Consider the following 112,666-nt stretch of genomic DNA (forward strand, 5'->3'; position numbering starts at 1 on the left):
CCGCCAGAAAGCTCATCCTCCTCGCCAACACCGTCCTCAAGCGCGACACGCCATGGCAACCAAACCCGCCGTCCTGAGACGGTTGCTTGATTCCGCGCGGGGGGATAAACTGCGAATGGCAGGTCTAAGCCATTGCACCCCCTGCCGCGCCGTATTGTGCAGCATGGCAGGCTGGCTCATTGCGCAACATCTTACGATAGCGACCACTAGGTGTTGATTACGTAGAGGCGAACCAATTGCTTTCTGAGGCGCGACCAAGTTTGAATTGACGAACTTTGACATCGTGTCACTTAACTCCTTCCAGCCGCTCAACACTCAAGACTTCGTTCCCACGGACCGCGATACGTGTGGGCTGGCCAGCAGATATGTCTTCAAACGTTAAAGAACCGCGACGAGGGTCAGCCAAATCATTCATCACTCCATCGTATATCGCGCCGACGCAAGGACCCCAAGGCAGTAAGCCTCCAGACAAGCCTGCCGGGTTGAGATAGCGCGCCTCTTTCGTGGTGGCTGCGGCGCAAGCTTCACGGTCGGTGGAGAGAGAGGCAGTTGCGGTGCAGGCCGCTAGTGTTAGAACTACCAGAATTGAGCGAATCGGCCTCATTCATCTAAACCCCATTTTTGATCAAACCCAAGATCCTCTTATATGCGTTCATTTTAGGCTCTGATTACATTTTAAAAACCCGCGAATTTCGATTATACGTCCAACAAATAGGCTTACAGATTTGCATCATTTGGTCAAGAATCAGGTCATGGTGTTCATCTACTCTCAACGGTGGGCAAACTCCGTTCCGACCAAGGCGACACGGATCGTTTTCAGGCCGCACAACCGTTTTCCGGCAAAACCTGCGAGTGATTCCCTTTAGGGCTGCAAAGTCTCAGACCGCCCCTAGGCATGTCGGGCAGAAGGAAGAAAAAAGGCTAGGGCAATTCCCTAAAACGATTGAGTTGCCACAATTTCGAATCGCAAAACCCTGTCACGTTTTCCTGAAATTGCGCTGCCCCTTGATCCGTGCGGATTTCCGCACAACGCCCGTGCACCCTGTGCGGAAAACCGCACAGCTTGCCGCCCACCCGCGATGCACCGCTGCCAGAGCGCCCGGCAAACCCCCGGCATCAAAGGAAATTCCCCAAACGCATAGCGGCCATGCACAAATGCTTGAGCCGCTCCGCGCTTTGCCGCACCATCGGCGCGCCGCATCCTTACCGGGTGCTGAGTGCAACGTCTCAAAATGGGAGGAGACACCGATGAAATTCATGACCGCTGCCGTATCGGCACTGGCGCTTACCGCCTTTGCAGGCTCTGCGATGGCCGCGTGTGACGAGGGCGAGATCGTCGTCAAGTTCAGCCACGTCACCAATACCGACAAACACCCCAAGGGCATCGCCGCCTCGCTGCTGGAAACCCGCGTCAACGAGGAAATGAACGGCACCATGTGCATGGAGGTCTACCCCAACTCCACGCTCTACAATGACGACAAGGTGCTTGAGGCGATGCTTCAGGGCGATGTGCAGCTCGCCGCGCCGAGCCTGTCGAAATTCGAGAAATTCACCAAGAAGTTCCGCCTCTTCGACCTGCCGTTCCTGTTCTCGGACGTGCACGCGGTGGACCGGTTCCAGGGCTCGGATACCGGCCAGGCGCTGCTCGATTCGATGCAGCGCCGCGGCCTTCAGGGGCTGGCCTACTGGCATAACGGCATGAAGCAGATGTCGGCCAATGTGCCGCTGATCGAGCCTTCGGATGCCAACGGCCTCAAGTTCCGCGTGCAATCCTCGGATGTGCTCGTGGCGCAGATGGAGGCCATAGGCGGCAGCCCGCAGAAAATGGCCTTTTCCGAGGTCTACGGCGCGCTGCAACAGGGCGTTGTGGACGGGCAGGAAAATACCTGGTCCAACATCTACGGCAAGAAGTTCTTCGAGGTGCAGGACGGCATCACCGAGACCAATCACGGCATTATCGACTATCTTCTGGTGACCAACGTGGATTGGCTCAACAGCCTTGACGCCGATGTGCGCGAGCAATTCCTGACCATCGTGGACGAGGTCACCAAGACCCGCAACGCCGAATCCTCCAAGGTGAACGAAGAGGCCAAGCAGGCCGTCATCGCCGCCGGTGGCGTGGTGCGTCAACTGACGCCCGAGCAGCGCGCCAAATGGGTCGAGACGATGAAACCCGTCTGGGACAAGTTCAAGGGTGACGTGGGCGCGGAAAATATCGAGGCCGCCGTCGCCTCGAATTCCGCCTCCTGATCGCGACCCCGCCAGGGCGCGCCTGCGCGCGCCTTGGCTCCTCGGCGGGCGTCACGCCCGCCCCCCTCATCCATAACACACGGGAACCGGGACGATGCAGCACAAGACCGGGCTGATCGACCAGATCGAGGAAACGGCCATCGCCGTCCTTCTCGGGCTGATGACGGTCGTGACCTTTTCCAACGTCATCGCGCGTTACATCTTTAATTCGAATATCCTCTGGGCGCTTGAGCTTACGGTGTTCATGTTCGGCTGGCTGGTACTCTTGGGGGCGTCCTACGCGGTCAAGAAACACGCCCATCTCGGCGTGGACGCGGTCCTCAACCTGACCGCCCCGCCGACCCGCCGCATCCTCGCGCTCATCTCGGTCGCGGCCTGCCTGCTGTTCTCGCTCCTGCTGCTCAAGGGCAGCTACGATTACTGGGCCGTGTTCGTCGATCTGCCGCCCACCTCGGGGCGCTGGATCCCGACCGGGTTTGATTTCGAGGCCCGCAGCCAAAGCTTTTACGAGGTGCAGGACGTGCCGATGGTGGGCGTGTTCCGCTTTCTCGAAGATATCATAAACTACGGCGAAAGCTACGAGAAACTGCCCAAGGCCGTGCCCTACACGATCCTGCCGCTGGCGGCGCTGTTGCTGGTGCTGCGCTTTGCACAGGTCGCGGTGGCGGTCTGGCGCGGCGAGGTGGATCGGCTGGTGGCCAGCCACGAGGTCGAGGACGAGCTTGACGAGATCCGCACGGGCCACGCGCAAGAGGCCGCGCAACATAGCGCCGCGCAGGATGCCGCGAAAGGAAATCGCTGATGGACGTTCTGTTTCTCTTCTCCATGGTGGTGGGCCTGCTGCTCATCGGCGTGCCCATCGCGGTGTCGCTCGGGCTCAGCTCGACGATCTTCCTGCTGATCTATTCCGAAAGCTCGCTGGCCTCGGTGGCAGGCACCCTGCTCGAGGCCTTCGTGGGCCATTACACCCTGCTCGCGATCCCGTTCTTCATCCTCGCCTCGGCCTTCATGACGACGGGCGGCGTGGCACAGCGGATCATCCGCTTTTCCATCGCCTGCGTCGGGCACCTGCCCGGTGGGCTCGCCATCGCGGGGGTGTTTGCCTGCATGATGTTCGCCGCGCTGTCGGGCTCGTCGCCCGCCACCGTGGTGGCCATCGGCACGATCGTGATCGCGGGAATGCGGCAGGTCGGCTATACCAAGGAATTCGCCGCAGGCGTCATCTGTAACGCGGGCACGTTGGGCATCCTCATCCCGCCGTCGATCGTGATGGTGGTCTATGCGGCGTCGGTCGACGTGTCGGTAGGGCGGATGTTTCTTGCCGGTGTCATTCCGGGGCTCTTGGCGGGCTTCATGCTGATGACGACGATTTATGTCATCGCCCGCGTGCGCAACCTGCCCAAGGGCGAATGGAAGGGCTGGGGCGAGATCTGGGCCTCGGGGCGCGAGGCGGGCTGGGGCCTGTTTCTCATCGTCATCATCCTGGGCGGTATCTATGGCGGCATCTTCACGCCGACAGAGGCGGCGGCGGTGGCAGCGGTCTATTCCTTCTTCATCGCCTGCTTCATCTACCGCGACATGGGACCGCTCGCCACGAGCGGCGCGGGGGCCAACACGAGCCTCTTGCGCAAGCCCTGGGCGGTGGTCACGGCCTTCGTGCACCCCGACACCAAGCGCACGCTCTTCGAGGCGGGCAAGCTCACCGTCACGCTCCTCTTCGTGATCGCCAACGCGCTCATCCTCAAACATGTGCTGACCGACGAGCAGATCCCGCAATCCATCGCCAACGCGATGCTGTCGGCGGGGTTCGGCCCGGTGATGTTCCTCATCGTGGTCAACGTGATCCTGCTCATCGGCGGGCAATTCATGGAGCCGTCGGGCCTTCTGGTGATCGTGGCACCGCTGGTGTTTCCCATCGCGATGGAGCTGGGGATCGACCCGATTCACCTTGGCATCATCATGGTGGTCAACATGGAAATCGGCATGATCACGCCGCCTGTCGGGCTCAACCTCTTCGTCACCTCGGGCGTGGCGGGGATGCCGATGATGGCGGTGGTGCGCGCGGCGCTGCCGTTCCTTGCGGTGCTCTTCGTGTTCCTTATCATCGTAACTTACGTCCCGTGGATATCGACCATCCTGCCCAACACCTTCATGGGGCCGGAAATCATAACGAGGTAACACCACGATCCCCCGCAAGGATGGGGCCTGGCCCGTCGCGCAACGCGCGGCGGGTCTTTTCATGCCCGCGCCCGTGCGGCGCATGGGTGCAACCGCCCGGTGCGCCTCACTTGCGGGCTATTGACACCGCCAGCAGGCGTGCCCCTCGCCCCGCCTCTTTTCACCCGGTTCGGCCTCGGGGAAATTTGCGGGGCCCTGTTCACGATGGCTGTCCGCGTGCGGCCCTTCGTGCTCGGGATGATATCCGGCAAGAGCGGGAATGCCAGATCAAGTCTCGTGTTTTGCGCCTAGAGCGTGTCGCGTTCATTCGCATTCACGCGCTACGCTCTAACTTATTGATTTAGCATGTTCGAGAAGCTCAAAACCGGTTCCCACTTTTGAGCAACATGCTCTAGCATATGCGGGGCAATTGCTCGCCCACCAGCATATCCACGATGCGTTCGCCGCCGAACAGCGTGCGCATGACCACCCGTCCCCCCGGACGCGCCGTGACCCGCCCGATCACGACCGCCGCGCGCCCCTCTGGCCGTGCGCGCATCGCGGCAAGCGCCGCCTCGGCCTCATCCTCAGGCACGACCACAACCATGGTCCCCTCATTCGCCAGGTAAAGCGGGTCCAGCCCGAGGATCTCGCACACGCCCCTGACTTCGCTGCGCAGCGGCACGGCGGCCTCTTCGATGTCAATGCCAAGCCCTGCGGCCCCCGCCAATTCGTTGAGCACCGAGGACACCCCGCCCCGCGTCGCATCCCGCGCGGCGCGGGTGCCGGGTGCGGCGCGCAGCACCGCCTCCATCAGATGCCCCAAGCCCTGACAATCCGAGACGATATCCAGCGACAACGCCATATCGCCACGCGCCGACAGGATCGCCGCGCCGTGATCGCCCAGCACGCCGTTGACGATGACCACATCCCCCTCGCGGATATTCCCGGCCTGCAAATCGCGCCCCGGCGGGATCACGCCCACGCCTGCGGTGGTCACGAATACCTTGTCGGCCATGCCGCGCCCGACCACCTTGGTATCGCCGGTCACGATCCGCACGCCCGCCGCCTCAGCCTCGGCCTGCATCGAGGCCACGATGCGCCGCAACAGCGCCACCTCGGTGCCCTCCTCGATGATGAACGCCGCCGACAGCCAGAGCGGCCGCGCGCCACCCACCACCAGATCGTTGACCGTGCCGCAGACCGCGATCTTGCCGATATCGCCGCCCGGAAACTCGACCGGATCGACCACGAAACTGTCGGTGGTAAATGCGAGCCGCGCGCCCGGCACCTGCAACTCCGCCTCCATCAGCCGCGCCTGATCCTCCATCAACTCGGGGGCGAAGACGGAGGTAAACACCTCCTCGATCAGATCGCGCATCGCCGTGCCGCCACCGCCATGCGCGAGCGTGACCCGTGTATCCCTCAAACTCATGTCATCATCTTTCCATAAATACTCCGGGGGGTGCCAAAGGCGCGGGGGCAGCGCCCCCTACCCCGCCTCGGCCCGCGCGCCACCATATTGGTAATAGGCCGCACAGGCCCCTTCCGAGCTGACCATCAGCGCGCCCAGGGGCATCTCGGGCGTGCAGCCGCGCCCGAATTGCGGGCACGCGACCGGCTTGATCCGCCCGGTCATCACCGCCCCGCAGGCGCAGCCCTCGGGCTCGGGCACATTGCGGCTGCCCGCCCCGTAGCCGATCCCGATTTTCACCTCGGCGTCATAGGCGGCATAGGCGGGGCGGATGCACAGGCCGCTGGCGTCGATCTCGCCCAGGCCGCGCCATTCGAACGAGGGGCGCGGCGTGTAGACATCGGCAATCGCGGCGAGGCTCACCGGGTTGCCATGCTCGGGCACCACGCGGGCATACTGGTTTTCCACCTCGGCGCGCCCGTCTCGGATCTGGTCCAGCACCATCAGCACCGATTGCAAGAGATCGAGCGGCTCGAACCCGGCCACCACGATCGGCTTGCCATAATCGCGGGCGATGAAATCATAAGGGTGAATGCCGATCACCATCGACACATGCCCCGGCCCGACAAAGCCATCAAGCCGCATATAAGGGTCATCGAGCAGCGCCTTGATGGGGGGTGGCACGGTGATGTGGTTGCAGAACACGCTGAAATTTTCCAGCCCCTCGCGCGCCGCTTGCTGGATCGACAGCGCCGTCGAGGGGGTCGTGGTCTCAAACCCCAGACCGAAAAACACCACCTCGCGCGCGGGGTTGCGCCGGGCGATTTCCAGCGCGTCGAGCGGCGAATAGACCATGCGGATATCAGCGCCATCGGCCTTGGCCTGAAGCAGGCTCTTGCGGCTTCCGGGCACCCGCATCGCATCGCCGAAGGTGGTAAAGATGACGCGCGGATCCTCGGCCAGTTCCACGCATTCATCCACCCGCGCCATCGGCAGCACGCAGACCGGGCAGCCGGGGCCGTGGATGAACTCGATCCCCTCGGGCACCAGCTTGTCGAGCCCATAGCGAAAGATCGCATGGGTATGGCCGCCGCAAATCTCCATGATCCGCGTGGGGTTTTCCGCCGTAGCGCCGATCTCGGCGGTCACCGCCGCAATACGCTCCAGCAGGGCGCGCGCGGCCTTGGGGTCGCGGAATTCATCTGCATATTTCATGGCTGCCCCTCCAATGCGGCATCACCCGCCGCCATCGCCTCAAGCGTTTCCTGCGCCTCGCCCAGACCGCGCAGCGCCTCTAGCGTCTTGGCGGCCTCGTCCTCGTCGATCACCGCCATGGCAAAGCCCACGTGGATCAGCGCCCATTGCCCCACGAGATCCTCAAGCGGCCCCTGCGCGATGCAGGCGATGCTGACCTCGCGGCGCACGCCCGAGACCTCGGCCATCGCCATCATCCGCTCATGGTTTGTCACCGCGACGATGCGGCCCGGTATGCCCAGACACATGGTTACTCCTCCTCTGTTTGGCTTTGCCTGCCCGGCGCGTCGATGCCGTAGCGGTCGATCTTGGCGCGCAGCCCCACCCGGCTCAGGCCAAGCTCCTCCGCCGCGCGGCTCTTGTTCCATTTCAGCCGGGTCAGGGTCTCGCGCAGGATACGCGCCTCGACCTCTTCCACCCGGTCCTTGAGCGGGCCGCGCCCCGTCAGCACCGCATCCAGCGCCGGATCGCAGCGTTCGCCCGGCACCGCCTGCAGGATATGGCGCGAGATAAGCTCCGGCCCCAGCACCGCATCCTGCGAAAAGATCAGCATCCGCGTGACCTCGTTTTCCAGCTCGCGCAGGTTGCCGGGCCAGTCATAACCCGCCAGGAACCGGATCGCATCCTCCGACAGGCCATGCACCGGCTTGCCATGCGCTGCTGCCGCCTCCAGCAGCAGGCTCTGCGCCAGCACCCCCAGATCGCCCGGCCGCGCGCGCAGCGGCGGCACCTCCAGCGTGGTCCGCGCCAGCGCATGGTAAAGATCGGCGCGAAACCGCCCCTCGGCCACCTCGGCGCGCAAATCGCGGTCCGCCCCGCCCAACAGGCGCAGATCGACCCGTTGCATCTCGTGCCCGCCCAGCGGGCGAAACGCGCCATCCCGCGCCACCCGCAACAGCGCAAGCTGCATCCGCGGGCTCAGCCCCGCCAGACCGTTGAGAAAAAGCGTGCCCCGATCCGCCTTTTGCACCAGCCCTATCTTGGCGGTCTGAAGCCCCGCGACAGCCCCCCGCCGCGCGCCGAAAAGCTCGATTTCAAGGATATCGTCATCGACCCCGGTGCAGTCGATCTCCTGAAACGGCCGGTCGGCGCGCAAGGAGCCGTAATGCATCGCCCGCGCCAGCGCCGCCTTGCCGGTGCCCGCCTCACCGGTGAGCAACACCGGCACATCGAAACTGGCATATTGCCGCGCCTGCGCGATCACCGCGTTCAGCGGCGAGTTGGAGGCACGCAACACATTTTCGAACCCCAGCCCCTCGCGCAGCGCGCGGCGCTGCTCTTCCAGCCGGGTTTCGACATTGCGCGCCAGATAGCGCATTTCCAGCGACATCCGCGCATGTTCGCGGTTGAGGCGAAACAGGTCGGCGGCGTTCTTGGCGGTCATCAGCAGGTGATCGGGATGCCAGGGCTTGGTCACGAACTGATAGATCCCCGCCTCGTTGATCGCCGCAATCATGTCATTGGTTTCGGTAAAGCCGGTGATGATGATGCGCACCGCCTCGGGCCATCGGTCGCGCATCTCGGTGAGAAACTCGACACCGCTGCGCCCCGGCATCCGCTGATCGCAAAAGATCACCTGAACGTCATGCTCTTCCATCAGCCGCGCCGCCGCCCCGGCATCCGGCGCGGTCAGGCAGTCGAACTCATCCTCCAGCGCCATGCGCATGGCGTTGAGCGAATGCGCCTCGTCATCGACCAAGAGAAGGGTGGGCAGCGTCTCGGCCATCGCCTATTCCGCCACCGCGCGGGCGGATTTGCGCAGCCGCGATCCTTGCAGCCAGTTCAGCCAGCTTTCCATCCCCTCGCCGGTCCTGGCCGAGACGCGGATCACCTCCAGCCCCGGATTGACGCGGCGCAGGTTGGCCTCGATGAGGTCCAGATCGACATCGCAATAGGGCGCGAGATCGACCTTGTTGAGGAGCGCCAGCCGCGAGGCGGTGAACATGTCGGGATATTTCAACGGCTTGTCCTCGCCCTCGGTCACGCTCAGGATCGCCACCTTGCAATCCTCGCCCAGATCAAAAGCGGCGGGGCAGACCAGGTTGCCGACGTTCTCGATAAAGAGCAGCGAGGCGGGCGCGATATCGAGATGGTCCATCGCATGGCCCACCATATGCCCATCCAGATGACAGCCCTTGCCGGTATTGACCTGCACCGCCTGCGCGCCGGTGGCGCGGATGCGGTCGGCATCGTTGGCGGTCTGCTGATCGCCCTCGATCACCGCCAGCGGCTGCGCGCCCAGCGCCTCGATGGTCCGGCACAAAAGCGTGGTCTTGCCCGATCCCGGTGACGAGACGAGGTTGATCGCGAAGGTGCCAAGCGCCGCCAGCCGCGCCCGATTGGCGGCGGCATGGCGGTCGTTCTTCGACAGGATATCGGTCTCGATCTCGATCAGCCGCGCCTGCGACATCCCCGCCACCTCGACCCCCGCCGCGCCGTGGCCGAAATGCAGATCGCCGCCATGACCACCACCGTGATCGTGGTGATGAGCGTGGTGATGGTCGTGGTCGTGACCATGCCCCTCGACCGATCCCGTCCCGCATCCGCATACATTGCACATCAGATCACCTCCATATCCTTGATCCGCATTTCATCGCCCGTCACCGGCATCAACCGCCCGCCACCACAATCGGGGCAAGGGTCAAGCCGCTCGGCAATCTCGACCTCGGCCATGCAATCGTAACACATCGCCCGACCGGGCAGGTCGATCATCTCCAGCCGCGCCCCCTCGGCCACACTCCCGCGCATCACCACGTCAAAGGCGAATTCCAGCGCCGGTTTCTCGACGCAGGCAAAGCGCCCGATCTCGACCCGCAGCACCGTGACCCGCGCGAACCCGTGCGCGCGGGCCTGATCCTCGATCACCCGACGGATGCCCTCGGCCAGCGACATTTCATGCATGCGCGCGCCCCTCCAGCGTGACCGGCGTGCAGGGATCGAGCAGATCGACCATGAGCCCCGCCAGAGCATGTCTGGCGCACGGCAGGCTGGTAAGCGCCTGTGCCATGATGCCGCCGGGGGCCAGCAGGTGATCGGTGGGGGTCATCCGCTCAAGGCGGATGACACGGCCCTGCCCCACCTTGGCCCGCACCGCGTAAAGCCCGCGCGCGGCGGGCACCACCGCGACGCCCTCGGCGGTCAGGCGGGGGCTGGGCAAACGCCCATGCACCGCCGCCTCCAGGTCAATCGCCCGCGCCACCACCCGCCAGAGCGGCCCGCGCCCGTATTGCGCCTCGACATGGCGCATCACCGGGTGATCCAGATGCCGCGCGGCGATGGAATTCTCCTGCGCGGTCACGGCAAGAATACTGTCGGGCGTGACCGCGGGCAAAACGCCACAAACCCCCTCGCCCGGCCCGAACCGCGCCGCCACTGCGCGCAAGAGTGGCCCGATCCCCGCCTCGCCCTGCACATAGCGCGCGAACGCTTCTGCATCGCCGGGAAAAGCACTGCCCAGCACATCCGCCCCTCGCCCCGCCCGCGCGGGCAGGCCCAACCGCAGCGGCCAGATCACGTTCAGCTTCAACGCATGGTCGCGCGCGATCTCGGCCCCGAGCGCCGCGTGGTCCGCGACCGGCAAGCCCAGCGCCATGCGCAGCGCCACCGTCTGCGCCTCCCGGCACAGGTTGAACAGGCGCGGCACAAGCTCTGCCACCTCCTCCACGCCGCGCCCCTCGACCAGGTGCGCCAGCGGCACGGGTGCTGCCGGCACCGCGCGCAAGCCGTTCACATCCCGGTCGTGGTCCAGCATCGCCCTAACCCTCGCCTGCCAACCCGGCGGAAATCACCTGCCGCCGGGTCGGGGCCTCGGGCAAGGCCTCGTCGGGGGCCTCCAGCGCCGCCATCTCGGCCTCGCGCGCGGCGCGAATATCGGCGGCGCGGTCGGTCCCGGCGCGGTGTTCGTCCTGAAAGAGCGCCACCATCACCGCGCGCGCCACATCGACCGCCTGCGCCTGCGTGCGAAACTCGCCCATCGGCGAGAACAGCGAGCACGCCTTGTAGCCGCCCACCGTCTCGCGCACGTTATGGATGAATTCATACTCGCCCGAGGCAAAGCCGATCACCTCCTTTGCACCGGGCACGAGGGCTGACCAATCCTCGCCCTCCGCCGGAAGCATAACAAGGTTCATGAACCAAGGCGAAATCAGCACGCCCAAAGGCCGCCCCTCGTGCAGTTGAAACCCCACCGCCTGCACATGCAGCAGCGCGTTGACCATCGGCAGGTCGCGCATCTTGCCATGCCAGACCTCGGTGAAATCCGTGACCAGCGCCTGTGTCCTCGCCCCGATCATCGCGGCCTCGGCCAAGGCCCCGCTGCCGGGGTCGTCATTCACAAGGAATTGCTCTTTCGGCGCGTCGCAATTGGGGCATTTCCAGTCCTCGGGCAGCGCCGCAAACGGCGTTCCGGGGTCGATCTGCCGGGTGTCATCGCCCTCTGCCGGATCATAGGGCGTCCAGCAAATCTTGCATTCCATCACCGCCTGCGGGCTGATCCTGTCATTGGCCCCCAGATAGGACCCCTCGAACCCGCTCATCGGATCGCCTCCAGAACTTCGAGAATCCGACCGCCGCTGTCGGTCAGGTCTTCGGGGGCGGCCAGCGCCACCTCGGGCATTGCCGTCACCTCGAACGTGTCGAGGATAAGCACATCCATCGAATTGTAGAACCGCACCCGCCAGACATGATTGAGCGCGGTGGCGGTGATCCGGCAATTGCCATAGCCGCGCGACAGGATATCGACCGATCCCTGGCCGAGCGCCGCATCGAGCCAGTCCAGATCGGCCTCGGTATGGGGCAGCAGCGTCAGGTTGACGACATGCGCCGCGCCACCCGGCGCGAATTGCGCCGATTTGTCCTGCAACTCCACCAGAAGCGGCGGCGCGTTCACCACCTGCGCGTTGCGCGGCACCTGCTCCCCTGCCCGGCGCGGCACCTGCTCCCCTGCCCGGCGCGGCGCAAAGGCACGGGCCAGCGCCTGCGCGGGCACAGGCCCCACCTCGATGGCGTCCACGCCCGCGCCCTTCAGCCCCCAGACCCCGGCAAAGACGCTTTCCTGCACGGCAATCGCCGGGATGTCGTGGATTTTCACCGCCACCTCGCCCGCGCCCATCGTCTCGGCAATGAGCGCGCGATTGGCGGCATCGAGCCCCGCCAGATCGAACCGCCGGTTGACCCCGTCCTGCCCGCAGGCCTCGGCGGCATGGGCAATGTCGCGCAAGAGATCGAGCGCGGGGGCAAGCGTCTCATCCACCTCGACCTCGGGCAGATGCGGGGAATAGGCGCGCATGTCCTGCGGCATCGGCAGGTATTCGAGCGCCTCGCCCTCCTCGCCCGGCGGCTGCGATCCGGGGCCGAAACCGGTGGGGGGCAGGTGAAAGTTGCTGACCATGTCGTGCCCTCCTCAGGCGGCGTTGCTGCGGCTCAGGATCTGCGTGATCCGGGTCATGTAGTCGTCCCAGTCGCGCACCTTGGGGATCGCGCCGATCACCTCGCCCGCACGGTAGAAGATCAGGCTCGGCGTCTTGAGCACGCGCGTCGCCTCGCGCAAGTCCGCCTCGATGGCATCGCCCACCACGGCGCAATCGAACCGGCCCTGAAAGGCCATGCGCAATTCGGGCAGGATCACCGCCACATCGGCGCTTTCCAGGTTGCGCGCGGGATCGCCGGGCACGAACAGCACATGCACCCCCTCGCGCGCGGTGAAGGCGGCAAGGGCGTCGTGGCTTTCCAGACGGGGCCAGCCCAATTCGGCGCTCAGCCGGTCGATCAACGGATGTGTCATGGCGTCTGCCTCTCTATCCAATGCTCTTGCCTGCGGCGCGGGCGGCGTGCAGATGCGGCGGCAGGGCGGGCGCGCGCGCCTCCAGATCGGCGAAGGCATCGCCCGCCCCGCCCCCCGCCATGATGGATCGGAGCGCGCGCAGGGCGGCGGCGATCTTCTGCGCCTCGGCCTCGTCCAGCACCTCGCGCGCCGCCCCCAGATGGGTCAGAACCCAGGTGCCGGGGGCGACCGCGCCGGTTAGCGTCAGATCAATCAGCGTCTCATCCACACCATCGGTGGCGCGCGCGGCGATCCCGTCGACCGACAGCACCTGCATCGGAATGCCCACGCACATGGCCTAGCCCTCGCCCGGCAGGAAGCGCGCATCGCCCACCCGGCACGCCGCCTCGGCGCTCGGGCGGCCTGTCTCATAGGCGTCCTGCCGGATCGACGGATCGGCCAGGAACCTCGCATCGCTTGCGCCGGGGTGCATCGTCACGCCCCAATCCCGCAGCCGCGCCAGTGCCACGTCAATGGCGGGGTCGATCTGCGCGGCCACGACAGCGCGCAACCCGCCGCCGTAATCCTCCAACTCCTCGGGCTGACAGCCAATGAGCATGAGGCGCTCGGGGCAGTAGCCCATCAGTTGCGCGGTGGCGATCACGTCCTGAAACCCGGTCTGGTGCAGGCTCATCTTTTTCGCGCCCAGGAAGGCGGGCACGGCGTCATCCTCGACGATTTTCAGCGTGCCGGGGACCAGCCCGTAATCAACCGCATCGAACACGATCAGCCGGTCGGCGGCCTCCATGAACGGCAGCAGATACAGCCCCCGCGTGCCGCCATCGAGCACCGTCACCCCCGGCCCGAAGGACCAGCGCGCCGCCAGCCGCTCGACACAGCGCACGCCAAACCCCTCATCGGCCCAGAGCACGTTTCCGATGCCCAGTATCAATACGCTTGGCTGCATGTCTCCTCCTCCATGCGCGAATGCGATCCCTGCCAGAAGAATGGCCGCTTTGGCATGCCGATGAACACCGAAAACCGCCCCGGACACCAGGATAAAAAATCATTATTAAACAGGTATTTAAACCGCAATATGCCAAAGAACCGCACGGCGAATGCCATGTTACCTTCCACTTTTGTAAAATATGAAAGGCAAACGACCAAACAAAAAGGCGGGCTGCACGCCCGCCTTTCGAGTCCCGCCCGATTGGAGACCCGCCGATCAGTCCGGCAGATCGTCCTTGAAGGTCCGCGTGCCCGAAATCATCGTCGAGACGATGGATTGGCGGCTCATGATATCCTCGCGGATCGCCACGTAGATATGCACGATCATGAAGATCACGATCCACCACATGCCGAGGTGATGATAGGTATGCACGATATGCGGGTTGTTGCCAAAGAGGGTGAACACCCAGCCAAAGAGCGCGTAAAGCAGGCTGTCCTTGCCCAGCCCCTCGGAATAGAGCGCAAGGCCGGTGACGATCATGAACGACACACCGAGCGTGATGAAGAGAAACATCGCCAGTTGGGCCAGCGGGTTGTGGCCCACGTATTTCTTGGGGGCAGCTTCCAGAAACAGATACCAACGCACCTCGAAAAACACCTCGCGCCACCACGCGCCCCGCCAGATCGGCACATAGAACAACTGCCGCGCATGGTGATTGCCGAAAATCGCCCAGTAGATGCGCCCCAGAAACCCGATGACGAGAATCCAGCCCGCCGCGAAATGCGCGAACCGGATATAGCCGAACACGAATTGATGCGCCGCCTCGCCGATCTGCATCGAAGGCGGCGGCGCGCCGATGAAATAGCCGGTCAGCGCCAGCGTCAGGATCGCCAGCGCATTGATCCAGTGCCAGAGCCGCACCGGCACCTCGTAGACATAAACGCTCGTCTGCCGCGCGACGGTGGCGAGATCGCCCGCGTCGGCGTCGACGAGGCCGGTTTGGGTGCCGTTGTTCATTGCATCATCCCTTATCCGAACGCGAGCCACAGGCCCGAGGCGGCAATGCCTCCACCCATGATCCGCTGTGCCAGGGGTTGTGCGGCCACCGCGTGCGCGAGGGCTATGCCCGCCAAGTGAAGCCCCCCGGTGGCCACCAGAAACCCCGCGAGATAGGCAAGCGCATTATTGCCTGCGGCCTCGGTCGCATGTGCGTGGCCATGCGCAGAGGCAAAGACGCCGATCACGATCAATGAGGCAAGGGTCAGCCGGTCGGGCTGCCCACGCCGCGAGACCAGCGTCAGGAAACCGAACAGCACGACCGACAGGACGATCATCGGTTCCACCATCGGATAGTCAAGACCAGCCCATGAAAGGCCGGCCCCCGCTGCCATCGCTGTCATGAATACCACCGCCCCCAGCCAGAACCGGCGCGGCAGCACGAAGCCGGACCAGAGCCCAACCGCCAGCATCGCCAGCAGGTGGTCGGGGCCCAGCACCGGATGCATCAGCCCCGCTATGAGCCCCGAAGTTTCGCCATGCCCTGAATGAGCCAGCGCCGGGGCCGCAAGTGCCGAGAGCACCCCCGAGACGATCAGAACGTTACGTTTCCTCATCAGCATTCCTCCCTTAGCGCACCTTTACGGTGGTCAGTTCCTCGCCCTCGGGCGACATTACATGCGTCGAGCAGGCCAGACACGGATCGAAACTGTGCAGCGTGCGCAGGATCTCCACCGGCTCCTCGGGGCGCTCCATCGGTGTGTTCATCAGCGACGCCTCGAACGCACCGATATTTCCGGCGGTGTCGCGGGGCGAGCCGTTCCAGGTGGTCGGCACCACGCATTGATAATTCTCGATGCGGCCCTCCTTGATCCTGATCCAGTGGCCAAGCGCGCCGCGCGGGGCCTCGGTCATGCCCACGCCCTTGGCCTCCTTGGGCCAGGTAGAGGGATCCCATTTGGCGATATTGGCGGTGCTCTCATCGCCGTTCTTGATGTTTTGCACCAGCTTGTCAAAGAAATGCTTTTGCAGCCGCCCGCAATATTCGCTCTCAAGCGCCCGCGCGGCGGTGCGCCCCAGCGTCGAGAAGATCGCGTCGAACGGCACATCAAGCGCCCGCAAGAGACCATCCACCTGGTTGCGAATGTCCTCGTGCCCCTGCGCATAGCCCACGACATAGCGCGCGAGCGGCCCCACCTCCATCGCATGCCCCTTCCAGCGCGGCGCCTTGATCCAGCTGTATTTCGCCGCCTCGTCGATCTCTTCGATATTGGTGCGCGTGCCCTTGGCGTTGGGGCCAAGCTCGTAATTGGCCTGCGTTTCGCCATCCCAAGGGTGCAGACCGCGGCCCGGCTCGCCATAGCGATACCAACTATGATCGACGAATTCCTGAATCTGCTCGGGGTCGCGCACATCAACCTCGTGCACCTCGCCCAGGTTGCCATTGATGATCGCGCCGCGCGGCAGATGCAGGTTCCCAGCCGAAAAATCATTGGCATTTTCAGGGATATCGCCATAGGCTAGCACCGATTTTCCCGACAGCCCGCCGCCATGCAGCCAACCCTTGTAAAAGCCGCCAATGGCGATAACGTCGGGCAGATAGACATTCTTGTTGAAGGTGATGCACTGCTCGATGATGGAGCTGACCATATTCAGCCGCTCCATGTTGATCGCGCCCACCGCCCCGGTGGAATGCACGTTGATCGGACAGGGCACGCCGCCCACCAGCCAGTTGGGATGCGGGTTCTTGCCGCCAAAGATGGTGTGAACCTTGACGATCTCCTTTTGCAGATCAAGCGCCTCAAGGTAATGCGTCGTCGCCATCAGATCCGCCTCGGGCGGCAAGAGATAGGCGGGATTGTCCCAATAGCCGTTCTTGAACAGGCCAAGCTGCCCGCTTTCGACGAATTTCTTGAGCCGGTTCTGCACATCGCGGAAATAGCCGGGGCTTGACAGCGGATGCGACGGGCTCACCGCCTGCTGCAATTCGCTGGTGGCCTTGGGATCGGCCCGGAGCGCGTTCACGGGGTTCACCCAGTCGAGCGCGTGCAGGTGATAGAAATGCACGATGTGATCGTGGATTTCCAGGTTCAACTGCATGATATTGCGGATGGAATTGGCATTTTCGGGGATGGTGATGCCCAGCGCATCCTCGACCGCGCGCACGCTCGTTAACGCGTGCGTGCCGGTGCAGACCCCGCAAATCCGCTCGGTAAAGGCCCAGGCGTCGCGCGGATCGCGGCCCTTGAGGATCACCTCCAGCCCCCGCCACATGGTGCCGGTCGAGACCGCGTTGCGGATCACGCCCTCATCATCGACGTTCACCTCGCAGCGCATATGCCCCTCGATCCGCGTCACCGGATCGACGACGATGCGGCGGCCGGTATTGTCGAGGTCAAAGCCGTTCGGGGTCATGCTCATGGCTTATGCCTCCTCTTTGCTGGGTTGGGTCTGGGTCTTGCGCTGCGCGGCCTTGAGCGCCGAGACGGCGGCGTGAACCGCCACGGCACCGCCCACCACACCGGCGGCGGCCATGCCCACGCGATCGGCATTGGCCTCGACGCCGAATTGCGTGAGGTCCGTCACCCGGTCGTAGAAACTGCCCTGATCCCAGAACCCGTCCTCGGAACAGCCGATACAGCCGTGGCCCGACTGGATGGGGAAACTCACCCCCTCGTTCCAGCGCACGGTGGAACAGGCGTTATAGGTGGTCGGCCCCTTGCACCCCATCTTGTAGAGGCAATAGCCCTTGCGCGCATTGTCGTCGTCCCATTGCTCGACGAACTGCCCGGCATCGAAATGCGGCCGACGATAGCACTTGTCATGAATACGCTGACCGTAAAACATCGTCGGCCGCCCCTGCCGGTCCAACTCGGGCAGGCGGTCAAAGGTCAGCATATAGGTGATAACCCCGGTCATCACCTCGGCAATCGGCGGGCAGCCCGGCACCTTGATGATCGGCTTGTCGGTGATGACCTTGTGCACCGGCGTGGCCCGCGTCGGGTTGGGCTTGGCGGCCTGCACGCAGCCATAGGACGCGCAGGCCCCCCAGCTTATGATCGCCTTGGCGTCCTTGGCGGCATGGCGCAACTGCTCGACAAAGGGCTTGCCGCCGATAATGCAATACATCCCGTCCTCGTTGAGCGGCGGGTTGCCCTCGACCGCCAGAATGTAATTGCCCTTGTAGCGCCGGATCGTGTCCTCCAGTGCCGCCTCGGCCTGATGCCCGGCGGCGGCCATCAACGTATCGTCGTAATCGAGCGAGATCATCGACAGCACCACATCCTTGGCCAAGGGATGCGCCGAGCGGATGAAACTCTCCGAGCAGCAGGTGCATTCCAGCCCATGCACCCAGATCACCGGCGTGCGCGGCTTGGTCTCCATCGCGTGGGCGATGCGCGGCACAAAGGCCGGGCCGAGGCCCAGCGCCGAGGCCGTGAGCGAGCAATATTTCATGAAACTGCGCCGGGTAATTCCCTGCCTGCGCATCACGTCATAGAAGGTTTCGATCTGGCTCAAGGCTGGTCCTCCCTCGGTCTTCGCCTCGGGATGCAAGCGTATACATCCCCTCAAGAGGTATCAGACCAAGGCGCGCGCCCCCTGTCCAAGAAAAGACGCCTCCGCCGCCAGCACAATAAATAGAAATGAAATCATTGGCTTGTCAGCGGTTTGCGCCTATGAGCAGCACCCGCACCGGCCAGTCGCTTACCGCCCCATCGCCGCAACCGGTCAGCCGCTTACCGCCCGTGCCGCCGCAACCACCGCCTGCCCCAGCGCCAGACCGCCATCATTGGCAGGCACCTTGCGGTGGATCAGCACCGGCAGATCGCCCAGCGCCGCGAGGGTCAATTCCAGCAGCAGCGCATTCTGGAAACACCCCCCCGAGAGCGCCACCGCCTCTGCCGCGCCGCTTTCCACCAGCGCCCGCGCGCGGCCCGAGAATGCCGCCGCCAGCCCGGCATGAAATCGCCCCGCCATCACCTCTGCCGCCACCCCCGCCGCGCGGTCCTGCGCCCATGCCTGCCAGAGCGGGCCGGTCTCGATGACACCCTCCGTGCCCCCCAGCGGATAGGCCACGCCATCGGGGAGCGCGCGCGCCTCCAGCCCCATCGCCGCCTCGCCCTCATAGGATTGCGCACCGGCAAAGCCCAGCACGGCGGCAAAGGCATCGAAAAGCCGCCCAGCCGAAGAGGTCAGCGGCGCATTCACCCCCGCCCGCACCGCCTGCCGCAACAGCGTCAGCGGCCGCCCGCCAAACATCCCATCGGCCACGTCGCTCAGCCCCGCCGCATCCAATTGCGCCAGCGCATTGCGCCACGGCTCGCGGCTTGCCATGTCGCCCCCCGGCATCGCCACCGGGCTCAGCCAGCCGCGCCGCTCGACCCCCAGGTAATCGCCAAGCAGCACCTCGCCGCCCCAGACCGTCCCGTCGGGGCCAAGGCCCAGCCCATCCAGCACGATCCCCGCCACCTTACCTGCACCCAGCGGCCAGCCATTCTCGGCCATGCAGGCAGCCATATGGGCATGATGGTGCTGCACCTCCACCACCGGCAGGCCCCGCGCATGGGCCGCCTGCGTCGCGCGGTATCCGGGGTGCATGTCACACGCCACTAACGCGGGCACATGGTCAAACAGCGCGGCATAATCCCGCTCCGCCGCCAGAAACGCCTCCCATGTCTGCGCCTCGTCCAACTCTCCCAGATGATGCCCCAGAAGCGCCTGACCGTTCTTCAAGAGGCACATCGCCGCCTTCATCTGCCCGCCATAGGCCAGAACCTGCGGCGCATCGCCGAAGCCATCGGGCAAGGGCAGCGTGCCCGGCACCCGCCCCCGCGCCCGGCGCAGGATCATCGGCGGGTGCGCGCGCTCCACGCTGTCATCAAGGCGGCGCGCGATCTCGCGGTCATGCATGAGAAAGGCATCGGCAAACCCGCCCAGCTTGTCGCGCGCCTCGGCGTTGCCGATCACCTGCGGCTCGCCCGAAAGATTGCCGGAGGTCATCACCAGCGGCCCCCCCATCGCCGCGATCAAGAGATGATGCAGCGGCGTATAGGGCAGCATCCAACCGAGCACCGCCTGCCCCGGTGCCACGCAATCGGGCAGCACCTCCGCCGCCTTGCGCAACAACACGATCGGCGCGGCGGGATCACCGAGCTGCGCCTCTTCCTCCGCCGATACCGCGCAGGCGGCGCGGATCATCTCCACCGTTCCCATCAGCGCAAAGGGTTTGCCGGGCCGCCGCTTGCGCGCGCGCAACAGCGCCACCGCCTCGCTATTGCCCGCATCGCAAGCGAGGTGAAACCCGCCCAGCCCCTTCACCGCGACAATTCCCCCGGCCCGCAGCACCGCCACCGTGCCCGCAATGGCATCCCCGCCCCCCGGCTCCAGCCAAATCCTCGGGCCGCAGTCGGGGCAGGCCACGGGCTGCGCATGAAACCGCCGGTCGGCGGGGTTCTCATACTCCGCCCGACAGGCGGCGCACATCGGAAAATCCGCCATCGTGGTGCGCGCCCGGTCATAGGGCAGACCCTGCAAAATCGTGAATCGGGGCCCGCAATGGGTGCAATTGGTAAAGGCATAGCCCTGCCGGCGCCCCGGCGCGAAAATCTCTGCCACGCAATCGGCGCAACTCGCCGCATCCGGCGTCACCCGCGTCTCGGCCCCCTGCCCCCGGCTCGGTGCGATCTCGAACCCCTCGGGCAGATCGAACACGCCCCCCTCATGCGTCACCGCATCGACCCGCGCCAGAACCGGCGCGCGCTGCGCAATGGCCGCGACAAACCCCGCCAGATCGTCGCCCGCCGCCTCGATCAACACCCCTTCGGGATCGTTGAGCACCCGCCCGCGCAGCCCCATCTCGCGCGCGAGTTGCCAGATATGGGGCCGAAACCCCACCCCCTGCACCTGCCCCCGCACCCGGATACGCCAGCCCTCAACCATCGCGCCCGGCGTCTTCTTGGCTCAAATACTCCGGGGGAGTCGCCGGAACGGCGACGGGGGCAGCGCCCCCTTGTCGCGTGGCCGCACGCGCGCCCATCAATGCACCGTGCAGACCATGCAGGGATCGAAACTGCGCACGATATGCTGCACTGCAATCGGCGTGTCCTCGCCCGGCCGCACCTCTGCTCCCACAAGCGCCGCCTCCAATGGCCCCGGCACGCCACCCGCGTCGCGCGGGCTGAAATTCCACGTCGTCGGCGCGATGATCTGCCAGGCGGCGATGCGCCCGCCCTCGATCCGGCACCAATGACCCAGCGCGCCGCGCGCCGCCTCCACCAGCCCCGCGCCCGTCCCGTCCACGGGCGCGGCCCAATCGGCCATGAACCTTGCCGCAGGATCAATCCCGGCGAGCAACTCTTCCATCAACACTTGCGTGCGCGCAATCTCCAGAAGCCGCCCGACAATGCGCGCCCGCACCCCGCCCTCACCCGCCAGCGCCCGCGCCAGGGGGTGCCCGTCCACCACCTGCCGCGCCAGCGCGCCGGTCTCATAGCCCAGCCCCGCCAGACGCGGGGCCTTGCACCAGCTATAGCCGGGGTCGCGCATCGCCTCGTCGGGCAGGGTCTGCCCCGCCTCCGGATGCGCCGCCTCGCCCAGCATCCAGGCATGGCTCAGATCCTCGGCGATCAGCGCGGGATCAAGTGCGCCCGCCGCGCCCCCGGCCCAGATGCCCCGGCCAAACACAAAACCCGCCGCCGTGGGATAGGCCCCGTAGGACAGATAGCGCCCCGAGCCGCGCCCCATCCCCGCCAGATCAAGGTCGGCGGCGATCTCGGCAAAGAGCGCCAGATCGCCCCGGCCCCACGCCTCCAGCCCCGCGACGCTGTCGATCGCGATAAAATCCTCCAGCGGCGCGCCGAACATCTCGGCCTCCAGATAGGCGCGAAACGCGCGCAAACTGGCCTGCATCCGCAGCTTGTCGCGCAGCGACGGCGCGCGCGTGACGCCTCCGGGCTGAATCGCCAACGTGTGCGGCCACTTGCCCCCCAACAGCCCGACGATATGCAAAAGCCGCGCCCGCGCCTCAATCGCGCCATGCAGGGCCGAGCCCTTCATCGCCATGAACCGCGCCACCGCGCGGGCGTGCCAGCGCCGCCCCGCGTAAACCTCCCGTGCGAAATCAGGCATGAAGAAGAGGTTGAAATGGGTCATGTGATCGGCCTGATTTTCGACCATATGCAACAGCGCCGCCACCTTTTCCCCCTCGGGCGCGGGCACCACGCCTGCCGCTTCTGCCAAGGCCCGCGCCGCCGCCGCCGACTGGCTGATCGAGCAGATGCCGCAAATGCGTGGCGTGATGGTCAGCGCATCCATCGCCCCCTTGCCCAAGAGCATCCGCTCGAACCCGCGAAAGAGCGGCGAGTTGACCCAAGCCGCGCGCACCCGGCCCCCCGCCACATCCAGACGGATTTCAAGATCGCCCTCGACCCGGTTGAACGGCCCGACCAGAAGCTGTGCCTCGCTCATGACCGGGGCTTCTTGAGGCTGGGGGGCACGGTGATCCGGTCGGCCAAGGCATTTTGCGCGATGCGCGGCGGCGTGGCGGCCTTCGACAGGCTCGCCAGCGCCATGAACCAGGCCTTGGGCATGTCCGAGGGCAGGCCCACCGGGATACCTGCGAATTTCGGCGTCTCGGCAAAGCCGTGGCCCGGCTCCTCGAATTCGGGCGCGGTGCAGTTGATGCAGGGGTATCCCGCGCGCGTGCAACTGCCCTCGCCATTCCAGCCGCGAATATTGCAATCGCCCACCGCCTGCGTGCCGACGCAGCCCAGATGCTCCATCATGCAACCCATCTGCGAAAGGGTTCTGGCGCTGGCCTTGTATTCGTAGAATTCATTCTTGGGGCAGGCATGATGCACCAGGTGATCGGCGTAAAAGCGCGGCCTGCCATAGCCGTCGAGCATGTCGGCGCGCATCTCGCCCGCCGCCAGCATCAACAACGTCTCGGTCACCCAGTCGGGATGCGTGGGGCAGCCCGCCACGTTGATCACCGGCAGGCCCGCGCGCGACCGGAAATCATCGGCCAGCGCACCGCCCGGATGCATCCCGTCATATTGCACGCCCACGGCATCGGCGGGGTTCTCGCCCGCCGAGGTCACGCCGCCATAAGTGGCGCAGGTGCCCACCGCCACGACATGGTCCGCGCGCGGTGCCAGGTCGCGCAGCCACTCGAGCATCGAGCGCCCGGTGCCCGCCAGCATGTGAAACCGCCCGGTGCCATTCGGCCCGCGCAGGATCGAGCCCTCGATGCAGAGAATATCGAGCACCTGCCTGCCTGCGCGAATATCCTCCAGCATCACCCGCACCGGCGCACCGGTCATCTCGCTCAGCGTCGGATGCCAGAGAAAGTCCAGCCCCGCGCCCTCCAGCAGCGCCAGCACATTGGGGTCCTCGGCACATAAAAGCGACATGGTGCAGCCACCGCACCCCCCCGATTGCAACCACAGGATGTTCATGCAGTCCCCCCCCTCGGCAGGCTCAGCCGGAAACAGGCCCCCGGCCCCGCCCGCTCGACCAGTTCCAGCGTGCCGCCGTGTTCCTCGACGATCTTGTGCGAAATCGACAGGCCCAGCCCGGTGCCCTTGCCCACCGCCTTGGTGGTGAAGAACGGATCGAAAATCGCCTGCGCTTCGGCCGCCGGAATCCCCGGCCCGGTATCGCGAATTTCCAGCACGGCACGCGCGCCCTCGTAGTGCAGATCAAGGCGCAGCGCGGGGTCATCCATCCCTTCCATCGCATCGACGGCGTTCTGCACGAGGTTCATCAACACCTGCTGGATATGCCCCGAGCGCCCGCGCACCATGCAAGGGGCAACCCCGCCATAGCTGATCCGCAGATCGGCCCTGGCTCCCCGCTCGATCCAGTTCACGGCCACGCGCGCGGTCTCCAACAGGTCAAAATTGGTCATCTCGCCCGCCCCGTCCGCCGACAGACGGCGCAGATCCTCGACGATATCGCGCACCCGCTCGGCCCCGTCGCGCGCACCCTGCACCACTTGTGCGAGGTTCCTGAGGTTGCGATCCAGTTTCAGCGCCTCGCGCAGCGCCACCAGCTCCTCACGGCTCGCCCCGGCCTGCACCCGCTCGAAATAGGTCTCGAACGTCGCCAGATATTTCTCCAGCGTATGGGTGTTGGCATAAACGAAACTGATCGGGTTGTTGAGCTCATGCGCCACCCCGGCCAGCAGACGGCCCAAGGACGCCATCTTCTCATTGCGCACCAACTGCCCTTGGGTCTGCTTGAGCGCCTCGTGACTGCGCTCCAACTCGGCATAGGCGCGCTTGAGCGCCCCCATGGGCCGCCCGGTCAGCACCACGCCCGTGCTCTTGCGGCGACGGTCAAGCTGCGGCGCGATGCTGAATTCCACCGGCTCCGGCCCATCGGGTGTGACCAGGTTGGCGCTGTGCGTATGGGGGCGGCGCAGGGCAACCGTCTCGGCCATTGCCTCGCTCAGCCCGTCCGCATCGGCCTCGGCGATGAAATCACGCAGGGGACGCCCCGCCAGATCGGCCACCTCGATCCCAACGAGGGCAGAGAAGGACGCGCTTGCATCGGCGATGGCACCGTGCTTGTCGGCCACCACCAGGTAATCGTTGATCGAGACCATGATCGACGACAGGAAATGCCGCAGATTGGTCAGCTCGGCGTTGCGGCTCTCCAACTGCTCCTGGTAATCGACCAGTTCGGCATAGGTGCGATCCATCGCCCGGAGCACATCCGCCCAGGTCTGGTCCCCCAGATCATTCCTGATGTCGTCGATAGCCATTTGGTAAAGACATTCATCCTGATGGCGCGAGATTCGTCACACCTATTTACCCGGAGTATGCATGACGGGTGCGGTGTTGTAAAAGTGGACCTCTTGCAGGCCGAATTGAGCTGTCCGGCCCTGATATCCAGACCATGCAGATGGCCAAGAGCCTGGTTGCCCGGCCTTGATACGCGGCCACAGCCCACGCCCATAAAAAAACCGCCGCGCGTTCGCTTGGAACGGCGGCGGAAAGTGGCCGGGCGCGGCCCTGTCATGGACACCGGGGGCAAGAGGCGGCCCCCTCATGGTTTGGGACAGGCAGGCGTCGGGGCCCGATCAGGAACAGGGGCACCACAAGGCCGCGCATCGGCAGGCAGAAACGAAACCGTCAGAACAGGACCGGCAGGTAAAGCGCCCCCACCAGCATCACCGCAAGCGCGCAGGCCCCGGCAGCATCGCCAAGGATGGTATCCCCGGCGCGGGCGGCGGATGTCTTGATCTGGTGTAGCATTGAACCCCTCCGATCTGATGTTGCCCGATTGTTCTCATGTCCAAACGGCAAAGTCAAGAACAATAAGAGAACAAACCGTCACCCGACCGAAATCAGCCGAATCGCCTGATCGCGCTCCATCAACCACAGCAGCACCCGCGCCGCCGCCCCGCGCGGCGAGGTCAGGCCCGGATCATCCGAGAGAAGCTTGCGCGCATCAGACTGCGCCACCGCCATCAGCGCCGATTGCGATTCCAGATCGGCGATACGGAACCGGGGCAGCCCCGATTGCGCCGTGCCGATAAGATCGCCCGCGCCGCGCATCTCCAGATCGACCTCGGCGATGCGAAACCCGTCCTCGGTCTCGCGCATGGTCTCGAGCCTGCGCCGCCCGCTCTCGGACAGCGGCGGCTGATACATCAGCAGGCAGGTCGAGGCCGCCGTGCCGCGCCCCACCCGCCCGCGCAACTGGTGCAGTTGCGCAAGCCCAAAGCTCTCGGCGCGCTCGATCACCATGATCGAGGCATTGGGCACATCCACCCCCACCTCGATCACCGTGGTGGCGACCAGAACCGCCGTTTCGCCGCGCTGAAAGGCCGCCATCGCGGCGTCCTTGTCCTCGGGCGGCATCTGGCCATGCACCAGCCCCACGCGCCCATCGCCCAGGCCTGCGCGCAACCGCCGAAACCGCTCCTCGGCGCTACTGAGGTCCACCGCCTCGCTTTCCTCCACCAGCGGGCAGACCCAGTAGGCCTGCCGCCCCTCGGCGATGGCCCGGCGCAGGTGATCCACCACCTCGTCCATGCGCCCCATGGCGACAAGCGCCGTGGTGATCGGCTTGCGTCCGGGCGGCTTCTCGTCCAGCACGCTCACATCCATGTCGCCATATTGCGCCAGCGACAGGCTGCGCGGAATCGGTGTTGCGGTCATCACCAGCACATCCGCCTGCGCCCCCTTGCGGCCAAGCTCCAGCCGCTGGCGCACGCCGAAACGGTGCTGTTCATCGACCACGGCAAGCCGCAGATCGGCGAATTCCACATCCTTCTGGAACACGGCATGGGTGCCTATAAGGATACCCGTCTCGCCCGCCGCCAGCGCCGCGAGCTTGGCCGCGCGCGCAGCCCCCTTATCGCGGCCCGTGAGGATTTCGAGCCGCACCCCCGCCGCCTCGGCCAGCGGTGCAAGGCCTTGGAAATGCTGCCGCGCGAGGATTTCGGTGGGGGCCATCAACACCCCCTGCCCGCCCGCCTCGACCGCGATCAACAGCGCCTTGAACGCCACCAGCGTCTTGCCCGCGCCCACGTCGCCCTGCAACAGCCGGTTCATCCGCGCAGGCGCGGCCATGTCGGCGGCGATCTCGGCGATGCTGCGGGTCTGCGCCCCGGTGAGCGCATAGGGCAGCGCGGCGCGCACGCGCGCCTGCATCTCGCCGGTGCCCACCGTGGCCCGCCCCTTGGCACGGCGCAGATGCGCGCGCGCCAACGCCAGCGTCAACTGATGCGCCATCAATTCGTCATAGGCCAGCCGCGCGCGCGCGGGCGCGGTCGGGGCCAGGTCCTGCGCCGCCTTTGGCCCGTGCGCCGCCACCAGCGCGTCGTGCCAGTCGGGCCAGCCGGCCTGCGCCTTCTGCGCCGGGTCGATCCATTCGGCAAGCCGCGGCGCGCGCATCAGCGTCGCGCGCACGGCCCGCGCCATCACCCGCTGCGTCAGCCCCGCCGTGAGCGGATAGATCGGCTCAAAGGCCGGAATCTCGCCCGCCTCCTCCACCGGCAGGACATGATCGGGATGCACCATCTGCGCCACCCCGTCAAAGAGCTCCACCTTGCCCGATACCACCCGCCGCGCGCCGCTGGACAAGAGGCGGCGCAGATTATCCTCGCGCGCGCGAAAGAACACCAGATGAAAGCTGGTGGCGGCATCCTCGACCACCACACGGTACGGGGCCGAGGGGCGGGCGGGCGCGTGGTGGCGGCCCACCACCACCTCGACGGTGACCACGCCGGGAATCTCGGCCCCCTGCACGGTGGCGCGGCGGCGGCGGTCCACCCCCGAGGCGGGCAAGGTCAAGAGCAGGTCGCGCGGGCGGGTGATGTCGAGCGCGGCAAGGTGTTGCGCGGTCTTCGGCCCCACGCCCTCGAGCGTCTCGATCCCGGCAAAGACCGGGTAGAGGATTTCGGGCCGGCTGCTCATGCCGCCCCGATCAGGGCGAGCCAGGCCGCCTCGTCGATCACCTCGACGCCCAGATCGGCGGCCTTTTTCGCTTTCGATCCCGCCCCCGGCCCGGCGATCAGGATATCGGTGCGCGCGCTCACGCTGCCTGCCACCTTGGCCCCCAGCGCCTCGGCCCGCGCCTTGGCCTCGGCGCGGGTCATCCGCTCCAATGTGCCGGTGAAGACGACCGTCTTGCCCGCGACCGGGCTGCCCGAGGTATCGGGCGCGGCCGCCGCCTCGACCTCCAGATGCGCCACCAGCCGGTCGATGCCCGCGCGCTCATGCGGCTCGGTCATGGCCTGCACGAGGCTTGTCGCCATCACCGCGCCCACCCCGTCGATGCCCAGCAGCCGCTCCCATTCGGGGCCGTCCATGTCGCGGGCGCTGTCCATCGCTTCGGTGAAATCGCCCCATGTGCCGTAATTGCGCGCAATGAGCGTGCTCGCCTGCTCGCCGACATGGCGGATGCCCAGCGCGAAGAGCAGCCGCCCAAAGGGGATTTTACGTTTTTCCTCAATGGCCTCAAAGAGGTTCTTCGCGCTCTTCTCGCCCCAGCCCTCGCGGTTCTTCAACTGCGTCAAACATCCCGGCCCATAGCGATCCCTGAGCGTGAAGATATCCGCCGGTTCCGTGATCCAGCCGTCGCGATAGAACGCCTCGACCTGTTTCGCGCCCAGCCCCTCGATATCAAACGCGGCGCGGGAGACGAAATGCTTGAGCCGCTCCACCGCCTGCGCGGGGCAGATCAGCCCGCCCACGCAGCGGCGCACCGCATCGCCCGGCTCGCGCACCGCCTCGGAGCCGCAGTCCGGGCAGGTGGTGGGAAAGACGTAAGGCGCGGCGTCATCGGGGCGCTTGGCAAGGTCCACATCGGCGATCTTGGGGATCACGTCGCCCGCGCGGTAGACCTGCACCCAGTCGCCCACGCGGATATCGCGGCCCTCGCGGATGGTGCCGCCCGTGGCCGCGCGCCCGGCGATGTAATCCTCGTTATGCAGCGTGGCGTTGCGCACCACCACCCCGCCCACCGTCACCGGCGCGAGCCGCGCCACCGGGGAAAGCGCGCCGGTGCGGCCCACCTGGATGTCGATCGCCTCCAGCCGGGTCCAGGCCAGCTCAGCAGGAAATTTATGCGCGATGGCCCAGCGCGGCGTGGTCGAGCGAAAGCCGAGCCGCGCCTGAAGATCCAGATCGTTGATCTTGTAGACCACCCCGTCGATATCATAGCCGAGCGTGGCGCGCGCCTGCTCGATCTCGCGGTATTGGGCCAGGAGCGCGTCGGGGCCGTCGCAGAGCCGTGTCAACGGGTTGGTGACAAAGCCCAGCGCGGCGAGCCGGTCTATCGCGCCCATCTGCGTGTCGGAAAGCGGCGCAGAAATCTCGCCCCAGCCATAGGCGAAAAAGCGCAGCGGGCGCGCGGCGGTGATCTTGGCGTCAAGCTGGCGCAGCGATCCGGCGGCGCCGTTGCGCGGATTGGCGAAACTCTTGGCCCCAGCCGCCGCCTGCCGCGCGTTGAGCGCCTCGAAATCTTCGTGGCTCATATAGACCTCGCCGCGCACCTCCAGGATCACGGGCGCGCCCGCCAGCGTCTCGGGAATATCCTTGATGGTGCGGGCATTGGCAGTGACGTTTTCGCCCACCTCGCCATCGCCGCGCGTCGCCGCCTGCACGAGGCGACCGTGCTCGTAGCGCAGGCTCAGGCTCAGCCCGTCGATCTTGGGCTCGGATGTATAGGCCAGCGGGGCATCATCCGAGAGGCCGAGATAGCGGCGGATGCGGGCGTCGAACTCGGCGACATCCTCGGCGGAAAACGCGTTGCCAAGGCTCAGCATCCGTTGCGCGTGGCGGGTCTTGGCAAATCCCTCCGCCGGGGCGGCCCCCACCCGCTCCGACGGGCTGTCGGCGCGCTTGAGCGCGGGAAAGCGTGCCTCGATGGCCCTGTTGCGCGCCTTGAGCGCATCATAGGCGGCATCCGACATCACCGGCGCGTCGTCGGTGTGATAGGCGGCATCGGCCTCTGCCAGCGCCTCGGCCAGCCGCGCAAGCTCTGCCTTGGCCTGCGCCTCGGTCAGGCGTTCGACAGATATATCCCCCGGCATCGGCCCCTCCGTGATCCGCCCATCCGAGTGATAGGGCGGGTGCGGGGCAAGGTCCAGATGCCTGGCCCTCAGGCTCCGATGGCCAGCGCCGTGCCATCGCGCATCCCCGGTTCGGGATCGCGCAGCACATAGCCCCGGCCCCAAACCGTCTCGATATAGGTCTCGCCGCCGGTGGCCTCGGCCAGTTTCTTGCGCAGTTTGCAGATGAACACGTCGATGATCTTGAGTTCCGGCTCGTCCATGCCGCCATAAAGGTGGTTGAGAAACATCTCCTTGGTGAGCGTGGTGCCCTTGCGCAGGCTCAGCAGTTCGAGCATCTGGTATTCCTTGCCGGTGAGATGCACCGTCTGCCCGGCCACATCCACCGTCTTGGCATCGAGATTGACATTGATCTTGCCGGTGCGGATCACCGATTGCGAATGCCCCTTGGAGCGGCGGATGATGGCATGGATGCGCGCCACCAGTTCCTCGCGGTGGAACGGCTTGGTCAGATAGTCATCGGCCCCGAAGCCGAACCCCCTGAGCTTGCTTTCGGTGTCATCCGCGCCCGAGAGAATCAGGATCGGCGTGGCGATGCGCGCCAGGCGCAACTGTCGCAGCACCTCGTGCCCGTTCATGTCCGGCAACCCCAGATCGAGCAGGATCAGGTCGTAATCATAGAGCTTGGCAAGGTCGATCCCCTCCTCCCCCAGATCGGTGGTGTACACATTGAGATTGGCATGGCCGAGCATCATCTCGATGCTCTTGCAGGTGGTTGGGTCATCCTCGACAAGCAATACACGCATAACGTTTCTCCGTTGGGTGGCATTGACATGTTCACAACCCTGACCAGAAATGGTTAATTGCGCGTTACCAACCACGGAACAACTTGCCAACTATCGCTCTGGTTGTCCAGCGCCCTTGCCGAGCGTCACTTTCAGACCGTCCACACCACGCTCGCGCGCGTTGCGCGTCCAGCTATCAAGCTCTTCATCGCTCAACCCATAGATACGCAGCGCCTCGGCCTTTGATATCAACCCATAGGCGATTCCGCGCACCACCGCGAGCTTGCGCGAGGCCACCCAACGCTCGGTATCCGGCGGCGGCAGGTCCGCCCGGCTGATCACCGTCCCATCGCCAAGCGTGACCGCCCTTGGCCCGCCCACCTTCTTGAGATACATCACTCTCACCCCTTTGCTGATGCGCATCGAAGGATGCCGCCACAGGCTTAACGGGCGGTGAAACCCGGCCTTGAGAGTGCTTAGGATTTTCCTATATTTCGCCGGATACGGATCGGAGACCCCATGCCCCTTGATGACCGCAACAGCTTGAATTCCCTTGGCTTTGCCAAGCCGCCTTCGGAGACGCGGGTGGTGGTCGCGATGTCGGGCGGCGTCGATTCGTCGGTGGTGGCGGCAGAACTTGCCACCCAGGGCTACGACGTGGTCGGCGTCACGCTCCAGCTTTACGATCACGGCGCGGCGCTGGCGAAAAAGGGCGCGTGCTGCGCGGGGCGCGATATCCACGACGCCCGCCGCGTGGCCGAAGACCTTGGCTTTCCGCATTACGTGCTCGATTACGAATCGGTGTTTCGCGACGCGGTGATCGACGAATTCGCCGACAGCTACCTTGCCGGGGCCACGCCGGTGCCCTGCATCCGCTGCAACGAGCGGGTGAAATTCCGCGACCTGCTGGAAACCGCCCGCGACCTCGATGCCGATTGCATGGCGACCGGCCATTACATCCAGCGCAAGATCGGCGCGCGAGGCCCGGAGCTGCACCGCGCCACCGATGCGGGCCGCGACCAGTCTTATTTCCTGTTCTCCACGACGCCCGAACAGCTTGCCTTTCTGCGCTTTCCGCTGGGCCATCTCGGCTCCAAGGCCGAGACCCGCGCGCTTGCCGCGCGCCACGGGCTGATCGTGGCCGACAAGCCCGACAGCCAGGATATCTGCTTTGTCCCCGACGGCAATTATGCCAGCGTGATCGAAAAGCTGCGCCCCGGCGCGGCAGAGCCGGGCGAGATCGTCGATACCGACGGGCGCATCCTTGGCCGCCACGAGGGCGTGATCCACTACACGATCGGGCAGCGGCGGGGCCTTGGCATCGGCGGGCTTGAGGAGCCGCTTTACGTGGTGCGGCTCGATGTCGAGGGCCACCGCGTGATCGTCGGCCCCAAGGCGATGCTGGCCACCCGCACCGTGCCGGTGCGCGAGATCAACTGGCTCGGCGATGAGCCGCTCACCGCGCGGCCCGAATGGCACGTCTCGGTCAAGCTGCGCTCCACCCGCCCCCCGCGCGAGGCGGTGCTGCGGCCCCTGTCAGAGACCGAGGCCGAGGTGGAATTGCTCACGCCCGAGGAAGGCATCTCGCCCGGCCAGGCCTGCGTGGTCTACGAGACCGAAGGCAGCCGGGTGCTTGGCGGCGGCTGGATCTGGCGCGGATATTGAACGGCATGGGGTGGCGGACTCTTGAAAAGAGTCCGGACCGGAAAATTCAGAATTTTCCGGCGCTCGGCTGTCTGCGCGCTCTGGGCCGCCTGCGTCAGGGCGCGCCATAGCCAAAGGACGGATCGAGCGCGTCCTCGACCATCGCATCGACGATCTGCACCTGCTCGGGCGTGAAATAATCGCGGTAACCGCCGACCTTGCCGCGCCGCACCTTGAAGGAATCGGGGTTCGCCCCGTCACCGGGCTTCACACGCTGGCCGCTGCCGCGCATCCCCTCGTTCCCGGCCTCGCGCTTTTTCATGTTTTCATAGGCGGCATACTCCTTAGCCGCCTCCAGATGCGCGGGGCTGCCGGTGATTCCGGCGAATGACACCACCTGTGCCAGCACCCCGGCGGGATCGTGGCGCAGATCCTCGTAACGCACCACAAGCACCCCGTCGCCCAGCGCCGGCAGCGACCGCGCCCAGATATTGAACGCCTCGACGATCTTTGGAATGCCGCAATCCGGGTTGCACACGAAATCGAAGATATCGACATCGGCCCCATGCGGCGGATAGGCGTTGAGCACCTTCTTGCGCGGCAACATGCGATAGCGCCACTGGAAATATTGCGACACCGCCACATCGCGCGGATCGCGCACCAGCAAGACCAGCTTCTTGCCCTTGTAATAATCGAGATTGTCCCACGCACCGAGATAGTCGCGGATATAGTTGTTATGGCTGAACAAGACCTTAGGGGCGTTCGGGTTCAACCGGTGGAAATTGTCGAATTCCAGCATGTAATCGGTGTCGAGCCCGAAATGAAGCTGGTAAAACCGCGACAGCATCACCCGAAACCATGTCCGCCCGCTCTTACCCCAGGACACCAGCGCCCAATCGGCCTCTTGCAGCTTGGCATATTCCTGCTTGCCGCGCAGGCGGCGTTCGAGGGCGATTTTCTTGTGTCTGGGCAGAAAGAACAGCGCGCCAAGCACAAGATGACGCCGCACCGCGGCCCATGTATCACGAGAGGGTAAGTTGAGCATAATCGGGCCGTCACATTGGTGATGAGGGTTTCGTGTCCTGGTCATAAAGGGTAACGGTCTGTCTTTATATGGGTAATTTTGTCCGGTGCCGGTCGCGCGGCCAATCTGTGGCCCCAGGCACGCAGACGGGCCGCGCCGGGCCGGTATCACGCGGGGAATGTGCTTTGGGCCACGACAGTATCAGCGCAGCCAACCGGCCAAGGGTCTGGTGCCTGCTCGGGCGCAAGGCGGGCGACAACACGCAGGTGCTGGCGCTGGCCGAGACATTGGGCTGGCCGTTCGAGCAAAAGCACATCCTCGCGCGCGCCTGGGAATTGCTGCCGCATCTTCTGTTGGGGCCGACGCTGCTGGGGATCGACAGACCCGCCTCCAGCCCGCTTGCGCCGCCTTGGCCGGACCTCGTGATAAGCGCCGGACGCCGCAACGAGCCGGTGGCGCGCTGGATCAGGCGGCAATCGGGCGGCACGGCGCGGCTGGTCCATGTCGGTCGCCCCTGGGCCGCGCCCGCCTGCTATGATCTGATTGTCAGCACGCCGCAATATTTCCTCGACCCCGCGCCCAATATCATCGTCAATCCGCTGCCGATGCACCGCTTCACCCGCGCCCGCGTCGATGCGGCGGCAGCGGCGGCGGCACCCGCGCTCGCGCATTTGTCGCGCCCCTTCACCACCGTGCTGATCGGCGGCGATAGCGGGCCGTTCGTGTTCACCCCCCATAAGGCCCGCCGCCTCGCGCAAGGGGTCAACCGGCTGCTGGCCCGGACCGGCGGCACGGCGCTTGTCACCGGCAGCCCGCGCACGCCGCGCGCGGTGGCAGAGGCGTTCTGCGCCGCGCTCGATCGGCCCGCACAGACCTATTGGTGGCACGATCGCGACGCGGCGGGCGACAACCCCTACCCCGCCTTTCTCGGCCTCGGGGATCGTTTCGTCGTCACCGGCGAAAGCATGTCGATGCTGGCCGAGGCCGCGAGCCTGGGGCGTCCGCTCTATCTCTTCGATCCCGGCGATGCGCCGGGGCAATGGTGGCGTCACGCCCATAATTTCCGCCACAAGCCGCTCAGCCATGCGCTGGCGATGCGGTTTGCGCCGCTGCGCCTGCGGCGCGACATCTCGCGCATTCAAGGCGCGATGGTGCAGGGCGGCCGCGCGCGCTGGCTTGACGAGGCGGCAGGATTGATCGCGCAAGGAGAGGTCTGGGCAAAAGACATGCGCCCCGACCCATCGGGCGGAGCGCAGGACGCGAGCGACAGGATTCGCGCGCTGTTTGCCCAAGACACGTTGCCCGAAAGCGAAACCCGGTCTTGAGCACAATGCATAGGCGCGGCCCCTAGGCCGCGCCGGGTGGCGCGATCAAGCCGCGCGGGCGAGGCCGCCGCCGCTCAGCGGATGCGCGGTGCCTGCGGGCAGGTCGGGCACACGGTCGAGCATTTCCAGCGCGTCGTGGCGCACATGGTTCTCGGCCATTTCCTTGCGGATGAACTCTTCGGTGAGCTTGCCCTCTTGCACGCATTCCTTGACCAGCCCCCAGAAGAAATTCTCCTGATTCTGGTCGGGATGCACCTTGTAGTTGCCCATCAGGCCGTATTCGCCAAACATCTTGCGGCGCAGGCGCAGCACCCAGGCGGCTGGCGGGAACAGGCGGAACCGCTCGGCGGGGCGCCAGTCAACCGGCAGGCCGGTCTTCCACGGCTGGGTCTTGCGGCGCGTGGTGTGGAGCATTTTCGTGTCGATGGTGAACTTGTCAAAATCGTTCCACTCGTTCTCGATGAAATCGATCTTGGACTTGTCTTCGTCGCGCAGGCCGATCCAGCGCGAATAGTCATGATCGCCGTCGAACATGGCGTTGAACTGTTCCTCGACCTTCCAATGGGTCAGTTGCGCACAGTCCAGCAGCATGACCGAACTGGCATAGGCCTTGTCGATCAGGCCCTTGGTGCCAGAGCGCATCCGCGCCATGATCGCATTGCCCTTCATGTCGCGGTTGAGCAGTTCCCAGACATCGGAACAGGCGAACACGTCGGGGTCGATCACCACGGCGCGGCCCTCATAGCCCATCAGTTCGGGCGGCATGAACCGCGTCGGCGTGAACGATTGCAGATCCTCGTTGAGCCACACCCGCTTGACCCCGTCGCGCATGTATTCCTGGCCCTCGCGGGCCATGAAAAACGGATAGTCGCGGCTGTTGACGAGATGCACCTCGAACTTGTCGTTGTTGCTGGAATATTTGCGCAGCGCATGTTCGGCGACAATGGCGCCGACAAACTGCTTGTGGTTTGTCTGGATGAATACGGCGTGTTTCATGGTGGGATCCGCAACCTCGGTTCTGTTTTTCTGGCGCAATCTATACAGGAGATTTCCAGCAGACGCCATGTCACAGAAGCACAATTGAACATCGCACTGTTTTGATCTGGATCACGCCTTTGGCAAAAAATGTCGGGAAACTGTCATTGTATTTCAGGCAATGGGCGGATTCTTGCGCGCTGCGGCCCGGCAAACGGATCAGCGGAACACGCCGCGCGCGTGAAGGTGCCGCATGAATCCCCAGATATGGATCAGCGGGCGGCGGCGCACCTTGTCGGGGATCACCACCTCCTGGCCTGAATGGCGCGACAATTTCCAGGCGAGGTAATCCAACCCGCCCTCGAAGGTGAACAGCCCCTTTACCAGGCGCGCCACCGACAGCGCCTTGCCCTGCCCCCGGCGCATGGCCCAGAGCATCGGCGCAACCCGGCGCGCGCGCGGCGCGGCGTGGCTGTGATAGACCAGCGTGCCGTCCCGTTCCACGACCTGCAACAGCCCGCCCAGGCGCGGCACAAGGGACCGGGTCAGCGCCTCGAAAAACGCCTGCCCGTGCCCGGCCAGCTCGGCGGCGCGGCCCTGCCGTTCGGCGCGCAATTCCGTGGCATAGCTGAGCGCCAGCGCGCCCTGCCACAAATCCGCCAGCCGCCCCTCCGGCGGCAGCGCCGGGATGGCGCGGCGCAACAGGGTTTCGCCCGCGCGCATGAACGCCGCGCGCAGCCGCGCCTGCGTGGCGGGCGTGTCGCACCAGACCGGTTTCACCGGCTGCGCGAACCGCCCCCAGAGATAGGATTGAAACCACCCCGGCCCGGTGCCGCGCTCGAATTGCGCAAGGCTCAGCACCGCGTATTTGCAGCGCACGGTCTGACCGTCCAGCGGGGTTTCGAGATAATAGACATTGGGCGGCAGGATGCGCCCGCCAAGCCGCAGCAAGGGTCGCGGCTCGGCGCGCGGCGTGTTCTCGGCCAGCACGTAGAAATCCACCAGCCCGTCAAGAAGATCGGCGCTGCGCAGGCACGAGCCATAGAGGATGACCGCCTGAAGCCCGCCGCCGAACCGCTCTTGCAGCGCCGCCACCAGCGCGCGCAGCGGCGCGGATGTGGCCAGCGTCGGGCCATCGGGTGTGGGATACCGGGCCGGGAGTGGCTCGCCTGTCATGGGGGGCATACCTCGCCTGGAACGTCGCGCGCCGTCTCTATGCCCGTGACCGGCCCGCAAAGACAAGCGTCGCGGCCTATCGCGGGCGCAAAAAGCGCAACGGCCCCTCGGCGGTGATGACGAGCGGCACCTCCGGGCTGGCGGTGGCAAAAACCTCGCCATCGAGGTTGAGATCGCCCTCGAATCGCAGGTCGATCTGCCCGGCGCGAAAGCTCTCATAGCCGTTTTCCGCCGTCACATGCCGGTTCGGATTCCCGCGCAGCACCGATGGGAAGGCGCGCGCGAACCGCGCCGCGCCGCCACGGATCGCGGTCAGCCCGATCGGGGCCTCCGCGCTGGCCCAGAACGGCCGGATACCCAGAAACAGCCGCTCCAGCGTGCTGGCCACAAGCAGCAGCATCGGTGCCTCATCGCGGCTCATCCGCGCGACGCCCGCGCCCGTCATATCCATGCGCACATGGGTGGGCTGGTAAAACCGGGGGTCTTGCCGGATCAGCCCCCAGACCGCGCGAACCAGCACCATCCCAAGGCTGATTTCACCGCCCAGGCCCCGCGAGTGGACATGGCTATGGGCAAATTTCGTGGCCTGCATGATCGCCCCGGTGCCCAGGAACATGCCATAGCGCACCTGCCCGTCGGCGGCCCCGTCCACGCGCATGATATGACGCTCGCGGATATCGCCATCGAGCGGCGCGCCCCGGTCGAGCCAGCGAAAGAACCGCCCGAGCGCGCGGCGATGCGACGACGCGGTGCCGATATCGCCCGCCGTCATGTTGGCGGTGCCACCGGGCAGAACCACGATCAGTGGCAGCCGGTCCGGGGCCCAGTGATCGAGGATCATGCCAAGCGCCGCGGCGATGGTGCCGTCACCGCCATTGATGACCACCACATCGGGCCGCGACGCCGCCAGCACCGGCACCAGCGCCCGCGCCTCCTGCGGCGAGCCGGTAACATGGTGGCGGACATGGGGATAAGCCGCAAGGCGCGCCTCGATCCGGGCCTGCCATTTGCGGTTGTTGCCGCTGGTCGGGTTGCTGATGACGCAGATGCTGGGATGGATCATGTCAGAGCCCGCGCAAGAGCGGATCAATCCGGCCCAGGATGCGGGCCACATCCCCCTCGGCGGCGCTCGACAGGGCATGATCGGTTGTATGGCCCGCCCCGGCCTCTCCGGCCCAACTGGCCAGACCGCGATCCACGAGGATCTGGTGAAAGCGCGGGAAATGCCGGGTCTGCTGCATCAGCCGCAGATGATAGAGCCCGCGCGCCAGCGCCAGCCGGACGGGCTCGGCGGCGTGACCAGCGCGCGGGGGCTGAAACATCCACGCGGCAAGACGCCGACGCGCATCGTCAAGCCGCCCAAGCCAGCCGAACGGCAACGGCAGGATTTCCAGCGGCTTGCCCAGCCGGGCCACCTCAACCTGCATGGAAATGCTGTCGCCGGTCACGACGAACCGATCCGCCAGCGCCAGAAGGCCGGTATAGGGGTTGCCGCCCTCGGGGCGCGCCCAGTCGAACACGCGCAGCGCATCGGGAAACCCGGTTTGCAGGCGGTGCAGGAACCCCGGCGGCGTGCGCCGCGATCCCACCAGGTAGGGCGTGCCCCCCTCGGCCAGCACCTGCGCGATGCGCGCGCGCATCCGCGCCTCGGCCTCGGCATTATAAACATAGGGGCTGGTCGGCCCGCCTATGAGGAACGCAACCAGCGGTCGCGGCAAGGGGCCAAGCGCGGCCTGCCATTCGGCCCGCCCCGCCGCCAGCCGCCCGGCCCCGATCTGCATCAGCGGCAGGTCGATCTGCATCACGTTGGCAAAGGGCGGCGGCAGCGTCTCGGAACTGGTGATCACGAGATCGAACTGCGACAGGTAATGCGACAGCCACCCCGCCGGCTTGCCCAGAAGCACGATCCGCGTGCGCCCGCCCGATTGCGCCTTGATCCACAGCGCGACATTCGAGGGTCGTCGCCCCCGCGTCAGGATCAGGTCGGGCCAGGGCGGCTCCAGCGGGTCGCTGCGCGCGCGGTCGATATGGTGCAGGGTGGGTGCGACGCGCGGCTTGCCCTTGACGTATTTCGGCAGCATTTCCAGGTGGCGCAGCTCCGATGTCCAGCCGCGCTGCCGCTCCAGCGCCTCGGCGACCACCTCGACCTGGGCATTATCGCCCTTCTTGTCGCCCAGAACCCGCCAGATACGGGGGGGTGTCTCTTCTTCGCTCACATCGGCCTCACGGGCTGCCGGCCCGGTCGGGCGGGATCTGTTTGGGGGTCATTGCGCCGGGCTGTCGGCGCCGGCATCGGTGCCGTAGCGATATACCGGGTCAAGGCTCTTGGCCATAAGCGCGTTGATCGCCTCGATCTGCCCATCTTCGAAATAATCGCGAAACCCGCCCACCTTGGCGCGGCGCGTCTTGTAGCTGTCGGGATTGCTCTTGTCGCCGGGGGCCAAGCGCCCGCCGCTCATGTGAAAGCTGTTCTCGGCCTCCTTCTTCTTCATGTTCTCGAACGAGGCATAGTCCACCGCCTCCTGGATGCGGTCGGCATCGGCGGGGATGTCAAGAAACCGGGCAACCTCGGTCAGGGTTTCAAACGGATTGGCGCGCATGTCCTCGTAGCGGATGACCGACAGCGCGCGCAGCTTTTCGCGCTCGCGCGCCCAGATATTCATGAAGTCGATGACCTTGGGCAGCCCGCCCCCCGCGTGCATGACGAAGTCGTAAATCGACCTGTCATCGCCATCGGGCGGATAATCGTTCAGCGCCTTTTTCTCGGCGGGCATCCGAAACTTCCACTGAAAGAACTGCGAGACCGCCACATCGCGCGGGTCGCGCACCATCAACAGCACCTTCTTGTCGTAAAAATCCACCTTGCTGTCGGTATGGCCGGTATAGTCGCCGATATAATTGTCATGGGTGAAAAACAGGCGCGGGACGCGGGAATCCATGTTGTGGAAATTGTCGAACCCGATCAGCGTATCCTCGGGCAGGCCGTAAACCTGCTGGTAAAGCCGCGAGACCATCACCCGCAGCCAGGTGCGCCCGCTCTTGCCAAAGGACACCACCACGGCATCGGCCTTTTGCAGGCGCCGATTCTGGTCTTTTCCGCGCAGACGACGCTGAGCGCGGATATGCGTCGCCTCGTCGGCCCCAGCAAGACCGAGTTGCAGCTTGACAAGCCGACGCTTCGTCTTTTGCCAGAGCAGGTCGCTTGCGGCAGGAAGCGAGGCCAAGAGGGCCTTGAACGCAGTAGGCATCAGAGAAACCTTTTCATCTTCTTTCGAAGTCTCTTATACAGCTTTCGTTGGTGTTCCAACAGGCGCGCAGCACGGGTCGGTGTTTTGTAGATTTTGTTCGTTGTTCCAAAAAATTGCTCCGCATATATTTCATCTTTTCCATCATACTCCAGCCCGGTATGATGTTTCGGTATGAAATAATGAGACGGCCATATTTTGATGTCCGGGTTGTGCTTTTCTATCATTTTAGCGACATATAAATTTCCTGTCTGCTTCCAAGGTGTATCAAGACGTGACGGCGAAACGCTCTTGATACCATCAATCAACAAACGCAGGAACGGATGACCTGGCACCGCGGCCATTATCGGCGTCACAAGACCCTCGGTCACATGCTCGTTTTCATAGCAAGTGAAAATTGAATACTCACTATCTAGCAAGTTATCTATTTTTTTGTGGCAGATGCTGTCTGCCTCGGCAAAAAAACCGCCATATCTGAATAAGATTTCATATCGCATCATGTCGGCGACGCCTGCATAGTTGCCTCGCCTCATATACTCATTTATCTGAGGCTGCGTTTCAAAGTCTTCAATTCTAAGAAAATCATTATCGTAAACTCGATAATCCCAATTTGGATGGAGATCACGCCAAGTATTCATCCACTCCGTGGGTGGGGACAGAGGACCGATCCAAACGTGCCCCATAATCTTTGGTATTTCGTTGCTTTGCATATTCAGTCCTACCTCAGAGCCTTTTCCTAACTGGCATGACTCGGCTCGACCAATGCACCGTGGATACGCTCAATCGCGCCGCTCCACCGTCGCTGCACCTTCCTAAGACAGCTTGCGGCTTGTGCGCCTCACAAACCACGTTCGCCACCACGAACCGCTTAGCCGCTTGAAAAAAAAGTTCTTCAATTTATTCCCAGACTTCTCTGGCTTGTATTTCGAGATCAATTCAAGCCTGTCTGCCTCAAGATGCGAATGATCGATATCCTGAATTGTCTGGTGCGCAACTTGCGGGTCGATCGCAAACACGTTCATGTGCCAGAGATCGCAAGGCCAATCAGCAGGTTCCCTAACGGGTGTCGCCGCGGTAAGAAGTGTCTGAGCTGCGGTTCGCGAGATGCTATACGCATGAGCCAACAACGGATTATTTGCTACGCTATAAAGATGCAGGCCCGCAGCAATATCAAATTTTCGAGATTTCTTTACCCAACAATTCTTGTGACCCAGCAACACCATGTCGCCTAATAGGTGGGCGCGAGCATTAAGGAATGCTTTGAACCTTGAATCAATCGTTGCGTCATCCTCAAAAATAATCGCACCTGGGTGATTTTTTTCCAAGATGTTCACATAAGCATTCACATGGCTGAGCGCGCAAGCATACTCTCCATCTGTCAAAGGGCGCTTCTCCGGGCTCAAACGCCGACGCATTATTTTTTTTTCCGCCCAAGCCGGTAGGCCATTGCGACCATCCACCCCAATCAAGACTTCCGCCGAAATTCCCATTTCCGCAAGAGCAGACAGCAACGGCGCTCGTCGCTCTTCATCACCTTCAAGCGACAATATGTAAACCGGCCAATCTGTGCGCATTTGCGTCTGCGCCACCGCTTCGTCTTGTTCTCTGTCGCGCCTTGTCATTTGGAACTTACCCGCCATCATCAATGTCAACTGGTGCCGGGGAAGGATAACCGGCAGGATCATGCAGATGCCTCAGGCCATCCGCTCGACGGTCTGGTAATGTTTCTTGCGGTTCTTGGCGAAGCCGAATTTCTTCTTTCGCCCCGTGGCGGTCGAGGTGATCAGCCGGAACGATACATCGGTATGGCGCATGGCGATGGCATGAAACAGCCCCGCCCACCACTCCGGCGGCTTGACCGTGCAGTGCACATTCTGCCCGTTCGGCAGGAATTTGACCGCCGGGTAGCAGGCGATATTGGCGTAAACGAACTTGCGCGCATAGCTGAACATTTCATCGACGATCCACGCCACATCCGGCGTGGTGATATGTTCGAGCACATCGGTGCAGATCACCCCGTCATACTGACCCTCGGGCAATTCCATGAACGGCTCGTAGCCCGGATCGTAACACCGCAGGTCGCTGATGCCCCAATAGTCGAGAATGCTCGACGCAACATCGCCGTTGGACAGGGTCACGTCGCGCTGCTCGTATCCCGCGCCCTTGCCCGCGCCATAATCGAGGATGCTCGTGGCGCCGGTGCGGTCGATCATCTCCTTTATTCCGGGCGTGTGCCGGATCAGCATCTTGCCCGGAAACGTCTCCTTGCCCGATTTCTTGGCCAGGCTCTCGCCCTCTTCGTGCAGAGTCTCATACATGGCCACCATGTCGAGATATTCGGGGCTGGGCGTGTCGCGCGTATATGCCGTCATTGGACGTCCGATCCTGAAGAAAGTGATCCGTTCACCGATTTTTGATCTCATAAAGCGTAAAGCGCGCCGTTTCGACAGCAAAATCGCGCTTTTGGCCGCTCAACCAGGACATAATGGCACTGGCGGCTACGGGCCGGGGTGGCCGCAGCAACGCGGGCACTGTGATCGCGCGGGCCGCCAGATGCCGAGAGCTTGGTGGGTGATAAGAGATTCGAACTCCTGACATCTTCGATGTGAACGAAGCGCTCTACCACTGAGCTAATCACCCGTGGGCGGCTATGTAGCGTCACTCTTCGCCGTCTGCAACCACCTCTTTTGCGTCTTTGTCATCCCCCCGGCGCGCGGCACGGTCTGCCGGATACGCGCGACCATGACGCGGCCATTGGCCAGCTTGCGGGTGCGGTTGATCTTGACCTTGCCCATCGGCGCAAGGTTGAGGTCGCGGCCCTCGGCCAGCGCCTCGCCAATGAGCGCCAGCGCCGCCTCGAGCACCGGCTTGGCGAATTTCTTCTTCACCTCCGAGCGCGCCACCACCAGTTCCAGCAATTCCTGCCGCTTGAGCTCGGGCTGTGCCGGGTCGGCTGCGGCCCCTGTCACCAGCACCGGGGTGGGGGCCTTGTTGCGCACGGGCGCGGGCTTTGCGGCGGGTTTGCGCGGGGCGGGCTTGGTCGCCATGAAATACCTCGTGACCGTTGAGTGGATTGTTGCCTCTATGGCAACAGACTAACGCCCTGTCGACATCAACGCCAGCCATCACTTGACGCCGCTACGACAGGCTGCGTAACTTTCTACGATCTGAAAAATTACCGGGGGACATTTCCTTGAACAAACTTGCCATCGCGCTCGCCGTCCTCGTCGCGGCCTCGCCCGCCCTTGCCGGCTCACTCAGCGATCCCGTGGTCGCGCCCGAGGTCGTCGTTGCCGAAACGATCGAGGCGTCGGGGGACAGCACCCAGTTGATTATCCCGCTGATGCTGTTCATGATTATCGTGGGCATGGGCTACGGCCACTGACCTGCGCGGCACCTGTGAAATGCCAAACGGCGCGGGATCTCTCCCGCGCCGTTTGATTCCGTGTTTGCTTGGCCCAAAGCCTAGTGCGCCACCGTGCCCCGCGCGCCCTCGACAGGTTTGAGCGCGGCTTCGGCGGCGACCTCGTGGGCCTCTTGATCCCATTCCACCGGCTCGGGCGCGCGCACCAGCGCCAGCCGCAGCACGTCGCGGACGTGACCGACGGGGATGATCTCCAGCCCCTCTTTCACGTTATCGGGGATTTCCACCAGATCCTTCTCATTCTCCTGCGGGATGAGCACCGTCTTGATCCCGCCGCGCAGCGCCGCCAGAAGCTTTTCCTTCAGCCCTCCGATGGGCAGCGCGTTGCCGCGCAGCGTGACCTCGCCGGTCATGGCGATATCCTTGCGCACCGGGATGCCCGTCAGCACCGACACGATGGAGGTGACCATCGCCAGCCCCGCGCTCGGCCCATCCTTGGGCGTCGCGCCCTCGGGGACGTGAACGTGGATATCCCATTTCTCGAAGCGCGGCGGCTTGATCCCGATCTCTGGCGCGATCGAGCGGACATAGCTTGACGCCGCATCAATCGATTCCTTCATCACGTCGCCCAGCGTGCCGGTGGTCTTCATCCGGCCCTTGCCGGGCAGGCGCAGCGCCTCGATATTGAGAAGCTCGCCGCCCACCGAGGTATAGGCAAGCCCGGTGACCACGCCCACCTGATCGCTGTCTTCGGCCAGCCCGAACTTGAACTTCCGCACACCGAGGAAATCATCAAGGTTATCCGGCGTGACGGTGATCACCTTCTCCTCGCCCTTGATGATCCGCGTGACCGCCTTGCGCGCGATCTTGGCGATCTCGCGCTCCAGGCTGCGCACCCCGGCCTCGCGGGTGTAATAGCGGATGATATCGGTGAGCGCGTCATCGCTCAGCGTGAACTCACCCTTCTTGAGGCCGTTATTCTTCACCTGCTTGTCGAGCAGGTGCTGGCGCGCGATCTCGCGTTTCTCGTCCTCGGTATAGCCCGCCAGCGGGATGATCTCCATCCGGTCCAGAAGCGGGCCGGGCATGTTGTAGCTGTTGGCCGTGGTCAGGAACATCACGTTCGAGAGGTCGTATTCCACCTCGAGATAGTGATCGACAAAGGTGCCGTTCTGCTCGGGATCGAGCACTTCGAGCATGGCGCTTGCCGGGTCGCCCCGGAAATCCTGCCCCATCTTGTCGATCTCGTCGAGCAGGATGAGCGGGTTGGTGGTCTTGGCCTTTTTCAGCGACTGGATGATCTTGCCGGGCATCGAGCCGATATATGTCCGCCGGTGGCCGCGAATTTCGCTCTCGTCGCGCACACCGCCAAGGGAGATGCGGATGAACTCGCGCCCCGTCGCCCGCGCAACGGATTTGCCAAGCGAGGTCTTGCCCACGCCCGGCGGGCCGACAAGGCACATGATCGGGCCTTTCAGCTTCTTGGAACGCTGCTGCACGGCGAGATATTCGACGATCCGTTCCTTGACCTTTTCAAGGCCATAGTGATCGGCATCGAGCACCTCCTGCGCCTTATGCAGGTCTTTCTTGACGCGGCTTTTCACGCCCCACGGGATCGACAGCATCCAGTCGAGGTAATTGCGCACCACCGTGGCCTCGGCGCTCATCGGGCTCATGTTCTTGAGCTTTTTCAGCTCCGCCTCGGCCTTGTCGCGCGCCTCTTTCGAGAGCTTGGTCTCGTGGATGCGCGCCTCAAGCTCGGCAATCTCGCCCTCGCCATCCTCGCCGTCACCCAGTTCCTTCTGAATGGCCTTCATCTGCTCGTTGAGGTAATATTCGCGCTGAGTGCGCTCCATCTGGGTCTTGACGCGGGTCTTGATCTTCTTCTCGACCTGCAACACGCTCATCTCGCCCTGCATCAGGCCGTAAACCTTCTCCAGCCGCTCGCTCACGCTCAGCGTCTCCAGAAGCTCCTGCTTGCGCTCGACATCGAGGCCCAGATGCCCCGAGACCAGATCGGCGAGCCGCGCGGCATCCTCGGCCTCGCTGACGGCGGCCAGCGCCTCGTCGGGGATGTTCTTGCGCACCTTGGCATAGCGCGCGAATTCCTCGCCCACGGTGCGCAACAGCGCCTGCGTGGTGGTCGGATCGCCCGGCATCTCGTCAAGCGGCTCGGCACGGGCGGCAAAGAACGCGTCATCGCCGAGATATTCGACGATCCGCACCCGCCGCACACCCTCGACCAGCACCTTGACGGTGCCATCGGGCAGCTTCAACAGTTGCAGCACATTGGCCAGCACGCCGACGCGAAAGATACCGTCCTCGGTGGGGTCGTCATCGGCGGGGTCGATCTGGCTCGACAGCAGAATTTGCTTGTCGTCGGCCATGACCTCTTCGAGCGCGCGCACCGATTTTTCGCGCCCCACGAAAAGCGGCACGATCATGTGCGGGAACACCACGATATCGCGCAGCGGCAACACGGGATAAGAGGCGTTGAGGGGCTCTTGCATTCTTTGGTTTCCTGCTCTTGGCAAGAGGGCACCGGCCCCGGCTTCGCGGCAGCCCCGGCCCTCTCCGTTTCACTTGGGTCATATCTGGGGCAGACCCGGCCCCGTTTCAACAGATGTGGCGCAGAATGCCCCGCCCCGGCCCCCGGCACAAGGGCACAGTGCGGGACAGTCGCGCCAATTCCGCCGCGATGCGCGTGCCGCGCGTCAGGCGGTCTCCAGCGTCGGGTAATCGGTATAGCCCTCGGCCCCGCCGCCGTAATAGGTGGCCTGATCGCCCTCATTGAGGGGCGCGTTGGCCGCCAACCGCTCGGCCAGATCGGGATTGGCGATATAGGGTCGGCCAAAGGCCACCAGATCGACCTTGCCCGACCCGACACGCGCCATCGCCAGATCGCGGTCATAATCGTTATTGGCCATGTAGACCCCCTGCCATTTGGCGCGCAGCGCGTCAAAGCCGCCCTCGCGCGCGCCGCCGGTGCTGCCCTCGACAAGGTGCAGATAGGCCAGCCCACGCCCGTTCAGCCGCTCCACGACCCAGCCGAAGGTGGCATCGGGGTCGCTGTCCACGGCATCGTTGAACCCCGACCAGGGCGACAGGCGAATGCCGATCCGCCCCGGTGCCCAGACCGTTTCCAGCCCGTCCAGCACCTCCATGAGCAGCCGCGCGCGGTTCTCCACCGGCCCGCCATAGCCATCCTCGCGCCGGTTCGGCCCGTCCTTGAGAAACTGATCCAGCAGGTAGCCATTGGCGGCGTGAAGCTCGATCCCGTCGAACCCCGCCGCCTTGGCATTGCGCGCGGCCTGCACATAATCGGCCACGACGCGCGGCATCTCGTCCTTGCGCAGCGCGCGCGGCGGCGATGTGTCCTCGAACCCGTTCGGGGTAAAGGTCTGCGCCTTGGCCGCAATCGCCGAGGGCGCAACCGGTGCCTGCCCGTCTGGCTGCAAGGACACATGGCTGATCCGCCCCACATGCCAAAGCTGGATGACGATGCGCCCGCCCTTCGCGTGCACCGCATCCGTCACCTTTTTCCAAGCCGCCACCTGTTCGGCGCTGTGAATGCCGGGCGTGCCGACATAGCCCTTGCCCTCGGGGCTGATCTGCGCGGCCTCGGTGATGATGAGGCCCGCGCTCGCGCGCTGCGCGTAATATTCGGCCTGCAAATCACCCACCTCGCCGGTGGTATCATCGGCGCGGTTGCGCGTCAGCGGGGCCATGACGATCCGGTTGGGCAGGTCGAGATCGCCGATCCGAATGGGGGAAAACAGGGTGTCGGGCATGAGGGATGCTCCTTGTGGATGCGGTTGTCGTTGCCACCAGAGCTATGCCCGCCCCCCCGCTCGGCAAAGCCCCGCCCGCTCACAGCCACCCCCACAGGAATGCACAGCGCCCGCCCCTTGACAGCGCGGGGGGCGGGTATGGGCTTGAGCGGGACGGAGAACAGCCCCGCCCTCACAACGGCTCGATATCGCCCCCGGCCCGCGCGGCGTGAAATTCCGCCTTCCACGCCCCGAACCGCTCCTCCACGATCGCCGCCCGCATCCCGGCCATCAATTCCTGGTAGTAATGCAGGTTGTGCCAGCTCAAGAGCATCCCCGCGATCATCTCTCCGGCGCGGTAGACATGGTGCAGATAGGCGCGGCTATAGCCCCGGCAGGCCGGGCAGGTGCAATCCTCATCCAAGGGGCGCGGGTCATCGGCGTGGCGCGCGTTCTTGAGGTTGACCACGCCCCGCCGCGTCCACGCCTGCCCCGTCCGCCCCGAGCGGGTGGGCAAAACGCAATCCATCATATCCACGCCACGCGCCACCGCGCCCACGATATCATCGGGTTTACCCACCCCCATGAGATAGCGCGGCTTGTCTTTTGGCAACATTTCCGGCGCGTAGTCGAGGCATTCCAGCATGGCCTCTTGTCCTTCGCCAACCGCCAGCCCGCCAATCGCGTATCCCTCGAACCCGATGAGCATCAGCGCCTCGGCGCTTTCCTCGCGCAACGCGCGCTCCAGCCCGCCCTGCTGAATGCCAAAGAGCGCATGGCCGGGGCGATCCCCGAACGCCTCGCGCGAGCGCGCGGCCCAGCGCATAGACAAGGCCATGCTCTCGGCGATCCGCGCGCGGCTCGCAGGCAGCGCGGGGCATTCGTCAAAGGCCATCACGATATCCGAGCCGAGCAACGCCTGTATCTCCATAGACCGCTCTGGGCTCAGCATGTGGCGCGCGCCGTCGATATGGCTGCGAAACGTCACCCCCTCCTCGGTCAGCTTGCGCAGCCCGGCGAGGCTCATCACCTGGAACCCGCCCGAATCTGTCAGGATCGGCCCCGCCCAGTTCATAAACCGGTGCAAGCCCCCGAGCCGCGCCACCCGCTCGGCCCCGGGGCGCAGCATCAGGTGATAGGTGTTGCCCAGCACGATCCCCGCGCCGGTCGCCGCCACGCTCTCGGGCAGCATTCCCTTGACGGTGGCCGCCGTGCCCACCGGCATGAAGGCGGGCGTCGCCACCTGTCCGCGCGGCGTCTCGATCACCCCCGCGCGGGCCTTGCCATCCTGCGCCACCTGCCTGAATCCGAACCGCATCCCGCGCCCTCGCCATATTTCGCCTTTCTCCCCCCTCTAATGCGGATTATCCTGCGTTCATAGAGACCACGCATCACCGCAGTTCAGGATTTCCCGATGACCGAAGAGCAGATCATCTCTCTCGTTTCCGCCAATATCCTCTGGGTTCTGATCGCCGCTTTCGCGCTCCTCATCGTGTTTCGCGGCCTCAAGATCGTGCCGCAATCCGAGCAATTCGTGATCGAACGCTTCGGCAAGCTGCACAAGGTGCTTGGCCCCGGCATCAACCTGATCGTGCCGTTTCTCGACGTGGTGGCGCATCGCATCTCGATCCTGGAACGCCAGCTTCCCAGCGCCAGCCAGGACGCGATCACCCGCGACAACGTGCTGGTCAAGGTCGAAACCTCGGTGTTCTACCGCATCCTGCGCCCGGAAAAGACCGTCTACCGCATCCGCGACGTGGACGAGGCCATCGCCACCACCGTCACCGGCATCGTGCGCGCCGAGATCGGCAAGATGGATCTCGACGAGGTGCAATCCAACCGCGACGAATTGATCGCCACGATCAAGAAATGGGTCAAGGATGCGGTCGATGATTGGGGCATCGACGTGACCCGCGCCGAGATCCTCGATGTCGATCTCGATCAGGCCACGCGCGAGGCGATGCTGCAACAACTCAACGCCGAACGCGCCCGCCGCGCGCAGGTGACCGAGGCCGAGGGCCGCAAACGCGCCATCGAATTGCAGGCCGATGGCGAGCTTTACGCGGCTGAGCAGGCTGCCAAGGCCCGCCGCATCGCCGCCGATGCCGAGGCCTACGCCACTGGCGTGGTGGCCCGCGCCATCGCCGATAACGGGCTGGAGGCGGCGCAATACCAGGTCGCGCTGAAACAGGTCGAGGCGCTTGGCACGATTGGCCAGGGCCCCGGCAGCCAGACCGTGATCGTGCCCGCCCACGCGGTCGAGGCCTTTGCCAACGCCTTCTCGCTGCTCAAGGGGCGCGGCTGATGGAAACCGCCCTGTGGCAGCTCTGGTGGGTCTGGGCGGCGGCGGCGCTTGGTCTTGCCATCGGCGAAACGCTTCTGCCCGGCTTCGTGCTCCTGGGCCTTGCCTGCGGCGCGGCACTGGTGGCGCTGCTGGTGCTCTTGCCGCTCGATCTGGGCCTCTCGGCGCTGCTGGCGGGGTTTGCGCTCTTCTCGCTCGTCTCGTGGGTCGGCCTGCGCCGCGCATTCCGCAACCGCGATGACCAGACCCGCGTGATCCACGAGGACATCAACAAATAGCCCGGCCCTTGCGGCACAGCCCGCATCGCGGCTATCACCCGCCCGGCGAGACCCACGCAGGATCAAGGACCAAGGCCCATGACCGAGACCACCGCGCCCCAGCCGCTCCAATTCGGCTGGGAGGAATGGGTAGCGCTGCCCGATCTCGGCGTGCCCGCGATCAAGGCCAAGGTTGATACCGGCGCGCGCACCTCCGCGCTCCATGCGTTCGATATCGAAACCTTCGGCCCCTCGGCGCGGCCCAAGGTGCGCTTTACCGTCCACCCGATCCCCGGTCGCGACGATCTGGTGATCCCCTGCTCCGCGCCGATCATCGACCGCCGCGAAGTGGCCTCCTCGAATGGCGAGCGCGAATTGCGCTACGTCATCCAGAGCGCGCTTTCGGTGAACGGCGATGCCTGGCCCATCGAGATCACGCTCACCAACCGATCCACCATGACAAGCCGGATGCTTCTGGGGCGGCAGGCGCTCAAGGATCATATCTCGATCGTCGCCACCGACCGGTTTTTGCAGCCCGAGCTCAGCTATGATGTCTATCACAGCTCCAAAATGCGCAGCGTGCAGCCCACCCGCGCGCTGCGTATCTGCGTGCTCTCGCGCGAGGATAATTATTCCACCCGGCGGCTGGTCGAGGAGGGCGAGGCGCGCGGCCACTCGGTCGAGGTGATCGACACCACGCGCTGTTACATGGCGATCAACGCACTTGCCCCCGAGGTCCATTACGACGGCAAGCGCCTGCCGCGCTATGACGCGGTGATCCCGCGTATCGGTGCCTCGGTCACCGCCTACGGGGCCGCCGTGATCCGCCAGTTCGAGACCATTGGCACCTTCTGCGTGAACCCCTCGGCGGGGATCATCGCCAGTCGTGACAAGCTTTATGCGCACCAGCTTATGGCGCGCGCGCGCGTGGGGATGCCCAACACCGCCTTCGCCGCAAGCCCCAAGGATACCGGCAACCTGATCGGCCTTGTCGGCACCGCGCCGCTCATCGTGAAACTGCTCGAATCGACGCAAGGCAAGGGCGTGGTGCTGGCCGAGACCCGCAAGGCGGCCGAATCGGTGATCGACGCGTTTCGCGGGCTCAAGGCCAATTTCCTCGTGCAGGATTTCGTGAAGGAGGCGGCGGGCGAGGATATCCGCTGTCTGGTCATCGGCAACAAGGTCGTGGCCTCGATGAAACGCACCGGGGCCGAGGGCGATTTCCGCTCCAACCTGCATCGCGGCGGTTCCGCCAAATCGGTGCGCATCACCAAGGCCGAGCGCGAAACCGCGATCCGCGCCGCCCGCGTCTTCGATCTTGGCCTCGCGGGGGTGGACCTCTTGCGCTCCGAGACCGGCCCCAAGGTGCTCGAGGTCAATTCCTCGCCGGGCTTCGAAGGGATCGAGGGCTCAACCGGCAAGAACATCGCCGGCGCGCTCTACGACACGATCGAGGCGCAGGTGCGCCCCGCCCCCGTGCGGCGGCGCAAATCGGGGCAATGACCGTGCGCTGCCTCCCGCGATCCGTGCCGCTCCGCGCGTGACCTGTGCGGCTGGCCCTCTGGACGCGGGCGGCCTTAAATCTTATATGTTTTATCGGAAACACGCAGGAGCCGTCCGCCATGACCGCAACAGAGCCCCTCGAGGGCGCCCCGCTGATCACGCCATCGAGCACCGACCACCCGCTCTACGAGCGGATCGTCGAGGCGTGCCGTGGTGTCTATGACCCTGAAATTCCGGTGAATATCTACGATCTCGGGTTGATCTACACGATCGCCATCAGCCCCGAGAACGCGGTCGATATCACCATGACCCTGACCGCGCCGGGCTGTCCGGTAGCGGGCGAGATGCCCGGCTGGGTCGCCGACGCGATAGAGCCCTTGCCGGGGGTAAAACAGGTCGATGTGCAACTCACATGGGAGCCGCCCTGGGGGATGGACATGATGTCCGACGAGGCCCGGTTGGAACTTGGCTTCATGTAATGCAATCAACGGGTTGAAAGGAAATCTTCATGTTCGGAATTCCCGGAAAACAAGCCGTTTCCATGACCCCCGTCGCGGCAGAGCGCATCGCGAAGCTGATGGGCCGCGACGGCCATCAGGGGCTGCGCATCGGCGTCAAGAAAGGCGGCTGCGCAGGCATGGAATACACGATGGAGTATGTGACAGAGATTGATCCCCACGATGAAGTGGTGGAGCAGGATGGTGCCCGCGTCATGATCGCGCCGATGGCACAGATGTTCCTGTTCGGCACCGAGATTGATTACCAGACCTCTCTGTTGGAATCGGGCTTTGTGTTCAACAATCCCAATGTCACCGAATCCTGCGGCTGCGGCGAGTCGATCAAGTTCGCAGATATGTGAGCTTTACCCCACAACCCATTGCTGAAAGGCGATTTTTCATGAAACGCAAACTCGCCGCCGGCAATTGGAAGATGAACGGCACCAACGCAAGGCTGGCCGAGATCACCGCGCTGGCCACCGCCCATCCCGCACCCGGTGTCGATATCCTGATCTGCCCGCCTGCCACGCTTGTGGTGCAGGCCGCCGCCCTCACCGCAGATCACGCGATGATGATCGGCGCGCAGGATTGCCACCCCGCCCCCTCGGGCGCGCATACGGGCGATATCTCGGCCCCGATGCTGGCCGATGCGGGGGCCGGGGCGGTCATCCTCGGCCACTCGGAGCGGCGCGAAAATCATCATGAAACCAATGACCTGATCTCGGAAAAGGCGCGCGCTGCCCATGCTGCGGGCCTGATCGCGGTGATCTGCCTTGGCGAAACGCTGGCCCAGCGCGAGGCCGCGCAAACCCTCGACGTGATCGCCAGCCAGATGCACGCCTCGCTGCCCGACAGCGCCAGCGCCGCCAATACCGTCATCGCCTACGAACCGGTCTGGGCTATCGGGACAGGCCTCACCCCCACATCCGCGCAGATCGCCGAGGTCCACGGCCTCTTGCGCAGCCTGCTGGCCGAGCGCCTCGGCGCGCCCGAGGCCGCCGCCCTCCGGCTTCTCTACGGTGGATCGGTTAAGCCCTCCAACGCATTGGAAATATTCGACATTCCCAATGTTGATGGTGCGCTTGTCGGGGGCGCGAGCCTGAAGTCACCGGATTTCTCACCGATCATCACGGCCCTCGAATCCGCCTCCTGACATTCACCTTGTCACAATGACGCCAACCCCGCTCAGACCGGCAGCGCGGTGGTGGATTTGATCTCCTCCATCGACAACAGTGCCGTCACGGTATGGATCGACACTTCCGAGATCAGCGCCTGATAGAACACGTCATAGGCCCGCGCATTGGCCACCCGCACCTTGAGGATGTAATCCACGTCCCCCGCAAGCCGGTGCGCCTCCATCACCTCGGGCCGTTCGCGCAGCGTGCGCAGGAACCGAAGCTGCCACCCGGCATCATGCTCGGATGTTCGGATAAGCACGAAAAAACAGGCCTCTAGCCCCAGGGCCTCGGCATCGAGCAGCACCGTTTGCTGCCGGATCACCCCAGCCTCGCGCAGCTTGCGGATGCGGTTCCACACCGGCGTCTTGGAACTGCCCACGGCGCGCGCGATCTCGTCGAGCGATTGCGCCGCATCGCGCTGCATCTCGCCAAGGATTTTCCGGTCAAGCTCATCAATCCGGACTGTCATTCCGCTTCTCCTTCAAAACCGGAACAATGCCCCGGCAAGTCCTCATTCATGGAACAAGTTTCCTTATTCGCGGCAGTATATGGCGCAATGGTGGGAATATTTCCTATATTGGTGGGGAAGTCAAACAAGCCCGGACCCGCCTCGCCATGCCCATCCCGCGCACGCCCCAACCCGCCCCCATCGCCCTTGTCGGCGCAGGCCCCGGCGGGGCCGATCTGCTCACGCTGCGCGCCCTGCGCCTGATCGAGGCGGCCGATGTGGTGATCCATGACCGGCTGGTGGGCGCGGATATCCTCGGGCTGGCGCGCCGCGACGCTCTGTTGGTTGCCGCCGGCAAGGAGGGGTTCGGCCCCTCCACCCCGCAACAGGCGATCAACGCGCTGATCGTGGGGCACGCGCAAACCGGCGCGCGGGTGGTGCGGCTCAAGGGCGGCGATCCGGTGCTCTTCGGGCGGCTTGACGAGGAGCTTGAGGCGATCGACGCCGCAGGTCTCGCCTATGAGATCGTGCCGGGCATCACCGCCGCCTCTGCCGCCGCCGCCGCCATCGGCCAGAGCCTCACGCAGCGCGGGCGCAATTCCGGTATCCGGCTGCTCACTGGCCACGACATGGAGGGCTTTGCCGATCACGACTGGCGCGCGCTGGCGCGGCCCGGCGAGGTGGCGGCGCTCTACATGGCCAAGCGTGCCGCGCGCGTCATCCAGGGCCGCCTGATGATGCACGGCGCGGCCCCCGGCACGCCGGTCACGCTGGTGGCCAATGCCGCCCTGCCCGATCAACGCATCCTCGCCACCACGCTGGCCGACTGGCCCACCGATCTGGCCGAGGCGGGGCTGAACGGGCCTGCGCTCACCTTTATCGGCCTTGCCCCCCGCGCGGCGCGCAAGGAAATTCCGCATTTCATACAGGAGCTTGCCTGACATGCCCCGAGACTTCACCCCCAAGGTCGTGACCGCCAATGCCCTTATCGAGGGCGATGTCGTCTATCTCGCCGCCGATGACCGCTGGACGCGGGACCTCTCGGAGGCCGAATTGCTGATCGACGAGGCCGAGGCCGAGTATCGCCTGCTTCAGGCAGAGGCGCGCGCGGGCGAGATTGTCGGCGCCTATCTCGCCGATATGCGCCCCGGCCCCAACGGCCCCGAGCCGGTGCATTTCCGCGAGGATTTCCGGCGCACCGGCCCCTCGAACCTCTTTCACGGCAAGCAGTCCGAAGGACTGTCGCGGGCCTGAGACCCGCGACCTCCCAAGGGAAGGATCATCAGATGTATCAATACACCGATTTCGACCGCGCCTTTCTCGCGACCCGCAACCGCCAGTTCCGCGCTCAGGTGGAGCGGCGCATCGACGGAAGCCTGACCGAGGACGAGTTTCGCCCGCTGCGCCTGATGAACGGGCTTTACCTGCAACTGCACGCCTACATGCTGCGCGTGGCGGTGCCCTATGGCTCGCTCGATCCGGCCAAGATGCGGCAACTGGCGATGATCGCCGAGCGGTGGGACAAAGGCTATGGTCATTTCACCACCCGCACCAATATCCAGTATAACTGGCCCAAGCTGGCCGATGTGCCCGATATTCTCGACGCGCTGTCGCAGGTGGGGATGCACGCGATCCAGACCTCGGGCAACACCATCCGCAACGTGACCTCGGACCATTTCGCAGGCGCTGCGGCGGATGAGTTGACCGATCCGCGCCCGGTGGCAGAGCTGATCCGGCAATGGTCCACCGACCACCCGGAATTCCAGTTCCTCCCCAGAAAGTTCAAGATCGCGGTGATCGCGTCCGAGGCCGACCGCGCGGTGATGAAAAGCCACGATATCGGGCTGCGCATCGTCGAGCGGGATGGCGCGCGCGGCTATCAAGTCTGGGTTGGCGGCGGCATGGGCCGCACGCCGATGGTGGCCAAGCTCTTGCGCGATTTCCTCCCCGAGGCGGACCTTCTGCCCTATCTCGAGGCCATCGTTGCCACCTATAACCGCATGGGACGGCGCGATAACAAATACAAGGCGCGCATCAAGATCACCGTGCACGAGCATGGGCTTGACGCGTTCCGCGACGAGGTCGAGGCCGAGTTTCCGGCGCGGCGCGCGGTCTTCTCGGGTGCCGATCAGGACTGGCTCGCCGATATCCGGGCGCGCTTTGTCACGCCCCGGCTCACAGAGCGTGACGCCGCCGCCTATTACGCCGCGCGCGACAATGATCCGCTGTTCCGGGCGTGGACCGATACCAACGTGGTGCCGCACAAGCACCCCGATCACGGCATCGTCACCATCAGCCTCAAGGCGCATGGCGCGACGCCCGGCGACGCGTCTGCCGAGCAAATGCGCCTCGTCGCGGACCTTGCCGAGCGCTATGGCCACGATGACATCCGCGTGACCCATGCGCAGAACCTCGTTTTGCCGCATGTCGCGCTGGCGGATATCCCGGCGGTGCACGCCGCGCTGCGCGAGGCGGGGCTGGGGACGGCCAATATCGGGCTTGCCTCGGATATCATCGCCTGCCCCGGCATGGATTATTGCGCGCTGGCAACTGCGCGCTCGATCCCGGTGGCGCAAGGGATTGCCACGCGGCTCGACGAGTTGAAGATCGAGCACGAGGTGGGCCATCTCCAGATCAAGATATCGGGCTGCATCAATGCCTGCGGGCATCACCATGTCGGCCATATCGGCATCCTTGGCCTCGACCGCGCCGGGGTGGAGAATTACCAGATCACCCTTGGCGGCGATCCGTCCGACAGCACGGCCATCGGCACCCGCACTGGGCCGGGCTTTGCCTATGACGAGATCGTGCCGGCGGTGGAGCGGCTCATATTCGCCTATCTCGACCTGCGCGAGGGGCCGGAAGAGACCTTCCTCGAGACCTACAGGCGCCTCGGCATGGCCCCGTTCAAATCCGCGCTCTACGACACGGAGGCCCGTGCCCATGCCGCAGAATGATCTCAGCGACCGGGTTGCTGCGCTCAACGCGCGCTATCGCCACCACTCGGCGACATCGGTGCTGGCTCATGCGCTTGGCGATGCGCAGGCGGGGCGGCTGGCGCTTGTGTCGAGCTTCGGGGCCGAATCGGTGGTGCTTTTGCACATGGTGGCGGTGACGCGGCCCGAGACGCCGGTGATCTTCATCGACACCGAGATGCTCTTTGCCGAAACGCTGGTCTACCAGCAGGAGCTGGCCGAGCGGCTGAATTTGCGCGATCTGCGCATCATCCGCGCCGACCCCGCCGACCTGCGCCGCGACGACCCCGACGACACGCTGCACCGGCGCGATACCGATGCCTGCTGCACCCTGCGCAAGACCCTGCCCTTGCAACGCGCGCTCGGCGATTTCGACGGCTGGATCACCGGGCGCAAGCGCTATCAATCCGGCACCCGCGCCGCGCTTGATTTCTTTGAGATCGAGGAGGGCACGGACCGGATCAAGGTCAACCCGCTGGCGCATTGGGCACGCGAGGATATCCGCACCTATATGGAGGAAAACCGCCTACCCCGGCATCCGCTGGTCAGCAAGGGCTATCCCTCCATCGGCTGTATGCCCTGCACCACCCCCGTGCGCGAGGGCGAAGACCCGCGCGCCGGCCGCTGGCGCGACAACGACAAATCCGAATGCGGCATCCATATCGTCAATGGCCGCGTCATCCGCAAAGGAGTATCCGCATGAGCATTATCGTCACCGACCGGGGCTTTGGCCCCGATGACTGGACCGCGCCCATCGTGGCGCTCGAGGATGCGCGCCCCGGCGTCGGCATCAACCTCGCGGCCAGCGCCGACCCGATGGAACTGGCCGGGCGGTTGCGCGATACGCCGCTGATCCGGGTGAATTTCGCCAGCTTCGCCGATGGCCGCGGCTTTACCATCGCGCGGCGGCTGCGGCTCATGGGCTACAAGGGGCGGCTGCGCGCGGGCGGGCATGTGATCGCCGATCAATACGCGATGGCGCGGCGCGCGGGCTTTGACGAGGTGGAAATCAGCGATGATCTCGCCGCGCGGCAACCGCAGGATCAATGGGCGTTCCGCGCCAACTGGCGCGACCATGACTATCAGTCGCGCCTGCGCGGCTGATCGCCCCCTTCACCTGACCAAGATCAAAGATTAAAAGAGGCTGTCGGGCTACAACCCGGCATGAAGTGCAATGACCGAGATGAGTGCCGTGACAGAAGCGACCGCCGCCAAGGCCCCCAAGACGCCCACCCTGCCCGACGCGCAGACGGTGACGCAGGTGACGCATTACACCGACCGGCTGTTTGCCTTCCGGGTGACGCGGCCCGCCTCGCTGCGGTTCCGCTCGGGCGAATTCGTGATGATCGGCCTGATGCAGGTGGATGAAAAAACCGGCAAGGAAAAGCCGCTGCTGCGCGCCTATTCCATCGCCTCGCCGTCCTGGGATGACGAGCTTGAATTCTACTCGATCAAGGTGCAGGACGGCCCGCTCACCTCGCGGCTTCAGCATATCCAACCCGGCGACAAGATCATCCTGCGCCCCAAGCCCGTGGGCACGCTGGTGCATGACGCGCTCTTGCCGGGCAAGCGGCTGTGGCTTTTCGCCACCGGCACGGGCATCGCGCCCTTTGCCTCGCTCTTGCGCGACCCGCAGACCTATCACGATTACGACGAGGTGATCCTCACCCATACCTGCCGCGAGGTGGGCGAGCTGACCTATGGCAAGGAATTGATCGACAGCATCCGCAGCGACGAAATGCTGGAGGAGTTGATCGGCGAGGGCTTTGCCGACAAGCTGCGCTATTATCCGACGACGACGCGCGAGGAGAGCCCCAAGATGGGCCGCATCACCGACCTGATGCGCAAGGGTGAGGTCTTCGACGATCTCGGCGTCAAGCCGCTCGCGCCCGAGACAGACCGCGCGATGGTCTGCGGCAACCTCGCCTTCAACCTCGAGATCAAGCAGATGCTGGAGGATTACGGCCTGCGCGAAGGGGCCAATTCAGAGCCGCGCGAATATGTCGTGGAAAAGGCCTTCCTCGACTGAGGAACCTGCCGCCATCCTCGGGCGCGTCCCGAGGCACGCAACAAAAACCCGCGCAAGGACAACGCCTTGCGCGGGTTTTCTTGTGTTGCCGGATGGCTCAGTAGCCAAGCGCCTCGCGTGCAGATTCGAGCGCGGCCTTGAGCATCTCGGGGTTGTCCTGCGCGGCCTTCAGCCCCTGAACCAGCAGGTTTTCCTGCATCGCGCCAAGGCCCGCGCCCTCAATCAGGCCGCGCGCGGCCTCCATGTCAAAGCCGCCAACGGTCAGCGCCTCGGGGGCCTGCTCGGCAGCTTGCGCCTCGGGTGCAGGCAGGCTCTCGGTCACCGCCTGCTCGGCAGCCTCGGCTGCGGTCTCGGCGGCAGGCTCGGTCGCGGCATCGGCGGCGTCCACGGCACCGGTGGCGGTCTCCACGGCCTCGCTCGCCCCATCCGTGGCCGCGTCTGCCGCCTGCGTGGCCGCGTCGCTCGCGGCCTGCGTGGCCTCTGTGGCGGTGTCTGCCGCCGCATCTGCCGCGCCCGTGGCCGCATCGGTCGCCGCCTCGACGGCCTCTTGCGCGGCCCCCGCCGCATCGCTCGCGGTGTCGGCCACCGCCTCGGCGGCCTCGGTCGCCGCCCCCTCGACCGCCTCAACCGCCGCCCCGGCGGCCTCCTCGGCCTGCGTGGCCGCGTCCTGCGCCGCTTGCGTTGCGGTATCAGCCGCCTCCGCTGCCGCATCGCCCGCCGCCTCGACGGCCTCGCCCGCCGCCGTCTCGGCATCGCTCAGCGCCTGCGGGGCCTCGATCTCGCCCTGCGACACGCTCTCGACCACCTCTGTCACCGACTTGCCGGTCATCAACATGTAGCCGCCGCCCAGAACCACGGCCGCCAGCACAATCCAGATCAGGTTTTTCATCCCCAACTCCTCGTTATATCCCAAGGGCCAACACGATAGCGGCCCCTTCCGGTCTTCGCCCCCCAGATGAGGGCATTGCCCCGGCACCTCAAGGGGAAAAACCGCCCCGCGCACCCCGCCTGGCCGGATTTTGCCGCTTGAAAGCCGTGCCCCCCGCGTTTACCTTCCACCGCCAAGTCAACACGCCGATTGTAACAATAAAAGGACCAAAGCCATAGCCCGCAGACCTCACAACGCGCCGCCCACGCGCGACACCGGACCCCGCGTGAACGACCGTATCCGCGCCGACGAAATCCGCCTCATCGGGGCCGACGGCGAGAATGTCGGCGTCGTCACCCCCGCCCAGGCACTCGTTATGGCCGAGGAGGCCGGGCTCGACCTCGTGGAAATCTCGCCCAATGCCGCGCCGCCGGTCTGCAAGATCATGGATTTCGGCAAGTTCAAGTATGAGCAGCAGAAACGCGAGGCCGAGGCGCGCAAGAAGCAGAAGATCATCGAGATCAAGGAGGTCAAGTTCCGCCCCGGAACCGACACCCACGATTACGAGGTCAAGATGCGCAACGTGGTCAAGTTTCTCGAAGGCGGCGACAAGGTCAAGATCACCCTGCGCTTTCGCGGGCGCGAGATGGCGCATCAGCATCTGGGGCGCGAATTGCTCCAGCGGATCGCTGGCGATGTCGAGGGCATCGGCAAGATCGAGAACATGCCCAAGATGGAAGGCCGCCAGATGATCATGATCATCGGCCCCGGCGCAAAGTGATCCGGCCCGCCAACCGCGCGCCTGCAGGGGATCAAGGATAAACCCAACGGGGCGCGGTGCCGCGAACGGCAGGGCGGCCCGGCACGCATGCCGGGCCCGCGTGATCGACACGGCCCCAAGCGGGCAGAATCGACAAGCCAGAACCGTTTTGAGTCAATAGCCTGCGACAAGATCGCGGGCCGCTCGCCTGCGGTCCTTCATGATCTCTTCACGCGGTTTTTTTGACCTACCCCCCTTCTATTCCGCGCGTTTTGCCATACACTCTGCGCCCTGACTCGGAAAGGTTTTTCGCATGTCCAAGACTGACCCATTCGGCTTCGATCTGTCCGTGTCCTCGGCCAAGCGCAAGAAGCCGCGCGGGCGCCGGGCGATGTCGGGTGCCTCGGAAACATCGACCCGGCAGTGCGAGCATCCCGGCTGCGAGGAGGCCGGGCTTTACCGGGCCCCCAAATCGCCCGACCTGCTCGACGAATACCTGTGGTTCTGCCAGGAGCATGTGCGCGAATACAATCTCAAGTGGAACTTCTTCGAGAGCACCACCGAGGCCGAGATGAACGCGCAAATGTCGCGCGACAAGGTCTGGGACCGCGAGACGCGGCGCTTCACCGATCCCGAGGCCCGCGCCTGGGCGCGGCTCGGCATCGAGGACCCGCACCAGGTGCTGGGTCAGAACGCCACCCGCAACCCCGGACGCCGCCAGAGCGGCACCCGCAAACTGCCGCCGACCGAGCGCCGCGCGATTGAAATCCTCGAGGCCGCCGATAACTGGACGAAGGCCGATCTGCGCAAGGCCTACAAATCGCTCATCAAGGTGCTGCATCCCGATATCAACGGCGGCGACCGCAGCCAGGAAGAGCAGTTGCAACAGGTGGTCTGGGCCTGGGACCAATTGAAGGACAGCCGCAATTTCAAGTGAGGCTTGGTGACAGGATCACAGAGCGGCGGGCGCGGATATGCGATGATCGGGGCATGACGCGGGGCACCACGCCCCGCGCGCAACCCGAAAGGCGCTCTCATGCTCAAGAAAAACGTCGGCACCATCGACCGCGCGCTGCGCATCCTCCTCGGCCTCGCCCTGCTGGCCGGGTTCTTTCTCAACCGCGACGGGGCCTATAGCTGGCTCTACCTGATCGGCATCGTGCCGCTGGTCACGGGGTTGATGTCGTCCTGCCCGCTCTATTCGATCCTCGGGCTGAGCACCTGCCCGCTCAAGAAGTGACTGAAAAGCAGCGTCACCCTCGGAATTGATCCGAGGGTCTCTCACCGCACGAGATCCTCCGGTCACGCCGCAGGATGACACGGCATCGGGCCGAAGGACGCCATCGCGCCCCTACTCCGCCGCCACCCGGCGCGCGCTCAGCATCTCCTTGAGATAGCGACCGGTATGGCTGCGCGGCTCTTGGGCCACCGCCTCCGGCGTGCCCTCGGCCACGATCTCGCCGCCACCGTCGCCACCCTCGGGGCCGATGTCGATGATGTGATCGGCGGTCTTGATGACATCGAGATTATGCTCGATCACCACCACCGAATTGCCCTGATCGACCAGTTCGTGCAGCACCTCCAGAAGCTTCTTCACATCCTCGAAATGCAGCCCCGTGGTCGGCTCGTCGAGGATATAGAGCGTGCGGCCCGTCGACCGCTTGGCCAGTTCCTTCGACAGCTTCACCCTCTGCGCCTCGCCGCCCGAAAGCGTGGTCGCCTGCTGGCCCACCTTGATATAGCCAAGGCCGACGCGCATCAGCGCGTCCATCTTCTCGCGGATCGACGGCACGGCCTGGAAAAACCCCTGCGCCTCTTCAACCGTCATATCAAGAACGTCCGCTATGCTCTTGCCCTTGAAGCGAATTTCCAGCGTCTCGCGGTTGTAACGCGCGCCCTTGCAGGTCTCGCATTCCACGTAAACATCGGGCAGGAAATGCATCTCGATCTTGATGAGGCCGTCGCCCTGACAGGCCTCGCAGCGCCCGCCCTTGACGTTGAAGCTAAACCGCCCCGGCTTGTAGCCGCGCGCCTTCGCCTCGGGCAGGCCCGCGAACCAGTCGCGGATGGGCGTGAAGGCCCCGGTATAGGTGGCCGGGTTGGATCGCGGCGTGCGCCCGATGGGGCGCTGGTCGATGTCGATCACCTTGTCGAGATGCTCCAGCCCCTTGATCGTCTCGCAGGGCGCGGGCGTCTGCCGCGCGCCGTTGAGGCGCATGCTTGCTGTCTTGAAAAGCGTCTCGATGGTCAGCGTGGATTTGCCGCCGCCCGACACGCCGGTGACACAGACGAATTTGCCCAGCGGAAAATCGGCGGTGACCGATTTGAGATTATTCCCTGTCGCGTTGACAACGCGCAGTTTTTTCTTGTTGCCCTTGCGCCTGTTGGCAGGCACCGCGATCTCGCGCGCGCCCGACAGGTATTGCCCGGTCAGCGAGGCCGGATCGGCCGCCACCGCATCCGGTGTGCCGTGGCTCACCACCCGGCCCCCATGCACCCCCGCGCCGGGGCCGATGTCAAAAACATAGTCGGCGGTGCGAATGGCCTCCTCGTCATGCTCGACCACGATCACGGTATTGCCCTGATCGCGCAGGTTGCGCAGCGTCTGCAATAGCCGCCCGTTGTCGCGCTGATGCAAGCCGATGGACGGCTCGTCGAGCACATAAAGCACGCCGGTCAGGCCACTGCCGATCTGGCTCGCCAGCCGGATACGCTGGCTCTCGCCGCCCGAGAGCGTGCCCGCGTTGCGCGACAGCGTCAGGTAATCGAGGCCCACATTGACCAAAAACCCCAGCCGCTCGCGGATTTCCTTCAAAATCGCGCGGGCGATCTCGTTTTTCTGGTTGGTGAGGTGCTCGGGCACCGCCGCGCACCAGTCATGCGCCTCGCGGATCGACATTTGCACCACCTGGCCGACATGCAGACACTGGTCTTGCCCGCCTTTGGCGGGACCAATCCGCACCGCCAGCGCCTCGGGGCGCAGGCGGTAGCCCTCGCAGGTGCCGCAGGGGCGGTTGTTCTGGTAGCGCTCGAATTCCTCGCGGATCCACGCCGAATCGGTCTCGCGATAGCGCCGCTCCATGTTGGGGATCACGCCCTCGAACACGCGAGAGACGTTGTAGACGCGGCCCCCCTCGTCATATCGGAACGCGATCTCCTCCTCGCCCGAGCCGTAGAGGAACACCTGTTTCACATGGGCGGGCAGGTCGCGCCACGCGGTCGCCTTGTCGAATTCGTAATGCCTGGCGATGGAATTGATGGTCTGCGTGAAATAGGGCGATTTGCCCTTGCGCCAGGGCGCGATGGCCCCGTCGGTGATCTTTAGCGCCGCATCCGGCACGATCAGCTTTTCGTCAAAGAACAGCTCCACCCCCAACCCGCCGCAATCCGGGCAGGCCCCGAACGGCGCGTTGAAGGAAAACAGCCGCGGCTCGATCTCGGAGATGGTGAAGCCACTGACCGGACAGGCGAATTTCTCGCTGAAGGTCATCCGCTCCGGCTCCCCCTCGGTCGGGGCGGTCTCCAGCACGGCAATGCCATCGGCGAGATCGAGCGCGGTGCGGAAACTGTCGGCAAGCCGCGTCTCCAGCCCGTCCTTGACCACCAGCCGATCCACCACCACGTCGATATCGTGGCGGAATTTCTTGTCGAGCACGGGCGGCTCGTCCAACTCGTGAAATTCCCCGTTCACCTTCACGCGCTGAAACCCCGCCTTGCGCAACTCCAGGAATTCCTTGCGGTATTCGCCCTTGCGGTCGCGCACGATGGGGGCCAGCAGATAGGCGCGCGTGCCCTCTTCCATCGTCATCACGCGGTCCACCATGTCCTGCACCTGTTGCGCCTCGATGGGCAGGCCGGTGGCGGGCGAATAGGGCGTGCCGACGCGCGCGAACAGGAGCCGCATGTAATCGTAGATCTCGGTCACCGTGCCGACGGTGGAGCGGGGGTTCTTCGATGTCGTCTTCTGCTCGATGGAAATCGCCGGTGACAGCCCGCTGATATGATCGACGTCGGGCTTTTCCATCATGTCGAGGAACTGCCGCGCATAGGCGCTGAGGCTCTCGACATAGCGCCGCTGCCCCTCGGCATAGATCGTGTCAAACGCCAGCGAGGACTTGCCCGAGCCAGAAAGCCCTGTAATCACAACCAGTTGGTCGCGCGGAATATCCACGTCGATATTCTTGAGATTATGCTCGCGCGCGCCGCGCACCGAGATCGTCTTGAGTTCGGCCATTCTGACCCCCTTGCCACCGCCCATGACATAGAGGAGTGGGGCGAGTCGTCCAAGCCGAAATTGTGAACGAAGAGGGAACGCGTGAAAACGAGGTGCCGCGCCTGCCCTCCCCGCCCCGTCATCCCCGCGCAGGTGCCGTCATCCCCGCGCCGGCCATCCCTATTTCTGCGCAAGCGCCCAGGAACAGATCGGGAATGCCGGGTCGTCGGTCAGGTCGTCGGTGTCGGGATCATGCGGCGGCGGCCACGGCCCGTCGAGGTTGCGCCGCGCCGCCGCGCGGTTGCCCCATTGCCGGGCGGTGATCCTGTCCTCGTCGAACCCGGCCTCGATCAACAGGTTCTTCAGCCCCCGCGCGCTCCATCGCGAGCAATCCACCGGGTCGCCGTGATAGGGGATGAAGAACGGCACCGCCAGCCAGAACCAGCCATCGGCGCGCAGCATGTCGTGCACATGGCGGGTGGCGGCATAGGGCCGGTCGAGATGTTCCCACACCTGGTTGGCGAGGATCAGGTCGAATTGCTGCACCGCGCCGGTGGCGTCGGTGAACGGCCCCTTGCAGATATCGTGCCGGGGATAGCGAAACCGCGTGTAGCTGCGAAACGCAAAGCGCCGCCCGAACTTGCCCGAGATTTCGGCGGTGTCGAGCGTTTCGGGCTCCAGCGCTTGCAACCAGCGGCGGGTGGCCTTTTGCATCACGATGCGGTTGAGACTGGCCACGCGCGGCATCTCCTTCGGGGTGTCAGGGGGCAACCCTGCCCGAGGCCCGCGCGGGGCGCAAGAGCGGGCATCCGATCGCGCGGCTGCGGGGAGCCGGGCAGGACGACAGAAAAAGAGGGGGCACCAGGGCCCCCTCGAGTGTCGCGGATCGGGTGTCATTCACCGCCCGATTGTGGTTGTTGCCTGTCTCCGATCCGCGTCCAGGGCGAGCGCACCCGCCCCCGAACCCCGTTCTCAGCTACACCCGCTCGTCGAGCCGCAGGTGTTGCATTTCATGCAGGTGCCGTTCCTGACCAGCGTGTAGTTGCCACACTCGCCGCAGGCCTCGCCCTCGTAGCCCTGCATCCGGGCCTTGGTGCGCGCATCGAGGCTGGTGGGGCTGGCCGAGAGCGTGGCCTCCACCGTCTCGACGGTCATCGTATCGACCGTCATCGCCATGCCCGCGCCCGAGAAACCGCCCGTAAACCCGCCCGTGCCGGTGCCCTGCCCGCCCTGCAACACCACCAGTTCCTGCGGCAGGCGCTTGCGCAGATAGCCCGAGGAGCTGATCTGCTTGAGCACTTCCAGCGAGCGGCTTGCGGCCTCCTGCGACATCTCGGAGATATTGCTCACGCCGTCCTCTACACCCCGGCCCAGATCGTCGAAACTGGCGCCCGAGGGTTTCACATGGGCCAGATCGGTGCGATCAAGATAGCTCACCGCCAGTTCGCGGAAGATATAGTCGAGGATCGAGGTGGCGTTCTTGATGCTGTCATTGCCCTGCACCATGCCCGCCGGCTCGAACTTGGTGAAGGTGAAGGCATCGACGAATTCCTCCAGCGGCACGCCGTATTGCAGCCCGACGCTGACCGCGATGGCGAAATTGTTCATCATCGCGCGAAAGCCCGCGCCCTCCTTGTGCATGTCGATGAAGATCTCGCCCAGCTTGCCGCCCTCGTATTCGCCGGTGCGCAGATAGACCTTGTGACCGCCGACAATGGCCTTTTGGGTATAGCCCTTGCGTCGCTCGGGCAGCTTGTCGCGGCGCGATTTCTGGATTTCCTTGATGATCACCTTCTCGACGATCTTTTCGGCCAGCACGGCGGCCTTTTCCTGCTGGCTGCCGGATTCGAGCACCTCGGCGGCCTCGTCATCATCCTCGACCAGCGCCGAGGCGAGCGGTTGGCTCAGCTTGGAGCCGTCGCGATAGAGCGCATTGGCCTTGACGCCCAGCGACCACGACAGCTCATAGGCCTTCTGGCAATCCTCGATGGTGGCATCATTGGGCATGTTGATGGTCTTGGAGATCGCGCCCGAGATGAACGACTGCGCCGCCGCCATCATGTGGATGTGGCTCTCCACCCCGAGATAGCGCTTGCCCTTGCGGCCGCAGGGGTTGGCGCAATCGAAAACGTGGTAATGCGCGGGGTCGAGATGCGGCGCGCCCTCAAGCGTCATGGTGCCGCAGACATGGTCGTTGGCGGCCTCGATCTCGCGGCGCGAATAGCCCAGATGCGCCAGCAGATCGAATGTCGGATCAACCAACTTGTCGGCGGGGATACCCAGAACGCGGGTGCAGAACTCCTCGCCCAGCGTCCACTGGTTGAACACGAACCGGATATCGAACGCCGCGCCGAGTGATTTCTCGATCTTGGCCAGTTCCGCCTCGCCAAAGCCGTGCCCGATGAGCGAGGTGTGGTTGATCCCCGGCGCGTTGCCGATGGTGCCGTGACCCACGGCATAGCTGATGATCTCGCCAATCTCAGCGGGGCCATAGCCCAGCTTGGCCAGCGCCGCGGGCACCGACTGGTTGATGATCTTGAAATAGCCGCCGCCCGCCAGCTTCTTGAACTTGACCAGCGCGAAATCCGGCTCGATGCCGGTGGTGTCGCAATCCATCACCAGCCCGATCGTGCCGGTGGGCGCGATCACCGTGGTCTGCGCGTTGCGATAGCCGTGCTTTTCGCCCAGCGCCAGCGCCTCATCCCAGGCCGCGCGCGCCAGCGCACCGAGCCGCGCATCGGGGCAATTGGCGTGATCGAGCGGCACCGGCTTGACCGCCAGCGCCTCGTATCCCCCGGTCTTGCCATAGGCGGCGGTGCGGTGGTTGCGGATCACCCGCAGCATATGCTGCGCGTTGCGCCCGTAGCCGGCAAAGGCCCCCAACTCTCCGGCCATCTCGGCGGAGGTGGCATAGGCCACGCCGGTCATGATCGCGGTGAGCGCGCCGCACATGGCGCGGCCCTCATCGCTGTCATAGCCCAGCCCCATATTCATCAACAGCCCGCCGATATTGGCATAGCCAAGGCCGAGCGTGCGGAAATCAAAGCTCAGTTGCGCGATTTCCTTCGAGGGGAACTGCGCCATGGTGACCGAGATTTCGAGCGTCACCGTCCAGAGCCGGGTGGCGTGCATATAGGCTTCGGCGTCGAACTGCCCACCGTCGTAGAACTTCAGGAGGTTCATCGAGGCGAGGTTGCAGGCGGTATCGTCGAGGAACATGTATTCCGAGCACGGGTTGGAGCCGCGGATCGCGCCATCCTCGGGGCAGGTATGCCAGGCATTGACCGTGTCGTGATACTGAATCCCCGGATCGGCGCAGGCCCAGGCGGCGTGGCCCACCTGCTCCCACAGATCGCGCGCCTTGATCGTCTTGGCGGTGCTGCCATCCACGCGGTTGATCAGCGCCCAGTCGGCATCGTCGCGCACCGCCTGAAGGAAGGCGTCGGTCACGCGGATCGAGTTGTTGGAATTCTGCCCCGAAACAGAGGCATAGGCCTCGCTGTCCCAATCGGTGTCATAGGTCGGGAACTCGATGCTGCCATAGCCCTGCTTGGCATAATCCAGCACGCGCTTGACGTAAGTCTCCGGGATATGGGCGCGCTTGGCGCCGCGAATGGCGGATTTCAGATCGGGGTTCTTCGCCGGGTCCACCGCATCCTCGCTGCTGCCATCCCAAGTGCGGATCGCGGCGAAAATCTCGTTCAATTTCGCCTCATGCGCCTTCGATCCGGCGACGATGCTGGCGACCTTCTGCTCCTCCTTCACCTTCCAGTTGATGAAGTCCTCGATATCGGGGTGATCGGCGTCGCAGATCACCATCTTGGCCGCGCGCCGCGTGGTGCCGCCCGATTTGATCGCGCCCGCCGCGCGGTCGCCGATCTTGAGAAAGCCCATGAGACCCGAGGATTTGCCGCCGCCCGAGAGCCGCTCGCCCTCGCCGCGCAGGCTCGAGAAATTGGTGCCGGTGCCCGAGCCGTATTTGAAAAGCCGCGCCTCGCGCACCCACAGATCCATGATCCCGCCATCGCCGACCAGATCATCCTTGACCGACTGGATGAAACAGGCATGCGGCTGCGGGTGCTCATAGGCGCTGGTGGATTTGGTCAACTCGCCGGTCTTGAAATCAACGTAGTAATGCCCCTGCCCCGGCCCGTCGATCCCGTAAGCCCAGTGCAGCCCGGTGTTGAACCATTGCGGGCTGTTGGGTGCGGCCATCTGCATCGCCAGCATCGCGCGCATCTCGTCGTAATAGGCGCGCGCGTCCTCTTGGGAGGTGAAATAGCCGCCCTTCCAGCCCCAATAGGCCCAGGCCCCTGCCAGCCGGTCGAACACCTGCCGCGCGCTGGTCTCACCGCCAAAGCCGTCATTGTCCTTCGCCGCGACCGAGCGCCACAGGAATTCGGGCACGCCCTTTTCCTTCACACGCGCCAGCTTGTTCGGCACACCCGCCTTGCGGAAATATTTCTGCGCGATCACGTCAGAGGCGACCTGGCTCCAGCCTGCGGGCACCTCGATCCCGTCGAGCCGGAACACCGTGCTGCCATCGGGGTTGCGGATTTCCGAGCTGGTGGTGACAAATTCCAGCGCCGCATAGGCGTCCTGATCGGCACTGGTGAATTTACGTTCGATTTTCATTGGCTCTGCCCCGTGTTTCGTCGTCGCGTTGCGTGCGGCCTTGTGGCCTTGATTCTGCGGGCGGTCCGGCGTGGCCCGGCGCGCCCGAAACGGGCGCGGGCACCGGTCCGGTTGCTCCGCTTGGATTGTGTCGTGGTTTTACCGTCCCAATGGTGCTGGCTACTACATATTGTGGCTCTCTGCACCGCCCACACAAACTGACGTAAAGTATAGCCATTGGTCAACGGGAAAAATTGCCCTGCCGCGTGAAAAAAATAATTGACGACACGGATCGCGGCACCGCGATCACGCCCGCGTGATTCCTCCACAGGCGATGCAAAGCGGAAACCGCTTTCAGGGCCGCTGCTTAGCGCCCAAAGTTCAGTGACTGGATGAAAAGCGCCCACAGGGGAGGGGCGGAATGGTCGGGGCGGCGAGATTCGAACTCACGACCCCCTGTACCCAAAACAGGTGCGCTACCAGACTGCGCCACGCCCCGGACCATGCGCCCAGATAAGCCGGTTTGCCGGCGTTGAAAAGCGAAAAGCGCCGCGATCACTCGGCCGTGCAGGGCCAGGCGGCAGCGGCCTGATCGACCGCCGGGTGGCGCATTTCCCAGCCCTCGGAAATGCCGATTCGACGCGCCAGACCGCCATTGATCTCGAGCACGGTCTGGATGCCGTCGCCGCCCATCACCGGGCGCTCGTCATGGGGCTGCGCCTCGTGGCCGATCCGTTGCACCGTTCCGGTCGCATCCATAAAAATCATATCGAGCGGAATGAGCGTGTTCTTCATCCAGAACCCGACCGATTTGGGTTCGGGATAGACAAACAGCATCCCGGCAGAGGCGGCAAGGCTCTCGCGATGCATAAGCCCCTGCGCGCGCTCGGCCCCGGTATCGGCAAGCTCTACGCGAAACGCCGCCTCGCCGCCCGGACCGCGCAGATGCACCATGTCGTCGCGGCACGCGCCCGCCGCAACCGCGCTGCCCGCGACCACAAGGGCAACCGCCCCGATCAGTCGCTTGAACGAATCGCCGATTCCCATCCGCATACCTCGGTTGCCATGCGGCCCCTTTTACCATCTATCACGCGGATGGCCAGCGCCTCGCCGGGCTGCACATCGGCAAGGCCCGAGCGGCGCAACACCTCGACATGCAGGAACACATCCTCGGCGCTGCCGAACGTGTTGGCAAAGCCAAAGCCCTTGCCCTTGTCGAACCATTTGACGCGTGCAGGCTCCAGCGGCGCGGCGCGAAGCGCGGCCTCGTCCACCTCGGCGAGATCGGCAAGCCCGCTTCCCTCGGGATCGTCGGGCGGCTCGATGACATGCACCTGCACGGCCTGACGCCCGCGCGCCGTGTCCTGCACATCCATTTCGACCCCGGCGCGATCAGCGACCGAGCTTTGCCCGAAATTCCGCAGCACATTGGCGTGCAAAAGGATATCCGGCCCGCCCTCATCTGCCAGAACAAAACCGAAGCCTTTTACCGGATCGAACCATTTCACCCGGCCCTTGACCCGGTAAATCGCATTTTCGTCTGTTGTCACTCTGTCCTACCTAAACGTCTTCATCCCCAAGACCAGTCTCACAAATGCGTCATATTCAAACCTATGCGCAACCACAAAATAACCTTTTAACATAACCCTTTGCATTTCACGCAACGTGAAATTCAGGGATTGAGACGGTGAATTTCCCATGCTTCGCCCGGCGCTTCCCGGCTCCACCGAAAGCGGTCATGGAGGCGAAACGCCCCGTCCGCCCAGAACTCAATCTCAATCGGGGTGATTTTGAAACCTCCCCAAAAGGGTGGGCGCGGCGGGTTGGTGCCCTTTTGCGCCGTCACCTTCGCCACCTCCGCCATCAGCGCCGTGCGCGAGGCCAGCGGTTGCGACTGCCGCGAGGCCCAGGCCCCAAGGCGGCTCTTGAGAGAGCGGGAGGCGAAATAGGCATCCGCCTTCGCGCCCTCCTCGCGGGTGACATGGCCGCGAAACCGCACCTGGCGGCGCAGCGATTTCCAGTGCAGCACCCCCGCCGCCACCGGCTGCGCGGTCAGCTCCGTGCCCTTGGCCGACCCGTAATTGGTATAGAAAACAAAGCCGTCCGGCGCGATTTCCTTGAGCAGGACCATCCGCACATTCGGCATCCCCTGCCCGTCCACCGTGGCCAGCGCCATCGCGTTGGGATCGTTTATCTCGGCCCCCTCGGCGGCCTCCAACCACCGCCCCGCAATCGCGAACGGATCATCGCCCGCGAAAATTCCTTCTCTTTCCATTCGCAACCTCTCGCGTTCGTTTGGTAACAAATTGGTGTCGGGCGCGCGCGTGTCAACGATATTCCACGCCCCTCTCCGGCTCATCATCGCGTCGAGCGGGCCTTGATGACCCCTGTCCTATCGCCTAAAGGTCTTCAAAAGCGATGTGGCGGGGGCTGGGAATGGCGAACTCTTTGATGACGGGCAAGCGCGGGCTTATAATGGGGCTTGCCAATGACAAGTCCATTGCCTGGGGGATCGCCAAGGCCTGTGCCGATGCTGGCGCAGAGCTTGCCTTCAGCTACCAGGGCGAGGCGCTCATGAAACGCGTGGGCCCGCTCGCGGCGCAACTGGGATCGGATATCGTGCTGCCCTGCGACGTGGCCGACATGGCCTCGATCGACGCGCTGTTCGAGGGGCTGGCCGAACGCTGGGGCCAGCTCGATTTCGTCGTCCACGCCATCGGCTTTTCCGACAAGAACGAATTGCGCGGCCGTTACGTCGATACCAGTCGCGACAATTTCCTGCGCACGATGGATATCTCGGTCTATTCGTTCACCGCCGTGATGCAGCGCGCCGAAAAGATGATGGGCGAAGGCGGATCGGCGCTGACGCTGACCTATTACGGAGCCGAACAGGTCATGCCGCATTACAACGTGATGGGCGTGGCCAAGGCGGCGCTGGAGGCCTCGGTGAAATACCTGGCCGAGGACCTGGGCCGCGACGGCATCCGCGTCAACGCGATCAGCGCCGGGCCGATCCGCACGCTGGCCGCCTCCGGCATCGGCGATTTCCGCTATATCCTGAAATGGAACGAGCTGAATTCGCCGCTGCGCCGCAACGTGACCATCGACGATGTCGGCAAGTCCGCGCTCTACCTGCTCAGCGATCTCGGCTCGGGCACCACCGGCGAGAACCTGCATGTCGATGCCGGCTATCACATCGTCGGCATGAAGGCGGTCGATGCGCCCGATATCGACGCCACCTGAGGACAGTGCCATGACCGCGCTCGATCTTTTGACTTTCAACGCAGTACTGGCAGCCGCGATTCTCAGCCCCGGCCCGGCCCTGCTCTTTGCCTTGCGCACCGCATTGGCGGACGGGCGCGGCGCGGGCATCGCGGCGGGGCTTGGGCTCGGCCTTGTCGCCGCGCTGTGGACGCTGGCGGCGCTTTTGGGGTTGGATGCGCTCTTTACCCTCTTCCCCTGGGCCTATACCGCGCTCAAGATCGGCGGCGCGGCCTATCTCATCCACATCGCCTGGTGCACATGGCGGACCGCGCGCGCCCCCGTGGCCGAGGCAACGGCCAAGCCACGCGGTCGCGCCTTTCTCGACGGGGCGCTCATCAATCTCGGCAATCCGAAATCGGTGATCTTCGCGGCCTCGGTGCTGGTGGTGATCTTTCCCAAGGGCCTGAGTGCGTTTGAGATTGCAATCATCGTCGGGAATCACATGATCGTCGAATATATATTCTACGCGGGCTTTGCGACGCTTCTGAGCGGGGCCACCGCCCGCCACGCCTATCTCGGCGCAAAACCCTGGATCGACCGTGCGGCGGCTCTGCTGCTGGGCGCGCTCGGGCTAAAACTCTTGGCAAGCAAGTAAAGACATGATGGACCGCCTCCCCCATGAAAAGGGCTTTCATGTAAGCTGGGATCAGCTTCACCGCGACGCGCGCGCGCTGGCCTGGCGGCTTCAGAACGAGGCCCCCGAGGGCGGCTGGCGCGCGGTGGTGGCGATCACGCGCGGCGGCATGGCACCTGCGATGATCGTCGCACGCGAGCTGGATATCCGCACCGTCGACACAATCAGCGTCAAATCCTACAACCACCAGGAACAGACCGCGCCGCGCATCATCAAGACGCCTGATATGGACATCATGGGCGATGGCACCGGTGTGCTCATCGTCGATGATCTGGTCGATACCGGCCGCACGCTGGAAGTGGTGCGCGAGACCATGCCCCACGCCCATGTCGCCACCGTCTATGCCAAGCCGATGGGGCGCGCGCAGGTCGATACCTTCGTCACCGAGGTGAGCCAGGACACCTGGATTTTCTTTCCCTGGGACATGGCCCTGCAATATGTCGAGCCCTATCGCGGGGCCTGATCGCGGCACGCCATCCCCTCGCCCGCGAGCCCCCCTTGCCCCGCCCCGGCGCAGCGCATAGACAGGGCCTGGGCGCAGCAAACCGGCGGGGATCACGATGGCGGGCAACAGTATTTCCAAGGGCGCGATGTGGCTTCTGATGGGGCTTCTCATCATCGGGCTTGGCGGCTTTGGCGTCACCCATCTCGGCGGCACTGTGCGCAGCATCGGATCGGTCGGCACGGCAGAGATCGACGTGCAGATCTACGCCCGCGCGCTGCGCAACGAAATCAGCGCCGCCTCTGCCGAGGCCGGGCGCAATATCAACCTTGCCGAGGCGCAGGAGATGGGGCTTGACCGGCGGGTGCTGGCGCGGCTCGTGTCGCGCGCCGCGCTCGAGCATGAGGCGGCGGCGCTGGGCATCTCGGTGGGCGACGAGACACTGCGCGACGAAATCCTGTCGATCCCGGCCTTTCAGGGCCTTGATGGCAGTTTCGACCGCGAGGCCTATCGCTTTGCCTTGCAGCAATCGGGCCTAAACGAGGCCGAGTTCGAGGCGCAGATCCGCGCCGAGACGGCCGCATCGCTGGTGCAGGGCGCGGCGCTGACCGGGCTGGCCGCACCGCAGGCGCAGATCGACACGCTGCTGCGCTATCTCGGCGAGCGGCGCAGCCTCGGCTTTGCCATGCTCGACCGGGGCGATCTGAAAACCGGGTTGCCCACGCCTTCTGACGAGGATCTGCGCGCCTATCACCAATCGCACCTGCCCGATTTCACCACGCCCGAGGCGCGGCGCATCACCTATGTGCAGGTCACGCCCGAGATGCTGCTTGATACAGTCGAGGTCGACGAGGCGGCGCTGCGCGAGGCCTATGAGGCGCGCGAGGACGAATTCAACACGCCTGAGCGGCGGCTGGTGGAACGGCTGGTGTTTGCCGATGAGGCCGCGGCGCGCGATGCGATGGCCCGGATCGAGGGCGGCGAGGCGTTCGAGACGCTGGTGGCCGAACGCGGGCTGGAGATGGCCGATATCGACCTCGGCGATGTGAGCGCCGCCGATCTCGGTGCCGCCGCCGCGTCGGTTTTCGAGGCAGAGACCGGCGTAGTGACAGGCCCAGTCGAGACCAACCTCGGCCCGGCGCTCTTTCGCGTCAACGCGGTGCTGGCGGCGCGCTCGACGCCGTTCGATGAGGCGGTGCCGCAACTGCGCGAGGCGCTGGCCGCCGACCGCGCGCGCCGGGTGATCGACACCCTTGCCCAAGAGGCCGATGACCTGCTCGCCGGGGGGGCGACGCTCGAAGATGTGGCCCGCGAGACGGAGATGGAGCTGGGCGAGATCGCCTGGCATCCGGGCCTCTCGGAGGGGATCGCGGGCTATCCGGCCTTCCGCGAGGCCGCCGCGAGTGTGCAGCAAGGCGATTACCCGCAGATCGCGCAACTGGGCGATGGCGGGGCCTTTGCGCTGCGCCTCGACGGGATAGAACAGCCGCGCATCCTGCCGCTCGACGATGTGCGCGAGGCGGTCACGCGCGGCTGGCGCGCGCAGGCGGTGGTCGCGGCGCTCAAGGCGCAGGCCGAGCCGGCGATCGCGGCGCTGCGCGCGGGCGAGAGCTTTGCCGCGCAGGGGCTGACCCCCACCGAGCTTGAGGATATCACGCGCCGCGACTACCGCGCCGACGCGCCGCCCGACTTCATCGAAACGGTGTTTTCCATGACCGAGGGCGAGGTCCGCGTGATCGAGGGCGCGGGGCGCATCCACATCCTGCGGCTGGGCGCGATCAAGCCCCCGGCAGAGGATGATCCCGATCTCGCCCGCATCGCCGAGAGCCTGCGCGCGCAGGTCGAGAGCGACCTTGGACAGGACATGTTCCAGATCCTCGCCGATGACATCCGCGCCCGCGCGGGCGTGACCCTCGATCAGGCGGCGATCAACGCCGTTCATGCCAATTTCAACTGAGGGTGCCCCACCGTGGAGCTGACGCCGGATTTCGAGAGCTTTGCCCGTGCCCATGAGGCGGGCGAAAACCAGGTCGTGCATATGCGCCTTGCCGCCGATCTCGACACGCCGGTCTCGCTCATGCTCAAGCTCACCGGGGCCGCGCGTGATGCGTTCCTTCTGGAATCGGTGACCGGCGGCGAGGTGCGCGGGCGCTATTCGATCATCGGCATGAAGCCCGATGTGGTCTGGCAGTGCCACGGGCGCACCAGCCGCATCAACCGCGCCGCGCGGTTCGATGCAGATGCCTTCGAGGTTCAGGAGGGCGACCCGCTCGCCAATCTGCGCGCGCTCATTGCCGAGAGCCGCATCCCCCTGCCCGACGACCTGCCCGCCGCCAGCGCGGGGCTGTTCGGCTATCTCGGCTATGACATGATCCGGCTGGTCGAGCATCTGCCCGACGTGCCCCCCGACACGCTCGGCCTGCCCGATGCGGTGATGCTGCGCCCCTCGGTGGTGGCGGTGCTCGACGGGGTCAAGGGCGAGGTGATCGTCGTGGCCCCAGCATGGGCGGGCAACGGGCAATCGGCGCGCGCGGCCTATGCGCAGGCGGCTGAGCGCGTGATGGACGCGGTGCGCGATCTCGAACGCGCCCTGCCACAGGCCAGCCGCACGCTCGGCGAGGCACAGGAAGATGCGGCCCCGGTGTCGAATTTCACGCGCGAGGGCTACAAGGCCGCCGTGGAAAAGGCCAAGGACTATATCCGCGCGGGCGATATCTTTCAGGTGGTGCCCTCGCAGCGCTGGACACAGCCGTTTTCCCTGCCGCCATTCGCGCTTTACCGCTCGCTCCGGCGCACCAACCCGTCGCCCTTCATGTTCCATTTCGATTTCGGCGGTTTCCAGGTGATCGGTGCCAGCCCCGAAATCCTCGTGCGGGTGATGGGCGGCGAGGTCACCATCCGCCCGATCGCAGGCACGCGGCCCCGCGGCGCCACGCCCGAAGAGGATCGCGCGCTCGAGGCCGATCTTCTGGCCGATGGCAAGGAATTGGCCGAACACCTGATGCTGCTCGATCTGGGGCGCAACGATGCGGGGCGCGTGTCAAAGATCGGCACCGTGCGCCCGACCGAGAAATTCATCATCGAACGGTATTCCCACGTCATGCACATCGTCTCGAACGTGGTGGGCGAACTGGCCCCCGAGCATGACTCGCTCTCGGCGCTTTTGGCGGGATTGCCTGCGGGCACCGTCTCGGGCGCGCCCAAGGTCCGCGCGATGGAGATCATCGACGAGCTGGAGCCGGAAAAGCGCGGCGTCTATGGCGGCGGCGTCGGCTATTTCAGCGCCGGCGGCGACATGGATGTGTGCATCGCGCTGCGCACGGCGGTGGTGAAGGATCGCAACCTCTACATTCAGGCGGGCGGCGGCGTGGTCTATGACAGCGACGCGGAGGCCGAATACATGGAGACGGTCCATAAATCCAACGCCATCCGCCGCGCGGCGGCGGATGCGGCGCGGTTTGACGGCGGCGGCAACGGCTGATCCGGCTTGAAGCTGGGCGCAACCTGCGACATCACGGGGGGCATGGCCCGTCTCATCCTCTTCAACAAGCCCCACGGGGTGCTGTCGCAATTCACCGACCGGGGCAGCGCCGACAGCCCCCGCGCCACGCTCTCGGATTTCATCGACCTGCCCGGCGTCTATCCTGCGGGCCGTCTGGATCGTGATAGCGAGGGGCTTTTGCTGCTCACCGATGACGGGGCCTTGCAGGCGCGCATCGCCTCGCCCCGCTTCAAGACCGCGAAAACCTATCTCGTGCAGGTCGAGGGCCTGCCCGATGACGCAGCCCTTGCCGCGCTGCGCCAAGGCGTCACGCTCAAGGACGGCCCGACGCGGCCCGCACGGGCGCGCCGCATCGACCCGCCCGATCTGTGGCCACGCACCCCGCCGGTGCGCTATCGCAAATCGGTGCCCGATTGCTGGCTGGAGATCATCATCACCGAGGGGCGCAACCGGCAGGTGCGGCGCATGACGGCGCATATCGGCCACCCCACCCTGCGGCTGGTGCGCTGGCGGGTGGGGGACTGGGCGCTGGACGGCCTCGCGCCGGGGCAGTGGCGCGCACTGTCCGTTCCCTTGCCGCCCACAATGCGCTAAGCCGCTCGCATGCGTGATATCCCGCCCCCCGCGCCGCAAGGCCCCGTCACGGCCCCGCCCATCGCGCCGCGCCCAGCCCTGCACCGCGCGGAATTCATCGCGCTGATGGCGATGATGGCGGCCACGGTGGCGTTTTCCATCGACGCGATGTTGCCGGGCCTCGCGCGCATCGCCGCCGATCTCAGCCCCGAGGCCCCCAACCGCGCGCAGCTTGTCATCACCGCCTTTCTTTCGGGGCTGGGCGTCGGCACGCTGCTCGCCGGGCCGCTCTCGGACAGCTATGGCCGCCGCAAGGTGATCCTCGCGGGGGCCGCGATCTACATGGGCGGCGCGGCGCTGGCGATGGTGGCCGACGCGCTCGCTACGCTGCTCTTCGCGCGCGCGGTGCAGGGGCTGGGGGCGGCGGCGTTCCGTATCGTCTCGCTGGCGATCATCCGTGATACCGCCTCGGGGCGCGACATGGCGCGGCTGATGTCCTTCGTGATGATGGTGTTCGCGCTGACCCCGGCGACGGCCCCGCTGATCGGCGCGGGGCTGATCGCGCTGGGGGGATGGCGGGCGGTGTTCGCGGCCTTCATCGTCTTTGCCGCGCTGCTCTCGGCCTGGATGATGGCGCGCCTGCCCGAGCCATTGCCGCCCGCGCGCCGCAGCCGGTTTCGCCTGCGCCCGCTCCTCATCGCGGCGCGCAGCGTGGTGGCGCATCCCGTCACCCGCCGCGCGATCGCCGTGCAGATGCTGGCGATGACGACGCTTTTCACCTCGCTCAGCGTGGTGCAGCCGACATTTGACACCACTTTCGGGCGCGGCGCCGAATTTCCGCTGTGGTTCTTCGGCATGGCGCTGGTGGCGGGCAGCGGCAGCCTGGTGAACGCGCGCCTTGTCGGGCGGCTGGGCATGGTGCGGATGGTGCGCGGTGCGCTCATGGTGCAGGTGGGGATGACGGCGCTGGCGATCCTTGCCTGGGTCATCGGCCTGCCGCCGGGGGCGCAATTCGCGGTGTTCCTTGTCTGGCAGACCGGGGTGTTCATGCAGGCGGGCTTTACCCTCGGCAATCTCAACGCGCTGGCGATGGCCCCGATGGGCGCGATTGCCGGGATGGCCGCAAGCGTGACCGGCGCGGTCGCCACGCTGGGCAGCGTGGCGCTGGCGATCCCGATAGGCCAGCAATTCAACGGCACGCCGATGCCCGCGCATCTGGGCGTGCTGGCGGCGGTCCTGGCGGGGCTGATGCTGCTGCACGGCATTGCGGCAGAGACGGAATGAGGGGCCACGATCATCCTCGGGCGGCGCGCAGGGCGGCGTGATCGGCTTTCCGCGCATTTCTTTGTGTATACCGTCGCATACTATCTTTCCCGCGCCGCGCTTTTCCGCTATGAGATGCGCAAGCGGGTGAGTCACCCGGACATGACCCCGGATCGGAAAGGAACCTCAGATGGCCAACACGGATATCCCCGACATCATTTATACCAAGGTCGACGAGGCCCCCGAGCTTGCCTCGGCCTCGTTCCTGCCGGTGATCCGCCGCTTTGCTGCGAGCGCGGGCATTACCGTCGATACGCGCGATATCTCGCTCGCGGGCCGTATCCTCGCCGCCTTTCCCGACCACCTGAGCGCCGATCAGCGCCAGCCCGACGATCTCAAGGCGCTTGGCGAGATCGTCAAGACGCCGCAGGCCAATGTCATCAAGCTGCCCAATATCTCGGCCTCCGAGCCGCAGCTTGTGGCCGCGGTGAAGGAGTTGCAGGGACAGGGCTATGCGCTGCCCGATTACCCCTACGAGCCGAAGACCGAGGCCGAGAAAGCGGCGCGCGCCCGCTATGACACGCTCAAGGGCTCGGCGGTGAACCCGGTCCTGCGCGAGGGCAATTCCGACCGCCGCGCCGCCCCCGCCGTCAAGGCATATGCCCGGAACAACCCGCATTCGATGGGCGACTGGACGCCTGACAGCAAGACCCGCGTCGCCACCATGTCGCAGGGTGATTTCTTTGCCAACGAGCGCGCGGCCACCCTGCCCCGCGCTGCAACGGCCAAGATCGTGCTGGAGACCGGCGAGGGCGAGACCGTGCTCAAGGACGCGGTGAGCTATCCCGAGGGCACCGTGGTCGATGCCACCTATATGAGCGCGAGCGCGCTTGACGCCTTTCTTGCCCGCGAGATCGAGAAGACCAAGGCCGAGGGCATCCTGTTCTCGATCCACCTCAAGGCCACGATGATGAAGGTGTCGGACCCGATCATCTTTGGCCACGCGGTGCGGCAGTTCCTTGCGCCGGTCTTCGCGCAGTTCGGCGACGACATGGCGGCGCTTGGCGTCTCCGCCAATGCCGGGCTGGGCGATCTGCTGAACCGTGTGAAGGACCGCGCCGATATCCTTGCGGCCATCGACGCCTGCATGGCCGACCGCCCGGCCATGTATATGGTCAACAGCGACAAGGGCATCACCAACCTGCATGTGCCCTCGGATGTCATCATCGACGCCTCCATGCCCGCCCTCATCCGCGCGGGCGGCAAGGGCTGGGGGCCGGACAACCGCGAACATGATTGCGTCTGCGTCATCCCCGACAGCAGCTATGCCACCGTCTATGACGAGACGATCGCGTTCTTCAAGCAAAACGGCAAGCTCGACCCGGCCACCGCCGGAACGGTGCAGAATATCGGCCTCATGGCGCAAAAGGCCGAGGAATATGGCAGCCACCCGACCACCTTTGAAATCCCGCAGGCGGGCACGGTCAGGATGATCCTCGACGATGGCACGGTGCTGCACGAAACGCCGGTCGAGGCGGGCGATATCTGGCGCTCTTCCTCGGCCAACAAGGCCCCGATCGAGGATTGGGTGAACCTCGCCATCGCCCGGCAGAAGGAGACGGGATATCGCGCGATCTTCTGGCTCGACGCGGCGCGCGCCCATGATGCCGAACTGATCGCCTATGTGAAGCCGATCCTCGAGGGCAAGGGTGTGGCGGACCGCTTCGAGATCATGGCCCCGCGCGAGGCCACCCGCGCCTCGCTGGAAACGATCACGAAGGGCGAGTCGACCATCGCCATCACCGGCAACGTGCTGCGCGACTATCTCACCGATCTGTTCCCGATCCTGGAGCTGGCCACCTCGGCCAAGATGCTGTCGATCGTCAAGCTGATGAATGGTGGCGGCATGTTCGAGACCGGCGCGGGCGGCTCTGCCCCCAAGCATGTGCAGCAATTGCAGGCCGAAAACCACCTGCGCTGGGACAGCCTTGGCGAGTTCTGCGCGCTGGGTGAAAGCCTCAAGTTCCTCGCCCAGACCAGGGACAACGCCCGCGCCCGCGTGCTGGGCGAGGCGGTGGAGGCCGCGACCCAAGGCATCCTCGATCACAACCGCTCGCCCTCGCGCAAGGCCGGAGAACCCGACAACCGCGACAGCCATTACTGGTTCGCCCGCTACTGGGCCGAGGCGCTGGCCGCGCAATCGGGTGACGCAGAGCTTGCCCGCGAATACGCCCCCGTGGCGGCTGCGCTGGCAGAGGCCGAGGCGCAGATCGTGGCCGAGCTTGTGGCGGCACAGGGTAAGCCCGCCGATATCGGCGGCTACTACCACCCCGACGCCGGGAAGCTTGCTGCGGTGATGCGCCCCTCGGCCACGTTCAACGCGATCATCGGGTGAGCGGGGCGGGGGGGTGGTTTTGCCACCAATCCGAATGTTGAGCCGAGCCGCGCGAGTGCCCGTCCGCCGGGTGGGCGCTACAACGGTTGTGGAAGGCACTTTATGGTGCAAGATACTGCAACGACTGTACGGTTTTCACCGTTGCAAAAGCGCCCGCCCGAGGGGGCGGACGGGCGCTCGCGCGGCGGCACGCCAAGGCGCGCCTCGATTCCGCGCGGGAAGCCCGCCAACCGTCACCTTTGAGGCTATCCTGCCTTCCGCCCCCCATTGCAGCTGATATAGACCCAATACCCCAACACCCCCGGAGCACCCCATGTCCAAGATCAAGGTAGAAAACCCCATCGTCGAGATGGATGGCGACGAGATGACCCGCATCATCTGGGATTTCATCAAGCAGAAGCTCATCCTGCCCTATCTCGATATCGACCTGCTCTATTACGATCTCGGCATCGAGGAGCGCGACCGCACCGAGGATCAGATCACCATCGACGCGGCGGAAAAGACGAAAGAGGTCGGCGTCGCCGTCAAATGCGCCACCATCACCCCCGACGAGGGCCGCGTCGAGGAATTCGGCCTCAAGAAGATGTGGAAATCGCCCAACGGCACGATCCGCAACATCCTTGGCGGCGTGGTGTTCCGCGCGCCGATCATCTGCCGCAACGTGCCGCGCCTCGTGCCGGGCTGGACCCGCCCCATCGTCATTGGCCGCCACGCGTTCGGCGACCAATACAAGGCCACCGACATGAAATTTCCCGGCCCCGGCACGCTCAGCATGAAATTCGTCGGCGAGGATGGCACCGTGATCGAGGAAGAGGTGTTCCGCGCGCCCTCTTCGGGTGTCTACATGGGCATGTATAACCTTGACGCCTCGATCATCGACTTTGCCCGCGCGTCGATGAATTACGCGCTCGATCTTGGTTGGCCGCTCTATCTCAGCACGAAAAACACCATCCTCAAGCAATATGATGGCCAGTTCATGCTGATCTTCCAGAAAATCTATGAGGAGGAATTCGAGGAGAAATTCAAGGCCAAGGGGATCGAGTATCAGCACCGGTTGATCGACGACATGGTGGCCTGCGCGATGAAGTGGAACGGCGGGTTCGTCTGGGCGTGCAAGAACTATGACGGCGACGTGCAGTCCGACACCGTGGCGCAGGGCTTTGGCTCGCTCGGGCTGATGACCTCGCAATTGCTCACCCCCGATGGCCGCATCATGGAGGCCGAGGCGGCGCACGGCACCGTCACCCGCCACTACCGCCAGCACCAGCGCGGCGAGCAGACATCGACCAATTCCACCGCCTCGATCTTTGCCTGGTCGGGGGGCTTGCGCCACCGCGCCAAGCTCGACGACAACGCGGCGCTTGGCCATTTTGCCGACACGCTGGAACGGGTGGTGGTCGAGACCATCGAGGCGGGCGACATGACCAAGGATCTCGCGCTCCTGGTCGGCCCCGATCAGGGCTGGCGCACGACGATGGGATTCCTCGAAAAGATCGACGAGAATCTCGACGCGGCCCTCGGGGGCTGAGCGGCGGGCGCGCGCAGGGGCACCTCTGCCCCTGCGCTACCGCGCCAGAATATAGGTGTGGATCGAAAACACGCAGGCCCGCGTTTGCGGCAGGCGCAGCACGCATTGCCGCTCGGATCGCAGGTAAGGCAGGCGCGCGCGCGCCGCCTCGTCGACGTTCTCGCGCGAGGGGTGGTAAAGCGCGGGATCGCCATAGCCATGCGCGTTGAACCGCCACAGCGGGCGGCCCGGCTGCACCCCGTCGAACAATCGCTGCACGCGCCGCGCGATGCCGTCATCGTAGTCCGGCACCGGCACATGGATCGCCAGAAGCGGGCGGTCGATCTTGTCTGAGAGCCGCCAGCTTGCCGGAAAGCACAGCACGGCGGCGGTGAGCACATGCTCGTCGCCGCGCTTCTCCATCACGCAAAGGTCTTCCTGCACGAGATGGCCGAGGGTCAGCATCGGATCGGCGCGGTCTATGGCCACGCGCACCCCATCGGGGCGACGCACCTCATTTGCGGAAATATCGTAGCCCGTCCCGTGATCGCGCAGCCAGTCCAGCACGAATTGCAAAAGCTCGTCGGTCGCAGGCCCCGCCCCCTCGGTCACGGCCATCACATCGCCGCGCCGCTCGGCCAAGAACCGCGCGCGCTCTGCCATCTGCGGCGCGAAAGCCTCGTCGACCAGCAGCCATTCCGCCATGTCGAGCGGCGCAATCCCCGGCAGCGGGCGGGGCGCGGTTACATCATAGGGGGTCGCGGTTTGCAGGATCGGGGTCATGTTGCCTCGCGCCAATAGTCAGTCATCATGTGATAGTCCTTGCGCGGCCCGCGCACCCGCCACTCCACGCGAAACCGGGGCCAGCGGCTGAAATCATAGCTGCCGTCATACTGATCGGGGTCGCACCAATGCGCCGCCGCGCCACCCTCGGGGGGCACATGGTGAAAGAACCGGCCATCCTCGAAACTGACCGCCAGATCAGCCCCCCAGAGGTAGCGCCGCGCCACCTGCATCGGCGGATGCCCGGCCATATGCATCTCGCCCGCCTCCTCAAGGATCAGCCCCGCCCCCTCGCGCCGCCAGACAGCAACGCCCGTGACCTGCGCCCGCTGCCCATCGGCATGGGTGATCTGCCGGTCAAACCGCCACGCCCCCTCAAAATCCTGCAATCGCCTTGGCCGCATCGCCCCCGCCTTGCCGCGCCCCGCCTCTGCCACTAGAAGCGCATCAAACCCCATCCGCCAAAGGACGACAAGATGATCCCGCGCTATTCCCGCCCCGACATGGTTGCCATCTGGGAGCCCGCCACCAAATTCCGCATCTGGTATGAGATCGAGGCCCATGCCTGCGACGCGATGGCCGATCTCGGCGTGATCCCGCGCGCGAATGCCGAAGCGGTGTGGAAAGCCCGCGATGTGGAGTTCGACGTGGCGCGTATCGACGAAATCGAGGCCGAAACCAAGCACGATGTCATCGCGTTTCTCACCCATCTGTCTGAGCATGTCGGCAGCGACGAGGCGCGTTTCGTGCATCAGGGCATGACCTCCTCGGACGTGCTCGACACCTGTTTCAACGTGCAGCTCACCCGCGCCGCCGATATCCTGATTGCCGATACCGAGGCACTTCTGGCAGCCCTCAAACGCCGCGCACATGAGCACAAACACACCATCCGCATCGGGCGCAGCCACGGCATCCATGCCGAACCCACCACGATGGGGCTCACCTTCGCGCGCTTCTATGCCGAGATGGACCGCAACCTCACCCGCCTGCGCACCGCGCGCGCCGAGATTGCCACCGGCGCGATTTCCGGCGCGGTCGGCACCTTTGCCAATGTCGATCCGCGCGTCGAGGAGCACGTTTGCGCCAAGCTGGGCCTGAACCCTGAGCCGATCAGCACGCAAGTCATCCCCCGCGACCGTCACGCGGCGTTTTTCGCCGCGCTCGGCGTGGTGGCGAGCAGCATCGAGAATATCGCCATCGAGATCCGCCACATGCAGCGCACCGAGGTGCTGGAGGGGGCGGAATTTTTCTCCATGGGGCAAAAGGGCTCTTCGGCCATGCCGCACAAGAAGAACCCGGTGCTGACCGAGAACCTCACCGGGCTGGCGCGGCTTGTGCGCGGCATGGTGGTGCCCGCGATGGAGAACGTGGCGCTCTGGCACGAGCGCGACATCTCGCATTCCTCCGTCGAGCGGATGATCGGCCCGGATGCAACGATCACGCTGGATTTTGCGCTGGCGCGCCTCACCGGCGTCATCGACAAGATGCTGGTCTATCCCGAGAACATGCTCGCCAATCTCAACAAGTTCCCCGGCCTCGTGATGAGCCAGCGCGTGCTTCTGGCGCTGACGCAAGCGGGCGTCAGCCGCGAGGATGCCTACCGCCTCGTGCAGCGCAACGCGCTCAAGGTCTGGGAGACGGGCGTCGATTTCAAGACCGAATTGCTGGCCGACCCGGAAGTGACCGCCGCGCTCAGCCCCGCCGAGATCGAGGAGAAATTCGACTTGGGCTATCATACCAAGCATGTCGATACGATCTTTGCACGGGTTTTCGGCGCCTGACACGCTTCGGGGCGGGGTGATCCCCCCGCCCCGGCTTCATCTTGCCAAAAATATCCGAGTCCGGCACCGGCGGTTACGCCGCCGGCATCCGCTCCTCGACGATCCCCGCCCAGAAGCTGCACCCCGCCGGAATGGCATCATCGTTGAAATTGTATTCCGGGTTGTGGACCATCGCCGTGTCGCCATTGCCCACCAGGATATAGGCGCCGGGGCGCTCCTCCAGCATGAAGGCGAAATCCTCGCCGCCCATCACCAGCGGTGCGTCACCGCAGTCCCCCGCCACCCTGGCCGCGACCGAGGCGGCGAATTCGGTCTGTTCTTCGTGGTTCACCATCACCGGGTAGCCGCGATAATAGCTCACCTCGGCGCTGCCGCCAAAGCCTGCGGTGACATGCTCGCAGAGCGCCTTGATACGGGCCTCCGCGAGATCGCGCATCGCCGTGCTCATGGTGCGCACAGTGCCCTTCAGGTGCACCGAGGCGGGGATCACGTTGAACGCGTTGGATGATGTCTGGAACGAGGTGACCGAGACCACCACCTGATCCACCGGGTCGGCATTGCGGCTGGCGATGGTCTGAAAGGCCGAGACCAGATGCGCGGCCATCACGGTGGTATCGACCGTCTCGTGGGGCTTGGCGGCGTGGCCACCCTTGCCCGTCACCACGATGTCGAACTGGTCGGTCGCGGCAAAGAAGGCACCGGGGCGAATGGCGAAGCTACCCACGGGACGACCCGGCCAGTTATGCATCCCGTAGACTTCCTGAATGCCGAAGCGTTCCATCAGCCCGTCCTCGCACATCTCGCGCCCGCCGGCGCCGCCCTCTTCGGCGGGCTGGAAGATCACCACCGCGGTGCCGTCGAAATTGCGCGTCTCGGCCAGGTATTGCGCCGCGCCCAAGAGCATCGCCGTGTGCCCGTCATGGCCGCAGGCATGCATCGCGCCGGGGGTCTTGCTGGCATACTCCACCCCCGTGGCCTCATGGATCGGCAGCGCGTCCATATCGGCGCGCAGCCCGATCACCTTGCCCGAGCCGGTCGCCCGCCCCCGGATCACGCCGACAACACCGGTGCGCCCGATGCCGGTCACCACCTCGTCACAGCCAAACGCCTTGAGCTTCTCCGCCACCAGCGCGCTGGTGCGGTGCGTCTCGTAGAGGATTTCGGGGTGTTCGTGCATGTCACGCCGCCACGCGGTGATGTCGTCGTGCAATTCGGCAAAGCGGTTCCTGATGGGCATGGGCCTCTCCTGTTCGCGGGTTGGATTGATGGGTAACGTGGGGCATCTGGCGGCGGGCGGCAAGGGCTCAGCCCGCGCCAAGCCGCCCGACAAGGCGGCGCATGAAATCGTGCCCGGCCTCGAATTGCGCCGCCGAGATATATTCGTCGGGCTGATGCGCCTGCGCGATGTCGCCGGGGCCGCAGATCGCCGCTGAATAGCCCGCCTCCTGAAACTGCCCCGCCTCGGTGCCGTAGCTCACGACATGGGCGGCATTGTCGCCGGTGATCTGGCGCAGCAGCGCCTCGGCGGCTCCGCCCTCTTCGGGGCGCAGTCCCGGCACCCGGAACTTGGGCGCGGCGGTGATGCGCGTCTCGGGGCGCACGGCCTGCATCTCTGCCTCGACCTTGCGCACCTCGTCCAGAAAGCGCGCGGCCCAGTCCTCGGGGTCTTCGCCCGGCACGACGCGAAAATCCATGCCGAAGCGACACTCCTTGGCGGTGATGTTATGCGCGGTGCCGCCCTCGATCTGGCCGACATGCAGCGTCGTCCAGGGTGGCTCGAACATAGCGGCCAGATCCGAGGGCCGTTTCGCGCGGTTCTCGGCATTCATGCGGTTGGCCCAGTCGATGAGCGGCGCGGCGGCCATGATCGCGTTGACGCCCCGGTGCATGAGCGAGCTATGCACCTCGAAGCCCTCGACATGCACATCAAAGCCAAGACCGCCCTTGTGGCCGGTGACCGTCTGCATGGTCGTGGGCTCGCCGATGATGGCCAGATCCGCGCGCGGCACCACGCCCTGCATCGCCGCGATCATCGGCGGCGCGCCGATACAGCCCACCTCCTCGTCATAGCTGAGCGCCAGTTGCAGCGGGCGCGCGACGCCCGCGCGCTGCGCCTCGATGAGCGCCCAGATCGCCAGCGCGTCAAAGCCCTTCATATCGGCGCAGCCGCGCCCGTAATAGCGCCCCTCGCGCTCGGTCACGGTGAAGGGATCGCTGCTCCACGTCTGCCCGTCCACGGGCACCACATCCGTATGCCCCGAAAGCACGACGCCGCCCGCCACCTCTGGCCCGACATGGGCGAAGAGCGCGGCCTTTTGCCCTGTCTCGTCATAATGGCGATGCGCGGCGATGCCGTGGCCGGCAAGGTAATCCTCAACCCATGCGACCAGCTCAAGGTTGCTGTCGCGGCTCACGGTCGGAAAGGCCACAAGCCGCGTCATGATCTCCAGCGGTGACAGATGGTCCATGTTCAATACCCACTCTCCGATGTCAGCACGAAATGCCCCGGCGACACCTCGTCATAGACCGATGGCCCCGGCTCGTATCCGACAGGATGGATGGGCGAGGGGATCGGTTTGAAATTCAGATCTTTCTCGGATTTGCGGCGGCGCGGGTCGGCCACCGGCACCGCCTTCATCAGCGCCTGCGTATAGGGGTGCTGCGGGTTCTCGAACACCGCCGCGCGCGGTCCGCGCTCGACGATGCGGCCCAGATACATCACGCCGACATCGTGGCTGACGCGCTCGACCACGGCCATGTCATGGCTGATGAAGACGTAGCTGAGACCAAGATCGGCCTGCAATTCCATCATCAGGTTCACGACCTGCGCCTGCACGCTCACGTCAAGCGCGCTCACCGCCTCGTCCGAGACGATCAGTTTGGGATTGAGCGCCAGCGCACGGGCAATCGCCACCCGCTGCCGCTGCCCGCCCGAGAGTTCATGCGGAAAGCGGCGCAGGAACGAGCGCGGCAGTTCCACCCGGTCGAACAGCATCGCCACCCGGTCCTCGATCTCGGAGCCGGAGACGAGGCCGTAATTGCGCATCGGCTCAGACACTTGTGCGGCGAGTTTCATCTGCGGGTTGAGGCTGGCGAACGGGTCCTGAAAGATCATCTGCATATCGACCCGCGCGCGGCGCAGCCCGCCCGCGTCGAGCGCCATGATATCAACCCCGTCAAGCACCACCTCACCCGCCATCGGCTCTACCAGCCGCAGGATCGAGCGCCCGGCGGTGGATTTGCCGCAGCCCGACTCGCCCACCAGCGACAGCGTGCGCCCCTTTTGCAGGGTGAAGGACAGGTCTTCGACCGCGTGGACATTGGCCACCGTGCGGCGCAAGAAGCCGCCGGTGACGGCAAACCGCGTGGTCAGCCCCTTGACCGTCAGCAGCGTCTCGTCGCTGCCGATGATCGGCTTGATCTCGTGGCCCTCGGTGCCCAAGAGCTTCATCGGCTCGGGGTAGGCCTTGCCACTCATCTCGCCCAGCTTCGGCACGGCGGCCAGAAGCGCGCGGGTGTAGTCGTGTTTCGGAGCCTCGAAAATCTCTTCGACGGGGCCTTCCTCGACCTTGTTGCCGCGAAACATCACCACGACGCGGTCGGCCATTTGCGCGACCACGGCCATGTCATGGGTGATGAAGATGACGGCGGTTCCCGTCTCGCGCTTCAGCCGGTCGATGAGGGCAAGGATTTCCGCCTGGATTGTCACGTCGAGCGCGGTTGTCGGCTCGTCCGCGATCAGAAGGCGCGGCGCGCAGGCCAGCGCCATCGCGATCACCACCCGCTGCCGCATGCCGCCCGACAGCTCATGCGGGTATTGGTCAAGGCGGCGCTCGGCCTCGGGGATGCGCACCTCATGCAGCAATTCGAGCGCGCGGGCGCGGGCCTCGGCCTTGCTCATCCCGCGATGCACGCGCAGCCCTTCGGACAACTGCCGCCCCACCGTGAAAACCGGGTTGAGCGCGGTCATCGGCTCCTGAAAGATCATCCCGATCTCGTTGCCGCGGATCGTGCGCATCAGCCCCTGTTCGGTCTGGGCAAGGTCGATCTCGCCGCCCTCGCGGCGGTCGAACATGATCCGCCCGCCCGCGATCGTGCCGCCGCCGTATTCAATGAGCCGCATCAGCGACAGCGACGAGACGGATTTGCCCGACCCCGATTCACCGACGATGCACACCGTCTCGCCGGGGTTCACCTCGAAGGACACATCCTCGACCCCCACAACGGGGCCGTCGCGGGTTTCGAATTCAACGCGAAGATTCTCGATCCTCGCCAGCGGTTTGTCGAGCATGGCGTGCCTCGCTTCGATTGCGGCCCATGCCCGAACGCTACGCATAACCGCGCCAGACTGTCAAACGCCGAACCGAAACGAACGCTGTCGCAATTCATCGGCGCGCGCCCCCTTGCTTTTTCGAAAAATCCGGTCTGTGATGGCCGAACCGAGACCGAGGCGGATCCGCATCGCGCGCCCGCATTCCGGTAGAGCGGAACCCGAGATGGCCCACAGAGCCGTCCAACAGCGGAGGATACGCAGCGACATGACCCTGAAACCCCTTCTTCTTGGTGCCACCGCGCTTGCGGGCCTTGCCTCGATGGCGATGGCCGAGCGTGGCGCGGACGGCCATGTGAACCTGATCTACTGGCAAGCGCCGTCGATCATGAACCCCTACCTTACCGGCGGCACCAAGGAACGCGAGGCCGCGAGCCTCGTGCTGGAACCGCTGGGCCGTTACAACACGTCGGGCGAAATGGTGCCCTACCTCGCCGAGGAAATCCCCACCGTGGAGAACGGCGGCGTGGCCGAAGACCTCAAATCCATCACCTGGAATATCAAGCCGGGGCTCAAATGGTCCGACGGGACACCGTTCACCGCCACGGACGTGAAATTCACGGCCGATTACTGCATGCATCCCGAGGGCGGCTGCGCGCAGCTTGCCAAGTTCGAGGGGGTCGATTCGGTCGAGGTGATCGACGATCTGACCGTGCGCGTCAATTTCAAGGACGCCCAGCCCAACCCCTACGGACCGTTCATGGGCGGGCAGGCCCCGATCATTCAGGCCGCGCAATTCGCCGAATGCCTGGGTGCCAAGGCCCCCGAATGCACCGATGCGAATTTCTATCCCGTGGGCACCGGCCCGTTCAAGGTGGATGATTTCCGTCCCAATGACGTGATCTCGCTCTCGGCCAACCCCAATTACCGCGACCCTGACAAACCGGCCTTTGCCACCATGACCTTCAAGGGCGGCGGCGACGCGATGGCCGCAGGGCGCGCGGTGCTGGAAACCGGTGAATTCGATTACGCGTGGAACCTTCAGCTTGCCCCGGAGGTGATCGCCAATATGGAGGAGGCAGGCCAGGGCGTGGCGCTGTCGGCCTTTAGCACGTTGGTAGAACGGATCGAGGTAAACCTCACCGATCCTTCGCCCGACCTGCCCGAGGGCGAGCGCGCCACCGCCAAGCATCCGCACCCGATCCTGACCGATGTGCGGGTGCGCGAGGCGCTGAGCAAGGCGATCGACCGCAGCCTGCTGACCGAGATCGGCTATGGCAAGGCGGGCCGCCCGACCTGCAATTTCGTGCCCGCGCCGGAAATCTTTGCCTCCGACAACACCGAATGCCTTGAGCAGGATGTCGAGGGTGCCAAGGCGCTGCTTGACGAGGCGGGCTGGACCGACAGCAATGGCGATGGCATCCGCGACAAGGACGGGCGCAAGCTGTCGCTGCTGTTCCAGACATCAACCAACGCGGTGCGGCAGGACTTCCAGGCACTGATCAAGCAGTGGTGGTCGGAAATCGGGGTCGAGACCGAGTTGCGCAACATCTCGGCCTCGGTGTTCTTTGGCGGCGATCCCGGCAGCCCCGACACGTTCCAGAAATTCTATGCGGATGTGGAAATGTATGCCAACAACTTCGATGGCACCGATCCGCAGGCCTATCTGGCGTCGCGCACTTGCGACAAGGCTCCGCGCCCCGAAACCCAGTGGCAGGGCGAAAACATCAACCGCTACTGTGATCCGGAATACGATGCGTTGATCGAGGAACTGAGCCGCACCGCCGAGCTTGAAAAGCGCGGCGAGATCGCCCGGCAACTCAACGACATGGTTACGCGTGAAAGCCATGTCATCATCCCGCTGGTGGATCGTGGCCGTGTCTCGGCGCGCTCCAACACCCTTGGCGGGGTGGAGCTGAATGTGTGGGATACCGAATTGTGGAACGCCGCAGACTGGTATCGCATCAAGCAGTAATCCGGCACCTGCCGGACCGGGGCCGGGCACATGCCCGGCCCGACCTGCCTTTCCCCTAGCCCCCCCAAAGGCGCTGCCCGCATGTTGACCTACACGATACGACGGCTCGTGCTCTCGGTCCCGACGCTGCTGTTCATCAGCCTCGTGATCTTTCTGTTGCTCGAGCTTGCCCCCGGCGACCCGATGGCACAGGTGCCGCTCACCGTGCCGCCCGAGGTCAAGGAAAAGATGCGCCTCGCGCTTGGTCTGGGTGAGCCGACGCATATCCGCTTCATCAAGTGGATGTGGCAGTTCTTCGTGGTCGAGCCGATGATGTTCATCGACTGGCTTTTCGGCACCGCGCTGGCCGAGGGGCAACAGCGCGTGCTGAGCTGGCAATTCCGCTCGCCGGTCATGGATGTGATCGTGCAGCGGATGCCGCAAACCCTCTGGGTGGTGGCGATGTCCTACGTGGTGGGCATCCTCATTGCCCTGCCCATCGGCATCTATTCCGCCTATCGGCAATATTCGGTCTTTGACCAGACCGGCACGTTCATCACGATGGTGGGCTATTCGGTGCCGCCGTTCTTTTCGGGGGTGCTGGTGATCGTGATTTTCTCGGTGCAGCTTGGCTGGTTGCCCTCGATCTATGACACCACCTTGCAGGTGGTCGATTGGGCCACGTTCAAGCAACAGGTGCTGCAGATGGTCATGCCGGTGATGGTGCTGGCCTTGCAGACCACGGCGCAGATCAGCCGCTTCATGCGCGCCTCGATGCTCGACAATCTCAACCAGGATTACGTGCGCACCGCCCGCGCCAAGGGGCTGTCGGAATGGTCGGTGGTGATGGTGCATGTGCTGCGCAACTCGATGATCCCGGTGGTGACGGTGATCGCGCTTGGCGTGCCCTACATCTTCGGCGGCGCGATCATCACCGAGCAGATCTTCAAGGTGAACGGGCTGGGCCAGCTTCTCATCACCGCGATCCAGGCCAATGACCTGCCGATGGTGCAGACCGTGACCTTCATGATCGCGGTGCTGATCGTGTTCTTCAATATCGTCGCAGATGTGCTCTATGGCGTGCTCGACCCGAGGATCCGCTATGACTGATGCCCCCAAACCCATCGCCGCGCTGACCGACGAAGGCCCCACCGCGCCGCCGCGCAGCCAGTGGCGCGACGTGTGGGACCAGTTCAAGACCCATCGCGGCGCGCTCGCGGGGATGCTGGTCCTTTTGTTCATCATCCTCGCGGTGTTCATCGGGCCCTATCTCTGGCCCTATGATGCCACCTATATCGACATCCGGTCGCGCAACCAGGGACCAAGCTTCGCGCATCCCTTCGGCACCGATCAACTGGGCCGCGATACGCTGGCGCGGATGATGGCGGGGGGGCAGACCTCGATCTCGGTGGGGCTGACGGCGATGCTTCTGGCGCTGGTGCTGGGCTCGCTCATCGGCGTGCTGGCGGGGTTCTTTCGCCGCCTCGACGGGCCGCTGATGCGGTTCACCGACCTGTTCCTGTCGCTGCCGCTGCTGCCGCTCCTCTTGGTGATGGTGCTCCTGTTCCGCGAGGCGCTCAACGGCATGTTCGGGCCGGAGCAGGGCATTTTCATCCTTATCGTGGTGGCCATCGGGGTGACAAGCTGGATGCCCACGGCGCGGATCGTGCGCGGCGATGTGCTAGCCTTGAAAGAGCGCGAATTCATCCTCGCCGCCCGCTCCATCGGCACCACGAATTTCAACCTCATCACCCGGCACATCCTGCCCAACGTGATGTCACCGATCATGGTTTCGGCCACGCTGGGGATCGCCAACGCGATCATCACCGAAAGCGCGCTGTCCTTCCTGGGCCTCGGCTTTCCGCCGGATTTCCCCACCTGGGGGCGGCTCTTGAACGATGCCACGCAATATTTGCAGGACTACCCCGAGCGGGTGTTCTGGCCCGGCCTTGCGATCTCGCTCACGGTGCTGGCGATCAATTACATGGGCGACGGGCTGCGCGATGCGATGGACCCACGCATAAGGGGGCGCTGAGGGAGGGCCCGGCACAGGATGACCGACGAGGCGCGAGCATCGGGTTTTGGCCTGAAGGAGACATTCAAGGCTAGCCCCCTTGCGCGGAACAAGGCGCGCCTTGGCGCGCCGCCGCGCATCGCCGGGCCGCCCCCCGGCACGGCGATTTGGCTGCAACCTGCGCCATCCTCAGAGGGTTTTCCGATTTGGCGAGATAAAGCGCCCCCAAACTCACGTTGGATCGCCGCGCCGCGGCCCGTCGATGCGCGGCTCATTCCAACGGCAGCAACAGGCCAAGACCAGCCCTCACAGCTCGCGCCCCGCAAAGCGCCCCGCGCCAAAGCTCGCCGATATCTGCGCCACCTCGATGCGCTTGCCCGCATCCGGCCCGTCCTCGACGCGGGCGGCGGCGGTGTAGCGCCATTCCGGCGCGCTCACCACCTCCTCGCGCAGCACCTGCGCACCCCGGCGCACGCGCAAAACATAGCTCTCGGTCTCCTCGCCCAGCGGCACCTCGGGCGTGTCCCAGCGATCACCGCCCAGCCGCGTGCGCCTGATCCACGCCACCGCAAGATTGCCGCCCGCCTCGCGTGCGCGCAGATGCACCGGCGCATAGGGCCGCAAGCCCAGCCCGTCAAAGGCCAGCACCGCACGGCCAAAGCCTGGGTCGTCCACCGGGCGCCCTCCCGGCCCGATGCGGTAATGGCGCGCCTGCCCGCGCTGCGCCTCCGACAGGCCAATCTGGCGCGCGATCCCGTCGAGCCGCACGAGGATGGAGCCGGGCGGCCAGGCGCCCGCGCCCTCGGTCCCCAACTGCCCGCGCAGCCGGTGGCGCAGGATATAGGTATCGGGGGCCACCAACTCGGCATCGCGGAACTGGAAAAGCTCCCAGCCATCCGGTGTGCCATCCCCGATCGCACAGAGATTGGCCCCGTTGAGAAATGCCAGATCGCTCACACTCTCCAGCACCCCGTGGCGCATCGCCACGATGAGCCCATCGCCCCGGTCGATCCGGCCCGGCGCGGCGGGAAAGAGCGGTGCTTGCGTAAGCCCCACCGTGGCCTGCGCCGCAATCAGCGTATCGAGCGCGTAATTCGCGTCCTCATCTGAGGAATAAAGCGCCACCGTGCCCGGCCAGGGATCGGCGATCACCGCCAGATGCGGCGCGTGCGGCACCTCCTCGCCGGTCAAGAGCGGCAGATCGAGAAACAGCGGCGTCACCGGCCCGGGTGCCGTGAACGCGCGCAGCGATGCGGGCGCGTCGTCGATCAGGATCGGGCGAAAGCTTTCGGGATCGGTGCGCGTGGCCTCGATGCGCTGCATCCCCGCCATCTGCTCGGCCCGGTCGATGCGGAACCGCCCGCCGCCCTCGGCCTGCGGCAGCGCGATGACATCCCCCGCGCCAAGCGCGATCCGCGACGGCGGCAGCGTGAGGCGCAGCGTATCGACCGATACCCGCGCCTCCGACAGCCACCGCTCCACCACCTGCCGCCCCTCGGCGCGCGTCAGCGACAGCGGCATCTCCGACATCGCCACCGCGTGGGTCGCCTCGTCGGGCAGGATCGCCTCCTCGGCAATCGCCTCGTAGTCGCCATCGGCCTCGACAAAGCGCAACCGCACCCGCCCCGCCAGCTCCAGATCAGAGCCGCGCAGCCCCTCGATCACACCGCCCAGTTCCGGGTCGCGCACAAGGCCCTCGGGATCAAGCACCGCATCCGCCCGCCCGTCACGCGTGCGAAAGCCAAGCACGCCCTCGCGTTCCACCGCGTCCACACCATGGGCAAGCAAGAGCGGCTGAAGCGCCGCGCGCGCAGGCCCCACCGTATCGACGCTATAGCCCCGCACCACCCCCTCGGCGCGGCTTGTATCAAGCGCCGCCAGCCCCGCGCGCCCGGCGATCTCGCCCACCACCTCGGCCAGCCTGCGCCCGCTTGCCCGCCCGGTGATCCAGTGCCCGCGCGCATAATTCCCGCCATCCGCCCACAGCCCGGCATTGGCCGGAAACCACGGATAGGGCCGCGCATCCCAGGCCCAGACATAGGCGTGATCCATGTCGATCATCCGCCCGTCAAAGATCTCCGAGGCCGGGTTGCGCGCCGGGTCGCGCCAATAGCCCGTCATCGCGCGCAGGTATTGCAACTGGATGAACTCATCCCGCGCGCCGGTGGAATGGCGCGGCAGGCTCGATTCCGAGGATTTCGGATCAAGGAACTTGTTGGGCTCGTTGGTGCCCTTGTCCACCGCCGCACAGCCATATTCGGTGAAGCGGATCGGCTTTGATTGCGGCACCCATGCCGTCGGGGTCTCGCTGCGCACGCCCCCCACCCGGTCGTGATGGGCATTGCCCCACCAGCCCCGCAGATCCTTGAACCGCCACACCCACGGCTCGCCATATGCGTCATCGGTGATCGGTTCGCGCCGCTGCGCCGCGCGCGCCTCCTCGCCGGGATAGAACCAGTCAAACCCCTCGCCGCCCTCGATATTGGCGTGCAGGTAACCCAGATCGTAGATCGAGCGCCACGCCTGCGCATCAAGATGATCATATCCCTCGCGCCAATCCGACAGCGGCATGTAATTGTCGATACCGATGAAATCGATATTGTCATCGGCCCAGAGCGGATCGAGATGAAAGAACCGATCGCCATCCCCCGGCTGATAGCCGAAATATTCCGACCAGTCGGCGGCATAGCTGATCTTCACCTCCGGCCCCAGCAGCGTGCGCACCTCGCCCGCCAGCGCGACCAGTTGCGCCACCGCTGGAAAGCTGTTGCCCGCCCCCCTTACTTGCGTGAGGCTGCGCATTTCCGAGCCGATGCAAAAGCTCTCGACCCCGCCCGCCGCCGCACAAAGCGCCGCCTGATGCAGGATGAACCGGCGGTAGGACCACTCATCCGGGCCGTGATAGGCCACGGGGCTCGCCTTGACCGCCCCGCCAAAGCTCAAGAGATCAAGCGCACCGGTCCCCGGCTCGCCCACCGGCACCGCCGCCACCGGCGTCACGGTGAAATCAGCCGCCCGCGCCGTGCCAAAGAACGCCGCCACCTCCGCCTCGGCCGCCGCCGTGCCATCGGGGCTGCCATCGCGCCCCGGTGCCTTGGAGGTGGTGATCCGCCCGCGCCACGGCAACACCGGCTGACCCTCGGCATCGCTCCACGGATCGGGCAACCCGTTGCCCGCCATCTGCTCCATCAGGATAAACGGATAATAAAGCACCTCCTGCCCCGCCTGCCGGAGCGCGAGGATCGCCTCCACCACCGCCTGATCGCTGGGCGTGCCGCCATAGACCTCGCGGCCCCCGGCATCCTTGGGCACCTCGCCCGCCGCCCCGCGCGTAAGGCTCGAGACGACCCAGGGCATGTTGGCCGACTCGAATGTCTTTTTCTCCACGCGCGGGCGGATCTGGCACGCACCGCAGCGCAGATCGTCGCCGAACCAGCTCACCACCAGCGACGCCGCGCGCACCTGCGGCAACTCCTCGCGCAGCGCCTCCAGCGCCACGGCGAAATCGCTGCGCGCACCGGGGGTGTTGACGTTCACCAGCCCCTTGGAGCCAAAGCCAAAATCCATCGCAACCGGCGTCGTGGCCAGCGTGTATTCGCCGGTGCCGGGCAGGATCGCGACCCCGCGCAGCGCGTGCACCGGGTCAAGATCGGCCCCGTCGCCGCCCGCCTGCGCCGGGCGGCAGACCTCAAAACTGAATTGCGGCACGCGGGTGCCGAATTGCGAGAGGTCCAGATCCTCGATCACCACATAGGCGGTGCCGCGATAGGCGGGCACCGTCCCCGCCCCCTCCACCGCCTCGATGAGCGGATCGGGAAGCTGATCGCGCGAGCCGGGATAGACCCGCATGTTGAGGCTGTCGGGCGCAATTTCCGTGCCGTCGGCCCAGATGCGGGCCACGCGGGAAATCTCGCCCTCGCAGAGCGCCAGCGCGAGGCTCACCGAATAGCTGATCTCGCGCACCGTCGGCGTGGCGGGGCGCGGGCTGCCCTTGCCGCCGCCGCTGCGCCCCGGTGTCACCGTCACACGCTCGCGAAACTCGGTGGCCCAGATCACCTGACCCCCCACCCGCATCCGCCCGTAAACCTGCGCGATGGCATCGCCCTCGCCCGACCCGGTGAGCCGCAACCGGTTGACGCGCCCGGTCTCGACCACCTCCGAGCCCTGCCCCAGCAGCCGCTGGTCGATCGAGCGCCCGATCACCGCCCCCGCGAACCGCCCCAGCGCCACCGAGGAAATCCCGAGAACCGAGCCACCGACCGCACCGCCGATGGCGGCCCCGGCGGCGGAAAGAAGAATCGTTGCCATGTTATCTCTCCTCAGGAAAGGCGAAACGCGCAGCGATCCGCCGCCGCCAGGGCGCGCTCAGCGTGGTCTCGACCACGCCATGCCCGGCATAGGCGTGGATGAACCGCGCCCCCGGCCCGGCCTGCGCCACGATGCCCAGATGCTTGGCCACGCCGCCGTCACGCATCCGAAACAGGATCACATCGCCCGCCGCCTCGGCCCCGAGGGGGCGCGCCACCAGATGCCGCGCCGCCGCGCGCCAAAGCGCCTCGTCGCGGGCAGGCTCGGACCAGTCCATCGAATAGGCGGGCGGGCGTTCGGGCTCCTCGCCCATCACCTCGCGCCAGACGCCCCGCACAAGGCCCAGACAATCGCAGCCCGCGCCCCGGCACGCCGCCTGATGGCGGTAGGGCGTGCCCAGCCAACCGCGCGCCGCCGCCACAACCTGCTCTGCCCGCGCGCTCATCGCCTGCGGCTCCCGCCGTCAAGACGCGGCGATTTGGTCGGATCGGTAATCACCCAGTCATCGCCGGGAATATCCGGGAAGGCCTGAAAATTCAGCAGGTTGTCGAACTTGAATTGGCACGTCGCCCGGCGCTTGTCGCACCCCGCCTCGATCCGCAGCCCGTCGCCCGGCACCACCGCAGCGCCCAGCGGATGCCATAGCTCGATCACCCGGCCCGGCCCTTCCATACGGTCACGTTTTATCATCCCCGCAAGGCCCTGCGCCGCGCCGCTTGTCACCCGGATCACGCCATGCCGGAACCAGTCCTCGGCAAAGCCGCCCATATCGGCAAAGCGAAACACGCGGTTCTCCACCACATCTTCCGCCACGCGCTCGGAAACATACCCCGGCGTATTGAGATCAAAGGTGCAGTCGCGATCACCAAGGATGGCGCTGCAACTCTTTTGATACACCCGCCCCAGCGGCACGTTGAGCGCATCCGTCAGCCCCCGCAATTCCGCCTCGAACGCGCCGCCCGCGCGGCGGATATCGCCGATGGTCCCGGCAAAGACCACCACCCGCTGAGCCACGTCGCGCCAGTTGACGATCCACGCCCGCACGCCCGCGCCGTCATAGCGTCCGGCCTCGATCTCGGCCTCGGTGATGGCCCCGTCCGACAGCGCGCCCAACGCCTCCGTATTGTTCACCGAAAGCCCGGTGCCCGCCGCCACCGCGCGCGCGCTCATCCCCGTGCCGGGGCGAAACACGATGCCGTCAAAGCTGAACGCCCGGTCGTGATCGGTAAAGCCCATCACCCGCCCGTCGCGCCGCGTCAGTGCCCAGGCCCGGCAGGTGGTGCTCACCCCCTGCCCCAGATGCGCGGCCAGCGCCTCGGCCCCGGTCATACCCGGATCTCCACCACCGGCACATTGGGCACCTCGCCCGCCTGGAACGAGGCAAGGCTCACCGCGATGCGGTCGGTGTCGAACCGCACCGGCACATCGAATTCATAGCCAGCGGTCACCGGCACGCCCCGGTTGGGCGGCTCGGCAAAGGTCACGATCCCGGTGGTCTCGTCCACCTCGTAATGCACCCCCTCGCGCATCTCGACGCCGCCCAGCCCCATGTGCACGCTGCCCTTGACCGGCTTGACGATAGGGCGCCGGGCCTCCTGCGCGCCCGAGCGGTAGCTCTTGCGCAACGCGAAGGCCACGGTGGCATCGTCGCCCACCCCGATCTCCTGGTCGTCAAAGGCGGGCGCGGCCCCGGCGCGGGAGGATTTGAAATCGCTCCAATCCTTCCAGCGAAAACCGTATAGCTGCCCCTGCCGCGCCTCGAAAAACGCGATCAGCGCCTCGATATCGTCAAGACTGCGCAGCGCCACGCCCGCGTCATAGCGCCGTCGCGCCTGCGCCCAGGGGCTGTTGCGCTCCTCGAAACCGCTCGCCAGCGTGACGATCTCGGTCAGCCGCTCCGGCCCGCCGATCGAGCCAAAGCTGAGGCTCGCGGGGAATCGTATCTCGTGAAAACTCATGGCCTTGCCCCCTTACCGATTGCGCGCGCCGCGCCCGATCACGCGACCAAGCTGCGCCGCGATCTGCCCTTGGCTGCGGCGAAACCCCTCCACATCCGGGGTGGTGACATTCATCACCACGCTCACCGCGCCGCCCCCCTGCGCGCGCACCCCGAGCCGCCCATCGCTGCCGCGCGACAGCGGCAGGATCGCCTCCGGTCCCGCCTCGCCCATCAGCCCCCTGCGCCCGCCCCGCATCGGAAAGGACACCGGCCCGCTCACCACGCCGCCATTGGCAAAGGGCATCACGCGCCCTTGCGCGAAACTGCCCCCCTTCTCGAACGCGCCGCCAAAGAGCGCCCCCACCCCCTGCGCCAGAAGCCCGCCCACCTGGTCGCTCACCGGGCGCACGGCATCGTTGAAGGCGGTGTTGACCAGCGTCGTGGCGAGCCGCCGCAGGCTGTCGCTCAGGCTGTCGCCCTGCACCACCGCGCCGCGCAGCGCGCCGCTCAATCCCCGGCTCAAGCCCCGCTCGAGGCTCTGCACATCCTGCCCGGCGGCGGCGAACCCGCCGCGCACGCTCTGCAATTCCCCGGCAAAGGCGGCGGCCATCGCGCCCGCCTGCCCCATCGCATCGTCCAGCGCCGTGATCTGCGCCTCCAGATCGTCGGCGCGGTCCAGCTCATCCATCGCTCATCTCCTCTTGCTCATCGGGAAAGGCTGCCAGAAGCGCCTCCAGCCCGTCGCGCGCCATCGGGCGCGGCCCTTGGCCCTCGCCCAGCATCAGCCGCAATTCGGCAGGCGTCAGCGCCCAGAATTCCGCCGGGCGCAAGCCCAAGCCCTGCACGCCCGCACGCATCAGCGCGGGCCAGTCAAAGCGCGCGCCGCTCACCCTTCCGCCTCGGGCAGGGCAAAGGCCCGCGCCAGAAGCTGCGCCGCCGCCCGCGCCGCCGCCAGAGGCCCGCCCTCGATCTCGGCGCAAAGCAGATCCGCCGCCGTGCCGCGCCAGCCACCGCCGCGCAGGCCCGCCACGATCACCGCCAACACATCGCGCGAGGAAAACCGCCCCTCCTCGAACCGCGCCACCAGATCGACGAGGCTATCAGCCCCCAATGCGGCCTCCATCTCCGCGAGCGCCCCGAGGGTAAGCCGCATCACCCGGCCCTCGCCCGCGACGACCAGCGCCACCTCGCCCGCCCAGGGGTTGGCCACGGCCCCGCTCACAGCGCCACGAAGTCGAGCCGCCCCGCCGACGCCAGCGACATCTCATAGGTCGCCTCGCCGTCATGGGTGCCGCCATATTCGATCCCCGTCACCTGAAACGGCCCCTCGATGGTGCCGAAATCGGGGATGATCACCTGAAATTCCGGCATTTCCCCATCAAAGAAAATCTGCCGCATCCGCGCATCACTGGCGGCATCGCGGAAAATCCCCGAACCGCTGATGCTGGCCGATTTGACGCCCGCGCCCGCCAGCAACTCGCGCCACCCCCCCGCCGAGTCGAGGCTGGTGACATCCACGCTCTCGGCGTTGAAACTCACCCGCGTGGCGCGCAGCCCGGCCACCGTCTGGAAATTGCCGCTGCCGCTGAGATCGACCTTGATAAGAAGGTCCTTGCCATTCTGAACTGCCATGTCTTGTCTCCGTTCTGCTAAAGCATGTTGCTTAAAAGTGGGAACCGGTTTTAAGCTCCTCGAACATGCGAAATCACCAAGGATCAGACGCCGTCATCCACGCGCGCCCGAAAGGTCAGGTCGATCCGCCGCCGCTGCCCGTCACCGCTGCGCCGCGCCCGCGCGCGAAGGAAGTTGAGCGACACCAGCCGCCCCCGGTCGAGCACCAGCGCCGCGCTTTCCAGCGCGTCGCTCACCGCCCCCGCCGCCTGCTTGGCGGCAAGGAATCCCGCGCCCGCGCTCACCACCGTGACGCTCACGCGATGCTCGGCACCGGGGGCCGTCGCGTCGCCGCGCTCGCGCGCGTCCTCGGGGCCCAGCGCCACATAAAGACCGGGCTCTGCCCCCTGCGGGGCGGCGTCATAGATCGCGCCGCCCACCAGTGCGGCAAGGCCCGGATCACTGGACAGATGCTGCCAGATCGCCGCCTGAAGCGCCGCCGCCATGCCATAGCTCATGCCACCACCTCCTCCTCGGCCCAAAGCGTGAGATACCCCGCCCCCGCGCCGCTCTCGGTGACCGCGAGGATATGAAAGAGCCGCGCGCCATCGCGCAGCCGCTGGCCCGGCTCGGGCCGCGACGGCGCGCCCTGTGGCGCGGCGCGCACGGTGATGCGATAGCCCGCCCGCGCCAGCCGCAGCGCCTCGCCCGCCGCCTCGCGGCCCGAGCGCGCCACCAACTCGGCCCAGAGCGTGCCGCGCACCGCCCAGGCTTGCGTGAACCCGCCCGCGCCATCGGGCGCGCGCTGCGGCACCTCGAGCACCAGCGCCCGGTTGAGCCGGGGCCGCGCCATCACCGCGCCCCCCCGCCAAGGATGCGCACCTTGCGGTAGCGCTCGATCAGGCTCGCCACGCCAAAGGGCATGCACCCCTCGCCCAGCGCGGTCTCGAACCGGTGCTCGTAGTAATGCGCCGCCAACAGAAGCACCGCCTGCCCCAGATCGGCGGGCAGATCGCCCCAGCCCGCGCCATAGCCCGCGCGAAACACGATCTCGGCCACGCCTCCGGTGGGCACCATCGGCAGCATATGCCCCGCAGGCCGCAGCACCGGGCGATGCGCGTCGCGCTCCAGCCGGTAAAGCGCGGGGTCGATCAGCTCCTCCTCGTCGGCGCGGTCGCGCAGCGTGAGGCTCAGGATCGCGGCCACCGGTGCCACCGGCAGGGGCTGGCCCGTGGCCTCCTGCCAATCGTGCAGCACCCAGGAAAAATCCCGCTCAATCAGCACCTTGCCGGTGCGCCCCTCAATCGCGGCCAGTGCCGCGCGCAAAAACCCTTCCAAAACGGGGTCCTGAATATCGTCATCGGCGAATCCGGTGCCCAGCCGCAGATGCGCCTTGAACTCCGCCAGCGGCAATGCGGCATTTGGCACCGCTGTCTCTTCCATCAGCAACATGGACCATCTCCATCATCCCGGCCCCTCCCGCATCGGCGGCGCGTGCCGCCCGGCATTGCCCGGACGGAGGGGAAGCTGCACAACACCGCATCACGCGGCACGCGCCTTCGGGGCGGGGGCGCGTTGCCCCCGCCCGCCTTCACCGCGCGCCTCAGGCGACGGCGAACCGCAAAAGCTTGATCGCCTTGAAATCGCTGACATCGCCGCCGACGCGCTTGGTGGCGTAGAACAGCACATGCGGCTTGGCGCTGAACGGATCGCGCAGGATGCGCAGGTCCGGGCGCTCGGCCACGGTATAGCCCGCGCGGAAATCGCCAAAGGCAATAGCATCCGCGCCGGTGGCGATCTCGGGCATGTCCTCGGCAATCAGCACCGGATAGCCCATCAGCCGCGCGGGCTCGCCTGCGGCAAGACCGTCGGACCACAGGAACCGGCCATCGACATCCTTGAGCTTGCGCACCACGCCTGCGGTGCGCGAATTCATCACGAAAGTCGCATTGGCGCGGTATTCCGCCCCCAGCGCATAGACCAGATCGACGATCGGGTCGGGGCCGTTCAGGTCACCATCGGCACCGGTGGGCACATAGCCCAGGTTGCCCCAGGTCCAGACCGCGTTATCCACCGCCGGACGGCTGAGGAAGCCGCGCGGCTTGTCCACCCCGTCGCCATTGACAAAGGCCGCCGCCTCGGCGCGCGAAAACCGGTCGGCGATGCGCGAGGCGAGCCATTCCTCTACGTCGAATGCGCTGTCATCGAGCAGCCGCTGGCTTGCTTTGGGCAGCGCGCTCAACTCGTGCAGCGGGATCGAGATACGGTCGATCTGCGGCGTGTCGGTCTCGGCCACGCCGGTGGTCTCCGTCGCCCAGCCATGGCCCAGGTCGCTGTGATCCACCAGCACGTCGAACGATGTCGCCTCGACCGCCACCACATTGGCGATGGCGCGGATCGACGCGGTGGAATTGAGCACCGAGCGGATCGTCTCCGAGGTCTGCGGATCGACCAGATAGCCGCCCTCGGCGGCAATGGAGGTGTTGAGCGCCTTGCCCTCAAGGTCCAGCCCGCGCAGCCCGTCATCGTCGCCCGAGCGCAAATAGGCGTCAAACGCCTTGCGGTGGGGGGCGTGCATCTCGTGGGTGCCGGCAAGCTGCGGGCGCGCCTGCGTCAGGCTCTTGCGTTCGATCATGGTCATCTTGTCTTCCTGCTGTTGAAACCGCGTCGTGATCTCGGCCCGAAAGCCCTTGAATTCGTCCAGGAAACCGCGCACGGCCTCCCCCATCTCGGCTGCCGGAGACATGTCTTCCCCGGTCCGAGCCTTTGTCTCGGTCGTCATCGTCAACTCCTCTCGGTTGCGGGTCGGCGCTACCCCTGCGCCATCTCCCGGCGCGCCGCGCGCAACACGGCGGCCATCTCGCGCAAGGCGTCGTCGCCGGGGCTTTCGCCCTTCGCCGCCACCCGCGCACTGGGCAGCATCGGGAAGGTCACCAGCGACACCTCCCAAAGCTCCAGTTCCTGCAAGAGCCTCTGGCCCTTCTCGTTCCGGCTGGCGCGCACGGTGCGATAGCCGATGCTCAGCCCGTCGATCGCGCCTGCCGCCAGCAGCGCCGCCGCCTCGCGACCGCGCGCCACCCCCTCCAGCAGCCGCCCCTTGACCCACAGCCCCCGCGCATCCTCGCGCAGCTCGTCCCAGATGCCGATCGGCTCGCGCGGGTCATGCTGCCACAGCATCCGCACCCGCCGCCCCTCGACCTTCATCCGCTTGAGGCAGGCGCCATAGGCCCCCCGCGCCACCACATCGCCGCCCTGGTCGGGCGCGTCAAAGAGGCTGGCATAGCCCTCGATCCCGCCCTCTTGCGTGACGCACAGGCCATCCGCCCCGCCCTGCGCGAATTTCCGCTCCAATCCCGTCTCCATCGCCTCGCCCTTTCCTTTCATCCCGGAAGTGCCGCCAGTATCGGCTGGAACGCCTGCACCAGCACCGCCGCCACCACGCCGTAAACCGCCAGCCACAGCCGCCGCTCCAGCCGCTCCACCGCCGCCTCGATCCGCTCAAGCCGCTCCTGCAAGGCCCGCTGCTGTAGCTCCGACACCCGCTCATGCGCCTCAAGCCGCAGCGCGGGCGCGCAATCGAAGGCCTCGAACCCGTAGCGCGGCGGCGGCGCGCCCTCACTCACCCGCATCACCCGCCAGCGGCGGCAGGCCCAGCAGCGCCCGCTTTTCCGCAGGTGTCAGGAAATCCGCCCCCGCCACCCGCGCCCATTGCGCGTCGCGTTCCGCCGCCAGCGCAGGCACGTTGTCGAGATCGGGCGACAGCTCCAGCGCCTCGCCGGTAAACTCGCGCAACCACGCCGCCACCTTGGCGCTCACCCGCGCCACCAGCGGCAGCACCGTGAGCCGGTAAAACGCGCGGTTGGCCTCCTGGTAATTGGCGAATGTCGCGTCGCCCGGAATGCCGAGCAGCATCGGCGGCACGCCAAAGGCCAGCGCGATCTCGCGCGCCGCTGATTCCTTGGTCTGCTGGAATTCCATGTCAGAGGGCGAGAATCCCATCGGCTTCCAGTCCAGCCCGCCCTCCAGCAGCATAGGACGGCCGGCATTGCGCGCGCCCTGATGATGCGCCTCCATCTCGCTCACCAGCCGGTCATACTGATCGCTGCTCAGCACCCCCTGCCCCTCGGCCCCCTTGTAGATGATCGCCCCCGAGGGCCGCGCGGCATTGTCCAAGAGCGCCTTCGACCAGCGGCTTGCCGCGTTGTGCACATCCACCGCCTGCGCGGCGGGCTGCATCGGCGACAGGCCGTAATGGTCGTCCTGGGGGTGAAAGCACTTGATATGGCAGATGCAGGGCGCGCCCTCGCCAAGCGTGAACCGGTGCTTGCGCCCGGCGACGCTGTATTCATAGGCCACCGGCCAGCCATCGGCCCCCGGCACCACGCTCATCCGGTCCGAGCGCAGCACATGCAGCTCCAGCGGCAGGCCAGCACCCGCCCCCACCGCCTCGATATAGGCATTGCCCGACAGCAAAAGCTGGCCATAAAGCGCCTCGAACAATTCCGCCCGGCCCTGCGCCGGGTTCGGCGCACCCACCAGATCAAGCACCGGATGCACCGCATAGCGCCGCTCGGCATCCTGCAACACCAAGGGCAAGGCCGCCGCCGCCTCGGCGATCATCTTGACCGCGCGAAACCCCACCGGGTTGCCGGCAAATCCGCTGCGCGTCAGGCTCACCGTGTCGCGCGGGCTCCACGCCACGCCGCGCCCCGTGCCGCCCCAGGCGATGACGCGGCCCGCGGCACTCGCCTTCTGCTCGGGCATCTCGGCCACGTCAGCCCCTCCTTGCCGAAAGAAATCCAGTATCATCGCTCGCTCCTTCACCTCGGCGCTCGACGGGCAACAGACCGCGAAAGGTTTAACGAATGTTAACCGCAGCGCGCGCCTGTGAGGGCAGGCAGGCGCGACCCGGAGAGACGCGGTGTCGGAGCGGACCTGAAGGGGCGGCGTTCGATATCATGCGATGAGCCGCGTGAGTGCCCGACCGCGGGTGGGCGCTGCAACAGATGTGAAACGCACTTTATGGCGCCAAATACTTGAACGATTGTGAGGGTTGCGTCGTTGCAAAAGCGCCCGCCCGTCCGGGCGGTCGGGCGATCGCGCGGCGGTGCCTGCGGCACCTTGTCTTATGATTTTCCCGGTTCCATGCGAGGATGGAGCCACCGCACGCCACGCCAATCATGGCGTGCGGTGGCGGCGGTTGGATCGTTTCGCACCCGGTCTTGGAGGACCGTAATCAAGTGAGATCGACCGCCGTCTTCGCATGGGGCCTGAACGGATACGCAGCGGCACACAGCCCTGCACGACAAGCATAGGACATGACGAAGATGACACATGATACCATCGGCATCGATATCTCGAAACTGCATTTCGACGCGCATCGCCTCACGACGGGCAGCCACGCGCGGTTTGACAACACCGCCACCGGGTTCGGGGCCTTCGCGCGCTGGATCGGCGCGGACGATCCAGACCTGGTCGTCTTCGAGCCGACCGGGGCCTGTCATCGCGATTTCGAAGCGGCTTTCGCCGGGCGTTTGCCGCTGGTGAAGGTCAACCCGCTTCACGCCCGCCGCTTCGCGCAGGCGAACGGCACGCGGGCCAAGACCGATGCCGTGGACGCTTTGATGCTTGCGCGCATGGGCCGGGCGCTGGAGCTGGTCCCGGATCGGCCCGCCGACGAAATCCAGACCGTTCTCAGGGAGTTACGCGCCACCCGCTCGGGCCTTGTGCGGGACCGGACCGCCCTGATGAACCGGCTGGCGGCGGCGCGGCTGCCGCTCGTCCGGCGGCTGGTGAAGGCGCGGCTTGCCCAGGCCGAGCGTCAGATCGCCACCCTCGACGCCGAGATCGACGCCTGCCTCGAGGCCTGCCCCAAGCGCCGCCGCGCCGCCCAGATCCTCACCTCGATCCCCGGCGTCGGACGCATCACCGCGCGCACCATCCTCGCGGAATGTCCTGAAATCGGCACCCTGCGCCACAAGCAGATCGCCGCCCTCGCCGGGCTCGCGCCAATGACCCGACAATCCGGCAACTGGCGCGGCAAGGCGAGGATCGAGGGCGGGCGCAGACACCTGCGCGAAGCCCTCTTCATGCCTGCCCTCGTCGCGATGAAGAAAAACCCCGATCTCAGCCCCAAATACGACCAGCTACGCGCAGCTGGAAAACCCCACAAGGTCGCGCTCACCGCTCTCATGAGAAAACTCATTCAACTCGCCAACACACTCATCAGCGAGGGCAGAACATGGCAGCCCAAAATGGCTTGACCCGGACGGATACTTGATTGCGCGCGGGGGGGCAGGAGGCAAACGGCAGCAACAGGCCCGTTACCCCCCCTCCCCCTCACACCGCGCGCACGCGCGGCGCGCGCCACTTGGCCCCCGGCTCCACGATCAGATCGGTCAGCGCCCAGACCAGCGCATCCACCCGGTCGGGGCTGCCCTTGCCCTCGAAGCCGCGGCTGGTCATCGCGCACATCTGGTCCTCGAGCCGGGCCAGCCCGCGCAGGTGATGCACCCGCCCCTGCTCGTAAAGTGCGGCCACCGGCTCGGCGCGCGCGGCCTTGCCCCGGCTCGCGTGGACCTTGCGGAACGGCACCAGCGGATCGACCTGCCGGATCACCTGCTCCACCAGATCGCCGCCCTGATTGACCTCGGCCACCAGCCGCTCGGCCCCCCAGTGCTCCATCGCGCGGATCGCCGCGCGCGCCCAGGTGGCGGGGCTGGCCGCGCTGACGCTGGCATCGTCGAGCACATAGGCCCGCCAGTCCTGCACCGGGCCGCGCGTCACCGCCCCCACCACCACGATCCCGCATTCATCCGATCCGGCATGGCCCGTGACCGGCGGATCGACCGCGACCACGATCCGGTCGAGATCGGGGGCGGCCTCCACCCGGCCCGCCTCGATCATCGCGGGCGTCCAGAGCGCATCCTCGGCGGCATCGACCAGCACACCGTCAAGCTCCTGCCGCCCCAGCCGGGTGCCCGCGTAGCGCGCGCGCACCTCCTCAAGGAAGCCCTGCGCGAGATTGGCGGCATTGGCCTCGGTCGGCGCGCTTGTCACCACCGTGCTGGCGCTGGCAAGGATATCCTTGAGCACGCCCACGTTGCGCGGTGTCGTGGTCACGCAGACCTGCGGCGCCTCGCCCAGCCGCAGCCCGAATTGCAGCATGTCCCAGGTGTCGCGCGCCTTCTTCCACTTGGCCAGCTCATCCACCCAGGCCCCGTCGAATTGCGGCCCGCGCAGCCCCTCTGGCTCATGCGCGGAAAACACCTGCGCCACCGCCCCGTTGGGCCACACGAGCCGCCTGCGCGTCGCCTGCCATTCGGGCCGCCGGTCGGGCGGGCTGCACGCCATGATGCCGCTTTCGCCGAACACCATCACCTCGCGCACCTGATCGACCGTCTCGCCCACCAGCGCCAGCCGCCTGCACGCGCCCGGATCGAGCGGCAGCGCCCCCTCGACGCGGGCGCGCACCCATTCCGCGCCTGCGCGCGTCTTGCCCGCGCCGCGCCCGCCCAGGATCACCCATGTGCGCCAGTCCCCCTCGGGCGGCAATTGATGCTCCATCGCCCAGAACTCGAAAATATAGGGCAGCGCCAGCAACTCACCCTCGCTCAGGGCAGCGAGCAATTCGTCCTGCGCATCGCGCCCTTCCGAGACGATCCAGGCGGCACCGGATTTCAACTCGGGCGGCGTCAAAGTCGATGGCGTAGCCGTGGACGATGCCACGTTCGTGTTGTCTGCGTTTGTCAAGCTGTGCCTCCATTTCGATGGCGATCTTGAGCCATTGACGGATTTCCGCCGTGGCCTTTGTCGCGTTTTTCAACTCTTCAAGCTCCCCGGCCCGTATCCGCCGATAAAGCGCCTCAAGCTCCCCGCGCATGTCTGCGAGTTGCTCTTCAAGCACGTTGATCGCGCTGGTCAGGCCCGAAGGCCCCTCCTCCGGGGTGATCAGAACCATGCGTATCGCTGCCTCATGCCGTTTTCCTCTCGCGATGCCCCCCGCCCGCGCCGACATGAAAAAACGGCCACCGGGATGCCCCGAGGCCGCTTGCCCATCTCGTCCAGCAGGGCACAACCGATACGGGAAACGGCGCGTCAAGTCAAACGCACCCCCTTGCCAACCGCCCGGTTTCTTTGGGTTTTATTAAGGTTTCGGCGCGTGCGCCGCCCGCCATGCAGCCCAGTCCTCGGGCGTGTCGAGATCGGTCACCGCGCGGCGGTCGGGCAGCGCCAGGAGTCGCACATCGTGCCGCGCCAGCACCTGCCGCGCGCCCTCGTCACCGCGCAGCGCCGCCAATTCGGGCAGGCACCCCGCCGGGAACACCACCGGATGCCCCGGCGTGCCATCCGCCGCCGTGGCGCGCAGGATATGCGCGCCGTCAAAGCCGCGCAGAACCGCGCGCAAATCCCCGCCCGTGATCTCCGGCAGGTCCGGCAACAGCACCATCAGCGCGCGCCCCCCGGCCCAGTCCGCGCCGCGCCGCACCGAGGCCGCCATGCCCTCGCCCGCGCCCGGCACCTCCTCCACCGCCAGCCGCGGCCCGGCGAGCGGCTCCAATGCTGCGGCCCGCGCGCGCGCGCCCGGCGGCAGCGTTACCAGCACGTCGAGCCCGGTGCCCAGCGCCACCGCCACCCGGTCGGCAATCAGCGCGCGGCCCCGCACCTCTTCCAGCAGCTTGTCACGCCCCCGCATCCGCCGCGACGCCCCCGCCGCCGGAATCAGGATCGCCACCGCCATCTAGCGGATAAGATTGAGCCGCAGCTTCAACCCCCGCCGCGCCTCCTGCGGCAAATGCCGGTTGAGCCGCCGGTTGACCGCGCCGAAAATCCCGATGATGACCAGCGTGAGCAGGATGAAATACCCCGCAAGGATCGGATAGGGCACGAAGGGGTTGAACGTCTTGTCGGCGAAATAATTGGCGTAATAAAGCGCATCGCCGCGCTGTTGCCATGCCGGAAAGCCCGAGAAAAACACCAGCGTCGTGGAATGGAACAGGAATATCGCCTCGTTGGTATAGGCAGGCCATGCCAGCCGCAGCATCGTGGGCCAGATGATCCGGCGAAACCGCCGCAGCCCCGAGAACCCATAGGCATCGGCGGCCTCCACGTCGCCCTTGGGAATCGAGCGCAACGCGCCATAGAAAATCTCGCCCGAATACGCGGCGGTGTTGAGAAACAGCACGATGAGCGCCCCCAGCCAGGCCGAGGTAAAGACGTCGAACACCGGGCTGACCGATTTCAGCGACAGGAACAGGAAATAGGCGAAAAAGAACTGGATGAAGAGCGGCGAGCCGCGAAAGACAAAAATGAACCATTCCGATGGCTTGCGGATCAGCGGGTTGCGCGCGCCCTTGCCCAGCGCCACCAGTGTCGCCAGAAAGAACCCGGTCGCCAGCGCAATCGCGCCGAAATACACGTTCCAGATCATCCCCGATCCGATCAGCGTAAAATGCTCGCACAGCGTATAGCCCTCGCGCGGCAAGAGCCGCTCGCCATAGCCAAGCGAGCGCAGCGCGTAATCCTGAACCGTCTGAAGGCAGCTCATGCCGCCCTCCGCTGCGCTTCGCCGCCCGTCGTGGCCTGCCCATGGCTCAGGCGCTGCATGACCCGCTCCAGCACCACCTCCGACACCTTGGTGAGGCCAAGATAGAACACCAGCAGCGCGAAGAAATACCACATCCGCCAGTCGCCATGCGGATAATCGGTAAAGCGCGGCAGTGCCGTGCCGCCCAGCTCGCGCGCCCAGTAAACGATATCCTCGACGCCCAAGAGGAACAGCAGCGGCGTGGCCTTGGTGAGCACCATCCACAGGTTGCTGAGGCCGGGCAGCGCATAGACCCACATCTGCGGCACGAGGATGCGCCAGAAGCTTTGCCGCCGCGACATGCCATAGGCCTCTGCCGTCTCGATCTGCGCGCGCGGCACGGCGCGCATGGCCCCATAGAGGACGTTGGCCGCGAACGCGCCGAACACGATGGCGAAGGTCAGCACCGCGATGAAGAACCCGTAGGAGTCATGCACCCATTGCGGTGAATTGCCCAAGGGCAGCTTGGCCGCCTGGCAAACCACGAAATCACTGCCCTGCCAGATATCATCGGTCCAGTCGGGGCATTTGATCTTGTGGCGGATCACCTCGAAAATCTGGTCGAGCGCGATCACGAAAAACAGGAAGAACGCGATATCGGGCACGCCGCGCACGATCGCGATATAGCCCTTGCCGACCCAGGCCACCGGCGCGATCCGCGACCGCGCCGCCATCGCCCCGCCAAAGCCGAACAGCATCGCCGCGGGCGCGGTGATCGCCAGCAAGAGCAGGACCGTGCCCACCGCGATATAGAGATTGGCGTGCTTGACCGTGGTCAGATAGCACGACAGCCATTTCAGCCCCTCAAGGGTGGATGGATCGGCGCAGAAGGAAAAAATGGCGGCCTCCCTCGGGCTGGATGACCCCCGCACGAGGCGCGCGGGGGCCGAAAGGCATCACTCGAAGGTCGAGGACACTTCCCATTTCTCGATCATGGTGTTGAGGCTGCCATCATCCTTCATCGACTGGATCGCCGCGTCGAACTTGGCGCGCAATTCGGCGTCGGATTCGCGCACGCCCATGCCGACGCCGCCACCAAGCGCCACGTCATCGGCCACGAAATCCAGGTCGGGATCTTCCTGCGCGATCGGCGCGAGATAGGATTTATCCGCGAGCACCGCATCCGCCTCGCCGTTACGCACGGCGGCGATGGTCTCCTCGGGCGTGGCGAATTCCAGCAGCGTTGCGCCCGATTCGGCCACGTATCCGGCCTGGATGGTGCCGGTCTGCGCCGCGACCACGCCGCCGGTCACATCGACATCCGCCGACATGCCAAGATAGGCCGACGGGTCCGGCGGGGTATAGTTCTGGGTGAAATCAATGACCTGATCGCGCTCGTCGGTGATCGACATGCCCGCGATGATCGCGTCATAATTGCCCGAGACGAGGTTGGGGATGATGCTGTCCCAATCATTCGTGACCCATGTGCAATTGAGCGCGGCGCGCTTGCACAGCTCATCGCCCAGCTCGCGCTCGAACCCGTCCACCTGACCGGCATCGTTGATGAAGTTCCACGGCGGGTAGGCCCCTTCGGTGCCCAGCCGTACCACGTCCTGCGCCATCGCCATACCGGCCATCATGGCCACGGCGGCGGTTGAAATCAGTAGCTTTTTCATACGTCTCTCCCTCTTGGTTGGTAAGGTTCACGCGGCCTTGGTGGAGCTGAGAAAGCCCCGCAGCCGCTCGGATTCCGGCGCGCCGAACAGCCTGTCGGGCGCGCCCTCTTCCTCGATCAGGCCCTGATGCAGGAACACGACGTGATCGCTCACATCTCGGGCCATGCTCATATCGTGGGTCACGATCATCATGGTGCGGCCCTCGCCCGCCAGATCCTTGATGACGCGGATCACCTCCTGTTCAAGCTCGGGATCAAGCGCCGATGTCGGCTCGTCGAACAAAAGCGCCTCCGGCTCCATCGCCAACGCCCGCGCAATCGCCGCGCGCTGCTGTTGCCCGCCCGAGAGCTGCGCCGGGTAGGCGTCGCATTTGTCGCCGATCCCCACCTTGTCGAGATAGTGTCGCGCGGCCTGCTCCACCTCGGCCCGGTCGCGGCCCAGCACCGTGACGGGGGCCTCCATCACGTTTTGCAGGATGGTCATATGCGCCCACAGGTTGAACTGTTGAAACACCATGCTGAGATTGGTGCGGATGCGCAAAACCTGTTTGGCATCCGCCGGGTGGCGGCCAAGCCCCGTCCCCCTCCACGTGACCGGTTCGCCGTTGAACAGGATATCGCCCTGCTGGCTGTCCTCCAGCAGGTTGGCGCAGCGCAGGATGGTGGATTTGCCCGAGCCGGACGAGCCGATAAGCGAGATCACATGCCCCTTGGGCGCGGTGATGTCCACGCCCTTGATGACCTCCAGCGCGCCATAGGCCTTGTGCAGGTTGCGAATCTCGATCACCGGTATGTCGGCCACGCGCGCGCCCCCCTGATGGACGGATACTTTGCTGTTTTGTGACACTAGGGCGGAAAATTATGCGCATTGCAACTTGCAAAGCGGCGAAATGGTGGGTTTGCCCGCCGATATGACGCCCGGTCAGACCAAATCGGCGGCAGGCACGACAGGATTGGGCACCGCG

Annotated in this window: 109 protein-coding genes, 2 tRNA genes and 1 pseudogene (1 of these 112 cut by a window edge); 35 read left to right on the forward strand and 77 right to left on the reverse strand. The window is 65.6% G+C overall.

Going from position 1 to position 112,666, the window contains the following annotated elements:
• Positions 1-1,248 precede the first annotated feature (1,248 nt).
• From ABIE58_RS06160 to ABIE58_RS06170, 3 genes are all read left to right on the forward strand, one after another.
• Complete coding sequence (locus tag ABIE58_RS06160) at positions 1,249-2,250, forward strand: DctP family TRAP transporter solute-binding subunit (protein WP_354543826.1); 1,002 nt, start codon at positions 1,249-1,251, stop codon at positions 2,248-2,250.
• A 94-nt stretch (positions 2,251-2,344) separates the two neighbouring features.
• Positions 2,345-3,052 carry a TRAP transporter small permease gene (locus ABIE58_RS06165; protein WP_354543827.1) on the forward strand — a complete coding sequence of 236 codons (708 nt, stop codon included), beginning with the start codon at positions 2,345-2,347 and terminating at the stop codon, positions 3,050-3,052.
• Positions 3,052-4,428 (forward strand): TRAP transporter large permease, encoded by a 1,377-nt coding sequence (locus ABIE58_RS06170; RefSeq protein WP_354543828.1) that lies wholly within the window; start codon positions 3,052-3,054, stop codon positions 4,426-4,428. The genes ABIE58_RS06165 and ABIE58_RS06170 overlap by 1 nt, the downstream gene beginning before the upstream one ends.
• A 391-nt stretch (positions 4,429-4,819) precedes the next feature.
• Here ABIE58_RS06170 and hypE read toward each other — a convergent pair whose 3' ends face one another.
• The 26 genes from hypE to ABIE58_RS06300 form a co-directional block, all read right to left on the reverse strand.
• Positions 4,820-5,842 (reverse strand): hydrogenase expression/formation protein HypE, encoded by a 1,023-nt coding sequence (hypE, locus tag ABIE58_RS06175; RefSeq protein WP_354543829.1) that lies wholly within the window; start codon positions 5,840-5,842, stop codon positions 4,820-4,822.
• A gap of 57 nt (positions 5,843-5,899) precedes the next feature.
• Positions 5,900-7,036 carry a hydrogenase formation protein HypD gene (hypD, locus tag ABIE58_RS06180; protein ID WP_354543830.1) on the reverse strand — a complete coding sequence of 379 codons (1,137 nt, stop codon included), beginning with the start codon at positions 7,034-7,036 and terminating at the stop codon, positions 5,900-5,902.
• Positions 7,033-7,323: a HypC/HybG/HupF family hydrogenase formation chaperone gene (locus ABIE58_RS06185; protein ID WP_354543832.1), complete on the reverse strand. Its 291-nt coding sequence runs from the start codon at positions 7,321-7,323 to the stop codon at positions 7,033-7,035. Before ABIE58_RS06185 ends, hypD begins: the two co-directional genes overlap by 4 nt.
• 2 nt (positions 7,324-7,325) lie before the next feature.
• The gene (locus tag ABIE58_RS06190) at positions 7,326-8,801 is read right to left on the reverse strand and encodes a sigma-54-dependent transcriptional regulator (RefSeq protein WP_354543833.1); all 1,476 of its coding nucleotides are present in this window, start codon (positions 8,799-8,801) and stop codon (positions 7,326-7,328) included.
• 3 nt (positions 8,802-8,804) lie between these two features.
• Entirely contained in the window at positions 8,805-9,635 is an 831-nt protein-coding gene (gene hypB, locus ABIE58_RS06195) for a hydrogenase nickel incorporation protein HypB (protein WP_354543834.1), read from the reverse strand.
• Positions 9,635-9,976 carry a hydrogenase maturation nickel metallochaperone HypA gene (hypA, locus tag ABIE58_RS06200; RefSeq protein WP_354543835.1) on the reverse strand — a complete coding sequence of 114 codons (342 nt, stop codon included), beginning with the start codon at positions 9,974-9,976 and terminating at the stop codon, positions 9,635-9,637. The genes hypB and hypA overlap by 1 nt, the downstream gene beginning before the upstream one ends.
• Positions 9,969-10,826, reverse strand: coding sequence for a hypothetical protein (locus ABIE58_RS06205; protein ID WP_354543836.1), 858 nt, complete (start codon positions 10,824-10,826; stop codon positions 9,969-9,971). The genes hypA and ABIE58_RS06205 overlap by 8 nt, the downstream gene beginning before the upstream one ends.
• A 4-nt stretch (positions 10,827-10,830) precedes the next feature.
• Positions 10,831-11,610 (reverse strand): [NiFe]-hydrogenase assembly chaperone HybE, encoded by a 780-nt coding sequence (hybE, locus tag ABIE58_RS06210; protein ID WP_354543837.1) that lies wholly within the window; start codon positions 11,608-11,610, stop codon positions 10,831-10,833.
• On the reverse strand, positions 11,607-12,464 hold the full coding sequence (locus tag ABIE58_RS06215; RefSeq protein WP_354543838.1) for a hydrogenase expression/formation protein: 858 nt from the start codon (positions 12,462-12,464) through the stop codon (positions 11,607-11,609). The genes hybE and ABIE58_RS06215 overlap by 4 nt, the downstream gene beginning before the upstream one ends.
• A 12-nt stretch (positions 12,465-12,476) precedes the next feature.
• The gene (locus ABIE58_RS06220; protein ID WP_354543839.1) at positions 12,477-12,857 is read right to left on the reverse strand and encodes a thioredoxin domain-containing protein; all 381 of its coding nucleotides are present in this window, start codon (positions 12,855-12,857) and stop codon (positions 12,477-12,479) included.
• 13 nt (positions 12,858-12,870) lie between these two features.
• Positions 12,871-13,191 carry a HypC/HybG/HupF family hydrogenase formation chaperone gene (locus ABIE58_RS06225; RefSeq protein WP_354543840.1) on the reverse strand — a complete coding sequence of 107 codons (321 nt, stop codon included), beginning with the start codon at positions 13,189-13,191 and terminating at the stop codon, positions 12,871-12,873.
• A 3-nt stretch (positions 13,192-13,194) separates the two neighbouring features.
• Positions 13,195-13,803 (reverse strand): HyaD/HybD family hydrogenase maturation endopeptidase, encoded by a 609-nt coding sequence (locus ABIE58_RS06230; RefSeq protein ID WP_354543841.1) that lies wholly within the window; start codon positions 13,801-13,803, stop codon positions 13,195-13,197.
• A complete protein-coding gene (locus tag ABIE58_RS06235; RefSeq protein ID WP_354543842.1) occupies positions 13,785-13,961 on the reverse strand; it encodes a hypothetical protein in 177 nt (58 codons plus the stop codon). Before ABIE58_RS06235 ends, ABIE58_RS06230 begins: the two co-directional genes overlap by 19 nt.
• A 100-nt stretch (positions 13,962-14,061) precedes the next feature.
• Positions 14,062-14,802: a Ni/Fe-hydrogenase, b-type cytochrome subunit gene (cybH, locus tag ABIE58_RS06240; RefSeq protein ID WP_354543843.1), complete on the reverse strand. Its 741-nt coding sequence runs from the start codon at positions 14,800-14,802 to the stop codon at positions 14,062-14,064.
• An 11-nt stretch (positions 14,803-14,813) separates the two neighbouring features.
• Entirely contained in the window at positions 14,814-15,398 is a 585-nt protein-coding gene (locus tag ABIE58_RS06245; protein WP_354543844.1) for a HupE/UreJ family protein, read from the reverse strand.
• Positions 15,399-15,411: 13 nt separating this feature from the next.
• A complete protein-coding gene (locus ABIE58_RS06250) occupies positions 15,412-17,202 on the reverse strand; it encodes a nickel-dependent hydrogenase large subunit (protein ID WP_354543845.1) in 1,791 nt (596 codons plus the stop codon).
• Positions 17,203-17,205: 3 nt separating this feature from the next.
• A complete protein-coding gene (locus ABIE58_RS06255) occupies positions 17,206-18,300 on the reverse strand; it encodes a hydrogenase small subunit (RefSeq protein WP_354543846.1) in 1,095 nt (364 codons plus the stop codon).
• A gap of 210 nt (positions 18,301-18,510) precedes the next feature.
• A complete protein-coding gene (gene hypF / locus ABIE58_RS06260) occupies positions 18,511-20,721 on the reverse strand; it encodes a carbamoyltransferase HypF (protein ID WP_354543847.1) in 2,211 nt (736 codons plus the stop codon).
• A gap of 96 nt (positions 20,722-20,817) precedes the next feature.
• Positions 20,818-22,248: a nickel-dependent hydrogenase large subunit gene (locus tag ABIE58_RS06265; protein ID WP_354543848.1), complete on the reverse strand. Its 1,431-nt coding sequence runs from the start codon at positions 22,246-22,248 to the stop codon at positions 20,818-20,820.
• Complete coding sequence (locus ABIE58_RS06270; RefSeq protein WP_354543849.1) at positions 22,245-23,237, reverse strand: NADH-quinone oxidoreductase subunit B family protein; 993 nt, start codon at positions 23,235-23,237, stop codon at positions 22,245-22,247. The genes ABIE58_RS06265 and ABIE58_RS06270 overlap by 4 nt, the downstream gene beginning before the upstream one ends.
• Entirely contained in the window at positions 23,234-24,547 is a 1,314-nt protein-coding gene (locus ABIE58_RS06275) for a sensor histidine kinase (protein WP_354543850.1), read from the reverse strand. The genes ABIE58_RS06270 and ABIE58_RS06275 overlap by 4 nt, the downstream gene beginning before the upstream one ends.
• Positions 24,548-24,917: 370 nt before the next feature.
• Entirely contained in the window at positions 24,918-25,040 is a 123-nt protein-coding gene (locus ABIE58_RS06280) for a hypothetical protein (protein ID WP_354543851.1), read from the reverse strand.
• Positions 25,041-25,118: 78 nt separating this feature from the next.
• Entirely contained in the window at positions 25,119-27,209 is a 2,091-nt protein-coding gene (gene recG, locus ABIE58_RS06285; protein WP_354543852.1) for an ATP-dependent DNA helicase RecG, read from the reverse strand.
• Positions 27,206-29,329, reverse strand: a complete 2,124-nt coding sequence (gene ligA, locus ABIE58_RS06290; RefSeq protein WP_354543853.1) for an NAD-dependent DNA ligase LigA — start codon at positions 29,327-29,329, stop codon at positions 27,206-27,208. The genes recG and ligA overlap by 4 nt, the downstream gene beginning before the upstream one ends.
• Positions 29,330-29,397: 68 nt before the next feature.
• Positions 29,398-30,114, reverse strand: a complete 717-nt coding sequence (gene ctrA / locus ABIE58_RS06295) for a response regulator transcription factor CtrA (RefSeq protein WP_354543854.1) — start codon at positions 30,112-30,114, stop codon at positions 29,398-29,400.
• 90 nt (positions 30,115-30,204) lie between these two features.
• A complete protein-coding gene (locus tag ABIE58_RS06300; RefSeq protein ID WP_354543855.1) occupies positions 30,205-30,489 on the reverse strand; it encodes a DUF1153 domain-containing protein in 285 nt (94 codons plus the stop codon).
• Between the two features lie 123 nt (positions 30,490-30,612).
• On the opposite strand from ABIE58_RS06300, the gene mnmA reads away from it, so the two are divergent.
• Positions 30,613-31,758, forward strand: a complete 1,146-nt coding sequence (mnmA, locus tag ABIE58_RS06305; RefSeq protein ID WP_354543856.1) for a tRNA 2-thiouridine(34) synthase MnmA — start codon at positions 30,613-30,615, stop codon at positions 31,756-31,758.
• 94 nt (positions 31,759-31,852) lie between these two features.
• On the opposite strand, the gene ABIE58_RS06310 is transcribed toward mnmA, so the two are convergent.
• On the reverse strand, positions 31,853-32,746 hold the full coding sequence (locus ABIE58_RS06310) for a sulfotransferase domain-containing protein (protein ID WP_354543857.1): 894 nt from the start codon (positions 32,744-32,746) through the stop codon (positions 31,853-31,855).
• Between the two features lie 200 nt (positions 32,747-32,946).
• On the opposite strand from ABIE58_RS06310, the gene ABIE58_RS06315 reads away from it, so the two are divergent.
• A complete protein-coding gene (locus ABIE58_RS06315; RefSeq protein WP_354543858.1) occupies positions 32,947-34,086 on the forward strand; it encodes a mitochondrial fission ELM1 family protein in 1,140 nt (379 codons plus the stop codon).
• Positions 34,087-34,131: 45 nt separating this feature from the next.
• Here the strand turns inward: ABIE58_RS06315 and ABIE58_RS06320 are convergent, their stop codons facing one another.
• From ABIE58_RS06320 to ABIE58_RS06365, 10 genes are all read right to left on the reverse strand, one after another.
• Positions 34,132-35,082 carry a hypothetical protein gene (locus tag ABIE58_RS06320; protein WP_354543859.1) on the reverse strand — a complete coding sequence of 317 codons (951 nt, stop codon included), beginning with the start codon at positions 35,080-35,082 and terminating at the stop codon, positions 34,132-34,134.
• Positions 35,083-35,280: 198 nt separating this feature from the next.
• Positions 35,281-36,237 (reverse strand): hypothetical protein, encoded by a 957-nt coding sequence (locus tag ABIE58_RS06325; protein ID WP_354543860.1) that lies wholly within the window; start codon positions 36,235-36,237, stop codon positions 35,281-35,283.
• 76 nt (positions 36,238-36,313) lie between these two features.
• A complete protein-coding gene (locus ABIE58_RS06330) occupies positions 36,314-37,300 on the reverse strand; it encodes a diacylglycerol/lipid kinase family protein (protein WP_354543861.1) in 987 nt (328 codons plus the stop codon).
• A gap of 1 nt (position 37,301) precedes the next feature.
• Positions 37,302-38,453, reverse strand: coding sequence for a mitochondrial fission ELM1 family protein (locus tag ABIE58_RS06335; RefSeq protein WP_354543862.1), 1,152 nt, complete (start codon positions 38,451-38,453; stop codon positions 37,302-37,304).
• 48 nt (positions 38,454-38,501) lie between these two features.
• Positions 38,502-39,485 (reverse strand): sulfotransferase domain-containing protein, encoded by a 984-nt coding sequence (locus ABIE58_RS06340; RefSeq protein WP_354543863.1) that lies wholly within the window; start codon positions 39,483-39,485, stop codon positions 38,502-38,504.
• Positions 39,485-40,192, reverse strand: a complete 708-nt coding sequence (locus ABIE58_RS06345; RefSeq protein ID WP_354543864.1) for a glycosyltransferase family 32 protein — start codon at positions 40,190-40,192, stop codon at positions 39,485-39,487. The genes ABIE58_RS06340 and ABIE58_RS06345 overlap by 1 nt, the downstream gene beginning before the upstream one ends.
• 102 nt (positions 40,193-40,294) lie before the next feature.
• A complete protein-coding gene (locus ABIE58_RS06350) occupies positions 40,295-41,167 on the reverse strand; it encodes a glycosyltransferase family 25 protein (RefSeq protein WP_354543865.1) in 873 nt (290 codons plus the stop codon).
• Between the two features lie 9 nt (positions 41,168-41,176).
• Positions 41,177-41,854 carry a class I SAM-dependent methyltransferase gene (locus ABIE58_RS06355; protein WP_354543866.1) on the reverse strand — a complete coding sequence of 226 codons (678 nt, stop codon included), beginning with the start codon at positions 41,852-41,854 and terminating at the stop codon, positions 41,177-41,179.
• Positions 41,855-42,047: 193 nt separating this feature from the next.
• A tRNA-Val gene (locus ABIE58_RS06360) sits at positions 42,048-42,122 on the reverse strand.
• 8 nt (positions 42,123-42,130) lie between these two features.
• Positions 42,131-42,529: an HU family DNA-binding protein gene (locus ABIE58_RS06365; RefSeq protein ID WP_354543867.1), complete on the reverse strand. Its 399-nt coding sequence runs from the start codon at positions 42,527-42,529 to the stop codon at positions 42,131-42,133.
• A gap of 146 nt (positions 42,530-42,675) precedes the next feature.
• Here ABIE58_RS06365 and ABIE58_RS06370 point away from each other — a divergent pair, with 146 nt between their 5' ends.
• Positions 42,676-42,867: a hypothetical protein gene (locus ABIE58_RS06370; protein ID WP_354543868.1), complete on the forward strand. Its 192-nt coding sequence runs from the start codon at positions 42,676-42,678 to the stop codon at positions 42,865-42,867.
• An 80-nt stretch (positions 42,868-42,947) separates the two neighbouring features.
• Here the strand turns inward: ABIE58_RS06370 and lon are convergent, their stop codons facing one another.
• The 3 genes from lon to tgt all read right to left on the reverse strand — a co-directional run bounded on the left by lon (position 42,948) and on the right by tgt (position 47,934).
• Entirely contained in the window at positions 42,948-45,356 is a 2,409-nt protein-coding gene (gene lon / locus ABIE58_RS06375) for an endopeptidase La (protein WP_354543869.1), read from the reverse strand.
• 204 nt (positions 45,357-45,560) lie between these two features.
• On the reverse strand, positions 45,561-46,637 hold the full coding sequence (locus tag ABIE58_RS06380) for an alkene reductase (RefSeq protein ID WP_354543870.1): 1,077 nt from the start codon (positions 46,635-46,637) through the stop codon (positions 45,561-45,563).
• Positions 46,638-46,809: 172 nt separating this feature from the next.
• Complete coding sequence (gene tgt, locus ABIE58_RS06385; protein WP_354543871.1) at positions 46,810-47,934, reverse strand: tRNA guanosine(34) transglycosylase Tgt; 1,125 nt, start codon at positions 47,932-47,934, stop codon at positions 46,810-46,812.
• Positions 47,935-48,030: 96 nt separating this feature from the next.
• On the opposite strand from tgt, the gene ABIE58_RS06390 reads away from it, so the two are divergent.
• From ABIE58_RS06390 to tpiA, 6 genes are all read left to right on the forward strand, one after another.
• Positions 48,031-48,921, forward strand: a complete 891-nt coding sequence (locus ABIE58_RS06390; RefSeq protein WP_354543872.1) for an SPFH domain-containing protein — start codon at positions 48,031-48,033, stop codon at positions 48,919-48,921.
• Positions 48,921-49,196 (forward strand): hypothetical protein, encoded by a 276-nt coding sequence (locus ABIE58_RS06395; RefSeq protein ID WP_354543873.1) that lies wholly within the window; start codon positions 48,921-48,923, stop codon positions 49,194-49,196. Before ABIE58_RS06390 ends, ABIE58_RS06395 begins: the two co-directional genes overlap by 1 nt.
• Before the next feature lie 78 nt (positions 49,197-49,274).
• Positions 49,275-50,678, forward strand: a complete 1,404-nt coding sequence (gene rimK, locus ABIE58_RS06400; RefSeq protein ID WP_354543874.1) for a 30S ribosomal protein S6--L-glutamate ligase — start codon at positions 49,275-49,277, stop codon at positions 50,676-50,678.
• A 119-nt stretch (positions 50,679-50,797) separates the two neighbouring features.
• Positions 50,798-51,157: an SUF system Fe-S cluster assembly protein gene (locus ABIE58_RS06405; protein ID WP_354543875.1), complete on the forward strand. Its 360-nt coding sequence runs from the start codon at positions 50,798-50,800 to the stop codon at positions 51,155-51,157.
• A gap of 29 nt (positions 51,158-51,186) precedes the next feature.
• Complete coding sequence (locus tag ABIE58_RS06410) at positions 51,187-51,537, forward strand: HesB/IscA family protein (RefSeq protein WP_354543876.1); 351 nt, start codon at positions 51,187-51,189, stop codon at positions 51,535-51,537.
• A gap of 38 nt (positions 51,538-51,575) precedes the next feature.
• Positions 51,576-52,328 (forward strand): triose-phosphate isomerase, encoded by a 753-nt coding sequence (gene tpiA / locus ABIE58_RS06415; RefSeq protein ID WP_354543877.1) that lies wholly within the window; start codon positions 51,576-51,578, stop codon positions 52,326-52,328.
• Positions 52,329-52,360: 32 nt separating this feature from the next.
• Here tpiA and ABIE58_RS06420 read toward each other — a convergent pair whose 3' ends face one another.
• Positions 52,361-52,822: an Lrp/AsnC family transcriptional regulator gene (locus ABIE58_RS06420; protein WP_354543878.1), complete on the reverse strand. Its 462-nt coding sequence runs from the start codon at positions 52,820-52,822 to the stop codon at positions 52,361-52,363.
• A 164-nt stretch (positions 52,823-52,986) separates the two neighbouring features.
• Here ABIE58_RS06420 and cobA point away from each other — a divergent pair.
• From cobA to ABIE58_RS06450, 6 genes and pseudogenes are all read left to right on the forward strand, one after another.
• Positions 52,987-53,742 (forward strand): annotated as a pseudogene (gene cobA, locus ABIE58_RS06425) (uroporphyrinogen-III C-methyltransferase); the annotation flags it as partial.
• A 1-nt stretch (position 53,743) separates the two neighbouring features.
• Positions 53,744-54,055 (forward strand): DUF2849 domain-containing protein, encoded by a 312-nt coding sequence (locus ABIE58_RS06430; protein ID WP_354543879.1) that lies wholly within the window; start codon positions 53,744-53,746, stop codon positions 54,053-54,055.
• A 32-nt stretch (positions 54,056-54,087) separates the two neighbouring features.
• Positions 54,088-55,758, forward strand: coding sequence for a nitrite/sulfite reductase (locus ABIE58_RS06435; RefSeq protein ID WP_354543880.1), 1,671 nt, complete (start codon positions 54,088-54,090; stop codon positions 55,756-55,758).
• Positions 55,745-56,479: a phosphoadenylyl-sulfate reductase gene (locus tag ABIE58_RS06440; protein ID WP_354543881.1), complete on the forward strand. Its 735-nt coding sequence runs from the start codon at positions 55,745-55,747 to the stop codon at positions 56,477-56,479. The genes ABIE58_RS06435 and ABIE58_RS06440 overlap by 14 nt, the downstream gene beginning before the upstream one ends.
• Positions 56,476-56,880 (forward strand): DUF934 domain-containing protein, encoded by a 405-nt coding sequence (locus ABIE58_RS06445; RefSeq protein WP_354543882.1) that lies wholly within the window; start codon positions 56,476-56,478, stop codon positions 56,878-56,880. The genes ABIE58_RS06440 and ABIE58_RS06445 overlap by 4 nt, the downstream gene beginning before the upstream one ends.
• Positions 56,881-56,950: 70 nt before the next feature.
• On the forward strand, positions 56,951-57,805 hold the full coding sequence (locus tag ABIE58_RS06450; RefSeq protein WP_354543883.1) for a ferredoxin--NADP reductase: 855 nt from the start codon (positions 56,951-56,953) through the stop codon (positions 57,803-57,805).
• Between the two features lie 97 nt (positions 57,806-57,902).
• On the opposite strand, the gene ABIE58_RS06455 is transcribed toward ABIE58_RS06450, so the two are convergent.
• On the reverse strand, positions 57,903-58,694 hold the full coding sequence (locus ABIE58_RS06455) for a translation initiation factor 3 (protein WP_354543884.1): 792 nt from the start codon (positions 58,692-58,694) through the stop codon (positions 57,903-57,905).
• A gap of 265 nt (positions 58,695-58,959) precedes the next feature.
• On the opposite strand from ABIE58_RS06455, the gene infC reads away from it, so the two are divergent.
• From infC to ABIE58_RS06470, 3 genes are all read left to right on the forward strand, one after another.
• Complete coding sequence (gene infC, locus ABIE58_RS06460; RefSeq protein ID WP_502950069.1) at positions 58,960-59,454, forward strand: translation initiation factor IF-3; 495 nt, start codon at positions 58,960-58,962, stop codon at positions 59,452-59,454.
• 292 nt (positions 59,455-59,746) lie between these two features.
• The gene (locus tag ABIE58_RS06465; RefSeq protein WP_354543885.1) at positions 59,747-60,370 is read left to right on the forward strand and encodes a J domain-containing protein; all 624 of its coding nucleotides are present in this window, start codon (positions 59,747-59,749) and stop codon (positions 60,368-60,370) included.
• 99 nt (positions 60,371-60,469) lie between these two features.
• Positions 60,470-60,673, forward strand: a complete 204-nt coding sequence (locus ABIE58_RS06470; protein WP_354543886.1) for a YgaP family membrane protein — start codon at positions 60,470-60,472, stop codon at positions 60,671-60,673.
• 111 nt (positions 60,674-60,784) lie between these two features.
• On the opposite strand, the gene uvrA is transcribed toward ABIE58_RS06470, so the two are convergent.
• The 7 genes from uvrA to pdxH all read right to left on the reverse strand — a co-directional run bounded on the left by uvrA (position 60,785) and on the right by pdxH (position 70,535).
• Positions 60,785-63,667, reverse strand: a complete 2,883-nt coding sequence (gene uvrA / locus ABIE58_RS06475) for an excinuclease ABC subunit UvrA (RefSeq protein WP_354543887.1) — start codon at positions 63,665-63,667, stop codon at positions 60,785-60,787.
• 159 nt (positions 63,668-63,826) lie between these two features.
• Positions 63,827-64,384 (reverse strand): methyltransferase domain-containing protein, encoded by a 558-nt coding sequence (locus tag ABIE58_RS06480; RefSeq protein WP_354543888.1) that lies wholly within the window; start codon positions 64,382-64,384, stop codon positions 63,827-63,829.
• Between the two features lie 234 nt (positions 64,385-64,618).
• Positions 64,619-68,281 (reverse strand): vitamin B12-dependent ribonucleotide reductase, encoded by a 3,663-nt coding sequence (locus ABIE58_RS06485; protein ID WP_354543889.1) that lies wholly within the window; start codon positions 68,279-68,281, stop codon positions 64,619-64,621.
• Between the two features lie 401 nt (positions 68,282-68,682).
• Positions 68,683-68,759 (reverse strand) — tRNA-Pro (locus ABIE58_RS06490).
• Positions 68,760-68,815: 56 nt separating this feature from the next.
• A complete protein-coding gene (locus tag ABIE58_RS06495; protein ID WP_354543890.1) occupies positions 68,816-69,307 on the reverse strand; it encodes a DUF192 domain-containing protein in 492 nt (163 codons plus the stop codon).
• Positions 69,277-69,810, reverse strand: a complete 534-nt coding sequence (locus ABIE58_RS06500) for a cold-shock protein (protein WP_354543891.1) — start codon at positions 69,808-69,810, stop codon at positions 69,277-69,279. The genes ABIE58_RS06495 and ABIE58_RS06500 overlap by 31 nt, the downstream gene beginning before the upstream one ends.
• Positions 69,811-69,932: 122 nt before the next feature.
• On the reverse strand, positions 69,933-70,535 hold the full coding sequence (gene pdxH, locus ABIE58_RS06505; protein ID WP_354543893.1) for a pyridoxamine 5'-phosphate oxidase: 603 nt from the start codon (positions 70,533-70,535) through the stop codon (positions 69,933-69,935).
• A gap of 161 nt (positions 70,536-70,696) precedes the next feature.
• Between pdxH and fabI the strand changes: the two genes are divergently transcribed.
• The 9 genes from fabI to ABIE58_RS06550 all read left to right on the forward strand — a co-directional run bounded on the left by fabI (position 70,697) and on the right by ABIE58_RS06550 (position 81,861).
• Complete coding sequence (fabI, locus tag ABIE58_RS06510) at positions 70,697-71,503, forward strand: enoyl-ACP reductase FabI (protein WP_354543894.1); 807 nt, start codon at positions 70,697-70,699, stop codon at positions 71,501-71,503.
• A 10-nt stretch (positions 71,504-71,513) separates the two neighbouring features.
• Positions 71,514-72,119 (forward strand): LysE family translocator, encoded by a 606-nt coding sequence (locus tag ABIE58_RS06515; RefSeq protein WP_354543895.1) that lies wholly within the window; start codon positions 71,514-71,516, stop codon positions 72,117-72,119.
• Positions 72,120-72,123: 4 nt separating this feature from the next.
• Complete coding sequence (gene gpt / locus ABIE58_RS06520) at positions 72,124-72,621, forward strand: xanthine phosphoribosyltransferase (protein WP_354543896.1); 498 nt, start codon at positions 72,124-72,126, stop codon at positions 72,619-72,621.
• Positions 72,622-72,718: 97 nt separating this feature from the next.
• Complete coding sequence (locus ABIE58_RS06525; RefSeq protein WP_354543898.1) at positions 72,719-74,557, forward strand: peptidyl-prolyl cis-trans isomerase; 1,839 nt, start codon at positions 72,719-72,721, stop codon at positions 74,555-74,557.
• A 12-nt stretch (positions 74,558-74,569) separates the two neighbouring features.
• Positions 74,570-76,081 (forward strand): anthranilate synthase component I, encoded by a 1,512-nt coding sequence (trpE, locus tag ABIE58_RS06530; protein WP_354543899.1) that lies wholly within the window; start codon positions 74,570-74,572, stop codon positions 76,079-76,081.
• A gap of 42 nt (positions 76,082-76,123) precedes the next feature.
• Positions 76,124-76,696 carry a pseudouridine synthase gene (locus ABIE58_RS06535; protein ID WP_354543900.1) on the forward strand — a complete coding sequence of 191 codons (573 nt, stop codon included), beginning with the start codon at positions 76,124-76,126 and terminating at the stop codon, positions 76,694-76,696.
• Between the two features lie 9 nt (positions 76,697-76,705).
• A complete protein-coding gene (locus ABIE58_RS06540; RefSeq protein ID WP_354543901.1) occupies positions 76,706-77,959 on the forward strand; it encodes an MFS transporter in 1,254 nt (417 codons plus the stop codon).
• Between the two features lie 169 nt (positions 77,960-78,128).
• Positions 78,129-80,333, forward strand: coding sequence for an NADP-dependent isocitrate dehydrogenase (locus ABIE58_RS06545; protein WP_354543902.1), 2,205 nt, complete (start codon positions 78,129-78,131; stop codon positions 80,331-80,333).
• Between the two features lie 313 nt (positions 80,334-80,646).
• On the forward strand, positions 80,647-81,861 hold the full coding sequence (locus ABIE58_RS06550; RefSeq protein ID WP_354543903.1) for an NADP-dependent isocitrate dehydrogenase: 1,215 nt from the start codon (positions 80,647-80,649) through the stop codon (positions 81,859-81,861).
• Between the two features lie 36 nt (positions 81,862-81,897).
• On the opposite strand, the gene ABIE58_RS06555 is transcribed toward ABIE58_RS06550, so the two are convergent.
• Together ABIE58_RS06555 and ABIE58_RS06560 are read right to left on the reverse strand one after the other, a co-directional pair.
• Entirely contained in the window at positions 81,898-82,623 is a 726-nt protein-coding gene (locus ABIE58_RS06555) for a heme-dependent oxidative N-demethylase family protein (protein ID WP_354543904.1), read from the reverse strand.
• Positions 82,620-83,081 carry a DUF6314 family protein gene (locus ABIE58_RS06560; RefSeq protein WP_354543905.1) on the reverse strand — a complete coding sequence of 154 codons (462 nt, stop codon included), beginning with the start codon at positions 83,079-83,081 and terminating at the stop codon, positions 82,620-82,622. Before ABIE58_RS06560 ends, ABIE58_RS06555 begins: the two co-directional genes overlap by 4 nt.
• Before the next feature lie 18 nt (positions 83,082-83,099).
• Between ABIE58_RS06560 and purB the strand changes: the two genes are divergently transcribed.
• Positions 83,100-84,404: an adenylosuccinate lyase gene (purB, locus tag ABIE58_RS06565; RefSeq protein WP_354543906.1), complete on the forward strand. Its 1,305-nt coding sequence runs from the start codon at positions 83,100-83,102 to the stop codon at positions 84,402-84,404.
• A gap of 73 nt (positions 84,405-84,477) precedes the next feature.
• On the opposite strand, the gene ABIE58_RS06570 is transcribed toward purB, so the two are convergent.
• The 3 genes from ABIE58_RS06570 to ABIE58_RS06580 form a co-directional block, all read right to left on the reverse strand.
• A complete protein-coding gene (locus tag ABIE58_RS06570; RefSeq protein WP_354543907.1) occupies positions 84,478-85,641 on the reverse strand; it encodes a M20 aminoacylase family protein in 1,164 nt (387 codons plus the stop codon).
• Positions 85,642-85,708: 67 nt separating this feature from the next.
• On the reverse strand, positions 85,709-86,872 hold the full coding sequence (gene argE, locus ABIE58_RS06575; protein ID WP_354543908.1) for an acetylornithine deacetylase: 1,164 nt from the start codon (positions 86,870-86,872) through the stop codon (positions 85,709-85,711).
• A 2-nt stretch (positions 86,873-86,874) separates the two neighbouring features.
• Positions 86,875-88,695 carry an ABC transporter ATP-binding protein gene (locus ABIE58_RS06580; protein ID WP_354543909.1) on the reverse strand — a complete coding sequence of 607 codons (1,821 nt, stop codon included), beginning with the start codon at positions 88,693-88,695 and terminating at the stop codon, positions 86,875-86,877.
• Positions 88,696-88,942: 247 nt separating this feature from the next.
• Here ABIE58_RS06580 and ABIE58_RS06585 point away from each other — a divergent pair, with 247 nt between their 5' ends.
• The 3 genes from ABIE58_RS06585 (at position 88,943) to ABIE58_RS06595 (ending at position 92,663) form a co-directional block, all read left to right on the forward strand.
• Complete coding sequence (locus ABIE58_RS06585) at positions 88,943-90,649, forward strand: peptide ABC transporter substrate-binding protein (protein ID WP_354543910.1); 1,707 nt, start codon at positions 88,943-88,945, stop codon at positions 90,647-90,649.
• A gap of 81 nt (positions 90,650-90,730) precedes the next feature.
• Positions 90,731-91,738 (forward strand): ABC transporter permease, encoded by a 1,008-nt coding sequence (locus ABIE58_RS06590; RefSeq protein ID WP_354543911.1) that lies wholly within the window; start codon positions 90,731-90,733, stop codon positions 91,736-91,738.
• Entirely contained in the window at positions 91,731-92,663 is a 933-nt protein-coding gene (locus ABIE58_RS06595) for an ABC transporter permease (RefSeq protein ID WP_354543912.1), read from the forward strand. Before ABIE58_RS06590 ends, ABIE58_RS06595 begins: the two co-directional genes overlap by 8 nt.
• 285 nt (positions 92,664-92,948) lie before the next feature.
• On the opposite strand, the gene ABIE58_RS06600 is transcribed toward ABIE58_RS06595, so the two are convergent.
• The 15 genes from ABIE58_RS06600 to ABIE58_RS06670 form a co-directional block, all read right to left on the reverse strand.
• Positions 92,949-96,950: a baseplate multidomain protein megatron gene (locus ABIE58_RS06600; protein WP_354543913.1), complete on the reverse strand. Its 4,002-nt coding sequence runs from the start codon at positions 96,948-96,950 to the stop codon at positions 92,949-92,951.
• A gap of 1 nt (position 96,951) precedes the next feature.
• Positions 96,952-97,395: an NlpC/P60 family protein gene (locus ABIE58_RS06605; RefSeq protein WP_354543914.1), complete on the reverse strand. Its 444-nt coding sequence runs from the start codon at positions 97,393-97,395 to the stop codon at positions 96,952-96,954.
• Positions 97,392-98,279, reverse strand: coding sequence for a phage/gene transfer agent baseplate hub protein (locus ABIE58_RS06610; protein WP_354543915.1), 888 nt, complete (start codon positions 98,277-98,279; stop codon positions 97,392-97,394). The genes ABIE58_RS06605 and ABIE58_RS06610 overlap by 4 nt, the downstream gene beginning before the upstream one ends.
• Positions 98,276-98,908 carry a phage distal tail protein, Rcc01695 family gene (locus ABIE58_RS06615; protein WP_354543916.1) on the reverse strand — a complete coding sequence of 211 codons (633 nt, stop codon included), beginning with the start codon at positions 98,906-98,908 and terminating at the stop codon, positions 98,276-98,278. The genes ABIE58_RS06610 and ABIE58_RS06615 overlap by 4 nt, the downstream gene beginning before the upstream one ends.
• Positions 98,909-98,920: 12 nt before the next feature.
• On the reverse strand, positions 98,921-99,577 hold the full coding sequence (locus ABIE58_RS06620) for an RcGTA-type gene transfer agent tail tape measure protein (RefSeq protein ID WP_354543917.1): 657 nt from the start codon (positions 99,575-99,577) through the stop codon (positions 98,921-98,923).
• Positions 99,570-99,746, reverse strand: coding sequence for a rcc01693 family protein (locus ABIE58_RS06625; protein WP_502950073.1), 177 nt, complete (start codon positions 99,744-99,746; stop codon positions 99,570-99,572). Before ABIE58_RS06625 ends, ABIE58_RS06620 begins: the two co-directional genes overlap by 8 nt.
• Positions 99,747-99,775: 29 nt before the next feature.
• Entirely contained in the window at positions 99,776-100,099 is a 324-nt protein-coding gene (locus ABIE58_RS06630) for a gene transfer agent family protein (RefSeq protein ID WP_354543919.1), read from the reverse strand.
• Positions 100,100-100,107: 8 nt separating this feature from the next.
• The gene (locus ABIE58_RS06635) at positions 100,108-100,521 is read right to left on the reverse strand and encodes a phage major tail protein, TP901-1 family (RefSeq protein WP_354543920.1); all 414 of its coding nucleotides are present in this window, start codon (positions 100,519-100,521) and stop codon (positions 100,108-100,110) included.
• Positions 100,522-100,604: 83 nt separating this feature from the next.
• On the reverse strand, positions 100,605-101,018 hold the full coding sequence (locus ABIE58_RS06640; RefSeq protein WP_354543921.1) for a DUF3168 domain-containing protein: 414 nt from the start codon (positions 101,016-101,018) through the stop codon (positions 100,605-100,607).
• Positions 101,015-101,353, reverse strand: a complete 339-nt coding sequence (locus ABIE58_RS06645) for a head-tail adaptor protein (protein WP_354543922.1) — start codon at positions 101,351-101,353, stop codon at positions 101,015-101,017. The genes ABIE58_RS06640 and ABIE58_RS06645 overlap by 4 nt, the downstream gene beginning before the upstream one ends.
• The gene (locus ABIE58_RS06650; RefSeq protein WP_354543923.1) at positions 101,353-101,952 is read right to left on the reverse strand and encodes a head-tail connector protein; all 600 of its coding nucleotides are present in this window, start codon (positions 101,950-101,952) and stop codon (positions 101,353-101,355) included. The genes ABIE58_RS06645 and ABIE58_RS06650 overlap by 1 nt, the downstream gene beginning before the upstream one ends.
• A 151-nt stretch (positions 101,953-102,103) precedes the next feature.
• A complete protein-coding gene (locus tag ABIE58_RS06655; RefSeq protein WP_354543924.1) occupies positions 102,104-103,282 on the reverse strand; it encodes a phage major capsid protein in 1,179 nt (392 codons plus the stop codon).
• 29 nt (positions 103,283-103,311) lie between these two features.
• A complete protein-coding gene (locus ABIE58_RS06660; protein WP_354543925.1) occupies positions 103,312-103,884 on the reverse strand; it encodes an HK97 family phage prohead protease in 573 nt (190 codons plus the stop codon).
• Entirely contained in the window at positions 103,881-104,123 is a 243-nt protein-coding gene (locus tag ABIE58_RS06665) for a GTA head formation protein, RCAP_rcc01685 family (protein WP_502950070.1), read from the reverse strand. Before ABIE58_RS06665 ends, ABIE58_RS06660 begins: the two co-directional genes overlap by 4 nt.
• On the reverse strand, positions 104,116-105,309 hold the full coding sequence (locus tag ABIE58_RS06670) for a phage portal protein (protein WP_354543927.1): 1,194 nt from the start codon (positions 105,307-105,309) through the stop codon (positions 104,116-104,118). The genes ABIE58_RS06665 and ABIE58_RS06670 overlap by 8 nt, the downstream gene beginning before the upstream one ends.
• 509 nt (positions 105,310-105,818) lie before the next feature.
• Here ABIE58_RS06670 and ABIE58_RS06675 point away from each other — a divergent pair.
• Positions 105,819-106,763, forward strand: a complete 945-nt coding sequence (locus ABIE58_RS06675) for an IS110 family RNA-guided transposase (RefSeq protein ID WP_354543928.1) — start codon at positions 105,819-105,821, stop codon at positions 106,761-106,763.
• A 76-nt stretch (positions 106,764-106,839) separates the two neighbouring features.
• On the opposite strand, the gene ABIE58_RS06680 is transcribed toward ABIE58_RS06675, so the two are convergent.
• From ABIE58_RS06680 to ABIE58_RS06715, 8 genes are all read right to left on the reverse strand, one after another.
• Positions 106,840-108,183, reverse strand: coding sequence for a DNA-packaging protein (locus ABIE58_RS06680; protein WP_354544012.1), 1,344 nt, complete (start codon positions 108,181-108,183; stop codon positions 106,840-106,842).
• Positions 108,104-108,460, reverse strand: a complete 357-nt coding sequence (locus ABIE58_RS06685) for a hypothetical protein (RefSeq protein ID WP_354543929.1) — start codon at positions 108,458-108,460, stop codon at positions 108,104-108,106. The genes ABIE58_RS06680 and ABIE58_RS06685 overlap by 80 nt, the downstream gene beginning before the upstream one ends.
• Positions 108,461-108,646: 186 nt before the next feature.
• Positions 108,647-109,240, reverse strand: a complete 594-nt coding sequence (locus ABIE58_RS06690) for a nucleotidyltransferase family protein (RefSeq protein WP_354543930.1) — start codon at positions 109,238-109,240, stop codon at positions 108,647-108,649.
• Positions 109,241-110,047, reverse strand: a complete 807-nt coding sequence (locus ABIE58_RS06695) for an ABC transporter permease (protein WP_354543931.1) — start codon at positions 110,045-110,047, stop codon at positions 109,241-109,243.
• Positions 110,044-110,925, reverse strand: coding sequence for an ABC transporter permease (locus ABIE58_RS06700; RefSeq protein WP_354544013.1), 882 nt, complete (start codon positions 110,923-110,925; stop codon positions 110,044-110,046). The genes ABIE58_RS06695 and ABIE58_RS06700 overlap by 4 nt, the downstream gene beginning before the upstream one ends.
• Positions 110,926-110,982: 57 nt before the next feature.
• Positions 110,983-111,702: a transporter substrate-binding domain-containing protein gene (locus ABIE58_RS06705; protein WP_354543932.1), complete on the reverse strand. Its 720-nt coding sequence runs from the start codon at positions 111,700-111,702 to the stop codon at positions 110,983-110,985.
• A gap of 27 nt (positions 111,703-111,729) precedes the next feature.
• The gene (locus tag ABIE58_RS06710; RefSeq protein ID WP_354543933.1) at positions 111,730-112,503 is read right to left on the reverse strand and encodes an ABC transporter ATP-binding protein; all 774 of its coding nucleotides are present in this window, start codon (positions 112,501-112,503) and stop codon (positions 111,730-111,732) included.
• A 120-nt stretch (positions 112,504-112,623) separates the two neighbouring features.
• On the reverse strand, positions 112,624-112,666 hold the final stretch of the coding sequence (locus tag ABIE58_RS06715; protein WP_354543934.1) for a PhnD/SsuA/transferrin family substrate-binding protein. It continues 707 nt past the right edge of the window; only the last 43 of its 750 coding nucleotides appear in the window; its start codon lies beyond the right edge, outside the window; the stop codon is at positions 112,624-112,626.

The sequence above is a fragment of the Roseovarius sp. MBR-78 genome (assembly GCF_040547535.1).
Lineage (GTDB): Bacteria > Pseudomonadota > Alphaproteobacteria > Rhodobacterales > Rhodobacteraceae > Roseovarius.

What these genes read in the sequence shown, in the direction of transcription:
- ABIE58_RS06160 (WP_354543826.1), top strand. Translation starts at nt 1,249, where the DNA reads ATGAAATTCATGACCGCTGCCGTATCGGCACTGGCGCTTACCGCCTTT.
- ABIE58_RS06165 (WP_354543827.1), top strand. Translation starts at nt 2,345, where the DNA reads ATGCAGCACAAGACCGGGCTGATCGACCAGATCGAGGAAACGGCCATC.
- ABIE58_RS06170 (WP_354543828.1), top strand. Translation starts at nt 3,052, where the DNA reads ATGGACGTTCTGTTTCTCTTCTCCATGGTGGTGGGCCTGCTGCTCATC.
- hypE (WP_354543829.1), bottom strand. Translation starts at nt 5,842, where the DNA reads ATGAGTTTGAGGGATACACGGGTCACGCTCGCGCATGGCGGTGGCGGC.
- hypD (WP_354543830.1), bottom strand. Translation starts at nt 7,036, where the DNA reads ATGAAATATGCAGATGAATTCCGCGACCCCAAGGCCGCGCGCGCCCTG.
- ABIE58_RS06185 (WP_354543832.1), bottom strand. Translation starts at nt 7,323, where the DNA reads ATGTGTCTGGGCATACCGGGCCGCATCGTCGCGGTGACAAACCATGAG.
- ABIE58_RS06190 (WP_354543833.1), bottom strand. Translation starts at nt 8,801, where the DNA reads ATGGCCGAGACGCTGCCCACCCTTCTCTTGGTCGATGACGAGGCGCAT.
- hypB (WP_354543834.1), bottom strand. Translation starts at nt 9,635, where the DNA reads ATGTGCAATGTATGCGGATGCGGGACGGGATCGGTCGAGGGGCATGGT.
- hypA (WP_354543835.1), bottom strand. Translation starts at nt 9,976, where the DNA reads ATGCATGAAATGTCGCTGGCCGAGGGCATCCGTCGGGTGATCGAGGAT.
- ABIE58_RS06205 (WP_354543836.1), bottom strand. Translation starts at nt 10,826, where the DNA reads ATGCTGGACCACGACCGGGATGTGAACGGCTTGCGCGCGGTGCCGGCA.
- hybE (WP_354543837.1), bottom strand. Translation starts at nt 11,610, where the DNA reads ATGAGCGGGTTCGAGGGGTCCTATCTGGGGGCCAATGACAGGATCAGC.
- ABIE58_RS06215 (WP_354543838.1), bottom strand. Translation starts at nt 12,464, where the DNA reads ATGGTCAGCAACTTTCACCTGCCCCCCACCGGTTTCGGCCCCGGATCG.
- ABIE58_RS06220 (WP_354543839.1), bottom strand. Translation starts at nt 12,857, where the DNA reads ATGACACATCCGTTGATCGACCGGCTGAGCGCCGAATTGGGCTGGCCC.
- ABIE58_RS06225 (WP_354543840.1), bottom strand. Translation starts at nt 13,191, where the DNA reads ATGTGCGTGGGCATTCCGATGCAGGTGCTGTCGGTCGACGGGATCGCC.
- ABIE58_RS06230 (WP_354543841.1), bottom strand. Translation starts at nt 13,803, where the DNA reads ATGCAGCCAAGCGTATTGATACTGGGCATCGGAAACGTGCTCTGGGCC.
- ABIE58_RS06235 (WP_354543842.1), bottom strand. Translation starts at nt 13,961, where the DNA reads ATGGCATTCGCCGTGCGGTTCTTTGGCATATTGCGGTTTAAATACCTG.
- cybH (WP_354543843.1), bottom strand. Translation starts at nt 14,802, where the DNA reads ATGAACAACGGCACCCAAACCGGCCTCGTCGACGCCGACGCGGGCGAT.
- ABIE58_RS06245 (WP_354543844.1), bottom strand. Translation starts at nt 15,398, where the DNA reads ATGAGGAAACGTAACGTTCTGATCGTCTCGGGGGTGCTCTCGGCACTT.
- ABIE58_RS06250 (WP_354543845.1), bottom strand. Translation starts at nt 17,202, where the DNA reads ATGAGCATGACCCCGAACGGCTTTGACCTCGACAATACCGGCCGCCGC.
- hypF (WP_354543847.1), bottom strand. Translation starts at nt 20,721, where the DNA reads ATGGTTGAGGGCTGGCGTATCCGGGTGCGGGGGCAGGTGCAGGGGGTG.
- ABIE58_RS06265 (WP_354543848.1), bottom strand. Translation starts at nt 22,248, where the DNA reads ATGAGCGAGGCACAGCTTCTGGTCGGGCCGTTCAACCGGGTCGAGGGC.
- ABIE58_RS06270 (WP_354543849.1), bottom strand. Translation starts at nt 23,237, where the DNA reads ATGAACATCCTGTGGTTGCAATCGGGGGGGTGCGGTGGCTGCACCATG.
- ABIE58_RS06275 (WP_354543850.1), bottom strand. Translation starts at nt 24,547, where the DNA reads ATGGCTATCGACGACATCAGGAATGATCTGGGGGACCAGACCTGGGCG.
- ABIE58_RS06280 (WP_354543851.1), bottom strand. Translation starts at nt 25,040, where the DNA reads ATGCTACACCAGATCAAGACATCCGCCGCCCGCGCCGGGGATACCATC.
- recG (WP_354543852.1), bottom strand. Translation starts at nt 27,209, where the DNA reads ATGAGCAGCCGGCCCGAAATCCTCTACCCGGTCTTTGCCGGGATCGAG.
- ligA (WP_354543853.1), bottom strand. Translation starts at nt 29,329, where the DNA reads ATGCCGGGGGATATATCTGTCGAACGCCTGACCGAGGCGCAGGCCAAG.
- ctrA (WP_354543854.1), bottom strand. Translation starts at nt 30,114, where the DNA reads ATGCGTGTATTGCTTGTCGAGGATGACCCAACCACCTGCAAGAGCATC.
- ABIE58_RS06300 (WP_354543855.1), bottom strand. Translation starts at nt 30,489, where the DNA reads ATGTATCTCAAGAAGGTGGGCGGGCCAAGGGCGGTCACGCTTGGCGAT.
- mnmA (WP_354543856.1), top strand. Translation starts at nt 30,613, where the DNA reads ATGCCCCTTGATGACCGCAACAGCTTGAATTCCCTTGGCTTTGCCAAG.
- ABIE58_RS06320 (WP_354543859.1), bottom strand. Translation starts at nt 35,082, where the DNA reads ATGAAACACGCCGTATTCATCCAGACAAACCACAAGCAGTTTGTCGGC.
- ABIE58_RS06325 (WP_354543860.1), bottom strand. Translation starts at nt 36,237, where the DNA reads ATGACAGGCGAGCCACTCCCGGCCCGGTATCCCACACCCGATGGCCCG.
- ABIE58_RS06330 (WP_354543861.1), bottom strand. Translation starts at nt 37,300, where the DNA reads ATGATCCATCCCAGCATCTGCGTCATCAGCAACCCGACCAGCGGCAAC.
- ABIE58_RS06340 (WP_354543863.1), bottom strand. Translation starts at nt 39,485, where the DNA reads ATGCCTACTGCGTTCAAGGCCCTCTTGGCCTCGCTTCCTGCCGCAAGC.
- ABIE58_RS06345 (WP_354543864.1), bottom strand. Translation starts at nt 40,192, where the DNA reads ATGCAAAGCAACGAAATACCAAAGATTATGGGGCACGTTTGGATCGGT.
- ABIE58_RS06350 (WP_354543865.1), bottom strand. Translation starts at nt 41,167, where the DNA reads ATGATCCTGCCGGTTATCCTTCCCCGGCACCAGTTGACATTGATGATG.
- ABIE58_RS06355 (WP_354543866.1), bottom strand. Translation starts at nt 41,854, where the DNA reads ATGACGGCATATACGCGCGACACGCCCAGCCCCGAATATCTCGACATG.
- ABIE58_RS06365 (WP_354543867.1), bottom strand. Translation starts at nt 42,529, where the DNA reads ATGGCGACCAAGCCCGCCCCGCGCAAACCCGCCGCAAAGCCCGCGCCC.
- lon (WP_354543869.1), bottom strand. Translation starts at nt 45,356, where the DNA reads ATGCAAGAGCCCCTCAACGCCTCTTATCCCGTGTTGCCGCTGCGCGAT.
- ABIE58_RS06380 (WP_354543870.1), bottom strand. Translation starts at nt 46,637, where the DNA reads ATGCCCGACACCCTGTTTTCCCCCATTCGGATCGGCGATCTCGACCTG.
- tgt (WP_354543871.1), bottom strand. Translation starts at nt 47,934, where the DNA reads ATGCGGTTCGGATTCAGGCAGGTGGCGCAGGATGGCAAGGCCCGCGCG.
- ABIE58_RS06390 (WP_354543872.1), top strand. Translation starts at nt 48,031, where the DNA reads ATGACCGAAGAGCAGATCATCTCTCTCGTTTCCGCCAATATCCTCTGG.
- ABIE58_RS06395 (WP_354543873.1), top strand. Translation starts at nt 48,921, where the DNA reads ATGGAAACCGCCCTGTGGCAGCTCTGGTGGGTCTGGGCGGCGGCGGCG.
- rimK (WP_354543874.1), top strand. Translation starts at nt 49,275, where the DNA reads ATGACCGAGACCACCGCGCCCCAGCCGCTCCAATTCGGCTGGGAGGAA.
- ABIE58_RS06405 (WP_354543875.1), top strand. Translation starts at nt 50,798, where the DNA reads ATGACCGCAACAGAGCCCCTCGAGGGCGCCCCGCTGATCACGCCATCG.
- ABIE58_RS06410 (WP_354543876.1), top strand. Translation starts at nt 51,187, where the DNA reads ATGTTCGGAATTCCCGGAAAACAAGCCGTTTCCATGACCCCCGTCGCG.
- tpiA (WP_354543877.1), top strand. Translation starts at nt 51,576, where the DNA reads ATGAAACGCAAACTCGCCGCCGGCAATTGGAAGATGAACGGCACCAAC.
- ABIE58_RS06420 (WP_354543878.1), bottom strand. Translation starts at nt 52,822, where the DNA reads ATGACAGTCCGGATTGATGAGCTTGACCGGAAAATCCTTGGCGAGATG.
- ABIE58_RS06430 (WP_354543879.1), top strand. Translation starts at nt 53,744, where the DNA reads ATGCCCCGAGACTTCACCCCCAAGGTCGTGACCGCCAATGCCCTTATC.
- ABIE58_RS06435 (WP_354543880.1), top strand. Translation starts at nt 54,088, where the DNA reads ATGTATCAATACACCGATTTCGACCGCGCCTTTCTCGCGACCCGCAAC.
- ABIE58_RS06440 (WP_354543881.1), top strand. Translation starts at nt 55,745, where the DNA reads ATGCCGCAGAATGATCTCAGCGACCGGGTTGCTGCGCTCAACGCGCGC.
- ABIE58_RS06445 (WP_354543882.1), top strand. Translation starts at nt 56,476, where the DNA reads ATGAGCATTATCGTCACCGACCGGGGCTTTGGCCCCGATGACTGGACC.
- ABIE58_RS06450 (WP_354543883.1), top strand. Translation starts at nt 56,951, where the DNA reads ATGACCGAGATGAGTGCCGTGACAGAAGCGACCGCCGCCAAGGCCCCC.
- ABIE58_RS06455 (WP_354543884.1), bottom strand. Translation starts at nt 58,694, where the DNA reads ATGAAAAACCTGATCTGGATTGTGCTGGCGGCCGTGGTTCTGGGCGGC.
- ABIE58_RS06465 (WP_354543885.1), top strand. Translation starts at nt 59,747, where the DNA reads ATGTCCAAGACTGACCCATTCGGCTTCGATCTGTCCGTGTCCTCGGCC.
- ABIE58_RS06470 (WP_354543886.1), top strand. Translation starts at nt 60,470, where the DNA reads ATGCTCAAGAAAAACGTCGGCACCATCGACCGCGCGCTGCGCATCCTC.
- uvrA (WP_354543887.1), bottom strand. Translation starts at nt 63,667, where the DNA reads ATGGCCGAACTCAAGACGATCTCGGTGCGCGGCGCGCGCGAGCATAAT.
- ABIE58_RS06485 (WP_354543889.1), bottom strand. Translation starts at nt 68,281, where the DNA reads ATGAAAATCGAACGTAAATTCACCAGTGCCGATCAGGACGCCTATGCG.
- ABIE58_RS06495 (WP_354543890.1), bottom strand. Translation starts at nt 69,307, where the DNA reads ATGGGAATCGGCGATTCGTTCAAGCGACTGATCGGGGCGGTTGCCCTT.
- pdxH (WP_354543893.1), bottom strand. Translation starts at nt 70,535, where the DNA reads ATGGAAAGAGAAGGAATTTTCGCGGGCGATGATCCGTTCGCGATTGCG.
- fabI (WP_354543894.1), top strand. Translation starts at nt 70,697, where the DNA reads ATGGCGAACTCTTTGATGACGGGCAAGCGCGGGCTTATAATGGGGCTT.
- ABIE58_RS06515 (WP_354543895.1), top strand. Translation starts at nt 71,514, where the DNA reads ATGACCGCGCTCGATCTTTTGACTTTCAACGCAGTACTGGCAGCCGCG.
- gpt (WP_354543896.1), top strand. Translation starts at nt 72,124, where the DNA reads ATGATGGACCGCCTCCCCCATGAAAAGGGCTTTCATGTAAGCTGGGAT.
- ABIE58_RS06525 (WP_354543898.1), top strand. Translation starts at nt 72,719, where the DNA reads ATGGCGGGCAACAGTATTTCCAAGGGCGCGATGTGGCTTCTGATGGGG.
- ABIE58_RS06535 (WP_354543900.1), top strand. Translation starts at nt 76,124, where the DNA reads ATGGCCCGTCTCATCCTCTTCAACAAGCCCCACGGGGTGCTGTCGCAA.
- ABIE58_RS06540 (WP_354543901.1), top strand. Translation starts at nt 76,706, where the DNA reads ATGCGTGATATCCCGCCCCCCGCGCCGCAAGGCCCCGTCACGGCCCCG.
- ABIE58_RS06545 (WP_354543902.1), top strand. Translation starts at nt 78,129, where the DNA reads ATGGCCAACACGGATATCCCCGACATCATTTATACCAAGGTCGACGAG.
- ABIE58_RS06550 (WP_354543903.1), top strand. Translation starts at nt 80,647, where the DNA reads ATGTCCAAGATCAAGGTAGAAAACCCCATCGTCGAGATGGATGGCGAC.
- ABIE58_RS06555 (WP_354543904.1), bottom strand. Translation starts at nt 82,623, where the DNA reads ATGACCCCGATCCTGCAAACCGCGACCCCCTATGATGTAACCGCGCCC.
- ABIE58_RS06560 (WP_354543905.1), bottom strand. Translation starts at nt 83,081, where the DNA reads ATGGGGTTTGATGCGCTTCTAGTGGCAGAGGCGGGGCGCGGCAAGGCG.
- purB (WP_354543906.1), top strand. Translation starts at nt 83,100, where the DNA reads ATGATCCCGCGCTATTCCCGCCCCGACATGGTTGCCATCTGGGAGCCC.
- ABIE58_RS06570 (WP_354543907.1), bottom strand. Translation starts at nt 85,641, where the DNA reads ATGCCCATCAGGAACCGCTTTGCCGAATTGCACGACGACATCACCGCG.
- argE (WP_354543908.1), bottom strand. Translation starts at nt 86,872, where the DNA reads ATGGACCATCTGTCACCGCTGGAGATCATGACGCGGCTTGTGGCCTTT.
- ABIE58_RS06580 (WP_354543909.1), bottom strand. Translation starts at nt 88,695, where the DNA reads ATGCTCGACAAACCGCTGGCGAGGATCGAGAATCTTCGCGTTGAATTC.
- ABIE58_RS06585 (WP_354543910.1), top strand. Translation starts at nt 88,943, where the DNA reads ATGACCCTGAAACCCCTTCTTCTTGGTGCCACCGCGCTTGCGGGCCTT.
- ABIE58_RS06590 (WP_354543911.1), top strand. Translation starts at nt 90,731, where the DNA reads ATGTTGACCTACACGATACGACGGCTCGTGCTCTCGGTCCCGACGCTG.
- ABIE58_RS06595 (WP_354543912.1), top strand. Translation starts at nt 91,731, where the DNA reads ATGACTGATGCCCCCAAACCCATCGCCGCGCTGACCGACGAAGGCCCC.
- ABIE58_RS06600 (WP_354543913.1), bottom strand. Translation starts at nt 96,950, where the DNA reads ATGGCAACGATTCTTCTTTCCGCCGCCGGGGCCGCCATCGGCGGTGCG.
- ABIE58_RS06605 (WP_354543914.1), bottom strand. Translation starts at nt 97,395, where the DNA reads ATGAGCGCGCGGGCAGAGCAGGTTGTGGCGGCGGCGCGCGGTTGGCTG.
- ABIE58_RS06610 (WP_354543915.1), bottom strand. Translation starts at nt 98,279, where the DNA reads ATGACCGGGGCCGAGGCGCTGGCCGCGCATCTGGGGCAGGGGGTGAGC.
- ABIE58_RS06615 (WP_354543916.1), bottom strand. Translation starts at nt 98,908, where the DNA reads ATGAGTTTTCACGAGATACGATTCCCCGCGAGCCTCAGCTTTGGCTCG.
- ABIE58_RS06620 (WP_354543917.1), bottom strand. Translation starts at nt 99,577, where the DNA reads ATGGATGAGCTGGACCGCGCCGACGATCTGGAGGCGCAGATCACGGCG.
- ABIE58_RS06625 (WP_502950073.1), bottom strand. Translation starts at nt 99,746, where the DNA reads ATGCGTGCGGGCGTGCAGGGCTTGGGCTTGCGCCCGGCGGAATTCTGG.
- ABIE58_RS06635 (WP_354543920.1), bottom strand. Translation starts at nt 100,521, where the DNA reads ATGGCAGTTCAGAATGGCAAGGACCTTCTTATCAAGGTCGATCTCAGC.
- ABIE58_RS06640 (WP_354543921.1), bottom strand. Translation starts at nt 101,018, where the DNA reads ATGAGCTATGGCATGGCGGCGGCGCTTCAGGCGGCGATCTGGCAGCAT.
- ABIE58_RS06645 (WP_354543922.1), bottom strand. Translation starts at nt 101,353, where the DNA reads ATGGCGCGGCCCCGGCTCAACCGGGCGCTGGTGCTCGAGGTGCCGCAG.
- ABIE58_RS06650 (WP_354543923.1), bottom strand. Translation starts at nt 101,952, where the DNA reads ATGTTGCTGATGGAAGAGACAGCGGTGCCAAATGCCGCATTGCCGCTG.
- ABIE58_RS06655 (WP_354543924.1), bottom strand. Translation starts at nt 103,282, where the DNA reads ATGACGACCGAGACAAAGGCTCGGACCGGGGAAGACATGTCTCCGGCA.
- ABIE58_RS06660 (WP_354543925.1), bottom strand. Translation starts at nt 103,884, where the DNA reads ATGAAAGGAAAGGGCGAGGCGATGGAGACGGGATTGGAGCGGAAATTC.
- ABIE58_RS06670 (WP_354543927.1), bottom strand. Translation starts at nt 105,309, where the DNA reads ATGATACTGGATTTCTTTCGGCAAGGAGGGGCTGACGTGGCCGAGATG.
- ABIE58_RS06675 (WP_354543928.1), top strand. Translation starts at nt 105,819, where the DNA reads ATGACGAAGATGACACATGATACCATCGGCATCGATATCTCGAAACTG.
- ABIE58_RS06685 (WP_354543929.1), bottom strand. Translation starts at nt 108,460, where the DNA reads ATGGTTCTGATCACCCCGGAGGAGGGGCCTTCGGGCCTGACCAGCGCG.
- ABIE58_RS06690 (WP_354543930.1), bottom strand. Translation starts at nt 109,240, where the DNA reads ATGGCGGTGGCGATCCTGATTCCGGCGGCGGGGGCGTCGCGGCGGATG.
- ABIE58_RS06695 (WP_354543931.1), bottom strand. Translation starts at nt 110,047, where the DNA reads ATGAGCTGCCTTCAGACGGTTCAGGATTACGCGCTGCGCTCGCTTGGC.
- ABIE58_RS06705 (WP_354543932.1), bottom strand. Translation starts at nt 111,702, where the DNA reads ATGAAAAAGCTACTGATTTCAACCGCCGCCGTGGCCATGATGGCCGGT.